Origin of the sequence: Mesorhizobium sp. M7A.F.Ca.MR.245.00.0.0 (genome assembly GCF_003997415.1) — a bacterium.
Lineage (GTDB): Bacteria > Pseudomonadota > Alphaproteobacteria > Rhizobiales > Rhizobiaceae > Mesorhizobium.
Genome location: NZ_RZTE01000012.1, coordinates 5,047 through 116,427, shown reverse-complemented (window position 1 = coordinate 116,427; position 111,381 = coordinate 5,047). Strand labels below are relative to the sequence as shown.

The 111,381-nt window shown below is 63.0% G+C and carries 115 protein-coding genes (1 of these 115 only partly in view); 51 read left to right on the top strand and 64 right to left on the bottom strand.

The window, feature by feature from the left end; all coding sequences use genetic code 11:
* The 10 genes from glnT to EOB80_RS15330 all read right to left on the bottom strand — a co-directional run.
* On the bottom strand, positions 1-116 hold the 5' end (the start) of the coding sequence (gene glnT / locus EOB80_RS15375) for a type III glutamate--ammonia ligase (protein WP_127321954.1). It extends 1,192 nt beyond the left edge of the window; 116 of the gene's 1,308 nt are visible here — the first part of the coding sequence; it begins with the start codon at positions 114-116; the stop codon falls past the left edge of the window.
* Between the two features lie 61 nt (positions 117-177).
* The gene (locus EOB80_RS15370; protein WP_127328489.1) at positions 178-1,506 is read right to left on the bottom strand and encodes an FMN-binding glutamate synthase family protein; all 1,329 of its coding nucleotides are present in this window, start codon (positions 1,504-1,506) and stop codon (positions 178-180) included.
* A gap of 6 nt (positions 1,507-1,512) precedes the next feature.
* Positions 1,513-2,238: a GXGXG domain-containing protein gene (locus EOB80_RS15365; RefSeq protein ID WP_127328488.1), complete on the bottom strand. Its 726-nt coding sequence runs from the start codon at positions 2,236-2,238 to the stop codon at positions 1,513-1,515.
* A 4-nt stretch (positions 2,239-2,242) separates the two neighbouring features.
* Positions 2,243-3,139, bottom strand: coding sequence for a glutamine amidotransferase family protein (locus tag EOB80_RS15360; RefSeq protein WP_127328487.1), 897 nt, complete (start codon positions 3,137-3,139; stop codon positions 2,243-2,245).
* Between the two features lie 103 nt (positions 3,140-3,242).
* Complete coding sequence (locus tag EOB80_RS15355) at positions 3,243-3,566, bottom strand: hypothetical protein (protein WP_127328486.1); 324 nt, start codon at positions 3,564-3,566, stop codon at positions 3,243-3,245.
* Entirely contained in the window at positions 3,563-4,252 is a 690-nt protein-coding gene (locus tag EOB80_RS15350) for a hypothetical protein (RefSeq protein ID WP_164762621.1), read from the bottom strand. The genes EOB80_RS15355 and EOB80_RS15350 overlap by 4 nt, the downstream gene beginning before the upstream one ends.
* Before the next feature lie 45 nt (positions 4,253-4,297).
* Positions 4,298-5,701 (bottom strand): amino acid permease, encoded by a 1,404-nt coding sequence (locus EOB80_RS15345; protein ID WP_023808735.1) that lies wholly within the window; start codon positions 5,699-5,701, stop codon positions 4,298-4,300.
* A 14-nt stretch (positions 5,702-5,715) separates the two neighbouring features.
* Positions 5,716-5,877 carry a hypothetical protein gene (locus EOB80_RS15340; protein WP_013532900.1) on the bottom strand — a complete coding sequence of 54 codons (162 nt, stop codon included), beginning with the start codon at positions 5,875-5,877 and terminating at the stop codon, positions 5,716-5,718.
* A 36-nt stretch (positions 5,878-5,913) separates the two neighbouring features.
* Complete coding sequence (locus EOB80_RS15335; RefSeq protein WP_013532899.1) at positions 5,914-6,291, bottom strand: hypothetical protein; 378 nt, start codon at positions 6,289-6,291, stop codon at positions 5,914-5,916.
* A gap of 12 nt (positions 6,292-6,303) precedes the next feature.
* On the bottom strand, positions 6,304-6,591 hold the full coding sequence (locus tag EOB80_RS15330) for a hypothetical protein (RefSeq protein WP_027036059.1): 288 nt from the start codon (positions 6,589-6,591) through the stop codon (positions 6,304-6,306).
* A 279-nt stretch (positions 6,592-6,870) separates the two neighbouring features.
* On the opposite strand from EOB80_RS15330, the gene EOB80_RS15325 reads away from it, so the two are divergent.
* The 4 genes from EOB80_RS15325 (at position 6,871) to EOB80_RS15310 (ending at position 10,755) form a co-directional block, all read left to right on the top strand.
* Entirely contained in the window at positions 6,871-8,004 is a 1,134-nt protein-coding gene (locus EOB80_RS15325; RefSeq protein WP_127328485.1) for an aminomethyltransferase family protein, read from the top strand.
* A gap of 142 nt (positions 8,005-8,146) precedes the next feature.
* A complete protein-coding gene (locus EOB80_RS15320) occupies positions 8,147-8,743 on the top strand; it encodes a dimethylamine monooxygenase subunit DmmA family protein (RefSeq protein WP_127328484.1) in 597 nt (198 codons plus the stop codon).
* Positions 8,740-9,705: a PDR/VanB family oxidoreductase gene (locus EOB80_RS15315; RefSeq protein ID WP_127328483.1), complete on the top strand. Its 966-nt coding sequence runs from the start codon at positions 8,740-8,742 to the stop codon at positions 9,703-9,705. Before EOB80_RS15320 ends, EOB80_RS15315 begins: the two co-directional genes overlap by 4 nt.
* Before the next feature lie 9 nt (positions 9,706-9,714).
* Positions 9,715-10,755, top strand: coding sequence for a DUF3445 domain-containing protein (locus EOB80_RS15310; RefSeq protein WP_127328482.1), 1,041 nt, complete (start codon positions 9,715-9,717; stop codon positions 10,753-10,755).
* Positions 10,756-10,864: 109 nt separating this feature from the next.
* On the opposite strand, the gene EOB80_RS15305 is transcribed toward EOB80_RS15310, so the two are convergent.
* Together EOB80_RS15305 and EOB80_RS15295 are read right to left on the bottom strand one after the other, a co-directional pair.
* Entirely contained in the window at positions 10,865-11,236 is a 372-nt protein-coding gene (locus tag EOB80_RS15305) for an endonuclease domain-containing protein (protein ID WP_127320072.1), read from the bottom strand.
* A 150-nt stretch (positions 11,237-11,386) separates the two neighbouring features.
* Entirely contained in the window at positions 11,387-12,103 is a 717-nt protein-coding gene (locus tag EOB80_RS15295; protein ID WP_127270283.1) for an XRE family transcriptional regulator, read from the bottom strand.
* A gap of 259 nt (positions 12,104-12,362) precedes the next feature.
* On the opposite strand from EOB80_RS15295, the gene EOB80_RS15290 reads away from it, so the two are divergent.
* Positions 12,363-13,721 carry an NAD(P)/FAD-dependent oxidoreductase gene (locus EOB80_RS15290; RefSeq protein ID WP_127328481.1) on the top strand — a complete coding sequence of 453 codons (1,359 nt, stop codon included), beginning with the start codon at positions 12,363-12,365 and terminating at the stop codon, positions 13,719-13,721.
* Between the two features lie 11 nt (positions 13,722-13,732).
* On the opposite strand, the gene EOB80_RS15285 is transcribed toward EOB80_RS15290, so the two are convergent.
* From EOB80_RS15285 to EOB80_RS15260, 6 genes are all read right to left on the bottom strand, one after another.
* Entirely contained in the window at positions 13,733-15,715 is a 1,983-nt protein-coding gene (locus tag EOB80_RS15285) for an ABC transporter permease subunit (protein WP_127328480.1), read from the bottom strand.
* Positions 15,712-16,797 carry a glycine betaine/L-proline ABC transporter ATP-binding protein gene (locus tag EOB80_RS15280; protein ID WP_127328479.1) on the bottom strand — a complete coding sequence of 362 codons (1,086 nt, stop codon included), beginning with the start codon at positions 16,795-16,797 and terminating at the stop codon, positions 15,712-15,714. The genes EOB80_RS15285 and EOB80_RS15280 overlap by 4 nt, the downstream gene beginning before the upstream one ends.
* Positions 16,798-16,872: 75 nt before the next feature.
* Positions 16,873-17,847: an ABC transporter substrate-binding protein gene (locus tag EOB80_RS15275; protein ID WP_127328478.1), complete on the bottom strand. Its 975-nt coding sequence runs from the start codon at positions 17,845-17,847 to the stop codon at positions 16,873-16,875.
* Positions 17,848-18,266: 419 nt separating this feature from the next.
* Positions 18,267-19,031 (bottom strand): SDR family oxidoreductase, encoded by a 765-nt coding sequence (locus EOB80_RS15270; RefSeq protein ID WP_127270269.1) that lies wholly within the window; start codon positions 19,029-19,031, stop codon positions 18,267-18,269.
* Positions 19,032-19,120: 89 nt separating this feature from the next.
* On the bottom strand, positions 19,121-20,011 hold the full coding sequence (locus tag EOB80_RS15265; RefSeq protein WP_164761844.1) for a DUF427 domain-containing protein: 891 nt from the start codon (positions 20,009-20,011) through the stop codon (positions 19,121-19,123).
* Positions 20,008-21,663 carry an ABC transporter substrate-binding protein gene (locus EOB80_RS15260; RefSeq protein ID WP_127328477.1) on the bottom strand — a complete coding sequence of 552 codons (1,656 nt, stop codon included), beginning with the start codon at positions 21,661-21,663 and terminating at the stop codon, positions 20,008-20,010. Before EOB80_RS15260 ends, EOB80_RS15265 begins: the two co-directional genes overlap by 4 nt.
* 112 nt (positions 21,664-21,775) lie before the next feature.
* On the opposite strand from EOB80_RS15260, the gene EOB80_RS15255 reads away from it, so the two are divergent.
* On the top strand, positions 21,776-22,678 hold the full coding sequence (locus EOB80_RS15255; RefSeq protein ID WP_127328476.1) for a LysR family transcriptional regulator: 903 nt from the start codon (positions 21,776-21,778) through the stop codon (positions 22,676-22,678).
* 26 nt (positions 22,679-22,704) lie between these two features.
* Here EOB80_RS15255 and EOB80_RS15250 read toward each other — a convergent pair whose 3' ends face one another.
* The 8 genes from EOB80_RS15250 to EOB80_RS15215 all read right to left on the bottom strand — a co-directional run bounded on the left by EOB80_RS15250 (position 22,705) and on the right by EOB80_RS15215 (position 32,452).
* Positions 22,705-24,735, bottom strand: a complete 2,031-nt coding sequence (locus EOB80_RS15250) for an ABC transporter ATP-binding protein (RefSeq protein ID WP_127328475.1) — start codon at positions 24,733-24,735, stop codon at positions 22,705-22,707.
* Positions 24,728-25,606: an ABC transporter permease gene (locus EOB80_RS15245; RefSeq protein ID WP_127322511.1), complete on the bottom strand. Its 879-nt coding sequence runs from the start codon at positions 25,604-25,606 to the stop codon at positions 24,728-24,730. The genes EOB80_RS15250 and EOB80_RS15245 overlap by 8 nt, the downstream gene beginning before the upstream one ends.
* Positions 25,603-26,556 (bottom strand): ABC transporter permease, encoded by a 954-nt coding sequence (locus EOB80_RS15240; protein WP_127328474.1) that lies wholly within the window; start codon positions 26,554-26,556, stop codon positions 25,603-25,605. The genes EOB80_RS15245 and EOB80_RS15240 overlap by 4 nt, the downstream gene beginning before the upstream one ends.
* A gap of 70 nt (positions 26,557-26,626) precedes the next feature.
* Entirely contained in the window at positions 26,627-28,291 is a 1,665-nt protein-coding gene (locus tag EOB80_RS15235) for an ABC transporter substrate-binding protein (RefSeq protein WP_127328473.1), read from the bottom strand.
* 244 nt (positions 28,292-28,535) lie between these two features.
* Positions 28,536-29,720: a mandelate racemase/muconate lactonizing enzyme family protein gene (locus EOB80_RS15230; protein ID WP_127328472.1), complete on the bottom strand. Its 1,185-nt coding sequence runs from the start codon at positions 29,718-29,720 to the stop codon at positions 28,536-28,538.
* Between the two features lies 1 nt (position 29,721).
* Positions 29,722-30,828 (bottom strand): mandelate racemase/muconate lactonizing enzyme family protein, encoded by a 1,107-nt coding sequence (locus EOB80_RS15225; protein WP_127328471.1) that lies wholly within the window; start codon positions 30,826-30,828, stop codon positions 29,722-29,724.
* A 35-nt stretch (positions 30,829-30,863) separates the two neighbouring features.
* A complete protein-coding gene (locus EOB80_RS15220; RefSeq protein WP_023808713.1) occupies positions 30,864-31,556 on the bottom strand; it encodes a GntR family transcriptional regulator in 693 nt (230 codons plus the stop codon).
* 107 nt (positions 31,557-31,663) lie between these two features.
* Positions 31,664-32,452, bottom strand: coding sequence for a 2OG-Fe(II) oxygenase (locus EOB80_RS15215; RefSeq protein WP_127328470.1), 789 nt, complete (start codon positions 32,450-32,452; stop codon positions 31,664-31,666).
* 102 nt (positions 32,453-32,554) lie between these two features.
* Between EOB80_RS15215 and EOB80_RS15210 the strand changes: the two genes are divergently transcribed.
* The gene (locus EOB80_RS15210) at positions 32,555-33,487 is read left to right on the top strand and encodes a LysR substrate-binding domain-containing protein (protein ID WP_127328469.1); all 933 of its coding nucleotides are present in this window, start codon (positions 32,555-32,557) and stop codon (positions 33,485-33,487) included.
* A 22-nt stretch (positions 33,488-33,509) separates the two neighbouring features.
* Here EOB80_RS15210 and EOB80_RS15205 read toward each other — a convergent pair whose 3' ends face one another.
* From EOB80_RS15205 to EOB80_RS15195, 3 genes are read right to left on the bottom strand one after another with little or no spacing between them, the layout of a single operon-like run.
* Positions 33,510-34,661, bottom strand: coding sequence for an efflux RND transporter periplasmic adaptor subunit (locus EOB80_RS15205; RefSeq protein ID WP_127268585.1), 1,152 nt, complete (start codon positions 34,659-34,661; stop codon positions 33,510-33,512).
* Positions 34,662-34,676: 15 nt separating this feature from the next.
* The gene (locus tag EOB80_RS15200; protein WP_127270244.1) at positions 34,677-37,853 is read right to left on the bottom strand and encodes a multidrug efflux RND transporter permease subunit; all 3,177 of its coding nucleotides are present in this window, start codon (positions 37,851-37,853) and stop codon (positions 34,677-34,679) included.
* Entirely contained in the window at positions 37,847-38,101 is a 255-nt protein-coding gene (locus tag EOB80_RS15195; RefSeq protein WP_127270242.1) for a hypothetical protein, read from the bottom strand. The genes EOB80_RS15200 and EOB80_RS15195 overlap by 7 nt, the downstream gene beginning before the upstream one ends.
* Before the next feature lie 242 nt (positions 38,102-38,343).
* Between EOB80_RS15195 and EOB80_RS15190 the strand changes: the two genes are divergently transcribed.
* Positions 38,344-38,934, top strand: coding sequence for a TetR/AcrR family transcriptional regulator (locus tag EOB80_RS15190; RefSeq protein ID WP_127320309.1), 591 nt, complete (start codon positions 38,344-38,346; stop codon positions 38,932-38,934).
* A 360-nt stretch (positions 38,935-39,294) separates the two neighbouring features.
* On the opposite strand, the gene EOB80_RS15180 is transcribed toward EOB80_RS15190, so the two are convergent.
* Both EOB80_RS15180 and EOB80_RS15175 read right to left on the bottom strand, forming a co-directional pair.
* Positions 39,295-40,107: a hypothetical protein gene (locus EOB80_RS15180; RefSeq protein WP_206516812.1), complete on the bottom strand. Its 813-nt coding sequence runs from the start codon at positions 40,105-40,107 to the stop codon at positions 39,295-39,297.
* A 77-nt stretch (positions 40,108-40,184) separates the two neighbouring features.
* On the bottom strand, positions 40,185-41,357 hold the full coding sequence (locus tag EOB80_RS15175; protein WP_127328466.1) for a nucleotidyltransferase family protein: 1,173 nt from the start codon (positions 41,355-41,357) through the stop codon (positions 40,185-40,187).
* An 85-nt stretch (positions 41,358-41,442) separates the two neighbouring features.
* On the opposite strand from EOB80_RS15175, the gene EOB80_RS15170 reads away from it, so the two are divergent.
* On the top strand, positions 41,443-41,889 hold the full coding sequence (locus EOB80_RS15170; RefSeq protein ID WP_127328465.1) for a PqqD family protein: 447 nt from the start codon (positions 41,443-41,445) through the stop codon (positions 41,887-41,889).
* Between the two features lie 68 nt (positions 41,890-41,957).
* Here the strand turns inward: EOB80_RS15170 and EOB80_RS15165 are convergent, their stop codons facing one another.
* The 5 genes from EOB80_RS15165 to EOB80_RS15145 form a co-directional block, all read right to left on the bottom strand.
* Entirely contained in the window at positions 41,958-42,980 is a 1,023-nt protein-coding gene (locus EOB80_RS15165; RefSeq protein ID WP_127328464.1) for a LacI family DNA-binding transcriptional regulator, read from the bottom strand.
* A 137-nt stretch (positions 42,981-43,117) separates the two neighbouring features.
* Positions 43,118-43,909 (bottom strand): ATP-binding cassette domain-containing protein, encoded by a 792-nt coding sequence (locus EOB80_RS15160; protein ID WP_127328463.1) that lies wholly within the window; start codon positions 43,907-43,909, stop codon positions 43,118-43,120.
* 3 nt (positions 43,910-43,912) lie between these two features.
* A complete protein-coding gene (locus tag EOB80_RS15155; RefSeq protein ID WP_127269325.1) occupies positions 43,913-44,899 on the bottom strand; it encodes an ABC transporter permease in 987 nt (328 codons plus the stop codon).
* A 114-nt stretch (positions 44,900-45,013) separates the two neighbouring features.
* Complete coding sequence (locus EOB80_RS15150) at positions 45,014-45,949, bottom strand: substrate-binding domain-containing protein (protein ID WP_013532868.1); 936 nt, start codon at positions 45,947-45,949, stop codon at positions 45,014-45,016.
* A gap of 344 nt (positions 45,950-46,293) precedes the next feature.
* Positions 46,294-47,451 carry a fumarylacetoacetate hydrolase family protein gene (locus EOB80_RS15145; protein WP_127328462.1) on the bottom strand — a complete coding sequence of 386 codons (1,158 nt, stop codon included), beginning with the start codon at positions 47,449-47,451 and terminating at the stop codon, positions 46,294-46,296.
* 238 nt (positions 47,452-47,689) lie between these two features.
* On the opposite strand from EOB80_RS15145, the gene EOB80_RS15140 reads away from it, so the two are divergent.
* From EOB80_RS15140 to EOB80_RS15110, 6 genes are all read left to right on the top strand, one after another.
* Entirely contained in the window at positions 47,690-48,970 is a 1,281-nt protein-coding gene (locus tag EOB80_RS15140) for an FAD-dependent oxidoreductase (protein WP_127328461.1), read from the top strand.
* 103 nt (positions 48,971-49,073) lie between these two features.
* Entirely contained in the window at positions 49,074-49,958 is an 885-nt protein-coding gene (locus EOB80_RS15135) for an ABC transporter permease (RefSeq protein ID WP_127328460.1), read from the top strand.
* Positions 49,955-50,824, top strand: coding sequence for an ABC transporter permease (locus EOB80_RS15130; protein WP_127328459.1), 870 nt, complete (start codon positions 49,955-49,957; stop codon positions 50,822-50,824). Before EOB80_RS15135 ends, EOB80_RS15130 begins: the two co-directional genes overlap by 4 nt.
* Positions 50,809-51,879 carry an ABC transporter substrate-binding protein gene (locus EOB80_RS15125; RefSeq protein ID WP_127328458.1) on the top strand — a complete coding sequence of 357 codons (1,071 nt, stop codon included), beginning with the start codon at positions 50,809-50,811 and terminating at the stop codon, positions 51,877-51,879. Before EOB80_RS15130 ends, EOB80_RS15125 begins: the two co-directional genes overlap by 16 nt.
* A gap of 171 nt (positions 51,880-52,050) precedes the next feature.
* The gene (locus tag EOB80_RS15115) at positions 52,051-52,659 is read left to right on the top strand and encodes a cupin domain-containing protein (protein WP_127328457.1); all 609 of its coding nucleotides are present in this window, start codon (positions 52,051-52,053) and stop codon (positions 52,657-52,659) included.
* The gene (locus EOB80_RS15110; protein ID WP_127328456.1) at positions 52,649-53,734 is read left to right on the top strand and encodes an ABC transporter ATP-binding protein; all 1,086 of its coding nucleotides are present in this window, start codon (positions 52,649-52,651) and stop codon (positions 53,732-53,734) included. Before EOB80_RS15115 ends, EOB80_RS15110 begins: the two co-directional genes overlap by 11 nt.
* Before the next feature lie 544 nt (positions 53,735-54,278).
* Here the strand turns inward: EOB80_RS15110 and EOB80_RS15100 are convergent.
* Positions 54,279-54,983 carry an SOS response-associated peptidase gene (locus tag EOB80_RS15100; protein WP_127328454.1) on the bottom strand — a complete coding sequence of 235 codons (705 nt, stop codon included), beginning with the start codon at positions 54,981-54,983 and terminating at the stop codon, positions 54,279-54,281.
* Positions 54,984-55,151: 168 nt separating this feature from the next.
* Between EOB80_RS15100 and EOB80_RS15095 the strand changes: the two genes are divergently transcribed.
* Positions 55,152-55,505 carry a nuclear transport factor 2 family protein gene (locus EOB80_RS15095; RefSeq protein ID WP_127270215.1) on the top strand — a complete coding sequence of 118 codons (354 nt, stop codon included), beginning with the start codon at positions 55,152-55,154 and terminating at the stop codon, positions 55,503-55,505.
* Between the two features lie 103 nt (positions 55,506-55,608).
* Here the strand turns inward: EOB80_RS15095 and EOB80_RS15090 are convergent, their stop codons facing one another.
* Both EOB80_RS15090 and EOB80_RS15085 read right to left on the bottom strand, forming a co-directional pair.
* Positions 55,609-56,088: an SRPBCC family protein gene (locus tag EOB80_RS15090; RefSeq protein ID WP_127328453.1), complete on the bottom strand. Its 480-nt coding sequence runs from the start codon at positions 56,086-56,088 to the stop codon at positions 55,609-55,611.
* Complete coding sequence (locus tag EOB80_RS15085; protein ID WP_127270295.1) at positions 56,085-56,441, bottom strand: metalloregulator ArsR/SmtB family transcription factor; 357 nt, start codon at positions 56,439-56,441, stop codon at positions 56,085-56,087. Before EOB80_RS15085 ends, EOB80_RS15090 begins: the two co-directional genes overlap by 4 nt.
* Positions 56,442-56,589: 148 nt before the next feature.
* On the opposite strand from EOB80_RS15085, the gene EOB80_RS15080 reads away from it, so the two are divergent.
* The gene (locus tag EOB80_RS15080) at positions 56,590-56,937 is read left to right on the top strand and encodes an ArsC family reductase (protein WP_127328452.1); all 348 of its coding nucleotides are present in this window, start codon (positions 56,590-56,592) and stop codon (positions 56,935-56,937) included.
* A gap of 196 nt (positions 56,938-57,133) precedes the next feature.
* On the opposite strand, the gene EOB80_RS15075 is transcribed toward EOB80_RS15080, so the two are convergent.
* Genes EOB80_RS15075 through EOB80_RS15065 form a run of 3 tightly spaced genes read right to left on the bottom strand, consistent with a single transcriptional unit; the run spans position 57,134 to position 59,763 of the window.
* A complete protein-coding gene (locus EOB80_RS15075) occupies positions 57,134-57,496 on the bottom strand; it encodes a DUF488 domain-containing protein (protein WP_127328451.1) in 363 nt (120 codons plus the stop codon).
* Positions 57,497-57,517: 21 nt separating this feature from the next.
* Positions 57,518-58,774 carry an aminopeptidase gene (locus tag EOB80_RS15070; protein ID WP_127328450.1) on the bottom strand — a complete coding sequence of 419 codons (1,257 nt, stop codon included), beginning with the start codon at positions 58,772-58,774 and terminating at the stop codon, positions 57,518-57,520.
* Positions 58,771-59,763: a LysR substrate-binding domain-containing protein gene (locus EOB80_RS15065; protein WP_127328449.1), complete on the bottom strand. Its 993-nt coding sequence runs from the start codon at positions 59,761-59,763 to the stop codon at positions 58,771-58,773. Before EOB80_RS15065 ends, EOB80_RS15070 begins: the two co-directional genes overlap by 4 nt.
* 94 nt (positions 59,764-59,857) lie before the next feature.
* Here EOB80_RS15065 and EOB80_RS15060 point away from each other — a divergent pair, with 94 nt between their 5' ends.
* The 3 genes from EOB80_RS15060 to sbmA all read left to right on the top strand — a co-directional run bounded on the left by EOB80_RS15060 (position 59,858) and on the right by sbmA (position 62,728).
* Positions 59,858-60,079 (top strand): hypothetical protein, encoded by a 222-nt coding sequence (locus EOB80_RS15060; protein ID WP_127328448.1) that lies wholly within the window; start codon positions 59,858-59,860, stop codon positions 60,077-60,079.
* 115 nt (positions 60,080-60,194) lie between these two features.
* The gene (locus EOB80_RS15055; RefSeq protein WP_127328447.1) at positions 60,195-61,355 is read left to right on the top strand and encodes a YbfB/YjiJ family MFS transporter; all 1,161 of its coding nucleotides are present in this window, start codon (positions 60,195-60,197) and stop codon (positions 61,353-61,355) included.
* A 113-nt stretch (positions 61,356-61,468) separates the two neighbouring features.
* Positions 61,469-62,728, top strand: a complete 1,260-nt coding sequence (gene sbmA / locus EOB80_RS15050; RefSeq protein WP_127328446.1) for a peptide antibiotic transporter SbmA — start codon at positions 61,469-61,471, stop codon at positions 62,726-62,728.
* A gap of 29 nt (positions 62,729-62,757) precedes the next feature.
* Here sbmA and EOB80_RS15045 read toward each other — a convergent pair whose 3' ends face one another.
* Positions 62,758-63,756 carry a polysaccharide deacetylase gene (locus EOB80_RS15045; protein WP_127273545.1) on the bottom strand — a complete coding sequence of 333 codons (999 nt, stop codon included), beginning with the start codon at positions 63,754-63,756 and terminating at the stop codon, positions 62,758-62,760.
* 214 nt (positions 63,757-63,970) lie between these two features.
* Between EOB80_RS15045 and EOB80_RS15040 the strand changes: the two genes are divergently transcribed.
* Together EOB80_RS15040 and der are read left to right on the top strand one after the other, a co-directional pair.
* Positions 63,971-64,636 carry a tetratricopeptide repeat protein gene (locus EOB80_RS15040; RefSeq protein WP_127272332.1) on the top strand — a complete coding sequence of 222 codons (666 nt, stop codon included), beginning with the start codon at positions 63,971-63,973 and terminating at the stop codon, positions 64,634-64,636.
* Complete coding sequence (gene der / locus EOB80_RS15035; protein WP_127328445.1) at positions 64,633-66,066, top strand: ribosome biogenesis GTPase Der; 1,434 nt, start codon at positions 64,633-64,635, stop codon at positions 66,064-66,066. Before EOB80_RS15040 ends, der begins: the two co-directional genes overlap by 4 nt.
* Positions 66,067-66,315: 249 nt before the next feature.
* Here the strand turns inward: der and EOB80_RS15030 are convergent, their stop codons facing one another.
* Positions 66,316-67,224: a LysR substrate-binding domain-containing protein gene (locus tag EOB80_RS15030; RefSeq protein WP_127328444.1), complete on the bottom strand. Its 909-nt coding sequence runs from the start codon at positions 67,222-67,224 to the stop codon at positions 66,316-66,318.
* Positions 67,225-67,343: 119 nt separating this feature from the next.
* Between EOB80_RS15030 and EOB80_RS15025 the strand changes: the two genes are divergently transcribed.
* The 7 genes from EOB80_RS15025 to EOB80_RS14995 all read left to right on the top strand — a co-directional run bounded on the left by EOB80_RS15025 (position 67,344) and on the right by EOB80_RS14995 (position 72,913).
* Positions 67,344-68,633 (top strand): MFS transporter, encoded by a 1,290-nt coding sequence (locus EOB80_RS15025; protein WP_127328442.1) that lies wholly within the window; start codon positions 67,344-67,346, stop codon positions 68,631-68,633.
* 143 nt (positions 68,634-68,776) lie between these two features.
* The gene (locus EOB80_RS15020) at positions 68,777-69,958 is read left to right on the top strand and encodes a cell wall hydrolase (protein ID WP_127328440.1); all 1,182 of its coding nucleotides are present in this window, start codon (positions 68,777-68,779) and stop codon (positions 69,956-69,958) included.
* A gap of 254 nt (positions 69,959-70,212) precedes the next feature.
* Positions 70,213-70,620: an AtpZ/AtpI family protein gene (locus EOB80_RS15015; RefSeq protein ID WP_127272330.1), complete on the top strand. Its 408-nt coding sequence runs from the start codon at positions 70,213-70,215 to the stop codon at positions 70,618-70,620.
* Between the two features lie 59 nt (positions 70,621-70,679).
* Positions 70,680-71,438, top strand: a complete 759-nt coding sequence (locus EOB80_RS15010) for a F0F1 ATP synthase subunit A (protein ID WP_023808677.1) — start codon at positions 70,680-70,682, stop codon at positions 71,436-71,438.
* A gap of 85 nt (positions 71,439-71,523) precedes the next feature.
* Positions 71,524-71,748 (top strand): F0F1 ATP synthase subunit C, encoded by a 225-nt coding sequence (locus EOB80_RS15005; protein WP_006206606.1) that lies wholly within the window; start codon positions 71,524-71,526, stop codon positions 71,746-71,748.
* 63 nt (positions 71,749-71,811) lie between these two features.
* The gene (locus EOB80_RS15000; protein ID WP_127272329.1) at positions 71,812-72,411 is read left to right on the top strand and encodes a F0F1 ATP synthase subunit B; all 600 of its coding nucleotides are present in this window, start codon (positions 71,812-71,814) and stop codon (positions 72,409-72,411) included.
* Between the two features lie 10 nt (positions 72,412-72,421).
* Positions 72,422-72,913, top strand: coding sequence for a F0F1 ATP synthase subunit B (locus EOB80_RS14995; protein WP_127270951.1), 492 nt, complete (start codon positions 72,422-72,424; stop codon positions 72,911-72,913).
* 221 nt (positions 72,914-73,134) lie between these two features.
* Here EOB80_RS14995 and EOB80_RS14990 read toward each other — a convergent pair whose 3' ends face one another.
* Together EOB80_RS14990 and EOB80_RS14985 are read right to left on the bottom strand one after the other, a co-directional pair.
* Positions 73,135-73,833, bottom strand: coding sequence for a ribonuclease HII (locus EOB80_RS14990; RefSeq protein ID WP_127270953.1), 699 nt, complete (start codon positions 73,831-73,833; stop codon positions 73,135-73,137).
* Between the two features lie 153 nt (positions 73,834-73,986).
* Positions 73,987-75,141: a PA0069 family radical SAM protein gene (locus EOB80_RS14985; RefSeq protein ID WP_127328505.1), complete on the bottom strand. Its 1,155-nt coding sequence runs from the start codon at positions 75,139-75,141 to the stop codon at positions 73,987-73,989.
* Positions 75,142-75,291: 150 nt separating this feature from the next.
* On the opposite strand from EOB80_RS14985, the gene EOB80_RS14980 reads away from it, so the two are divergent.
* Both EOB80_RS14980 and EOB80_RS14975 read left to right on the top strand, forming a co-directional pair.
* Complete coding sequence (locus tag EOB80_RS14980; protein ID WP_127328438.1) at positions 75,292-75,816, top strand: glycosyltransferase; 525 nt, start codon at positions 75,292-75,294, stop codon at positions 75,814-75,816.
* Between the two features lie 143 nt (positions 75,817-75,959).
* Positions 75,960-76,934 carry a hypothetical protein gene (locus EOB80_RS14975; protein ID WP_127328436.1) on the top strand — a complete coding sequence of 325 codons (975 nt, stop codon included), beginning with the start codon at positions 75,960-75,962 and terminating at the stop codon, positions 76,932-76,934.
* 7 nt (positions 76,935-76,941) lie between these two features.
* Here the strand turns inward: EOB80_RS14975 and EOB80_RS14970 are convergent, their stop codons facing one another.
* The 7 genes from EOB80_RS14970 to EOB80_RS14940 form a co-directional block, all read right to left on the bottom strand.
* A complete protein-coding gene (locus EOB80_RS14970; protein ID WP_127328434.1) occupies positions 76,942-77,361 on the bottom strand; it encodes an aldehyde-activating protein in 420 nt (139 codons plus the stop codon).
* A 141-nt stretch (positions 77,362-77,502) separates the two neighbouring features.
* The gene (moaB, locus tag EOB80_RS14965) at positions 77,503-78,057 is read right to left on the bottom strand and encodes a molybdenum cofactor biosynthesis protein B (protein ID WP_127328432.1); all 555 of its coding nucleotides are present in this window, start codon (positions 78,055-78,057) and stop codon (positions 77,503-77,505) included.
* Positions 78,044-78,943 carry a 4-(cytidine 5'-diphospho)-2-C-methyl-D-erythritol kinase gene (locus tag EOB80_RS14960; RefSeq protein ID WP_127328430.1) on the bottom strand — a complete coding sequence of 300 codons (900 nt, stop codon included), beginning with the start codon at positions 78,941-78,943 and terminating at the stop codon, positions 78,044-78,046. The genes moaB and EOB80_RS14960 overlap by 14 nt, the downstream gene beginning before the upstream one ends.
* 20 nt (positions 78,944-78,963) lie before the next feature.
* Positions 78,964-79,149 (bottom strand): membrane protein, encoded by a 186-nt coding sequence (locus EOB80_RS14955; RefSeq protein ID WP_023808667.1) that lies wholly within the window; start codon positions 79,147-79,149, stop codon positions 78,964-78,966.
* Between the two features lie 128 nt (positions 79,150-79,277).
* Positions 79,278-80,141 carry a S49 family peptidase gene (locus tag EOB80_RS14950; RefSeq protein ID WP_023808666.1) on the bottom strand — a complete coding sequence of 288 codons (864 nt, stop codon included), beginning with the start codon at positions 80,139-80,141 and terminating at the stop codon, positions 79,278-79,280.
* A gap of 79 nt (positions 80,142-80,220) precedes the next feature.
* Complete coding sequence (locus EOB80_RS14945; protein ID WP_127328428.1) at positions 80,221-81,021, bottom strand: methyltransferase; 801 nt, start codon at positions 81,019-81,021, stop codon at positions 80,221-80,223.
* Positions 81,021-81,245 carry a DUF2007 domain-containing protein gene (locus EOB80_RS14940; protein WP_063167652.1) on the bottom strand — a complete coding sequence of 75 codons (225 nt, stop codon included), beginning with the start codon at positions 81,243-81,245 and terminating at the stop codon, positions 81,021-81,023. The genes EOB80_RS14945 and EOB80_RS14940 overlap by 1 nt, the downstream gene beginning before the upstream one ends.
* Positions 81,246-81,448: 203 nt before the next feature.
* Between EOB80_RS14940 and EOB80_RS14935 the strand changes: the two genes are divergently transcribed.
* Positions 81,449-82,465 (top strand): polyprenyl synthetase family protein, encoded by a 1,017-nt coding sequence (locus EOB80_RS14935; RefSeq protein ID WP_127272280.1) that lies wholly within the window; start codon positions 81,449-81,451, stop codon positions 82,463-82,465.
* A gap of 21 nt (positions 82,466-82,486) precedes the next feature.
* On the opposite strand, the gene EOB80_RS14930 is transcribed toward EOB80_RS14935, so the two are convergent.
* On the bottom strand, positions 82,487-83,923 hold the full coding sequence (locus EOB80_RS14930) for an MFS transporter (protein ID WP_127328426.1): 1,437 nt from the start codon (positions 83,921-83,923) through the stop codon (positions 82,487-82,489).
* 101 nt (positions 83,924-84,024) lie between these two features.
* Between EOB80_RS14930 and EOB80_RS14925 the strand changes: the two genes are divergently transcribed.
* From EOB80_RS14925 to EOB80_RS14905, 5 genes are all read left to right on the top strand, one after another.
* Entirely contained in the window at positions 84,025-84,660 is a 636-nt protein-coding gene (locus EOB80_RS14925) for a TetR/AcrR family transcriptional regulator (protein WP_127320257.1), read from the top strand.
* Positions 84,661-84,713: 53 nt separating this feature from the next.
* Complete coding sequence (locus EOB80_RS14920; protein ID WP_027164176.1) at positions 84,714-85,382, top strand: GntR family transcriptional regulator; 669 nt, start codon at positions 84,714-84,716, stop codon at positions 85,380-85,382.
* Positions 85,383-85,488: 106 nt separating this feature from the next.
* A complete protein-coding gene (locus EOB80_RS14915) occupies positions 85,489-86,082 on the top strand; it encodes a biotin transporter BioY (protein ID WP_127328424.1) in 594 nt (197 codons plus the stop codon).
* Positions 86,079-86,522 (top strand): DUF1284 domain-containing protein, encoded by a 444-nt coding sequence (locus EOB80_RS14910; RefSeq protein WP_127328422.1) that lies wholly within the window; start codon positions 86,079-86,081, stop codon positions 86,520-86,522. The genes EOB80_RS14915 and EOB80_RS14910 overlap by 4 nt, the downstream gene beginning before the upstream one ends.
* A 257-nt stretch (positions 86,523-86,779) precedes the next feature.
* Positions 86,780-88,555, top strand: a complete 1,776-nt coding sequence (locus EOB80_RS14905) for a tetratricopeptide repeat protein (RefSeq protein ID WP_127328420.1) — start codon at positions 86,780-86,782, stop codon at positions 88,553-88,555.
* A gap of 79 nt (positions 88,556-88,634) precedes the next feature.
* Here the strand turns inward: EOB80_RS14905 and EOB80_RS14900 are convergent, their stop codons facing one another.
* Positions 88,635-89,096 carry a GNAT family N-acetyltransferase gene (locus tag EOB80_RS14900; RefSeq protein ID WP_127328418.1) on the bottom strand — a complete coding sequence of 154 codons (462 nt, stop codon included), beginning with the start codon at positions 89,094-89,096 and terminating at the stop codon, positions 88,635-88,637.
* Positions 89,097-89,295: 199 nt separating this feature from the next.
* On the opposite strand from EOB80_RS14900, the gene EOB80_RS14895 reads away from it, so the two are divergent.
* Positions 89,296-90,216 carry a glycine--tRNA ligase subunit alpha gene (locus tag EOB80_RS14895; RefSeq protein ID WP_174800366.1) on the top strand — a complete coding sequence of 307 codons (921 nt, stop codon included), beginning with the start codon at positions 89,296-89,298 and terminating at the stop codon, positions 90,214-90,216.
* A 3-nt stretch (positions 90,217-90,219) separates the two neighbouring features.
* Here the strand turns inward: EOB80_RS14895 and EOB80_RS14890 are convergent, their stop codons facing one another.
* On the bottom strand, positions 90,220-90,570 hold the full coding sequence (locus EOB80_RS14890) for a hypothetical protein (protein WP_127328416.1): 351 nt from the start codon (positions 90,568-90,570) through the stop codon (positions 90,220-90,222).
* 168 nt (positions 90,571-90,738) lie between these two features.
* Here EOB80_RS14890 and glyS point away from each other — a divergent pair, with 168 nt between their 5' ends.
* Both glyS and EOB80_RS14880 read left to right on the top strand, forming a co-directional pair.
* A complete protein-coding gene (gene glyS, locus EOB80_RS14885) occupies positions 90,739-93,189 on the top strand; it encodes a glycine--tRNA ligase subunit beta (protein ID WP_127328414.1) in 2,451 nt (816 codons plus the stop codon).
* A 109-nt stretch (positions 93,190-93,298) separates the two neighbouring features.
* Positions 93,299-93,607 carry an ATPase gene (locus EOB80_RS14880; protein ID WP_127328412.1) on the top strand — a complete coding sequence of 103 codons (309 nt, stop codon included), beginning with the start codon at positions 93,299-93,301 and terminating at the stop codon, positions 93,605-93,607.
* Positions 93,608-93,707: 100 nt separating this feature from the next.
* Here EOB80_RS14880 and EOB80_RS14875 read toward each other — a convergent pair whose 3' ends face one another.
* Together EOB80_RS14875 and EOB80_RS14870 are read right to left on the bottom strand one after the other, a co-directional pair.
* Positions 93,708-94,097: a hypothetical protein gene (locus tag EOB80_RS14875; protein ID WP_127328410.1), complete on the bottom strand. Its 390-nt coding sequence runs from the start codon at positions 94,095-94,097 to the stop codon at positions 93,708-93,710.
* Positions 94,098-94,234: 137 nt separating this feature from the next.
* Entirely contained in the window at positions 94,235-94,720 is a 486-nt protein-coding gene (locus EOB80_RS14870; protein WP_127328408.1) for a hypothetical protein, read from the bottom strand.
* A 191-nt stretch (positions 94,721-94,911) separates the two neighbouring features.
* Here EOB80_RS14870 and EOB80_RS14865 point away from each other — a divergent pair, with 191 nt between their 5' ends.
* From EOB80_RS14865 to EOB80_RS14855, 3 genes are all read left to right on the top strand, one after another.
* Complete coding sequence (locus EOB80_RS14865) at positions 94,912-95,886, top strand: L-threonylcarbamoyladenylate synthase (protein WP_127328406.1); 975 nt, start codon at positions 94,912-94,914, stop codon at positions 95,884-95,886.
* A gap of 8 nt (positions 95,887-95,894) precedes the next feature.
* Complete coding sequence (locus tag EOB80_RS14860) at positions 95,895-97,325, top strand: FAD-binding oxidoreductase (RefSeq protein WP_127328404.1); 1,431 nt, start codon at positions 95,895-95,897, stop codon at positions 97,323-97,325.
* A 186-nt stretch (positions 97,326-97,511) separates the two neighbouring features.
* Entirely contained in the window at positions 97,512-98,078 is a 567-nt protein-coding gene (locus EOB80_RS14855; protein ID WP_127328402.1) for a DUF6101 family protein, read from the top strand.
* A 205-nt stretch (positions 98,079-98,283) separates the two neighbouring features.
* Here EOB80_RS14855 and ubiA read toward each other — a convergent pair whose 3' ends face one another.
* Positions 98,284-99,267, bottom strand: coding sequence for a 4-hydroxybenzoate octaprenyltransferase (ubiA, locus tag EOB80_RS14850; RefSeq protein WP_164749081.1), 984 nt, complete (start codon positions 99,265-99,267; stop codon positions 98,284-98,286).
* 68 nt (positions 99,268-99,335) lie between these two features.
* Entirely contained in the window at positions 99,336-100,247 is a 912-nt protein-coding gene (locus tag EOB80_RS14845; protein WP_127328400.1) for a LysR family transcriptional regulator, read from the bottom strand.
* An 89-nt stretch (positions 100,248-100,336) separates the two neighbouring features.
* Here EOB80_RS14845 and EOB80_RS14840 point away from each other — a divergent pair, with 89 nt between their 5' ends.
* Together EOB80_RS14840 and purD are read left to right on the top strand one after the other, a co-directional pair.
* Positions 100,337-101,158: a phytanoyl-CoA dioxygenase family protein gene (locus EOB80_RS14840; protein ID WP_127328398.1), complete on the top strand. Its 822-nt coding sequence runs from the start codon at positions 100,337-100,339 to the stop codon at positions 101,156-101,158.
* A gap of 157 nt (positions 101,159-101,315) precedes the next feature.
* Positions 101,316-102,593: a phosphoribosylamine--glycine ligase gene (gene purD / locus EOB80_RS14835; RefSeq protein ID WP_127328396.1), complete on the top strand. Its 1,278-nt coding sequence runs from the start codon at positions 101,316-101,318 to the stop codon at positions 102,591-102,593.
* 14 nt (positions 102,594-102,607) lie between these two features.
* Here purD and EOB80_RS14830 read toward each other — a convergent pair whose 3' ends face one another.
* Positions 102,608-103,717 (bottom strand): glycoside hydrolase family 25 protein, encoded by a 1,110-nt coding sequence (locus EOB80_RS14830; RefSeq protein WP_164762618.1) that lies wholly within the window; start codon positions 103,715-103,717, stop codon positions 102,608-102,610.
* A gap of 248 nt (positions 103,718-103,965) precedes the next feature.
* Entirely contained in the window at positions 103,966-104,184 is a 219-nt protein-coding gene (locus EOB80_RS14825) for a hypothetical protein (protein ID WP_127328392.1), read from the bottom strand.
* 216 nt (positions 104,185-104,400) lie between these two features.
* Between EOB80_RS14825 and EOB80_RS14820 the strand changes: the two genes are divergently transcribed.
* Both EOB80_RS14820 and EOB80_RS14815 read left to right on the top strand, forming a co-directional pair.
* Positions 104,401-106,170 carry an acyl-CoA dehydrogenase gene (locus tag EOB80_RS14820; protein ID WP_127328504.1) on the top strand — a complete coding sequence of 590 codons (1,770 nt, stop codon included), beginning with the start codon at positions 104,401-104,403 and terminating at the stop codon, positions 106,168-106,170.
* Between the two features lie 20 nt (positions 106,171-106,190).
* Positions 106,191-106,943 (top strand): crotonase/enoyl-CoA hydratase family protein, encoded by a 753-nt coding sequence (locus EOB80_RS14815; protein WP_127328390.1) that lies wholly within the window; start codon positions 106,191-106,193, stop codon positions 106,941-106,943.
* Positions 106,944-106,946: 3 nt separating this feature from the next.
* Here the strand turns inward: EOB80_RS14815 and pdxH are convergent, their stop codons facing one another.
* Entirely contained in the window at positions 106,947-107,564 is a 618-nt protein-coding gene (gene pdxH / locus EOB80_RS14810; protein WP_127328388.1) for a pyridoxamine 5'-phosphate oxidase, read from the bottom strand.
* A gap of 77 nt (positions 107,565-107,641) precedes the next feature.
* Here pdxH and EOB80_RS14805 point away from each other — a divergent pair, with 77 nt between their 5' ends.
* From EOB80_RS14805 to EOB80_RS14790, 4 genes are all read left to right on the top strand, one after another.
* The gene (locus EOB80_RS14805) at positions 107,642-108,103 is read left to right on the top strand and encodes an RT0821/Lpp0805 family surface protein (RefSeq protein WP_127328386.1); all 462 of its coding nucleotides are present in this window, start codon (positions 107,642-107,644) and stop codon (positions 108,101-108,103) included.
* A 101-nt stretch (positions 108,104-108,204) separates the two neighbouring features.
* Positions 108,205-109,134 (top strand): J domain-containing protein, encoded by a 930-nt coding sequence (locus EOB80_RS14800; RefSeq protein WP_127328384.1) that lies wholly within the window; start codon positions 108,205-108,207, stop codon positions 109,132-109,134.
* A 106-nt stretch (positions 109,135-109,240) separates the two neighbouring features.
* Positions 109,241-110,059 (top strand): enoyl-ACP reductase FabI, encoded by an 819-nt coding sequence (gene fabI / locus EOB80_RS14795; RefSeq protein ID WP_127268175.1) that lies wholly within the window; start codon positions 109,241-109,243, stop codon positions 110,057-110,059.
* A 46-nt stretch (positions 110,060-110,105) separates the two neighbouring features.
* Positions 110,106-110,693 carry a histidine phosphatase family protein gene (locus EOB80_RS14790; RefSeq protein WP_127328382.1) on the top strand — a complete coding sequence of 196 codons (588 nt, stop codon included), beginning with the start codon at positions 110,106-110,108 and terminating at the stop codon, positions 110,691-110,693.
* A 167-nt stretch (positions 110,694-110,860) separates the two neighbouring features.
* Here the strand turns inward: EOB80_RS14790 and EOB80_RS14785 are convergent, their stop codons facing one another.
* On the bottom strand, positions 110,861-111,121 hold the full coding sequence (locus EOB80_RS14785) for a DUF1344 domain-containing protein (protein WP_027035965.1): 261 nt from the start codon (positions 111,119-111,121) through the stop codon (positions 110,861-110,863).
* Positions 111,122-111,381: the final 260 nt, after the last annotated feature.

The window sequence follows — 111,381 nt, the reverse complement described above, 5'->3', positions numbered from 1 at the left end:
GCGATTGCCTGCGCCGGCACCAGCTTGGCACGCTGGCCACTGAACAGGTCAGTGTAGGAAATCATGAAATATTTGACGTTTTTCGCCCTTGCGAATTCTGCAAGATCAGTTGCCACGCTAGTTCCCCATTTTTATCGATTGTTGTTCCCGAGTATGCGGGAGTCGGCCCTTCGTTGATCAGAAGCCGTTCTTCCCCGGTATCCAGTTGGTGCCGGCCAGCGGCACGCCGGCCATGGCGGCTGCCTCGATCGTCAGCGCGACGAGGTCCTCGGGTTCGAGATTGTGCAGGCTGTTCTTGCCGCACGCGCGGGCGATGGTCTGCGCTTCCAGCGTCATCACCTTGAGGTAGTTCGCCAGCCGGCGTCCCGCGGCGATCGGGTCGACCCGCTTCATCAATTCGGGATCCTGCGTGGTGATGCCGGCGGGGTCGCGCCCCTCGTGCCAGTCGTCATAGGCGCCGGCCGTGGTGCCGAGCTCGTTGTACTCCGCCTCCCAGCGGGGATCGTTGTCGCCGAGCGCGACAAGGGCAGCCGTACCGATCGAGACCGCGTCGACGCCGAGCGCCAGCGCCTTGGCGACATCGGCGCCGTTGCGGATACCACCGGAGACGATCAGCTGCACTTTGCGGTGCATGCCCAGATCCTGCAGCGCCTGCACCGCCGGCCTGATGCAGGCAAGCGTCGGCATACCGACATTTTCGATGAACACTTCCTGGGTGGCGGCGGTGCCGCCCTGCATGCCGTCGACGACAACGACATCGGCGCCGGCCTTCACGGCAAGCGCGGTGTCGTAGTAGGGCCGGGCGCCGCCGACCTTGACGTAGATCGGCTTTTCCCAGTCGGTGATTTCGCGCAGTTCGAGGATCTTGATCTCGAGATCGTCGGGTCCGGTCCAGTCGGGATGGCGCGAGGCCGAGCGCTGGTCGATGCCCTTGGGCAGCGTGCGCATCTCGGCGACGCGGTCGGAAATCTTCTGGCCAAGCAGCATGCCGCCGCCGCCCGGCTTGGCGCCCTGGCCGACGACGACTTCGATCGCATCGGCGCGGCGCAAATCGCGCGGGTTCATGCCGTAGCGCGACGGCAGATATTGATAGACCAGCTGCTTTGAATGGCCGCGCTCTTCCTCGGTCATGCCGCCGTCGCCCGTCGTGGTCGAGGTGCCCGACAGGGTCGCGCCGCGCCCGAGTGCCTCCTTGGCGGGGCCTGACAGTGAGCCGAAGCTCATCCCGGCGATGGTGATCGGGATCTTTAGCTCGATCGGCTTCTTGGCATGGCGAGAGCCGAGCACGACTGATGTGTCGCAGCGCTCGCGATAGCCTTCGAGCGGATAGCGCGAGATCGATGCGCCGAGGAACAGAAGGTCGTCGAAATGCGGCAGCTTGCGCTTGGCGCCGGCGCCGCGGATGTCATAGATGCCGGTCGCCGCGGCACGGCGGATTTCGGAAAGCGTATAGTCGTCGAAGGTCGCGGATTTGCGCGGCGTCGTCGGAGGGTTGCGATAGGTCATGCTGCCTCAATACGCGTCGGCGTTGTCGATATTGAAATTGTAGAGCGTGCGCGCCGAGCCGTAGCGCTTGAACTCCGACGGCTTGACGCCGGTGACACCGGCGCGGTCGAGCAGGCCTTGCAGCAATTCCAGATGCTCAGCCCGCATCTCCTTGGCGATGCAGTCGGCACCCAGGCTGTCGACCTTGCCGCGCACGAAGAGCCGCGCCTCGTAGATGGAGTCGCCCAGCGCGTCGCCGGCATCGCCCAGCACCACCAGATTGCCCGACTGCGCCATGAAGGCCGACATGTGGCCGATATTGCCGTGCACGACGATGTCGATGCCCTTCATCGAGATGCCGCAGCGCGACGAGGCATTGCCTTCGATGACCAGCAGGCCGCCCTTGCCGGTGGCGCCGGCATACTGGCTGGCGTCGCCTTTGATGGTGATCGAGCCCGACATCATGTTCTCGCCGACGCCGGGACCCGCCGAGCCATGCACGGTGATGGTGCTGCCGGAATTCATGCCGCCGCAATAATAGCCGACGCTGCCACGCACATCGATGGCAACAGGCTGGTCGACGCCAACGGCGACCGAATGGCTGCCTTTCGGGTTCAGCACTTCCCAGGCCGTTTCATTCGAGCCGTGCGACAGATTGTGCAGCGCCTGGTTGAGTTCGCGCAGCGACGATTGGTCAAGATCGAAGACCCGAGGGTCATGTGCTGCGGTCTTTGAAAGCGTGGTTGCCGGCATGAATTCAATGCTCCCAGAAATAGACGGTTGCGGGCTCGGGTTCCCAGACCCTCGCATTGTCTATGCCGGGTAGTTTGGTCAGCGCGCGATATTCCGAGCCGAAGGCGACATACTGGTCGGTTTCGGCCATCACGGCAGGCTTGCAGGCGATCGGATCGCGCACCACGCCAAAACCGTTCTTGGTGCCGACGACGAAGGTGAAGAAGCCGTCGAGGTCGGAGAGCGTGCCTTCCAGCGCCTCGCCGAGATTCTTGCCATGCGCCATCTGCGACGAAAGATAGGCGGCGGCCACTTCAGTGTCGTTCTCGGTCTCGAAGGTCATGCCTTCGCGGATCAACTCGCGGCGGACGTTGTTGTGGTTCGACAGCGAGCCATTGTGCACCAGGCACTGGTCGGCGCCGGTCGAGAACGGGTGCGCGCCCATTGTCGTCACCGCCGATTCCGTTGCCATGCGGGTATGGCCGATGCCATGCGTGCCGGTCATCTTGCGGACATCGAAGCGATCGACGACTGCCTCCGGCAGGCCGACTTCCTTGTAGATCTCGACAACGTCGCCGGCACCCATGATGCGGATGTCGGGGCGCAGCGCCTGGATGGTTTCGCGCGCTTCATCGATCTTGGCCGGCGTGGTCCTGACGACGGCATGGGTGGATTTCACCGCGATCGTCACCGGCGTGCCGATGGCCTTGGCGAGCTCCGCCTCGAGGCCGCGGAAATCGCGGTCGGGCCTGGCTGACTGGATGGTGATCTTGGCCTCATTCTTGGAAGGCGCGCCATAGATGGCGATGCCGGCGCTGTCGGGACCGCGATCGCTGAGGGAGATCAGCATCTGCGACAGCATCGCACCAAGCTGGGGTTCCAGCGACTTGTCCTTCAAAAACAGTCCGACAATTCCACACATGTCAGCCTCCCGATGTTTGTAGCTAAGAGATCGTTTGTAGCTAAGAGAGGATGTATCGAATGAGCTGCACAAATTCAATCGTATGAAAAAAATATTCCTCTAGTTACCTATGCGGCTCAATGCCGCTCTGCGCACTGTCGCCGTCTCGCCGGGCATTGTGAACCCATTTGGCGGTGCGGATGCGGGCGAGCTTGTAGGCGTCGAGAATCGACAAGGCATAGATCAGAAAGCCGCCGGCGTGACGGCCGACAAAGCTGGCATCGGGCGGCGCGATCTTGGCCGTCACCCATGCCAGGATCACCATGAAGAAAAGGAACTGAAGGCCGCGCACCGGCACGCCGAGAATGACATGCCCGCTTCCCGGCAGCACGATTGCGGCGCCGAGAACCAGATAGGGATTGGTGGGTGCCGTGGTGGGACTGGTCATGCGGCTTGCCGTTCGCTTTTGTTGATGGCGTCGCGAAGCGCCGACACCGACACCAGCAGTCTTTCGATCAGCGCGGGCTCGAGTGTGGCGTCGCCAAACTCGGCCTGCCGGAACACACCGTAGCGCGCCCGTTCGGCTTCGGCCAGCAGCGACACGATGCGTACCCCTTTCGGGGTGATCAGCAGTTCCTTGGCGCGCCCTTCGGAAAAAATCCCGAGGTGGCCGACGATGGTCTCCAGTGGGAAGTGGACGCCCCTGCGATCCGTCCGCAACACGGCCTCGGCCGGAAATGCCGAACTCTTCGGCAGCGTGTGGTCGAGATGATCGAAATTGGAGAAGGTCGTCGGCGACCCCGGCCGCATCATCATATCGAAGGTGCCGGGCACGGCCACCGGCTCGGTGATCGAAACACTGAGCCAGCGCGCCGGCAGTTTCCGCGTCGCCAGTGTGTCGACGATGGTGCGCACCTGGACACGTTTGCTGTTCCAGGACCCTTCCCAGGTGATGACACCGGCGGTGCCGTCCGAGACATTGGCTGCGTCGGCGATGGCTGTGCGGATGCGGTCCTGCTCGACGGCAAGCGCCATCGATGCCCTGTTGCGGCTGGCACGCGCCTGCCGGGCAAGGTGGAGAACGATAGCCAGGACAATGGCTCCGGCCAGCAATGCTGATGTCAGCTCGGACATTTTCTCATGCCACGCCCATCCAGGATACGGACCGGCCTACTCCCATCAATAACCCTGCGGCTTCGGCCACGGCATGGTGAACTGATCGCCGCGCCGCACGAATTTGTAGCGATAGAAATGGAACCACAGTGAGATCAGGAAATAGAAGGCGACCATGGCGATCAGTTGCGAGCCGAAGCCGAGGAAGATGGCGAAGAAGGTCACCACGCACAGGCAAAACAGCACGATGGCCGGGATCGGGTGGAAGGGGTGCGTGTAGCCGCGGCGGATCGAGCCCAGCGGCCACTTCTTGCGGAACATGATGATGTTGATGCTCATGAACGTGTATTGCAGCACGCCCGACAGGATCGAGAAGGTGATCGCCTGGTTGAGGTCGGCGATGAAGGCGAAGGCCAGCGCGATCGGCAGCAGGAACAGGATCGAACGATAGGGCGTGCGATATCTCGGATGCACGGCCGAGAACCATGTCGGCAGATAGCGGTCGCGGCCGAGCGAGAACCAGGCGCGCGCCGCATCGTTGATGCAGCCATTGGCGGAGGCCATTGCAGCAAGCAGCGTGGCGACGAACAACAGGTTCTCGAGCAGCGGGCTGCCAGTCAGCTTGCCGGCGTCCCACAGCGGATAATAGGTGATGCCGAGATATTCCCATGGCATCATCGAGGCGCAGACATACCAGGTCATGGCGGCGGCGATCAAAAGCGTGATCATGCCGGCCATGGTGCCGTAAGGCAGCGAGCGGGCCGGCGAGCGCACTTCCTCGGCGGCCTGTGTGGTGCCTTCGATGCCGAGATAGTACCAGATGCCGAACTGGAAGGCGGCGATGACGCCGATCCAGCCATAGGGGAGCGCATTGCCTGGCGTGACCAGCTCGTTCAGCTTCAGCACGGCGCCTTGCGTCCACGGGCTGACCGAAAAGAACAGGATGACGATCGAGATATAGGCGACCGCTGTGATGACGAAGTTGACATTGAGCGTCATCAGCACGCCGCGATAGTTCAGCCACGCCAGCACGACGATGGTCGCGGCGATGAAGGAATTGTGGGTGAGCCCTTCGACGCCGGCCTTGGCGACGATGGTGTCGCCGAGCAGGATGGCGTCGGACACTTCGAGCATGGTGTAGGCAAAGACCAGGAACAGCGCGACGTTGAACGCCATCAGCGGTCCGACGATGTGCTTTGCCTGCGCATACTGACCGCCGGCGGCGGCCACGGTCGATGTCACCTCGGAATCGATCATGGCGACCGAGGTGTAGAGCAATCCCACGACCCAGCAGACGATCAGCGCGGCCAGTGCGCCACCCTTGTCCGCCGAGAAATTCCAGCCGGTGAATTCGCCGACCAGGACGATGCCGACGCCGAGCGCCCAGACATGGGCCGGTCCGAGCACGCGCAGGAGTGAAACTCTGTCCCCTTGGGCAGCCGGGGCAGCCGGTTCAAGTGCGATCGTCATTGTTCAATCCTCACTCAGATCCGGTGTTTTTCGGAAGTGGCTTCCAGTTCGCCCTCGCGCGAGGAGGTCAGCACCTCTTCGGAGAAAGTCGTGTCAACCTTGAACCAGTCGTAGAGCATCCACAAAGCGAGCACGATCGAGATGCCCCAGCATGCGTAAGAGAGTGCCACCCACATGATCGTGTCCCCCGAATTAAATCGTCCTCAGAACTCTTACTTGTCGTCGAATTTTTCGTTGATGACGTCGCGATATTCGCGGTCTGATGCACGAAACAGGAAGACGAAATAACCGATCAGCACCGCCGCCATGATGATCAGCGTCGGCCAGTCGATGACATAGTGAAAGCGGTTCTGGATGATGTCGTGCGCGGTCTCGGGCGTATAGCCGAGCTTTTCCCAGATAGACGCCATGGTCGGGTTCTGGCCTAGCGCTTCCCAGGTCTTGGCGTCGAGCGCGTCGATGGATTTCGCCGCGCCGGCGAGGCCCAGCTTGAGCGGTAGCCACAGTGCCACAAAAATGGCGACCACGACGACGGCAATGTCGAAAACCTGCCCGGCCTTGCTTTGCTCCGGCGGCGTGTAGCGGGACATCTCTTCTACCCCTCAGGACTTGCGGTTGCGGAATGCGTCGGCGTTCTTGATGTCGAGCCCATAAATGAATTCTTTGTCTTCCTTGTAGTGCTTGACCATCGCCAGGATGGCCGCCGTGTTGAAGATCAGCACGGCGGCGGCGGCGATCGCGACTACGGCCTTGATGCCGCTGTGCGGGATGTAGGGCCATGTCATGAGGAGGACGAAGAGGATCGTCGCCCACAGGCAGACGATCAGGAGCGCGGCTCCGCGCACGTCGGAACGGTACAGCGCTTCGATGCGCTGCTGCATGTCTGACATCGGTTTCTCCCCTTTTCCGCCGTCCGGTTCCCCGTCCGCCGTCCTCTTTCAACAGAGTGAAATTTTTTTCATAAGTTCTGTCTGAATCCCGCAATTGTCAAGCGCGATTTACGTGGGGTTAACCGTTTGGTTTGCGTGGCGGATTTTGCCTGACAATGAAATTAATTGCTTATGGGTATTGCGGCGCCCGGAGGTTTGCGATCAATATTCGGCCAAAGCTCCCGCCGCTGCGCAGGGGGCAGGGAACAGCAGAGCATTATCGAAACGGAGGACGAGCGGATGACGGCATCCTGGAGATTTTCGACCCTGGCGGATCGGCACCGAGCGCTCGGTTCGAAGCTCGAAGACTGGAGCGGCATGGGAACCGCCTGGACCTACGACAAGGATGCCGACGAGGAGTACATCGCCATCCGCACCAAGGCTGGTCTGATGGATGTCTCCGGCCTCAAGAAAGTCCACATCACCGGGCCGCATGCCTCACACCTGATCGACCTGGCGACGACGCGCGATGTCGAAAAGATCTATCCCGGCAAGTCGGCCTATGCCTGCATGCTGAACGAGGCGGGAAAATTCACCGACGATTGCATCCTCTACCGCACCGGCCCCAATGCATGGATGGTCGTGCATGGTTCGGGCACCGGCCATGAGGAGTTGCAGCGTGCTTCGGTAGGGCGCGACGTCTCGCTGTGCTTCGACGACAATCTGCACGATCTGTCGCTGCAGGGTCCGACAGCAGCCGACTATCTGGCCAAGCATGTGCCGGGCATTCGCGACCTCAACTATTTCCATCATATGCAGACGCAACTGTTCGGCTTGCCCGTCATGATTTCGCGCACCGGCTATACCGGCGAGCGCGGCTACGAGATCTTCTGCCGCGGCCAGGATGCCGGCACGATCTGGGACAGGATCCTCGACGAGGGCAAGAGCGCCGGCATCATTCCGTGCCGCTTCACCACGCTCGACATGCTGCGCGTCGAAAGTTATCTGCTCTTCTACCCCTACGACAATTCGCAGAAATATCCGTTTGAAAACGAAGGCCCCGGCGACACGCTGTGGGAACTCGGCCTCGACTTCACCGTCAGTCCCGGCAAGACCGGCTTTCGCGGCGCCGAGGAGCACTATCGTCTGAAGGGCAAGGAGCGCTTCAAGATCTATGGCGTGCTGCTCGACGGCAAGGAGCCGGCTGACGAAGGTGCGCCGGTCTATCGCGACGGCAAAAAGGTCGGCGTGGTAACCTGTGCCATGTATTCGCCGCTGGTCGAGAAATCGATGGGCATCGCCCGGCTCGACGTGGACTGCGCGGTCAAGGACACCAAGCTCGAAATCCGCAACAAGAGCGGTGCCATCAAGGCGACGGCGCAGCCGCTTCCCTTCGATGATCCCAAGAAGATCAAGCGCACGGCGAAAGGTTGAGGCATAGTCAACACCGAGGGGTTCGAGCAATTCCAGGAAAAGTGTGAAACGGTTTTCCGTCCGGAATTGCGTCGAAGCAAAGAGATAGAGCGGTCCGCCGTTTCTATGAAACGGTGAAGCGCTCGAAGGCACGAAGACATAAATGGCAGCCAAAAGTATCATCAGCCGGCCCGTTTACGGAACCTTGTCTCCGCAACCCGGCAAGCATCATCTTTTCATCGCGGACGCGGAAGGGGCGCTGGCGATAGCGGAGATGGCCGGGAGGGCGCCGCCCAGGTTTTTCGGCGACGCCGAAATCGTCTTCATTCCCGGGCTTGACGGGAAACATGCCGTCGCGCTCGAAGCGTTGAAGCCGGCACAGTTCCACGAGGCGCCGTCCTTCGCCAGCCTGCTGCCCCGGCTCAGGCAGACACTGGCCAACGCGCATATGGGCTTGCGCCTCTACCTCGCTGGCACCGAGGGTCTGATCGGCCAGGCCATGCAGGTGGCGCTTGAAGCCGGCATCGACCACATTTCGATCCAGACCGAGCACCGCGGCTCGCTGGCGCGGCGCATGCAATGTGTCCATTGCAAGGGCATCACCGAGAATGTGACGACGCAGCCGGCGACCTGCGCGCATTGCGGCCTGCTTCTTCTGGTGCGCGACCATTATTCCAGGCGCATCGCAGCCTTCCAGGGCGTCTGCATCAATGCGGAAGATCGCTCGGAGATTCCTCCGATGGAGGAGATTTTTCGATGAGCACCGGAACAACAAAACTCGATGTCGTTGTCAGCGACGTCGTCCCGGTCAACGACCTCGTCACCCGCTTCCATTTTCGCCGGCGCGACGGGCAGCTTTTGCCGACTTTTTCCGGCGGCGCCCATGTCGTGGTCGAGATGCGCGACGGCGAACGCACCAGGCTCAATCCCTATTCGCTGATGGGCTCGCCGCTCGATACGCGCGAATACACGATCTCGGTGCGGCGCGACGATGTCGGCCGTGGCGGCTCGCTGTTCATGCACCGGAGCGTCAAGCCGGGCATGGAGATGGTGGTCAGCTACCCCGTCAACCTGTTCTCGCTCGACCTGCGCGCCAAAAAGCATCTGATGCTGGCCGGCGGCATCGGCATCACGCCGTTCATGGCACAGACCGCTCAGCTTGCGGCGGAAGGCGGCAATTTCGAACTGCACTACACCTGCCGCACCGCATCGCTCGGCACCTATGCCGATGTGCTGCGCGAGCGCTACGACCGCCGGGTCAGGCTCTATCATGACGACCTTGACGAGCGCATCGAACTCGACCGGTTGCTGTCGACGCAGCCGCTCGGCACGCATCTCTATGTGTGCGGCCCGGCTGGCATGATCAACTGGGTGCGCGATCGCGCGGCAAGCCTCGGCTGGCCGGCGGAAACCGTGCATTTCGAGCATTTCGCGGCACCTCAACCCGGACTGCCGTTCGACGTGAGGCTTGCCGTCAGCGGCAAGGCGATCCGCGTCGATGAACAGCAGAGCCTGCTCGAGGCGATCGAGGCGGCCGGCGTCGATCCGCCCTATCTCTGCCGCGGCGGCGTCTGCGGCCAGTGCGAAACCAATGTCATTTCTTGCGACGGCAAGTTCATCCACAACGACCACTGGCTGAGTGAGGAAGAGCACCGTTCGGGCAAGAAGATCATGCCGTGCGTGTCGCGCTTCGAAGGCCGGTCGCTGGTCCTGGAACGGTAGGAGAAAATCATGGGCATTACCTTTCGCAAGGAAACGTTCCGCGACGACTTCACCTTCAAGAACAGCCCTGAGCACATCAGGCGCTTCCCGTTCCCGTTCCACGAAGACGCCTACATGTATGCGGTCAACATCGAGCCGCATGTCGTCGGGCCCAGGGGCAGCGTGCTGGAAAACCTGATCGACGTCGACGAGCACTATGTGGCCGAGATGCAGGACCGCGCGCTGGTGCTGGCCGAGGATCCGCTGCGCTGCCAGTCGCTGCCGCACATGACGCTGGCCGGCTGGGACCTGCTCGAGCTTTTGATGGAGCAGCAGGCGCTGGGCTATCCCGAGCATTTCACGCTGACCCGCGACGGCGATCGCTGGCGCTGGATCAACCGGCCGCTCGGTATCGACGACACCTTCACTTTCGGCGACACCTCGACGCTACCTTACGGCCCGATGGAATACATCACCCGGCAAAGCCAGGGCGATTTCTGCATCCTCGACCAGCGCGACGGCAATCTGTGGATGGATGCCGGCATGGTCACCACCCAGGCCGACTGGTCGCTCGATTTCGACATCGGCATGAACTTCTTCGAATGGCATGCGCCGGTGCCGCTGGCGCATGAGAAGGGGATTTTCGTCAGGGCGCTGAAATTCCTCACCAACATCCAGCAGGGCAAGCCGGCGCGGCGCCTGAACTGGACGATGACCATCAATCCGCGCCTCGACACCAGCCCCGAGAACTACCACAAATGGGGGCCGGACCGGGCGACGGTGACGCCGGACAATGTCGGCGACAAGGTGCATCTGCGGGTCGAACTGCAGAGCTTCTGGCGGCTGCCGCGCTCCAACGGCATCGTCTTCCCGATCCGCTGCTATCTGATCAAGATGGACGAGCTGGCGACGCAGCCAAAATGGGCACGGCGCCTGCACCGCGTCATCCGCGACCTGCCTGACGAACTCGCCAACTACAAGGGCCTGACACGCTATCGCCCGGCGTTGGTCGAGTGGCTGTCGAAGCTGGACGATGGGAGCGCGACGAGCCCAGGGTTTGGGCCGGATTGAATAGCTGATGTTGGCGCTGCCCCCAAAGCAGCCAATCTCCCCCCAAGAGGGGGAGATGCCCGGCAGGGCAGAGGGGGGCGCCTGCCTTGCCCAATCTCCACCTCCGCGCTTACGACGCGTCGCCCAGCCCAGCCACAATCACGACATGCTGGCAGACATTGTCGATATCGCGAATGACATCGTCGTTCCAGAAGCGCAGGACCGTCCAGCCCAGCGCTTCGAATTTGGCGGTTCTTGCAGCGTCCGATTCCGACGTTTCGGCCCGGCCATGCTGGGAACCATCAAGCTCGACGATCAGCTTTTTGTCCGGGCATGCAAAATCGACGATATGGCCGGCGATAGGCATCTGGCGCCGAAACCCCAGTCCCATCAGCCTGTGTGCCCTGATCTCATTCCAAAGCTTGAGTTCGGCATCGGTCATCACCTTGCGCATCGTGCGCGCATTGCGGCGGCTGTTGGCGGATACCAGATTGTGCGTCATCGCGGTTCGCCCCCCTCTGTCCTGCCGGACATCTCCCCCTCCAGGGGGGAGATCGAATGTCACTTCAGCTTTCGCCAATCACCAGTGCAAAAGAGGAGCCGTCGCGAAGCCGATCTCCTCACGAGAGACCAAGGGGAGATCGAGTCCCGCTTAACCCGCGCTCTGCGGATAGCAGATAATCGACAGATAGCGCATCGGCAGTTTCGTCAGTTGCTCCGGCCCGTGCGGCGCGTCGGCGTCGAAGAACAGGCTGTCGCCGGGCTTCATCGGGTAGAGGTTGCTGCCGTGCCGGTAAACGACCTCGCCTTCGAGCATGTAGAGGAACTCCATGCCCTCATGCTGGAAGGTCGGGAACACATCGGAATCCTCGGTCAGCGTGATCAGATAGGGCTCGACGACGACGCCGCTGGTGTTGGATCCGATATGGCCGAGCAGGTTGTACTGATGACCGGCACGGGTGCCGCGGCGTTCGACATCGAGACCTTGGCCGGCCTTGACGAAGACGGCACTGCGCTCCTCCTCGAAGCGGCGGAAGAAGGCGGTGACCGGAACGCCGAGCGCCCGCGACAGTGCCTGCAAGGTGGTCAGCGACGGCGAGGTGATACCATTCTCGATCTTCGACAGCATGCCGAGCGAAATGTCGGTGGCGACCGCGAGATCGGCAACGGTGATGCCGAGCTTCTTGCGGAACGCCCGCACCTCGCGGCCGATCGCCACCTCCAGCACTTTTTCGCGCGTGTCGCGAATGGCATGCGGGTTCTGCGTCAGCGGCGCGCGGATGGTCTTGCCGTCGGCCGAGACCTTTGGCAGCGGCTTGGCCGTCGCACCGGCGAGACCAGCCTTGGGATCGGAAACCTTCTTCGCCATGTCGCCCCCGGCACTCCTGGGATTTATTTCACTCTAGGTGAACATGTCAGGTGCCGATACAGGAGCGCAACTGCGACGGCAAGTCGCGTGAACGCGCATGCGCATGATAATGATGTTTGGCCGCGTCCGGCTTTTCGCGGGAAATCCACATCGGCGAAACCTTGTTTCAGCATCGGGCTGTTGACAGCACGAAAGGGCCAATTACTGTCCTGTGAGTGAAATTTGTTTCGTAAGAGAAATTCAGATCGGGAGGCCTGCCATGAAAAGTCGCGTTGCCGTCATCGGAGCCGGCCCGTCCGGCCTGGCACAGCTCAGGGCCTTCAAGTCGGCGGCCGACAGGGGCGCCGACATTCCCGAGATCGTCTGCTTCGAAAAGCAGTCGGACTGGGGCGGCCTGTGGAACTACACCTGGCGCACGGGCCTCGACGAGCATGGCGATCCGGTGCACGGCTCGATGTACCGCTATCTCTGGTCGAACGGACCGAAGGAGTGCCTGGAATTCGCCGACTATACTTTCGAGGAGCACTTCGGCCGGCCGATCGGCTCCTATCCGCCGCGCGCCGTGCTGTGGGACTACATCAAGGGACGCGTCGAAAAATCAGGCCTTCGCAAATGGGTGCGCTTCAACAGCCCGGTGCGCATGGTGACGTTTTCGGACGAGACGAAGAAATTCACCGTCACCGCGCATGACCGCACCAACGACGTCACCTATTCCGAAGAGTTCGACAATGTCGTCGTCGCTTCCGGGCATTTCTCGGTGCCCAACGTGCCCTATTTCGAGGGCTTTTCGACCTTCAACGGCCGCATCCTGCACAGCCACGATTTCCGCGACGCGATGGAATTCGAGGGCAAGGATATATTGATCATCGGCCGCTCCTATTCGGCCGAGGACATCGGCTCGCAATGCTACAAATACGGCGCCAAATCCATCACCTCCAGCTACCGCTCGAAGCCGATGGGTTTCAAATGGCCGGAGAATTGGAAAGAGGTGCCGCTCTTACAGAAGGTCGTCGGCAAAACCGCGCATTTCAAGGACGGCACCACTAGGGATGTCGACGCCATCATCCTGTGCACCGGCTACCTGCATTCCTTCCCCTTCCTCACCGACGATCTGAAGCTCAAGACCGCCAACCGCATGTGGCCGCTCGACCTCTATGAAGGCGTCGTCTGGGAGAAGAACCCGCAGCTTTCCTATATCGGCATGCAGGATCAGTTCTACACCTTCAACATGTTCGACGCGCAGGCCTGGTTCGCCCGCGACGTCATCATGGGCCGCATCAAGCTGCCGTCGGCCGAGGCAATGGCCGAGCACGGCGCGAAATGGAGGGCGCGTGAGGAAACGCTCGAAGACGCAGAGCAGATGATCTGGTTCCAGGGCGACTACACCAAGGAATTGATGGACCAGACCGACTATCCGGGCTTCGACGTCGAGGCGGTCAACCAGACCTTCATGGAATGGGAACACCACAAGGCGGAGAACATCATGGGCTTCCGCGACCACGCCTACCGCTCGCTGATGACCGGCACCATGGCGCCGCTGCATCATACGCCGTGGCTGCAGGCGCTGGACGATTCGATGGAGAGCTATCTCGAGGTGAAGGGCGTCGCGGCGGAGTAGGGCGGCGCCTGCTACCCCAGCCTTGCCCTGGCCTTCGCCGTCCAGGCGCTGAACAGCCGGTCGGCGACGATGCCGATGAAGGCGATGGCGAGGCCGGCAACGATGCCACGACCGGAATCGGCCTTGGACAGCGCGATGAACACTTCCTGGCCGAGATCGCGGGTGCCGACCATGGCGCAGATGATGATCATCGCGAGCGCCATCAGGATCGTCTGGTTGACGCCCAGCATGATTTCGGGAAGCGCCAGCGGCAGTTGCACGCGAAAGAAGGTCTGGCGCGGCGTGCAGCCCGAAACCTTCGCCGCCTCGATCAGCGCCGGCGGCACCTGCCTGATGCCGTGATTGGTGTAGCGGATGGCAGGCACCACGGCGAAGGCTATCGTTGCGATCATCGCCGTGACGTCGCCGACCCGAAACAGCATCACCACCGGGATGATGAAGCAGAAGGACGGCAGCACCTGCAGCGTGTCGATGACCGGTGTGACGATCTTCTCGAAGCGGTCGCTGCGCGAAGCCATCAGCCCTATCGGAATGCCGACCAGGCAGGCGATGAAGGCCGAGATACCGCAGAGATAGACCGTCGCCATGGTCTTTTCCCACAGGCCGGTGATGGCGCAGAAGGCGGTCAATGCGGCGACCAATACAGCGAGGCGGAAGCCGCTGAGCTGATAGCCGGCAAGGCCGAGCAGGAAGACCGCGCCCAGCCACGGAAAGCCTTCGCAGAAGGCACGCAGCGGGTTCAGCAGGTTCAGGATGAGCGCCACGCGAAACGCCTCGATCGTGTCGAAGAAGTTGATCGTCACCCAGTTCACCGCTGCTTTCCACAGCGGCGCGGTGGTGAAGGTGATCGCCTTCGGCACCGCCGCGAAGACCGGCACGAACAGGCCGAGAAGTGTCGTCACCACAAGGATGGCGATGGCCAGCGTCAGATTGGGGTAACGCTGCCAGAGGCTCGGGCTCATCTCCTGATGGGCATGGCCTTTGGCCTGCTTGTGCGCGATGGCCTGGCTCAGCCGGTCGAGCGCAATGGCCAGTGCCACGATGGCAAGGCCGGCTTCCATCGCCTCGCCAACCTTCAGCGCGCGCAGCGCCAGGAGCACGTCGTAGCCGAGGCCGCCGGCGCCGATCATCGAGGCTATGATCACCATGTTCAGCGCCAGCATGATCACCTGGTTGACGCCGACCATCAGTGTCGGCCGTGCCGAGGGCAGCAGCACTCGCCACAGTTTCTGCCGCGCCGTGCAGCCTGCCATCTCGCTGAAATCGTCGATTTCCGATGGTACCCGCGACAGGCCCAGCATCGTCGCCCGCACCATCGGCGGGGTGGCGAAAATGGCGGTCGCGATCATCGCCGACACCGGGCTGTTGCCGAACAGCAGCAGCATCGGGATGAGATAGGCGAAGGTCGGAATCGTCTGCATCAGGTCGAGGGCAGGGGAGACGATAAGCCTTTCGGCCCATGGCTTGCGCCACGCCCAGATGCCGGCGAACAGCCCGGTGACGATACAGAACGGCACGGCGATGGAGATCAGCGCCAGCGTCAGCATGGCGCTGGTCCATTGGCCGAACAGGGCGATGTAGAGGAAGCAGCCGCCGACCAGCAGGCTGAGTTTTCTGCCGCCAGCGGCATGACCGGCGAGGAAGGCGGCAGCGCAGACGCCGACCCAGGACAGACGCGGCAGGACAGAGGCGTCAGCGCCGTGGCCGATCTTGAAATTCTTGGCCAGCAGATTGAGCGCGAAATCGAGGGGAACGCCGAGCACCGCGGTGATCGAGCGGGTCAGCCAGGACAGGTTCGACTTGATCCAGCGCATCAGCGCGCTGACCCAGTCGGCGACCGGCACGACGGCGCTTGCCGGATAGTTGACGGCCCAGGGCAGGCGGTCCTGCAGCAAGAACACGACAAGCACGGCGGCAAGCGCGAACACCCAGACCAGCAGCCAGACCTGAATCGGTCGCGACCGCGTCTCGCTGGCGCTTGCTGTCACCGTCATGCGCCGACCCTTGAGCGATCGATGCCGGCCAGCAAATCGATCACCGCTTGCGGCGTCACCTCGCCGATCGGCTTGCCGGTGCCGTTGACCACCGCGAACGGCTTGTTGGCGGCAACGATACCGGCAGAGAAGCTGGCGATCTTGGCATCTGGGGCAACGGTGCCGCCATGCTCCGAGCCGTCGCAGGCGCGCATTAGGCTGCGTGCCGAAATCACCTTGGCGCGGTCGACGTCGCGGGTGAACTCGGCGACATAGTCGGTCGCCGGATTGACCACCAACTCCTCCGGCGTGCCGATCTGGATGACCTCGCCATCCTTCATGATGGCGATGCGGTCGGCCAGCCGGATCGCCTCGTCGAAATCATGGGTGATGAAGACGATGGTCTTGTGCAGCATGGTTTGCAGCCGCATCAGCTCATCCTGCATTTCGCGGCGGATCAGCGGGTCGAGCGCCGAGAACGGCTCGTCGAGGAACCAGATTTCCGGTTTTGTCGCGAGGCTTCGGGCGATGCCGACCCGCTGCTGCTGGCCGCCGGACAATTCGCGCGGATAGAAATGCTCGCGGCCGCGCAGGCCGACAAGTTCGATGACCTCGCGCGCCCGTGCCTCGCGTGTCGGCCGGTCCTGCCCCTGGATGCTGAGCGGGAAGGCGATGTTCTCCAGCACGTTGAGGTGCGGCAGCAGGGCAAAATTCTGGAACACCATGCCCATGCGGTGTCGTCGCAACTCGATCAGCGCTGCATCCGAAATTTTCAGCAGATCCTTGCCTTCGAATTCGACCTTGCCGTGGGTCGGCTCGATCAGCCTCGACATGCAGCGCACCAGCGTCGACTTGCCGGAGCCCGACAGGCCCATGATGATGAAAATCTCGCCCTGGAGGATTTCGAGGTCGACGGCGCGCACCGCGCCGACCAGCCCTGCGGCGGTGACGTCGGCCATGCTGGCCTTGCCGTCGCGTTCGCGGATGAAATTGGCCGCGTTCGATCCGAACAGCTTCCAGACATTGCGGCAGGCAAGCTTTATCGGGCGGGCATCTTTTGGCGTGCCCGCCCCCTTGGCGCCCTGTTCAGTCTTGTCCGTCATTCAAACGTCCTTCTGGAGCACAAGAACCGAGGCCCGCCTGATCAACTGCCGGGTCTCATCTTCCAGTCGGAACGATCACTGCGCCCAGGCTTTCCAGTCGGCCTCGTGGGCGGCGATCCAGGCGGCGGCGACGTCTTCCGGCGTCTTGCCGCCGAGATCGATCTCGCCGCTCATCTTGTTGAGCTCGTCGGTGTCGACCGTGTAGGCCTTCGCCACCTTGTAGGCGACCGGCCATTTGTCCTTCATGCCGGCCCAGGAGTACTTCCAGATCTCGCCATGCGGCTTGCCGCAATCATATTTGGCGTCGGGGTTGGTGCCCCATTTCGGGTCGTTGTAGCACTCGGGCGTGTATTCGGGGAATTCAACCCATTCGCCCTTGTATTTGGCCGGCGCCCAATGCGGCGAATAGATCCACAGCATGATCGGCGCTTTGCGCTGATAGGCCGAGTCCAACTCGGCGAACATCGCCGCGTCGGTGCCGGCATGGATGACGGTGAAGGGCAGTTTCAGCGCTTCGACGCGCTCGTCGTCAAAGCCTTCCCATGTTACCGGGCCGCCGAGATAGCGCCCCTTCGGTGCGGTCTCCGCCGTCGAGAAGGCTTCGGCGCATTTCGGATCCTTCAGCGCTTCCCAATTGGGCAGGCCGGGGCACTTCTCCTTCATGTATTCGGGAAACCACCATTCTTCCTTGGCCTTGGGGCCGAGCTTGCCCAGCCGTTCGGTCTGGCCTGTCGCATCGGAGGCCTTCATGGCCTCGCCGGCGGTCGTGTCCCAGAATTCCATGCCGACATCGAGATCGCCATTGGTGAGACCGGTGGTCAGGCTGGAGAGGTAGTCGGCGGTCGGATATTCGACGGTATAGCCGAGCTTTTCCAGGATGCCGCCGAGGATCTTGGCGTTGAGGTTGACGCTGGTCCAGTCGAACAGCGCGATCTTGATCGGATCGTTGGATTCCGGTGCGGCGGCTTGGGCGGAAGGTGTCAGCAGGCTTAATGTCGCGAGCGCGACGGCGCTCATCGAGAGTTTCGAGATCTGGCTGCGAAATGACATGCTTGTTCTCCTTCAAGCTGTGAAAATTATCGTCCGTTCCCTTCTTGCGGCTTTTCTTGATTGTGTTGGAAAGACTGGTCTTTGCGCAAGGCCGTCGGCGCCAAATTATTGCCCCGGCTTTGGCCAGTGCAGGCAAGATGGTGCTCAATTCTGGTGATGATGGCACAGGATCGGAGTGTCGGCGTCATGACTGCCGACGGATCGCTGAGGGAGCGGTCATCTGCGGATCGAATGCCAGTCCTGCGGCGCCCTGCAAGGTGCGAGCCATCAAGGTCGTATGATCTCGGCTACCCGCCTGGTAAGCCCCATCTCGCCAAGGCCGTTTCATAGGATGAAATTATATATACCAAGGTTCATGTCGCGCAACGACTAACGCTTCGCGAGACGTACAAATTCAGACTGCAGGCGAAGCTGAGCTCTTACCAGCAGACGTAGCCGCCATCTACAATCAGGTCGAGGCCGGTGACGAAGCTCGCTGCGCGGCTGGCGAGGAACACCGTCGGCCCGACCATTTCCTCCGGCGCCGCCATGCGCCCCATCGGCGTGTCGCGCTTGAAGATCTTCACCTCTTCCGCCACCTCTGGCCGCTTGTTCATCGGCGTCAGCGTGTAACCGGGACTAACCACATTGACGCGCAGGCCGCGATCGGCCCACTCCATGGCGAGGCTCCTGGACATGTGGATGACGGCAGCCTTCGAAGAGTTGTAGTGCGCCTGCGTCAGGCCGCGGTTGACGATGGTGCCCGACATCGAGGCGATGTTGATGATCGAGCCCTTGCCTCGCGCCAGCATCTTGCGCGCTTCGGCCTGACAGGACAGGAACACGCCGGCGACATTGACGTCGTGAACCTTCTGCCACGTCTCCAGCGGCATCGTCTCGGCGGGCTCGGAGCCGGCAATGCCGGCATTGTTGACGGCGACGGTGAGCGCACCGAGTTCGCTCTCGACGCGATCGATCGCCGTCGCGAGATCGCTCTGCGATGTCACTGTACCGGTCAGCACCAGCGCTTTGCGGCCGAGCGCCGTGATCCGGTGCGCGGTTTCGTCCAGCCCACCCTTCGATGCATGGCCGAAACAGGCGACGTCGGCGCCTGCCTCGGCCAGTCCGATCGCGATTGCCTGGCCGATGCCGCTGCCGGCGCCGGTGACCAGCGCGACATCGCCGTTCAGTTTGAAAAGATCCATCGAGTGCCCTCCCTGGCCCAGGGAGGGTATGCGCTGAGCCGTGCTTCGATCAAGCGCCCGCGCGCAAATGGCTCAAGCGGCGTCGATACTCAGAAATAACCGCTCGACGCGGCCGTGGCTTCCTTCGGGATTTCGACGCCATCGACCAGGATCTTGTCGACCAGTTCGTGGTGGAAGCAGACCAGCCCCTTGATGCGCTCCGCCTCGTGCACCGGCTCGGGATAATACCAGACCAGGTTCTCGTGACGCTTGGCCTTGGTCGTCACGTGATAATAGTTGGAGATGCCCTTGTAAGGACAGCGCGAAATGTAGCGGCTGGGCGCGAACATATCGAGCCGCGTATCGGCGATCGGCAGATAGTGGCGCACCGGATGGCCGGTTTCGAACAGGAACACGCCGCGGCGTGAATCGGCGACCTGTTCGCCGTCGAGAATGACCTGCACGCGCCGCGACGACGGGAGGCAGTCGACCCGGCGGAACGGATCGCGGGCGTGGACGAAGATTTCTTCGTCCTCCTCGAACCAGTGGCCCATCTTGCTCCAGGTGAACGACATGTAGTCCGATATCGGCGGACAGCCCTTGATCGGATCGAGATAGCGCCAGGCCGCGTCCTCGACCAGCGTGATGCCGGTGTTGAGCGAGTAGTGGGTGGCTGTGCCCTTGAACGGGTCCTCTGTCGTCGTCTTGCTCGGCAGCAGGAATTCCTCGCGAACGTCGCCGATCGGGAAGTAGTAGACCGGCAGGTGATCGGATTCGTAGAACACCAAGGCATTGGTCGTATCGGCCACGGTCATCGATCCCACCTGCACACGCAGGCGCTTCTGCGTCGGCATGGTGAAGGCTATGTAGCCCGGCTCGAATTCATACTGCACAATGGTGTCGAGCAGCGGAAAATGCGGCCCACGGCCGCGCAGATGGGGCTTGCGAATGGTAGTCTCCCGTTTTGTTTCTTTTGTCATCGGGCGCTGGCGCACGATCAGCTCAACGACACGCGGTCGAGCAGCAGGCCGGCCGCGATCGGCGGAAGGCCGCTGACATTCTTGCGCACCGGCACCAGCAGATCGGGGAAATAGCTGAAGATGACAGGCGTCTCGTCGAGCAGCAATTTCTGGATGTCGGAGGCGGCAGCGCGCTGCGCGCCGGCATCGAGCGCCTTGAGATAGCTGGTGACCATGCCATCATAGGCCGGGCTCTTGAAATGCGCCGCGTTCCAAGGGCCGTCGCTGACCAACGGGCTCTTGAGGAAGACGTTTGGCACGCTGCGATGCGCGTAGTCGGTGATGCCGAGCGGGCTGTCCAGCCAGTCCGACTGGCCGAACACCGCTTTGCCGTAATATTTGTCCTGGTCCTCGATGTTGAGCGAGATGCGCGCACCGATCTCCTTGGCGAAATTCTGGAACAATTGCGCATAGCCCGGAATGTCGGAATAGCGCAGCGTGGTCAGCGTGATGTCGAAGCCTTCGGCGAGACCCGCCGCCTCGAGCAACTGCTTGGCCTTGGCGATGTCCTGGACGCGTTGCGGCATCGACTTGTCGGTCGCGGGGAAGGCCGGCGCGAACGGGCTGTCATTGCCAGTCGCCGCCATGCCGCGGCACAAGCCGTCGACCAGCTTGGAGCGGTCGATGCACAGCGCCAGCGCCTGGCGCACGCGCTTGTCGGTGAAGGGGCCGGTATCGCAGCGCATGTGCAACTGGCGGTGCGCGGTCGAAGCGACACGCAACACGGTGATATCAGGACTGTTCAGCACCACCTGGCTGACATCGAGCGGAACAGCATCGAGAATGTCGACTTCGCCGGCCTGCAGGGCCAGGATGCGCGGCTGCACGTCGCCGTAGAACTTGAATTCGAGCCGGTCGGGCAGCGCCTTCTCGCCCCAATAGTCGGGATTGCGGATGAAGGTCGCGCCAACCTTTGGTGTGTAAGTCTCCAGCCGAAACGGCCCGGTGCCTTCGAACGTCTTTTCGTAATCGCCCTTGTAGCTCGCCGGCAGGATGACGGCGTTGTAATTGTCGATCGACACTGAATAGGGAAAGCTGCCATTCGGCGCATCGAGATGGAAGGCGACGGTGTGGTCGTCGACCTTCCGGGTGCCGCCCTTCGAAAGAAGGCCTTTGAACACCGAAAGCGCGTTGGAAGCGCCGTTGGGATCGGCCAGCCGGTCGAAGGTCGCGACGACGTCGTCGGCCTTGAAATCCTCGCCATTGTGGAATTTCACGCCCTTGCGCAGCTTGAAGGTCCACACGCTGCCATCCTCGTTCGGCGCCCAGCTCTCTGCCAGCACAGGCTTTAAAGTGAGGTCCGGCTGCGTGATGCAGAGAAACTCGGCGGTTTGGAAAACCAGTTGGTAGCTGCCGCTGTCATAGTAGGTGACGGGATCGATGGCGCCGCCCGGCGTCGCCACGCCGGCGCGCACCGTGCCGCCCGGCTTGCCCTCGGCGCGGGCCTGCTGTGTGCGGAGGCCGGCGGCCGCGACGAGACTGCCCAGGAACGGCAAGGAAAGCCCAAGCACGCTGCCATGGCGCAGGAAGTCGCGGCGGTCCATCCTGCCGGCCAGCAATTCGTCGACAGCGGAATTTTCGATTGCAGTGAGTGTTCTGCGAGCGTTGTCGATCATCCGGAAATGCTTGGGCATGGCTGGATTCCTCGCTTGTCTGGGGTTCAGTCATCTAGTTCATTGTTGACTGCCGCCGGAAAGCGATATTTTTTGATAGGGGTCATCGAAATTTTCGATGCAAGAGGTGGGCATGGACACTGAGAATCTGCGCAGCTTTCTCGAAGTCGCCACGCATGGCAGCTTCACCGTCGCGGCTGGCCGGCTCAACCTCGCCCAGTCCACCGTCAGCGCGCGGATCAGGGGGTTGGAGGAGCAGCTGGGGCGCCGGCTTTTCGTGCGCGACCGCGATGGCGTCACGCTGACGCCTGCCGGCCGGCAGTTCCTGCCGCACGCATCGTCCATCACCCGCACATGGGAGCAATCACGGCAGGATATCGCCGTTCCCGATGGCTACGAAACCTTGCTGCGGCTGACCGCGCCTGCCTATCTCTGGGACCGCATCACCTCGCCATGGGTCGAGTGGATGCGCGCCAGGCGGCCGAACGTGGCGCTGCGGCTTGAAGGCAGTTTCCCGGATCTGGCGATCGACCAGCTGGCGGAAGGCCTGCTCGACATCTGCATCCTCTATCTGCCGCGACCGCATCCCGGCATTGTCTACGAGACGCTGGCCGTCGATCAGGTGGTGCTCGTCCAGCACGCCGCACAGACCAAGCCATGGACCGAAAACTATATCCTGATGGACTGGGGACTGGAGTTCCGCATCGAGCACGACCGCGCCTTTGCCGGCATGGTCAAGCCGGCGATTTCGGCCGGGCTGGTCTTCATCGGGCTGCAGCACGTGCAGTCGCAGCAGGCCGCCGCCTATCTGCCGCTCAGTGCCGTCAGCGGTCATATCGAGCGCGGCGAGATGCGGCGCATCGACAACACACCGGTATTCCAGCGGCCGATCTACCTCGCCTATCCCTCGAACCCCGTGTCCTCGGATGTTCTGGATGTCGCGCTCACAGGTCTGCGCACGCTGGCCAGGGACTGGGCCGAAGGGCAGGGCTTTTCAGAAGGTGACCGTGCTCTCAGCATGGCCGGCCAGATCTGACCGGCCAAGCCACGCGAGCGAGAGCGCTATGCCGGCTCGGTCACGACCGCTCTCTGCAGCCTGGCCAGTTCGGAGTAAGGAATGTGGCAGCGGATGGAATGGCCGGGCTGGGCCTCGCCGAGTGGCGGCTCCTGCTGCTCGCAGATCGGGCCGATCTTGCGCGGGCAGCGCGTGTGGAACACGCAGCCTGACGGCGGGCTGGTGGCGCTGGGGATCTCGCCGTCGAGACGAATGCGTGCCGTATCGGTCTGGTCGAGTTTGGGCACGGCCGACAAAAGCGCCTCGGTATAGGGGTGATGCGGGCCGGAAAAGACATCTTCCGACGGTCCGAGTTCCATGATGCGGCCGAGATAGAGCACGGCGATCTTGTCGGAGAGGTAACGCACCACGGCAAGGTCGTGCGAGATGAAGATGTAGCTGACGTCTTCCTTCGACTGAAGGTCGGCGAGCAGATTGAGGATCGCAGCCTGCACCGAGACGTCGAGCGCCGAGGTCGGCTCGTCGCACACCACGATGCGCGGATTGCCGGCGAAGGCGCGCGCAATGGCGACGCGCTGCTTCAGGCCGCCGGAGAGCTGGCGCGGCTTGACGGCCAGATGGCGGTCGGTGAGCCGCACAGAGCGGACGAGGTCGTTGAGGCGCGCCTCCAGCGCCTTGCCGGAGAGGCCGGCCAGCCGCTTCAGCGCCCGGCCGATCAGATGGCGAATCGAATGCGAGCGGTTGAGTGCGGAGTCCGGGTTCTGGAAGACGATCTGCATCGCCTTGATCTGGTCGTCGCTGCGGTTCTCCAGCCTGGGCGCCAGCGCCTTGCCCTCAAGTTCGATGGTGCCGCCGTCGTCGGGCGGCACCAGGCCGAGCAGCAGCCTGGCGAAGGTCGTCTTGCCGCTGCCGGATTCGCCGACCAGCCCGAGCGTCTCGCCGGGCCGCAAATCGACCGAAACATCCTTGACGGCGCGCAGTGCATGACCGTGGCTGGAATAGGTCTTGTTCAACCCGGCGACGCGCAGCACCGGTGCTGCCGCCGGCTTTGGGGCGGGCGCCACATCGCTCGGTGTGGCACGCGGCAGCGCTTGCGCCTTGTCGTGATGGAAGCAGCGCGACAGCCGGCCGCCCAGATCATAGAGCGGCGGCAATTCGCTGCGGCAGCGATCGTCGGCGAGCGCGCAGCGATCGGCGAAGGCGCAGCCCTTGATGTCGGCCCCGATGCCGGGCAGGAAACCCGGAATGGTGTCGAGCCGGCCCTGATCCTTGCGTTGGCCGCCGCGCGGCAGGCAACGCAGCAGGGCGACCGTGTAGGGATGGCGCGGATCGTTAAACACGACCTCCGTCGGCCCTTCCTCGACCAGCATGCCGGCATAGAGCACGCCGACCCGGTCGCACATGTTGGAAACGACGGCGAGGTTGTGGCTGATGAACAGGATAGAGGCCGACAGTTCCTGCCTGAGCTGTGCGATCAGGTCGAGCACTTCGGCCTCCACCGTCGCATCGAGGCCGGTGGTCGGCTCGTCGAGGATCAGCATCGACGGATCGTTGGCCAGCGCCATGGCAATCGCCACGCGTTGCTGCATGCCGCCGGAAAGCTGGTGCGGGTAGCGCTGCATGACGCTGACGGGGTCGGAGATGCGCACGCGGTTCAGCATCGCAATCGCCCGGTCAGTGGCCGCTCGTCCCGAAACGCCGCCGAGTTCAAAAATCTCGGTCAGCTGACGGCCGACGCGGATCGATGGGTTCAGCGCCTTGCCCGGGTCCTGATAGACCATGGAGACGCTTTCCGCGCGCGCCCGCCTGAGCGCTTCGGCGTCAAGTTTCATCACATTCTGGCCGTCGAGCGAGATCGCGCCGCCGGTGATCGAGCCATTTCTCGGCAGATAGCGCACGACGGTGAGCGCCACTGTCGACTTGCCGCAACCGGACTCGCCGACCAGCCCATAGGCTTCGCCCTGGCCGATGGTGAGGCTGAGGTTGCGCAGCACGGCGCGATTGCGGCCGGCGACGCGGTAGGCCACCGAAAGATCGGTGAGTTCGAGTGCGTTTTCGGCCTTGGCGGAGTTAGTCATTGAGCGCTCCGTGAACGCCGTCGGCCGCCAGATTGACGCCGATCACCAGCGAAGCGATGGCGAGCGCATCGAACAGCACCGTCCACCAGAAGCCGCCGCCGATCATGCCGTAATTGTTGGAGATCGACAGCCCCCAGTCGGGCGAGGGCGGCTGGATGCCAAAGCCCATGAAGGAGAGCGTGGCGACGGCGAAAATGGCATAGCCGAGCCGCACGGTGGTTTCGACCAGGATCGGCGGGATGACGTTGGGCAGGATCTCGACGAACATCGTATGCAGGGCACTTTCATGCCTGAGTTGTGCGGCGGCGACATAGTCGAGCTCGCGCTCGGCCAGCACCGCCGAGCGCACGGTGCGCGCGATGATCGGCGCGAAGCTCAGGCCGATGACGACGATGACCGTCGTCTTGGAGGTGCCGAGCGCAACGATGGCCAACAGCGCAACGATGACCACCGGGATCGCCATGAAGGCTTCGAGGATGCGGCTGACGACATCGTCGACGAGACCGCGAAAATAGCCGGTAAGGAGGCCAAGCGCCGTGCCGGCTACCGTCGCCAGCAAGGTTGCCAGCGGTGCGACGGTCAGGATGTCGCGCGAACCGACGATGACGCGCGAGAAGACGTCGCGGCCGATTTGGTCGGTGCCGAACCAGTGTTCGGAAGAGGGCGGCGCCAGCGCGTTGATGATGTCGTCGGCGAGCGGATCGTAAGGTGCGAAATGCTCGCCCAACAGCGCACAGGCAACCCAGAAGAGCACGATGGCGAAACCGACAAGGAATGTGCGCGAGCGCAGCAGCGAGTAAAAGACCTCCGCCAGCGGGCCGCGCCGGCGCGTGTCGTCTGGTGTCGGAGAGCTGGTTTGGACGGCGCTCATTGATCTGACCCCAGACGGATACGCGGATTGAGCACGGAATAGAGGAAGTCGGCGACAAGGGTGGCCACGGCATAGACAATGCCGATGGTGAGGATGCCCGACTCCAGCATCGGGAAATCCTTGCCGCGCGCGGCAGTGAAGATCAGCGACCCGATGCCTTGGTAGCGAAACAGCGTTTCGATGACGACAAGGCCGCCGATGAGGTAGCCGGTCTGCGTCGCGATGACGGTGATGGTCGGCAGCAGCGCGTTGCGCAGCACATGCCGCCAGATCACCGTGCGCCAGGGCAGGCCCTTGAGCACGGCCGTTCGCGTGTAGTCGGAATCGAGCGCCTCGATCATGCCGGAGCGTGCCATGCGGGCGATGTAGCCGAACAGCACCAGGAACAGCGGCAGCGAGGGCAGGATCAGGTAATAGAGCTGGGTGAAAAAGCCGGCATCGCGCGGCCATGCGGCTGAGATCGGCAGCCAGCGCAGCCACACGCCGAAGATCAGGATCAGGATGATGCCGGTGACGAACTCGGGCAGCACGGTCACCGACAGGCCGCCTAGGCTGATGATGCGGTCGAGCGGCCGGTTGAGGTTGAGTGCGGCAGCGACGCCGCCGAGGATGCCGATCGGCACCACCAGCACGAAGGCGACCGCCGCCAGCTTCATCGAATTGCCGAGCGCATCGATGACGAAAGGCGCGACCGGCGAGCGGAAGATGTAGGACGTACCCATGTCGCCCTGGACGAAGTTGGAGATCCAGCTCCAGTATTGCGTTAGCAGCGGGCGATCGACGCCGAGCGTGTGATTGAGCGCGTCGACCGCGCGCTGGTCTGCGAACGGACCCAATATGGCGCGCCCGACGTTGCCGGGCAGCACCTGGCCGCCCAGGAACACCATGATGCTGAGCAGGAACAGCGTGACGAGCGACAGCGAGACACGCCGGACAAGGAAGGAGAGAATGGCTAGGACTCCTTGTGGAGCCAGCCCCCATGCGGGAGCTGGCTGTTAGAGGATTGGCTTTCCCTTCCGTTCAGGCCTTCGATGCCTTGTCGAGGAACAGCTGCGACATGGCGGTCGGCTGTACGCCGGCCACGCCCTTCGCCGTCGCCGTCAGATAGTCGTAGAAATAGCCGAAGATGACAGGCGTTTCCTCGAGCAGCAGCTTCTGGATCTTGCCGGCGTCGGCCTTCTGCGCCTCGAGATCGAGGGCCGCGATGTAGCTGGTCGCCAGCGCGTCATAGTCCTTGTTCTTGAAGTGTGCCGCGTTCCAGGTGCCTTCACTCTTCAGCGGTGCCGCGAGATAGACATTCGGCACGCCGCGGTGACCATAGTCGGTGATGCCCATCACCGAATCCAGCCAGTTCGACTTGCCGAACACCGCGTCTCCGTAATAGCCGCTTTGGTCGAGGATGTTGAGGTCGAGTTGGACGCCGATCTCCTTGACCCAGTTTTGGATGAGCTGGGCGTATTCAGGGATTTCCAGGTAGCGTTCGGTGGTCAGGGTTATCTTGAAGCCCTGGCCAAGGCCGGCTGCTTCCATGAGCTGCTTGGCCTGGGTGATATCCTGCTTGCGTTGCGGCACGCTCGTATCGGTCGAAGGGTAGACGGCGGCGAACGGGCTGTCATTGCCCAGAGCGGAGCGTCCCTTCATCAGGCCGGCGGCCAGCTTGTCGCGATCGAGGCAGAGCGCAATGGCACGGCGCACGCGCGCATCCTTCAACGGGCCCTCGTCGCAGCGCATGTGCAGTTGCTGATGGGCCGACGACTTCAGGCTGATGATGTCGATGTTCGGATCGTTGAGCAGAGCGACACCGGCCAACACCGGCATCTGGTTGATGATGTCGACCTGTCCGCCCTGCAGCGCCAGGATCTGCGGCTGCATGTCGGTGAAGAAGGTGAATTCGGTGCGCTCGGGCAATGCCTTCGGCCCCCAATAGTCCTCATTGCGGACGAAGGATGCGCCGACCTTTGCCGTGTATTTCTCGATCCTGAAAGGCCCGGTGCCGTCGAAGCTCTTTTCGTAGTCGCCCTTGTAGCTCGCCGGGATGATGACGGCGTTGTAGTTGTCGGACGACAGCATGTAGGGGAAATTGCCGTTCGGCGCATCGAGGTGGAATTCCACCGTGTAGTCGTCGACCTTCTTGGAGGCCCCCTTCTGCAGGATGCCGGTGAACACCGACAGCGCATTGGACGAGTTGGCCGGGTCGGCAAGGCGGTCGATGCTGGCCACGACGTCGTCGGCCTTCATCTCGCCGCCGCTGTGGAATTTTACGCCCTTGCGCAGCTTGAAGGTCCAAACAGTGCCATTGTCGTTCGGCTTCCAGCTTTCGGCCAGCGCCGGCTGCAGCACGAGGTCGGGGCCGTCGACGCACAGGAATTCCGCAACCTGCTGCATGACCAGCAGGCCGCCGGCGTCCGCAATGGTGACTGGGTCGATCGTTGCTGCCGGCACGCTGCTGGCGACACGGATGGTGGCGCCGGGTGCGCCCTGGGCGCGTGCCAGCGTCGGCATGCCGCCAAGGCCGGCTACCATGCCGATGCGGCCCAGCAGCGGCAGCGACAGACCGAGCAGGCTGCCGTGCCGGACGAAGTCGCGGCGGCTGACACGACCGTCGACGAGGCCGTCGATCAGGTGATTTTCAAGCGGCGTGCGATTGCGCCGGATCAGGTCGAGAATGGTGTAGTTCTTGCTCATGGGTTTTTACCCTTTCCCCTATTTCTTATGGTTGACGAAATCTCGTGGATTGCTCCATTTTTCGGCCGCCAGAGAGGTCTGTCGACCGAAACCTTAGCATGCGGTTTTGTCCGGTCCATCCAGTCGTGGCGTGGACGCGCCGGCTTCCTGGCTGCACTGCTCCATCGTCTTGTCCAACCTTCCTGACCGAAGTCGCGCGGTTGGCTTCTCGTCTCTTGGCCGCTGTCTGGCCGGCTGCCGCCGTCTAGTTCAGCGGCAAACGGCGATAGGTTCCGGGCTTTGCCGGGTCATGATACTTGTTGCACGGTCCTTTCTCGGTAAAGTCTCTGTGACAGGCAGCGAGGTTCTCGCGCGACAAGGTGACGCCGAGACCGGGACCTTCCGGAACGCGCACGAAATTGTTCCTTGGCGAAAACGGCCCTTCCTCGGTGACATCCATCGGCAGCATGCGAAACAGCGACTGGTTCGGCTCCCTGATCCAACCAAGTGCCGCGCACAGGTGCAGATAGGCGGCACTGCCGATGCCGCTGTCGCCGCTGTAGCACCAGAAATCGATGCCGGCGTGCTCGCAGGCGCCGACGAAGCGCAGCAGCCGGCTTATGCCGCCATGCGTTGTCGGGTTGCCGACGAAGGCGTCCGGCACCTTGGTTTCCATGGCGCGCGCAATGTCGATGTTGTGGGTCGAAAACGGGATCGAGCAATGGCGCCGCAATTCGCGCATCTCCTCGATCGTCGCCACCGGATCCTCCCAGTTGCGCACGCCGAGGTCTTCCAGCGGCCGCGCTAGGCGACGCGCGGTGCTGAGCGAATAGGCCTGGTTGGAATCGATGCGGATCATGGCATCGTCGCCGAGTTTACGGCGGATCAGCTCGACCATTTTTAACGAGATTTTCGGATCATCGGTCGAGAACTTGCCTTCGAAGAAGGTCGTTCCGTGCGTCTCGTGCAATTCGACGCAATAATCGGCGACTTCTTCCGGCGTCGTCTCGCCCTTCACCTTTGGCCCATCACCGCGCAGCGAAAAATAGTCGGTGAACGGGATGTCCTTGCGCACGGCGCCGCCAAGCAACTGGTAGAGCGGCTGGTTCCACGCCTTGCCGCGCAGGTCCCACAACGCCATCTCGATGGCGCCGAAGGCCATGATGCGGGTGCGGTCGTTGATCGACTGCACGCCGGTCCAAAAGGGCAGGCAGACATGCTCGGCGCCGGCGATGTCGAAGGCATCGCGGCCGACCAGCCGTGGCGCCAGGACATCGTTGATAATCGCGGCCGCCGCTGGCGTCGGCGCTTCGCCGAGGCCAATCAAGCCATCCTCCGTCTCGATCTCGACAATGGTCGGCGAAAAGCCGTCGAGTTCGCCGAACACCCAGGCATAGGGCGCCTCGAGGCGCAAATTGATCGGCGTGGCTTTGATGCTGCGGATCTTCATCTCAGCGGCCGACCTCGAAGAAAGGCTTGCCCAGCAGGTCGGGAACGACGTCGATGCCGAGGCCCGGTCCGTCCGGAATGCCCATGCGGCTGCCGGTGACCGGCGGCATGTTCGACGCCGTGCGCACCGTCACCCATTCATGGAAGGCGATGGCATGCAGCCGGCGCTCTTCCGGCGTCGACAACGACAGATGCGCCATGGCCGCGGTGTCGATCTCGGCGCCGCCCGTGTCCTCGACCGTGATCATGAAGCCGAGGTCGACAGCAACGTCGCGGATCTGGCGCGTCTTCGTCACCCCGCCAAGGCGCGAGATCTTCAGGGTCAGCCCGTCGGCCGCACCCAGGCGATGAATTTCCAGCATCGCCTCGAGCGAGGTGACGGATTCGTCGAGCACCATCGGCTTGTCGAGCATGCGGCGCACCGACATGTTTTCATCGATCGTGGTGCAGGGCTGCTCGAACGTGTAGTCGATGCTGCGCGTCGCGTCGGCGAACTGGCGAGCCTGATAGGGCGTCCAGCCGGCATTGGCGTCGCAGAAGATGACAGTGCCTTTCGGCACTGAGGCGGCGACCGCGGTGACACGTTCGATGTCGTCATGCACATTGCCGCCGACCTTGACCTGTAGCCGGTGGAAGCCGTCCTTGACGATGCGCTTGGCCAGCGCGGCCATGGCGTCGACGCTGCCGTGCGTGACGACCTTGTAGAGTTCTGCGGTGTCGCTTTCCTTGCCGCCGCGCAGCGTGACCAGCGGCACGTCGGCGGCGCGCCCCGCCAGATCCCAGCAGGCCATGTCGAGCGCCGACTTGATGTAGGGATGACCCTTGAACACCGTGTCCAGCAGCCGGCCGATGCTGGCTAGTCCGCGCGGATCATGGCCGATCAGATGCGGCGCGATCTCGACCACGCCGGCGCGAACGCCGGCCGGGAAGGCGGCCGAGTAAAAATTGCCGAGCGGCGCCATCTCGCCCCAGCCGGTGATGCCGCTGTCTGATGCAATGGACACGATCACCGCGTCGAAAGCGTCGGCCTCGCGCCCCTTCGACATGCGGTATGGCCCGTCCACGAAGGGCTGCACGACATGGTAGGCCTTGATGGTCTCGATCTGCACGTGTCTTGTCCGCTGTCTGTGGTGTTGGGAACGGGTCAGGCGCCCCTCGACGGGCGTTGTTCGAGGCCGCGCGCGTAGGCAAGCAACTCCTCGAAATCGAGATCGATGTGCTCCCTGGCATGGCGCTGGGCTGCACGCATGTCCTTGCCCTTCAGCAACCGCACATAGGTTTCGTGAACGTCTTCGGCCGGCACCGGCTCATTGCGGGCATGCTGGTGGAGCGCAAAATACATCTGCAGCCGGCTGGTCAGCCGCTGCCAGGTTTCCAGCAGCACCGAATTGTCGGCCCATTCGTAGATCAGGCCATGCAGTTGCAGCGCGGTTTCGATTTGGCGTGTCGTGTCCAACGCACGGGTCGCCTGCTTCACGGCTTCGTGACGCCGGTCGAGCTCGTCGAAGAAGCGCTGGTCGCGCAGCGGCCACGCCCGCTCGATGGCCAGCTCGTCCATCACCTTGTTGAACGAATAGGCATCGTCGATGTCCTTGGCTGTGACCTCGATGACGAAGGTGCCGGCATAGGGGATGCTGGTCAGGATGCCTTCCTGGACAAGTTCGCGCATTGCCTCGCGCAACGGCGCGCGGCTGACCCGCATCTGTTCGGAAATCCGCAGCTCGTTGAGCTTCTGGCCGGGTGCGAGCTGCCCGGTCAGGATCGCGCGCCGCAACAGCGCGACGATCTCGGCGCGTCGCGTCGTGTCCGCAATCGGACTGAAATCCGCTTTCGCCATTCGGCCACTCCCAGGGAAATCGAAAGCAAGACAAGCAGATTGTCGACAATCTAACAAGAGGTCATCTTCGGATTCTTGGGGACCGTTGGCATGTCGGCCTTTCGGTCTCAGGCGGCACGGCCGTAGAAGCCGACGCGCTCCTCGGCGCTGAACATCACGCCGGGCTTCTCATAGTAGGAAAACACCGCGATCATGCGCTCGCGCTCGCCTTCGACCGTGGTGACGCGATGCGCGGTGTTCTTGCCGCGGAAGACATTCAGCGTGCCGGGCTTCATGCGCAGGATCTTTGCATCGGGATCGCGCCCCTCCAGCAGCCTTGCGACTCCGTCATAGTTGGGATTGTAGTCAGATCGCAGATCGGTGCGGTATTCGAGGTCGCCGCCACGCTCCGCTGCCTGCAACAACAGCGTCGTCGTGAATTCGGAACGATCGAAATGCCAGTTCAAAGCCTCGCCGGCGCGATAGGCCATGACATTGGTTCGCGCCAACGGATCCTGCATGACATGCAGCCTGGTCTTGCCCATCGTCGCTGCCAGGAAGCGCAGTAGCGGTTCGTATTCGTAGATGGCGAGCACGACACTGCCAGGAATCTGGTCGGCACAGACGGTGTGGCTGATGGTCTCCACCTTGCGCAGCGCCGGATGGTCGGGTGCAAGCTCGGGAATGTCGGGCTTGAAGTAGATGTTGTGCATCCGCTTGTGCACATGCGAGCGCGCGGCCATCACCGGCTGGATTTCGCGCACGGCTTGTTCCGCCACGCCGGGGCGCAAAAACCCTTCCAGATTGAACATGCCGTCGGCTTCGAGCGCGGCGACGGATTGTTCGACAAGGCGCTGCCATTCGGCGCTGCCTTCGCGGTCGAGCGGATAGCGATCGAGATCGAGGATGTCTTTCATCGTCATGGCTCCGAAGGTTTCGAGCCTATGAGACGGCAAAAAAATCTTTCTCTCAACGCCGAAAATAGTTAGGATTGGCTAAGAAAAACTTACGGAATCGATGTGGAACGGCTACCTCCGTTGAATGCGATCAAGGCTTTCGAGGTTGCGGCGCGTGCCGGCAGCTTCACTCTGGCCGCCTCTGAACTCGGTGTGTCCTCTGCAGCGGTCAGCCAGCAGATACGCAATCTTGAGAACTGGTTCGGCAAGCAATTGTTCGTGCGCAGCGGCAATCGCATCGCGCTCACCGACGCCGGCCACGCCATCTATCCACAGACGGCGAAGGCGCTAGGAGACATCGCCGCCATAGGCCAGCGCATGCTGGAGGGCGGGATGCGGACGCGCCTGGTCGTCAGCGTGCCGTTCTCGCTGGCCGAACTGTGGCTGGCGCCGAGGCTGGCGGTACTTCTCGATGCCTTTCCGCAGATGGCGATCGACGTTCGGGTCGAGGACGATCCGGTCGACCTGATGCGCCAGAACATCGACCTGCGCATCAGCTATGGCGATTATCACTATCCCGGATTGAAACTCGTCCGTCTCGTTCATGACGACGTCCTGCCGGTCTGTGCGCCGGAATTCTGGCACCGGCACGGCAATGGCGATCCCAGTCTGGCGGATTTGCACGAGAGCCAGTTCATCCACACCAATTGGGGGCCGAACTATGCCTCGCACCCGACCTGGGCTGACTGGTTTGCGGCCTCCGGCGGCAGCCGCTCACCCGACCCGTCGCACGGGCGGCGCGTCGGTCTGTCCAGCCTTGCGATCGCCTCGGCAAGGCTGGGCCTGGGCATCGCGCTTGGCCAGCGGGTCATGGCGCGCGCCGATCTGGAGGCCGGTCGGCTGATTGCGCTCTCCTCCGTCTCGGTGCGCCTCGGGCATCCCTACTGTGCATTCATGCCGGCGTCCAAGGCCGACCGCGCCGATGTTGCCGGTCTGGTGGAACTGCTCAGTCGAGCGGCGCCCGCGACCTGTGGGAAGGTCGGGGCGCCGCGCTGAAGCCGGGTCCTGACGGGGGTGTTCAGGTGGCCGGCTTTTCCGGTATCGGCGATACAGGCGCTCCGGGTCCGATCTTCTGCAGATTGCCCGTGATCACCTGGTCGCCCTCGGCGACGCCGCTGAGGATGGCGACCTGACCGCCGCTCGTCGGTCCGAGCGAAACCAGCCGCTGGTCGACCGTGTTGTCCTTGCCGACGACATAGAGATATTTGCCGAGCTGGCTCGAGCCCAGCGCCGTCTGCGGCACCATCAGCGCGTCGGCCTGCTCTCTCACATGCAGCCGGACACGAACATATTGGCCGGGCAGCAGCGTGAACTTGCCGTTACCGATCGTTGCGCGCGCCGTGATCGTGCCGGTCGAGCGGTCGACCGAATTGTCGATGAAGGTAAGCTCGCCCTTCTGGCTGGCCTCGGTCTGGCCGGGGAGCAGCACCTCCACTTCGATCGGGCCGTTCGCACGGGCTTGCTCGATCTCGGCCAGATCCGTCTCGCTCGGGTTGAAGGTGACGTAGATCGGATCGAGTTGCACCAGCGTGTTGAGCACGGTGCCGGCAACGCTGACCAGCGTTCCGACCGAAGCCTGGTTGCGGCCGAGACGCCCGCCAAACGGCGCCCGGATTTCGGCGTAGCTCAGATTGAGCTCCGCCGTGCGGACCGCCGCTTGGTTGACCGCCAGCGACGCCTGTGCCTCGCGCAAGGTGCTGGTGCGCTGGTCGAAGCCGTCCTTGGCGAGGTAGCCGCTCTTGGCGAGCTCGGTGCCGCGACCGAGGTTGGAGCGGGCATAGTCGAGCGTCGCCGTATCGCGCTGCACTTGCGCCTTGGCCTGGTCGAGAGCCGCCTGGAAGTCGTCAGGCGAGATCTTGTAGAGAAGATCGCCTTGCCGGACGTCGACGCCGTCGGCTGCGGTCTGCTCCTGCAGATAGCCCGGAATCCTGGCCTGCAAGGTGATGCTGCGGATCGGTTCCGTCCGCGCGGCATAGTCCAGGTAGATCGGGATCGTCTTCTTGACGACACTGACCACCGGCACCGGCATGACGAATGCCGCCGGAGCAGGCGTCGCCGCGGCCGTGCCGGCATTGAGGCTGAGGTTGCCCATGTCGAGCAGGTGGACGCTGGCCACCGAGATCGCTCCCAGTGCGACGGCCGTTCCCAACGCGATTTTCCATTTACGCATGATCAGTCTCCAATCTTATTCGGCCGCTTCCGCCAGGGGGCGCAAGGCGGGCTCAGTCGTTGGTTCATTGTCTTGAGAGGCGGGCTCGTCATTGCCGCGGCGTTCGCGCAGCTGCTCGATGACCGCGTAGAACACCGGCACGAACACCAGCGACAGGATGGTCGCCGCGACCATGCCGCCGAACACGGTGGTGCCGATCGACTGCCGGCTTGCCGCACCGGCGCCGGTCGCAAACATCAGCGGCAGCACGCCGAGGATGAAGGCGAAGGCCGTCATCAGGATCGGCCGCAGCCTGAGCCGGGCCGCCTCCATCGCCGCGTCGACGATGCTGAGGCCTTCTTCGCGCCGTCGCCTTGCGAACTCGACGATCAGGATCGCGTTCTTGGCCGCCAGGCCGATCAGCATGACGAAGCCTATCTGCGAGTAAACGTCGATCTGCATGCCACGCAGCAACAGGGCCACGAAGGCGCCGAACAGGGCCAGTGGCACCGCCAACAGCACCATGAACGGCATCGCCCAGCTCTCATACTGCATCGCCAGGATCAGGAAGACGAAGACGATGGCGAGGCCGAAGACGACGGACGCGATCGATCCTGCCTTGAGCTCCTGGAAGGTGATGCCGGTCCATTCGAAACCGAAATCCCTTGGCAGCGCAATGGCGGCGGCCCGTTCCATCGCGGCAACCGCCTGGCCCGAGGAAAAGCCGGGTGCGGCACCGCCATTGATCGAGGCCGAGGCATTGTTGTTGTAATGCGGCACGGTCTCCGGGCCGACGAAGGGCACGAGTTTGCCCAGCGTCGAGAGCGGCACCATGCCGCCGGAGGCATTGCGCACATAGAGCCGCGAAATGTCGGCGGCACCCGCACGTGCATCCTTGTCGGCCTGAATGGTCACCCGGAAGGTGCGGCCGAACAGGTTGAAGTCGTTGACGTAGAGCGAGCCGAGATAGATTTGCAGCGTGTTGAAGACATCGGGCAGATTGAGGCCGAGCAGTTTGGCCTTGCTGCGGTCGAGGTCGTAGTTGAACTGCGGCGTCGAGGTCGAGAATGGCGAGAACAGCTGCTGCGGGTTGATTTCGGGCTGCTTGCGCGCCTCGGCGATCACGGCTTGCGTCGCATCGTTGAGGGCTGAACTGCCGCGGCCGGTCAGATCCTCGACGACGAATTCGAAGCCGCCTGTGGTGCCGATACCCGGGATAGAAGGCGGATCGAAGCTCAGCGCGAAAGCTTCCGGAATCTGCATCAGCTTGCCGCGCACATCGGCGACGAGCTTCGATGCACTCTGGTCGGGACCGCGCTCCTCCCACGGCTTCAGGATGGCGAATTCGACCGCCGAATTCGACTGCGCCGCACTGGTCAGGAAATTCAGGCCGCTGATCGAGCCGACAATCTCGACGCCGGGCGTCGCCTGCAGGATGTCGCGCGCCTTCTGCGCCACCGCGTCGGTGCGTTCCAGCGACGCGCCGTCGGGCAACTGGATGACGACGAAGAAATAGCCCTGGTCCTCGACCGGAAGGAAGGTCGAGGGCAGGCGCTGCCAGACGAAGTAGGTGGCGACCAGGCCGGCCGCGAACAGGCCGAGCATGATCCAGCGCAAGCGGATGAGAATGCGTACGCCATTGGCATAGGCGTGCGATAGCCTGTCGAAGCCGGTGTTGAACCAGCGGAACGGGGCGAACTGCGTCTCGCCGCGATGCCGCAGGAAGGCCGCGCTGAGCGCGGGACTGAGCGTCAGCGAGTTAAAGGCCGAGATGCCGACGGAAATCGCCACCGTCAGCGCGAACTGGTTGTAGAGCTTGCCGGAGACGCCGGGAATGAAGGCGACCGGCACGAACACCGCCATCAGCACCGCGGTGGTGGCGATGATCGGTCCGGTGACCTCGCGCATGGCGGCCTTGGTCGCCGCAAGCGGCTTGAGTCCGGCCTCCAGCTGTCGTTCGACATTCTCAACCACGACGATGGCGTCGTCGACGACGAGGCCGATCGCCAGCACCATGCCGAGCAGGGAGAGCATGTTGAGCGAGAAGCCGAGCATCTCCATGACGACCAGCGTCGCCACCAGCGACACCGGAATGGCGATGGTCGGGATGATCGTCGTGCGCCAGCTTTGCAGGAAGAGGAACACCACGGCGACGACCAGCACCAGCGCTTCGCCGAGCGTGATCAGCACGTCATGCATCGACGCCGAGACGAAGCGCGTCGTGTCGTAGTGCATTGCATAGGACACGCCCTTCGGGAAGCGGCCCGACAGCTCCTGCATCTTGTCCTTGACGCGCTGCTGCAGATCGAGCGCGTTGGAGCCGGGCATCTGGTAGACGGCGAGCACCACGGTCGGGTCCTTGCCGAAGAAGGCCGACGACGAATATTGCAGTGCACCGAGCTCGATGCGGGCGACGTCGCGCAGCCTGACCAGCGAGCCGGTGTCGGTGTTGGCGCGCACGACGATGTCGCCGAATTCCTTTGGATCGCTCAACCGGCCGACGGCGTTGACCTGCATCTCGAAGGCGGTGCCGGCGGGTGCCGGCGATTGGCCGATCTTGCCGGCCGCCACCTGGACATTCTGCTCGGCGATGGCGTTCTGCACATCGACCGCGGTGATGCCGAGATTGGCGAGCTTGTCAGGATCGAGCCAGACGCGCATCGAATAGCGCCGCTCGCCGAAGATCTGCACATCGCCGACGCCGGGCAGGCGCTTCAGCGGATCGACCACCTGCAGATAGGCAAGGTTGCTCAGCGCCACCGGATCGACCGAACTGTCGGGCGAAGTCAGGTTGACGATGAGGACGAAGTTCGGGTTCTGCTTCTTGATCGTCACGCCGCCCTGGTTGACGATCGCCGGCAGCGACGAGGCGGCCTGCGAGACGCGGTTCTGCACGTCGACGGCGGCGGTGCTCAGCGAATAGCCGACATCGAAGGTGATGGTGATGGTCGAGGAGCCGTCATTGGAGCTCGTCGACGACATGTAGGTCATCCCCTGCACGCCGTTGATCTGCTGCTCCAGCGGCGTTGTCACCGTATCGGCCACCACTTGCGCGCTGGCGCCTGGATAGTGGGCGCTGACCACGACCTGCGGCGGTGTGATGTCGGGAAACTGCGAGACGGGCAGCAGGAAATAACAAATCGACCCGGCGAGCACCATGATGATGGCGATCGCCGAGGCGAAGATCGGACGGTGGATGAAAAAGTTTACCACGAGACGCAAGCCTCCCCGGCTGCTCTTGCCCGCCCGAAGGCGCTGGCGACGCTGGACAGTCTTTGACCGCGCTTGTCACCGAGGTCGTCCCGCGAATGCAGCAACGGCACCTCGTTGCGCTGCGCGTCGGCAAGCGAGCGCAGCATCGTCTCGAAGGCGCGCGGGTCGACGCCATCGGCTCTCATGACCAGCCGGATCATCGGATCCCGGACGGCTTCATCTATGGTAAGATCGCGGCGCTGTGGCATTGGCCGGCTCCTTGTCTGTCGATTCGCAGCACGTGCTCGCGAACCGTTTTCATCTTTTCACCGGCCGAGGCCGCATGATTGGCAGTTTCTTGTCCCTCTCGTCGGCAGGGCCAGTTCACGGCCTTGTTATTGACGGTGGACGATATAGGTGTTACCAGTAAGTAACATTCTGGAAGTTACAGACCGGTAACACCCTAGTCAAGAGGTGGCCGAGGGTTTTTTGGAAACGAAAGGAGATCATGATGACAGACGGCATCGTGGAGCGCTCTCGTCCCCGGGATCGGATCCTGGAGACGGCACGCGACATGTTCCACAAGCATGGCATCAAGGGTGTCGGCGTCGACGCCATCACCGAAGCTGCCGGCACGAACAAGATGACGCTCTATCGTCACTTCGAATCCAAGGACGAACTGATCGTCGAATGCCTGCGCGCCAATGCGGCCAAGGCGGGCGCTATGTGGGATGCGTTCGAGGCCGAATTTCCTGGTGACAAGCTTGCCCAGCTGCATGCCTGGGTTCGCAAGGCGGCTGCCATGCTCAATGCGGACGGGCGCGGCTGCGACATGGCCAACGCCGCCGCTGAGCTGACCGAGCCGGACCATCCGGCCAGGCTGGTGATCAAGGAGCTCAAGGAAGCCCAGCGCGAGCGCCTTGTGACGCTATGTCGGGATGCGGGCATCGGCCAGGCTGAACTGCTCGCCGATACGCTGTCGCTTCTGCTCGAGGGCGCGCGGGTTAGCGTGCAGACCGTGGGGTCGGAAGGTCCGAGCACGCAGTTCGTGCGCATGGCTGAAGGATTGATCGTTTCTTTCCGGGGCGCCGCCGCGGGTTGAGGTGACCTGTCGCCTGTCCATGTGCGCCATTCATCGCGTGATGACTGGGCGCGCTTCGGTGTCGCTGTGCCGCCGTCCCTGTCGGCCAAACGAAAAAAGCCCGCTGCCGGGAGGAGGTGGCAGCGGGCTCGATTTTCGAATGTGGCGCGGGAGGAGGTGCACCCCATTCAGCGTCGGCATCGCATCTGGGAGGAGTAGATGGCCGACAACCAGAACCTACGAGTTGCCCAACGATTCGGCAACAAAGAAACTTGCATAGCTGCTGTGCAGATTTGCGGCAGCTACCCCGACTTGTCGTAAATAGCGGAGATCTGTGCAAAACATCGAGATGGAAAACTTCTGCCGATGCCGCCCTGCTGCTCAAGCTCCGGCTTCCATGACCTGCAAAATTCTCGCGGCCGCCATTTTCGCCTCACCCCGCTCGGACTTGATCACAGGCGCGTTTGATACAACCCCCTCCAGCGTTGCCAGTGCACGCTCCGCGGCCCGCCGGGCCGACACGGTGTTCGCCAGCAATTCGAGGAGACCAAGGCCCGGCGACAATGTCTGCGGCTGCCACCGCGCGCCGGCCTTATATTGGCTTATGACGACAAGGCCGACAGGCAGTGGTTCCACGCCAACGTGTCCTCCCAGGTCCTCCACTGCTACATTATGTTGGCGTGCCGTCGGACTGGCGCGCATCGAGAGTGGCTTGGCGAACGGATGGACACGGCCGGTTTCGTCAAGGACCGCGAACTCGTCCGAATAATAACTGGCCCCGGCCTTGACGAGTGCTGCGACCAGGCTGGATTTGCCGCTTTGCGTCTTGCCGGGAATGAGGATTGCACGGCCTTTCCAACCAACGACGCCGGCATGGACGAAGATGCGCGTCGGCGCGAATTCGGCGACCGACAGCTGGCTCCATGATTCAAACGCATCGAGCACGTCGTCCACCCTGTGCGAGCGGGCAGCCTGCGAATGGTCGAGATAGAGCATATTGAAAGCACGAATCCGCGATCCGGGCCTGGTGCCCCCGAGGATCATTGAAAAGTACCGTTCGACGACATCGGCATCGGACGGCTCGGCGTCGCGCGGCAGCCGGGATCGTAACATTGGCAGCAAGGCCGGATCGCTGACGCGCACGCCGAGAGTGACGCCGTAGCTGGTGAAGGCAAAGCCGTCGATCCACGTCAATTTGTTGAGATTGTCCCAGCACGGCGTCAGCGCCTGGCTTGCGAGCCGCGGCAAGGTCGAGACATCAGACATGAACGCTAAACCTTGCCATCTTCCACCAATGTAGCTGCCGGACCGGCAAAGGTTCGCGCAACGCGTCCCCAGGCCGACGCAGTGAAACTCGCCAGTTGATAGGGCAGACGTGTCGACGCGTCGAACGGGCCGTCGCGATCGGCGGTCGCCCGGATCGCGTTCGGCCAGCGCTGAACAAGCTCACCTGGAAAAAGCCTCGGATCGGCGATCGCGTCGCCGAGCGGCCGCACCGCCTGTCGCGCGGCGAATGGCGCCCGCCATTCGTTGAGCACGGTCTTCGCGATCCAGCGCGGCATATCGGCGATGCGGGATGAGGTCGGGACGTGCTCAATACGGGCGCCGAGCAGATCGCCTGCAAGCTGCAAGATGCAGGCGATCCACCGCCTTACATGCGGCTCCTCGCCAAGGCACAGATCCCAGTTGAAATCGCCGGTCGCGCTCTCCAGCATCGCCGCTATGTCGGTGAGCCACAACGGCCGCCAGCCGCCGTGGCGCAGAAAATGCAGGATGGCCAGTCGCAGATGGTCCTCCAGCGCCGGCACACGCACCGTGCCACCCGAAAGCCTGACGGGGATCGAGCGCCCGTAAACGGCCGCAAGCGAAGGACAGCGATACTTCTTGAGATCCGCATGCAGGTCGACCGTTGCAGCGAGACCTGAAGACATCTCGACCTGAAAATTGTTGGGCAGGTGCACGAGGCCTTGATTGTCGTGGCGCAAGGTGCCGGAAATGTGCTGGCCGAGCAGCGCGGCGGCTTCTGCATGACGGCCGGGCGGCGCGCAAAGATCAAAATCGCCGAACGGCCGCAAATGGGGTGCGGTGTAATATCGGGCGATGGCCCAGCCCTTGAAGACCAGGGGTTCGAGCCCCGCGGCAGAAAATTCTGTGGCCAGCGCGTCGAGCGATTCGCCCTTGACCAATGCCTGGATGGCGAAATGGTGATGGGCATTGCGCAATTCGGACGCGCCTTCGGCTGCTTTCAACGCCGCATCGCGCGACATGCTGCGCCACACGAAACCCGCTGTGCCCGACCCGATCAGCAACGGCGCCAATCGCGACAACTGTTCGGCTGCAATGGCCGGCGGGGGCGGTTCCTCGCGCCATGTGCCAGCAAGAACCGTTGCCAGCAAAGCGCCGTCATGGAGGCGAGGGCTGGAGTTCTTCTGCGAAACGATCATCGAAGCCGGTTCTTGGAGGGGCGCCCGCTTGCCTTTCCATGCAATGCAGGTTCTATTAGTATTACTTTATACAGGGGGAACATCCATGCAACTGCCAAAGAGCCGTACGCAGGATATCGTCGTTCGCAAGCTGACGGACGAAACGCTTGTTTATGATCGCAAAACTCTTCAGGCGAGCTGTCTGAATTCTTTGGCCGCCGAGGTCTGGGAACGTTGCGACGGAGAGACTTCGGTTGTGGCCATCGCGGCGTCGATTTCATCCGGTCGCGACGAACCTGTCGAGGAGAGTGCGGTCTGGGCCGTACTGGAGCGACTGAGCGGCTCCAACCTCCTGGAGCATCCCATTGCCGCCCCGACCTTTGTTGATGGCAGAACAAGCCGAAGGGGAGCCTTGAGGGCGATCGGTCTCGGCACGGCCGCTGCGATTCCTGCGGTGACGACTATTATGCTGCCGTCAATGGCAGAAGCAGCCTCCTGCGTTCCAAGCGGCGGACCCTGCGATCTGAACAACCTGGCGCCTGCTGTTCACTGACCTGCGTCAATCATCAGGACGGCCCCACCTGCCAATAGCGGAAGAGGCGCAGCGGGCATTTGCCCTTGTCACTGCACCGGCACGTTCTCCTTGAAAATCAGCCGCGGTTCGATGAACTTCTTGGTCAGATAGGGCGCTGCCGACGCGATCGAGCCGAGCAGGCGGATGACCGACTGCTCCGCGATCAGCCGCGCATTCTGGTCGATAACGACATCGAGCAGGTCGTCGACGAGATGACCGCGCGTGTCCTTGGTCAGATCGTGGCAGATGAACACCGGCTTGCGGTTCGGCCTGGCCTCGCGGATCGCCTTTGCAACGCCCGAATGTCCAGCTCCGACGCAATAGATGCCAAGCAGTTCCGGCTCGTCGTGCAGCGCCTTCATGGTCTCGGTGTAGCTGGCATCGGGCTCGTCGTTGACCTCGACGGCGCTGCTGACGGTCAGATTGGGAAACTCCTCACTGAGCACCGAGCGGAAACCCATCTCGCGTTCCTCGTGGCCACGATAGGAACGTGAGCCGACGACCATCGCCAGATGGCCGGTGCGGCCGCCAAGGAAGCGTCCCATCAGCAGCGCCGCCGTTCGTCCGGCCACCCGGTTGTCGATGCCGACATAGGCCGCGCGCGGTGCCGCCGGAACATCGGACACCAGCGTCACCAGGCGCATGCCGGCATCGACGATGTCGCGCAGGATGTTGCGCGTACGCGGATGATCGACGGCGATCACGCCGACGCCATTGGCCCTGAGCGACAGGTTTTCGACAGCGCTGTGCAGCGCGTTCGGCGAGATACCGGCGAGGTTGTGGATCCGGCACGAGGCGACAAGCGGCAGGCGCGCGGCGTAGTCTTCGATATGCCCGGCGAGATCGCGCATGAAGGCATTGCTGCCGATCGGCAGCAGGAATTCAAGGTGGGCGGGCCGCGAGGGTAGCGTTACCTGATCGGCGACCGGCAGATAGCCGAGCTGCTTGGCCGCCTCCATGACGCGCTGGCGGTTGGCCGCACTCGCACCCGGCCGGTTGTTGAGCACCCGGTCGACCGTTGCGGTCGATAGCCCGCAGCTACGAGCGATATCGGAGACAGTGGCTTTCATGCCGTAACCCACAGCCCGCAGTTGCGTGCGGTATCCGAAACTGTGGCTTTCATGCTGCAATCCTGTTCGCCATGCGATGGCGCGTCAGACAAGCGATGCGATCTGAGGTGACGGGTGATTGACGCCCATCACCATTCTCAGTGCGATGGCTTGCCATCGGCGATGGCATCGCGGATCTCCTTGTCCGACATGCCGGTGATGATCCGTTCGACCTCCGCCACGCTGGTCTTCTTGGGGTCTATGTCGTCAGCAACCACCTTGCCGCGGCGCATGACAACGATGCGGTCGACCACCTGGAAGACATGGTGGATGTTGTGGGCGATGAAAATGCAGGAATGGCCGGAATCGCGGGCGCTGCGCACGAAGCTCAGCACACCCTGTGTTTCGGCGACGCCGAGATTGTTGGTCGGCTCGTCGAGGATGATCAGGTCGCTGTCGAAATGCATGGCGCGCGCGATCGCCACCGCCTGGCGCTCGCCGCCGGAGAGCGAGCCGATCGGCGTCGTCGGCGGGATGTTCTTCGAGATGCCGACCTGCTTGAGCAAGTCGCGAGCAACCGTGTTCATCGCGTCCTGGTCCATCCGGTTGAGGAAGCGCGGCGGCTTGATCGGCTCGCGCCCGAGGAACAGATTGCGGGCGATCGACAGTTGCGTGACCAGTGCGGAGTCCTGGTAGATCGTCTCAATGCCGTGGGCGATGGCGTCGCTGGTGCTGCGCAGGCTCACCTTCTTGCCGCGGATGAAGATATCGCCGCTGGTCAGCGGAACGGCACCCGAGAGCACCTTGATCAGCGTCGACTTGCCGGCGCCATTGTCGCCGAGCAAGCCGACGATCTCCCGTTCATTGACATGGAAATTGGCATCCTCCAGCGCCTGCACACGGCCGTAGGACTTGCGGATGTTCGTCATGCGGATCAGTGGCTCGGCCATGATTCAAGTCCCCGCCTGGTGCCGGCGTTCCAGCCATGAATGCAGGGCCATCATGCCGAGGATGATGGCACCGATGAAGATGTTGTAGGCAAGACCGGGCACGCCGATCAGCACAATGCCGTTGCGCATCACGCGCAGGATCAGGATGCCGAGCACGGTGCCGATGATCGTGCCGCGCCCGCCGGTCAGCGCGGTTCCGCCGATCACCACCATGGCGATGACTTCCAACTCATAGCCAGTGCCGCTGTTGGGGTTGGCGGCGGAAGTGCGCAGCGAAGAGATGACGCCGGCAAGCGAGGCCATGACCGACGACAGCACGAACAGGCCGATCTTGACGCCGCTGACATTGACGCCGCGCGCCCTTGCAGCACTCGGGTTGCCGCCGGCCGCCTGGATCCAGTTGCCGGTGCGGCTTTGCGTCAGCACATAGCCGAGCCCGATCGCCGCGGCGATGAACCAGAACAGCGACATGTAGATGCGGAACGGGCCGATGAAGAAATCGCCGACCAGCACTTCCGCCAGCCAGCTGCCTTCCGCGGTCCAGGTGCGCTGCGGAAAACCATCGGTGACGAAAAGAGCGGTGCCGCGCACCACCAGCAGCATGCCGAGCGTCACCAGGAAGGACGGGATCTTGAGCTGCGTCACGAACCAGCCATTGACCAGCCCGATGAAGGCGGCGACCAGCAGCGCGGCGACAAAGCCGACCTCGAGCGAGGTCAGGCCGCTGTTGAACAGGGTCCACATCAAGACCGGCGAGAAGCCGAATAGGGAACCGACCGAGAGGTCGAACTCGCCCGACGTCATCAACAGCGTCATCGCCAGCGCGATCAGGCCGAGCTCGACCGTGAAGGCCAGCGTGTTGGAGATGTTCTGCGGCGACAGGAAGTCGTGGTTGAAACTCCAGAAAACGGCGATCTCGACGACGAGCAGCACGAAAGGGCCGAATTCCGGCCGTGCGATCAGGCGTTGGACGAGCGAATGATTTTCCACAGGCAATCCGCGACATGAGTGGAAGGCTGAGCGTTGCACATCGCGTGCGAAGGGCTCGGCGAAATGGAGAGCCAGTCGCGGCCGTTGGGCGGCCGCGACTGCTAGGATTGGATGTTACTTGCCGGACAGGATGTCGTCGTAGATTTGCGCGGTGTCTTTTTCGTAGAGCGCGCCGGTGATGACGTTGAAGCCCGGAGGAATGCCGCCGGCGGCCATATTGGCCAGCGAAAGCGCGACATAGCTGGTCGCCTGCGGGTCCTGCCACTGGCCGGCATTGACGTAGCCGTTCAGCACTTCCTGGGTGGTGTCGAGCGAGTTGCCCCAGCCGACAACCGGGATTTCGCCCGGCTTGATGCCGACTTGGTCGAACACCCGCTTGATCGAGCCGGTGACGAGATCGCCGAGGCCGATGATCGCCTTGACCTTGGCCTTGTTGGCGGTGAGGTAATCGACCATGCGATTGATCACTTCAGCCTGATCAAGCGTGGCTTCCGTGATTTCATAGGTGATGCCGAGCGGCTCGAAGACGCTCTTGATGCCTTCTTCTTCCTGCACGCCATAGGTGGCGCCGGGGATTTCGACCGGCATCCAGACGAAGTCGCCTTTCTTCACCAGGCCTTTGTCGACCAGATACTGCGCCCAATGCTTGCCGAAGGTGACATTGTCGCCGCCGACATAGGCGTTGAAGTCGGCCTTCGGATCAGGCGTGTTGAAATTGATGATCGGCACTTTCGCCGCACGCGCTTCCTTGACGATCTCGATCAGGCTGCCCGGATCGGGGCTCGTCGTGACGATACCGTCGGCCTTGGCGGAGAGGGCGGCGCGAACCGCTTCCTGCTGCGAGGCGACATCGCCATTGTGGAACGAGGTGTTGACGGTGTTGCCGGTGTCCTTGGCCCATTGCTTGGCGCCGGCCAGGAAATAGGTCCAGACCGGATCGGCCGGACCGCCGTGCGAAATCCAGTAGAACGTCTTGGCCTGTGCCGCTGCTGGTACCACCATCAGCGCCACCAACAGGCCGTATAGAACGAGTCTTAGCCGTGTCAGCATTTGATTTCCTCCCGTTTGTAGATCGTCAGTTCAAAATCCGTCCCTTGTTCCGCGTCTTTTTGCCAGCGCCGGTTGAAGGCGTCAGAGCATCCCCTTTTTCGACGGATGGCAAGCCTCCATCTGCCAAGCCTCCATCTGCAGGTGTAGTGGGCGCCTGACGGGGCGTCATCAGCGGTCCCATCAGATTGCATCAGCTGAGGTGATTTTCCGACTGTCGGATAATTGGCGTGATTGTTTAGGGTCGCGCGAACGCGGCCTGCGCCGACAAGGGTCACGCCGGCGACCATCCTACGCCCACGGGACCAGGTCCGCAGCGCTTGGCAGGGCGTCGACGACACCAGTTGCTAGATCAGATCGGCTCTGGCCAGCTCCCGCATCAGACGGCTGGCGCCATAGGTCCAGTGCGGACAGTCGGGCGAGAGCCGCACCCGGTTGACCAGCGCACCGAATTTCTCCGACGAGATGGTGACGATGTCGCCGACCTTGTGGGTAAATCCCTTGCCCTTCTCGCCGCGATCCTTGGACGGAACGAACATGGTACCGAGATAGAGCGCCAGCCCGTCCGGATACTGGTGGTGCGGCCCCATGGCCGCGGCGACCAGTTCCTCCGGCGAGCGGCTGATCTCGGCCATCGAGCTTGCGCCCTCCAGCGAGAACCCGTCCTCGCCCTCGACTTTCAGGTGCACGACGGCGCGCTTGACGTCATCGATGGAGAATTTGTCGTCGAACAGGCGGATGAAGGGGCCGAGTGAGGCCGAGGCATTGTTGTCCTTGGCCTTGCCGAGCAGCAGCGCCGAACGCCCTTCGACGTCGCGCAGATTGACGTCGTTGCCGATAGTGGCGCCGACGATCCGGCCGCTGGAGGCGGCGATCATGGCGATCTCGGGTTCCGGATTGTTCCAGGTCGACACCGGGTGCAGCCCGACATCGGCGCCGAAGCCCACCGAGGCCATCGGCTGGCACTTGGTGAAGATCTCGGCATCGGGGCCGATGCCCACTTCCAGATATTGCGACCAGGCGCCGCGCGAAATCAGCTTGGCCTTGATCTCCATCGCTTCGGGCGAACCGGGCTTCAGCTTCGACAGATCGTGGCCGATCAGTCCTGCGATGTCGGCGCGGATGGCATCGGCTTTTTCAGCCGAACCGCGCGCCTGTTCCTCGATCACCCGTTCCAGCAGGCTGACGACGAAGGTGACGCCCGATGCCTTGACCGCCTGCAGGTCGACCGGTGAGAGCAGGTAGGGTTTTGCTGGATCGCGCGCGGTTTCAAAACTGTTGGCGGCGATGTCATCGAGCGATCCGATCGGTCTGCCCTCGGCCGATCGGACATGCCCAGCCGGGTCAGCCATCTCGCAAAGGTCGCGCATGGTTGGTGCCGCACGCGAGGTGATGTCGAAGACCGTGCCATCGCGCACCGCGACGACCAGCGGGTATGCGGCATCGCTGCTTCTGGCGCGTCCGACAAAAAGGCCCTCTGTGGGCAGGTGGGTCGGGTTCGTCATAGCGCTCTGTCCTCTGAGTGATCGACAATGTGGCGAAGTGATCGTCAATGTGGGTTGGCCGGATCGGCGCGGCACTTTCACCGGATTCCCGTCAAAGGTCTATCCCGTCGCGGGCGATCGGAACTCTGGGTCTCCGATCGTCTTCGGCGGCAGTCCACAGACGAAAGCCAGGGCGCTCTTTCAAAATTGTGAAATTCTGACTAGGATTTTCACCAATCGCAGCGCAGTCAGGTGACCTTTGGCGACAGCATTCTCCGATCCGATCTGGCGCAAGCCACAGACAGCTTCCACGTTTCAATCGCTTCCCAATGGCGAACGTGTCGATCTCGCCATCGTTGGCGGTGGCATCATGGGCTTGTCGACCGCCTTGCATGCCGCCCGGCTTGGCCTGTCGGTGCAGGTGCTGGACGCCGGCGAGATCGGCCAGGGCGCATCGGGCTTGAATGGCGGTCAGGTCATTCCCGGCCTGAAATACGATCCGGAATGGCTGCTGGAGCATTTTGGCCCGGAGCGCGGCGAGGCGCTCGTCAATTTCGCGGCGTCGACCGCCGATGCGGTGTTCGAGCTGATCCGCGACGAGAAGCTGGCGGTGCCGTTCGTCCGCAATGGCTGGATCCAGGCGGCGCACACCGAGGCCGCGCTGAAGGCGGCGGCGAACCGCGACCGGCAATGGCACGCGCGTGGTGCCGACGTCCGGTTGCTCGATGCAGCGGAGATCGCGGCCAAGACCGGTGCACAGGGCTATCTCGGCGGCTGGCTCGACCGCCGCGCCGGTGTCATCGATCCGCTTGCCTACACGTTGGAATTTGCCCGGGTCGCGACCGCGGCTGGAGTGAGGATAGCCGGACACCAGAAGGTGGTTCGGCTAGACAAAAGCGCCGGCGTTTGGCGTGTTTCAACTGAAAACGGGGTGCAATTGCAGGCAAAGGCGGTCGTGCTGGCGACAAACGCCTATACGGACGGTCTGATCCCCGGTCTCGCTCAGACGATCGTGCCGCTGCATTCCTTTCAGATCGCCACAGCGCCGCTGTCGCCCGATCTGGCGGCCACGATCCTGCCGGAAGGGCAGGCGGTGTCGGACTCCAGGCGCATCCTCGTCTACTACCGCAAGAGCGCCGACGGCCGGCTGGTGCTTGGCGGCCGGGGTCGCATGGCGTTGCCGACGAGCGCCAGCGACTGGGCGCATCTCGAGCGGGCGCTGCGGCGGCTCTATCCCGTGCTGTCCGGTGTCGCCATCGAGAAGCGCTGGTTCGGCCGCGTGGCGATGACGCCGGACCATCTGCCGCACATCCATGAGCCGGAGCAGGGCCTGCTGGCCGTGGCCGGCTGCCAGGGTCGTGGTGTCGGCCTGATGACCGCGCTTGGCGAGCGCATCGCCGGCTATCTCCAAAATGGCGACGCCAGGCAATTGCCTTTCCCGGTCTCGCCGATCCGGCCGATCCCGTTTCACGCCTTCCGCCAGGTCGGCGTCGCCGCGACCATCGCCTGGTACCGGCTGCTCGATGCGTTGGAGCGCTGACCCGGGCGCTTCATCTCCTTGGGGTTCTGTTAGGGGATTCTACTTGACAGTTTCATGAATATGAAAAACTCTAAGCCAATTTCAAATTCCGATAGGCAGGTCGATGTCGACCCTAGTTGCAACATCAGCGCCAGAGGCCCGGTCTTCTCAGGGCTTCCGGTTCGCCATGTTGCTGCCGGGCGCTCTTGTCACCTTCCTGCTGATCCTGTTTTCCCTCGGCCTCGTGCTTTTCCTCGCCTTCCGCGGCAATGACGGCTCGCTGCTCGGCGCCGGCTTCACCGTGGCGAATTTTGTCACTGTGGTGTCCGATCCGCTGTACTGGACGGTGACGCTGCGCTCGCTGATCATTGCCGCTCTGGTCACGCTGGCGACCGTCGTCACCGCTTATCCCGTCGCCTACTACCTTGCCTTCCACGCCGGCCGGCGGCGCGGCCTGCTGCTGTTCCTGGTGACGCTGCCATTCTGGACCAGCTATCTCCTGCGCGTCTTCGCCTGGAAGATCGTGCTCGCCTACAATGGCGTTTTGAACTCGGCGCTGATCGAAAGCGGTATCTGGTCCGAGCCGACATTGGCCTTTCTCAACACGCCGGCCGCCGTCGTCGTCACGCTGGCGCACGCCTATGCGCCTTTCGCCATCCTGCCGATCTACGTGGCGCTGGACACCATCCCGAAATCGCTGATCGAGGCCGCTTCGGACCTCGGCGCGCGGCCATTCACCTCGTTCCGCCGTGTCGTGCTGCCCAATTCGATGCCGGGCGTGCTGGCAGCCGCGCTTGTCGTCTTCGTGCCGACGGTCGGTGACTATGTCACGCCGGCGCTCGTCGGCGGCCCGGCCAGCACCATGATCGGCACGCTGATCCAGGCGCAATTCGGCAAGGCCAATGACTGGCCGTTTGGCGCCGCACTCTCCGTCGCCGTCATGCTGGTCATCCTGTGCGTGGTGCTGGTCGCGCGTTTCGCCGACCGCAGATTTGGCAGCCGCACATGAGCACTGCACGCGCGCAGGGAGGCGGCCGCTGGCTCGGCGTCTACGTCGTCGCCTATCTGGTCTTTCTCTATCTGCCAGTGCTGCTGATCCCGCTGTTTTCCTTCAACAACTCGATCCAGGCAGCGTTTCCGCTGCAAGGCTTCACCTTGCAATGGTACGCGACACTGTTCGGCAATTCGGCGCTGACCGGTGCACTCTTGAACAGCCTCGTCATCGGCGCCATTGCCGCCACGGGCGCGACGCTGTGCGGCATCACCGTATCCTACATGGACCTCTATGGCCGCTCGCCGCTGGCCGCCACCATCAGCGCCATCGCAAGGCTGCCGATCCTGATCCCCGGCGTCATTGTCGGCATATCGCTGCTGATCCTCATCAACCTCATTGGTCTGGGGCCATCGCGCATCGCCATCGTCCTCGGCCACATATTAGTCGCGCTGCCGACGACCGTGGTGATCATGCGCAGCCGCTTCGCCGCCATCCCGAAAACCATTCGCGAGGCGGCGCTCGATCTCGGCGCCTCCGACTGGACGACGTTCCGGCGGGTCATGCTGCCGCTCAGCCTGCCGGCCATCATTTCGGCCTTCATGCTGGCCTTCCTGATCTCCTTCGACGAATTCATCGTGGTCTTCTTCCTCGCCGGCACCGAGCCGACGCTGCCGCTCTACATCTGGAGCCAGCTGCGTTTTCCAAAGTCGCTGCCGACGGTGATGGCGCTGGGCACGTCGATCCTGGCTGTGTCCTTCGTCATCGCTGCAGCAGCTGAAATCCTGCGCCATCGCGGCCTGTCCGCCACGGCGCCAAAGCCCGCGGATCCATCACAACCAAAACAAACCAAGAGAGGAGAACTGCAATGGCATTCGACCTGAAATCGATCTCTGCAAAGACTGTTTGCGCTGGATTGACGGCGTTCGCGCTGGCGCTGTCGTCGACCGTCGCTTTCGCCGGCGACAAGCTGCAATATTTCACCTGGTCGGGCTATGAACTGCCCGATTTCAACAAGAGCTTCCTCGCCGCGCATCCCGATGGCGTCGAGGCCTCCATCTTCGGTGACGACGATGACGCCTTCACCAAGGTCAAGGCCGGCTTCCGCCCCGACATCGCGCATCCCTGTTATGACAAGGTGGCGCGCTGGAACAAGGAAGGCCTGCTGCAACCGATCGACACCGAGCGCATCAAGAACTGGGATTCGATCTTCCCGGTGTTCAAGAACCTGCCCGACCTGCAGGCCGGCGACGGCAAGGTCTGGATGGTGCCATGGGACTGGGGCAACACCTCGATCCTCTACCGCACCGATCTGGTGAAGAACCCGGAAGCGAGCTGGAACCTTCTGTGGGACAAGCAGTATGCCGGCCGCATGGCGACGATCGACGCCGTGCACGACACGCCGGTCGTTGCCGCACTGCTGGCCGGCGTCGATCCGTTCGACATGACACCGGAGCAAATGGACAAGGTGGCCGAGAAGCTGCGCGAGCAGCGCCCGCTGCTCTCCAACTACACCACCGACATGACCTCGGTGGAACAGGCGCTGGCCAGCGGCCAATTGGTCGCCGCCATGACCTGGAATGCGTCCGCCACGTCGCTGAAGAAGCAGGGCGTGCCGGTCGAGTTCATGAAGCCGAAGGAGGGCATGCTGACCTGGGCCTGCGGCTTCGTCATGCTCAAGGACGCCAAGAATGTCGATCTCGCCTATGACTTCATCAACAGCCGGCTGGATGCCGACTCCGGCAAATACCTGATCCAGGCCTATGGCTACGGCAGCTCGCTGAGCTCCGCTTTTGCCACCGTGCCGAAGGCGGAATTGGAGAAATTGCAGCTGCCATCCGATCCCGAGGTGTTGCTGAAGACCACCATCTTCACCGGGCCGATGAAACAGAATGACGACCTCGCCAAGATGTTCGAAAAGGTCAAGGCAGGGGGATAGAGCTCCCCCTTCTCCCCTTGCGGGAGAAGGTGTCGCCGAAGGCGACGGATGAGGGGTGTTTCAGGGAACGCTAACGTTTCACTTCGCTGGAACACCCCTCATCCGTCTCGGCGCTGCGCGCCGATCCACCTTCTCCCACAAGGGGAGAAGGTAAAACACGAGGACGAATTGATGGACATGCTGGACGAACCGGCTGAGAAGCCGAAGGACGACGCCGATGTGCGGGTCGGCCGGCGCGTGCGGGCGCTGCGGCTGGAGCGCAATCTGTCACTGGCCGATCTTGCGGCAAAAGCCGGTGTGTCGATCGGGGCACTGAGCCAGATCGAGCGCGGTATGTCCTCACTGCGCGTCAAGGTGATCTGGCCGCTCGCCGCCGCCCTCGACATCGAGCCGTCGGCGCTGATCGCCGACGGCAACGATGCCGTCAGCGATCTCTATTGTGTGCGTGCCGACAAGCGGCGGCAGATCCCGGTGAAATCGGAAGGCATTGCCAAGGCGCTGCTGTCGCCCCCGGGCGCGACGCTGACCGGCATGCTGGTGACGGTGGAAGCCAGCGGCGGCACGGCCGAGGCCTATGCCCATGCCGGCCATGAATTCGGCTTCGTGCTGGCCGGCGAGGTCGAACTGGTGGTGGATTCGACAAATTACGTGCTGAAGGCCGGCGACAGTTTTGCGTTCAAGAGCACGCTTTTGCATGCCTTCCGCAATCCGGGCGCCGAGCGTTGCCAGATCCTCTGGGTCAACACCACGAAGCCGTCCGAGGTTCGCGATGGCGCCTGATCCACTTGTGCGGCTGCAGGCGGTCTCGAAGATTTTTCCTGGGGGCATCGTCGGGCTCGACGCCGTCGATCTCGACATTATCAGCGGCGAGTTTGTCACGCTGCTCGGGCCGTCGGGTTGCGGCAAGACCACCAGCCTGCGCGTCATCGCCGGTTTCGAAAGCCCGTCGAGCGGCAAGGTGTTGCTCGATGGTCGCGATATCACGGCCCTTCGGCCGTTCGACCGGCCGGTCAACACCGTGTTCCAGGACTATGCGCTGTTCCCGCACATGAATGTCGCCGAAAATGTCGGCTTCGGTCTGTCGCTGCGCAAACTGTCTGGATCTGAGCAGGCAAAGCGCACCGGCGAAGCCCTCGACATGGTCGGTCTCGCCGACAAGCTTGGCGCCCGCGTCTCCGAACTGTCGGGCGGCCAGCGCCAGCGCGTCGCGCTGGCGCGTGCCATCGTCTGCGAACCACGCGTGCTGCTGCTCGACGAGCCGCTGTCGGCGCTCGATGCGCATCTGCGCGAACAGATGCAGGTTGAACTGAAGCGGCTGCAGTCGCGGCTCGGCACCACCTTCGTCATGGTCACCCACGACCAGACCGAAGCGCTGTCGATTTCCGACCGCATCGTCGTCATGAACAAGGGCCGCATCGAGCAGATCGCGCCGCCGGCCACCCTTTACGACCGGCCCGCCACGAAGTTTGTGGCGAGCTTCATCGGCACCATGAATCTCCTGCAATCGCGCTTCGTCGGCCGAGACGGCGATCGCCTGCGCTTCGCCGCCGGCGCCCTGCCGCTGGAGGCTATTTCTGAAACTAGCGAGGCACCTGCCGAGGGCGCCACCCGCACCATCGGCGTGCGTCCGGAGGATTTGCTGGCGATGACCGAGGCTGCGCCCGGCACCGCACCGGCGCGCGTCAACAGCGTCGTCTTTCACGGCCGCACGCTGCGCCTGCATGCCGAGCTCGGGCAGGGCGCGCCTGTTGTCATCGATGCACCGCGCCAGGCCGAGGGTTCCCAATTCAGCGTCGGAGACGTGGCGCATATCAGCCTGCGCCGTGGTGCCAACTGCCCGGTGCTACCAGGTTAGTTTCAGCTACGTTAAAAACCGAAGCATCCGTTCGCGCCGCTCCGTGGCTACAAGCACTACGCCGATTGGGCGACCAACTTCGAGGTCAAGGGCATCATCGGCTACGGGCCGTCGTCGCCCTGACTATGTGGACCTGTCAGCCGGCTGTGAACAAAAGACCGTGGAACTAAGTAGGAATTGACTCGCCGGGGAATATATTCCTAGTTTGGCCGATGCCGGAATTGAGCAGCCGACCGCGCCGAAATGTGCAGACCCTGTGCCTTGCGCACGAAGTCGGGCAACTCATTCGTGTTCGATGCCGGCACTGCAACATCACTCGGCACTATCTGCCCGGTGACCTTGCAAAGCTAGTCGGTGACATTCCCTTTTGGGACGTCGAACGGCATATGCGGTGCGAGCGCTGCAAGCTTCGCGAGCTTGATGCCAATATAGTTTTGCCGAGCGCCGCCGAGCGTTTGAAAATTCGTGTCAGACGTCTTGTCGAAATCCGTATGGTGCGCCGGGTAATCTGGCGAGACGACGACTGAGGAGAGCCGATTCCGGGCTAGAACAGAGACCCTTGGGCCGGCGCCTGTGGTGGAAACTTGATCTGTGTGGCTGGCTTCTCAACTATAACCAACGCATCGTCCGGCGCTGTCCTCTGCAAATGCCGTGCTTCTGACCATGGTGATGTCAGCCAAGCTTCGGTCTCTTCCGGAGTGGTCAGGATTACTGGCATAGCCTTCTCATGGATCGGCGCTATGAGGGCGTTAGGCTTGGTTGTCATGAAGGCGTACAACTCGAAGTCGCCAGGACCATCCTTGACCTTTCGCACGCCCTGCCAACGAGTCCAGAACCCAGCGAAGAAGAACAGCGGTAGGCTCTCGTCACGCGCAAACCAGTAGTTGCGTTGGATGCCAGTTTCGGGGTCTTTGTCGTTCGGGGTAGGGCTAGGTTCGGCAAAGCTGGTTACCGGCACGACGCATCTATGCTCGACGCCGACATACTGCTGCCAATGCGAATATTGCGGATTGCGCACGTTAGTGGTGCCGTAGTCCGCCTTGCCTTTCATGCGATCTGGCGGCGTCGGCAAACCCCAAAGCAGTTTCGCCAACTCACGCTCCCCGTCCGCCGTGTTGCGAACGACTAGGCCGGGCTGGTTGGGATAGACGTCAAGCGAAGGCTCAAGGTTGCCGCTGATATCGCGCATTGTGCGTGTCCATTGGCGGACCGCCTCTTGCGTCGTGGTAATATTGTAGAGGTTGCACATTCACCTAGAATTGCGGAATTGGCTTGTGTCCGCAACCTGATGTGCGGGAGCGCGGTCCGCGCGATATCATCATCCTGACACGTATTGTCAGCTACCGCACGGTCCGACGATAGCAGGCCAGCATGCCGTTCCCTACGCTTGCAGTGCATCTGAACAGGAGGAACACAAATGACCATCGCGGAAATTGCCAAGGATTTCACCGAGCTGCTCAAGCAGGGCGATAACGAAGCTGCTGCCGAGAAGTACAATGCCGATGATATCGTCAGTCTCGAAGCCATGGCGGGGCCAATGGCCATCTCCCATGGCAAGGAGGCTCTCAAGCAGAAGGGCCAGTGGTGGCAGGAGAACAACGAAGTGCATGGCGGCTCGGTCGAGGGCCCCTATGTCAACGGAGACCAGTTCGCGGTGCGCTTCAAGTTCGACATAACGCCCAAGGCTACCGGCGAGCGAGTCACCATGGATGAAGTTGGCCTCTACACGGTCAAAAACGGCAAGATCACCGAAGAGCGCTTCTATTATTGAGGCCGTGAAATACCATCGGCTTGCGGGAGCTCGATCTCGTCGCTGGAGGTTGAAAAATAAGCATGGCGGCCGGGACGATGTCCCAGGCCGCCATGTGAGAGGCTCAAATGGTCTTCACGTACTGCGCAAGCTGGTCGGCCACCGTGCCCCAGCCGTCGAAGAAGCCCATCTCTTCATGGTTGTTGCGGATCGCCTCGTCGCGATGGATGGCGGTGGCGGTGTAGCGCGTGCCCTTGCCGTCCGGCTGCAAGGAAATGACAGCGGTGATGAAGGGTTCCCCTGACGGCCGGTAACCCGGCAACAATGCATCCGTCCACACCAGCCGCTCGTTCGGCACGATTTCGAGATAGCAGCAATGGCGGTCGTTGACCTCGGTTCCGTCGGGCGACTGCATGCGCGTGCGGAACAGCCCGCCCGGCCTGAGGTCGATCTCGCAGTCGGTGATCATCCAAGGCCTAGGCGTGAACCATTGCTTGACATGCTCAGGCGTCGTCAAGGCGCGCCACAGCAATTCGCGCGGCGCATCGATGACGCGCTCGAGCACGAGGTCCAGTCTGGGATCCGGCTTGAGGGGATAGCTCATTTTTCTGTCTCCTTGAGGGTCATCACATAAGCGTCGAACTGGTCGAGGCGACGCTCCCAAAGCGTGCGCTGTTCGGCCAGCCAGTTTTCGGCTAGCTTCAGCGGCTCGGGTGCCAGTTGATAGGTCCTGACCCGGCCGGTCTTTTGCGAGCGCACCAGCCCGCAACCTTCGAGGATTTTGAGATGTTCGATGAAGGAGGGCAGGGCCATGTCGAACGGTTGGGCAAGCTCGCTGACCGAGGCAGGGCTGCGGTTCAGCCGCTCCACCACGCGTCGCCGCGTTGGATCGGACAGTGCGCGAAAGATGCCGTCGATCGGCGGAGGGCTCGGAGTTGTGGTCTGAAGGCTTGTCATTGGTTGGTCCTGAGGCGCTGTCAAAATACTTAGGGAAATTCCTTAGTGTTGGCAAGGGCAAAACCGAAGGCCTGCCGGGGCAGCGCTGGCAAAGCGCGCAGAGCGTCCTTAATCTGCGATCAGATTCGAAATCGGAAGGGCCACTGTTTTGACGATCACTATCTACGGCATCACCACCTGCGACATGGTCAAGAAGGCGCGCGTCTGGCTGGAGGGCCATGACGTAGCCTACCGGTTTCACGATTTCAGGGCAGAGGGGCTGGACGCCAAGCGGCTGGATGGCTGGGCCGGCAAGGTCGGCTGGGAAAAGCTGCTCAACAAGGCGAGCACGACGTTCCGCGAACTGGCGGACAAGGACAAGCAGGGCCTTGATGACAAGAAGGCCAAGGCGCTGATGCTGGCCAAGCCGACCGTGATCAAGCGACCGGTGCTGGAGGTTGGGGATCGGGTGCTGGTTGGATTCAAGGCTGATGTTTATGAAGCGGTGGTGAAGTAGGGCAGCGCATACACCTCACTTCGTCATCCTATGGCGAAGCAAGGAGCGGAGCGACGCAGCGCAGACCATAGGATCCATGCCGTGATCTATCCGTGTTGCAACGGTGCAGATTCTGCTCCGCTGCGCCTTTCGACTGAGGCCGCGGCATGGATCCTCGGGTCAAGCCCGAGGATGACGAAGGTCTGGCTAACGATGGCTAATTGTGAGCGCTTGCGCTGAGATACCCCGCCAGCGCCACCGCATTGTTATGCGCTTCATCATGCGCGCCATAGAGCAGCGTCACCTTGCTGTGGCTGATCAAGCCTCGCAATTCACTCACCGCCTCGCCGTTCCCGTCCAGCTCAGCGCGATACCGCTCCTGAAACTCCGCCCAGCGCGCCGGCTCGTGGCCGAACCATTTTCGCAGCTCTTCGCTTGGTGCAATCTCCTTCAGCCACAGCGCCAGCGCGGCGTCTTGCTTGCTGACGCCGCGCGGCCAGATGCGGTCGACCAGAACCCGCTGCCCGTCATCGGGAGCGGGTGGCTCGTAGATACGCTTGACCACCAGATCGAAGGCCATCGGACCGCTCCGCAAAGCGGGTCAGGTCCACTCGCCTTTGCGCATGACGGGCACGCGGGCGCCGTCCTTGTGGACACCGTCGATGTCGATCTTGTCCGAGCCGATCATCCAGTCGATGTGGATGAAGCTCTTGTTGCCGCCGCGCGCCGCGATCTCGTCCTGGCTGAGCGAGGCGCCGTCGACGAAGCACTTCGAATAGCACTGGCCGAGCGCGATATGGCAGGCGGCGTTCTCGTCGAACAGCGTGTTGAAGAACAACAGCCCGCTTGCCGAGATCGGCGAGGAATGCGGCACCAGCGCCACTTCGCCGAGGCGGCGCGCGCCCTCATCTGTATCGAGCACCTTCTTCAGCACATCCTCGCCCTTCGATGCCTTGGCCTCGACGATCCTGCCTTCTTCGAAACGCACCGAAATGTCGTCGATCAGCGTGCCCTGGTAGGACAGCGGCTTGGTCGAGGAGACATGACCCTCGACCCGCCTTGCATGCGGCGTGGTGAAGACTTCCTCGGTCGGGATGTTGGGGTTGCAGGTGATGCCGTTCTTGGCGGTCGAGGCGCCGCCCATCCATTCATGGCCGTCCGCCAGTCCAACCGTCAGGTCGGTGCCGGGTCCGGTAAAGTGCAGCGCATGGAAATTATGGCCGTTGAGCCATTCGGTGCGGCTGCGAAGCGCCGCGTTGTGCGCCTTCCAATTGCCGATCGGGTCCTCAACATCGACCCGCGAAGCGGCGAAGATGGCATCGGCGAGCTTCACGACCGCAACATCGTCGGCATCGCCGGGGAAGACCTGTTTGGCCCAGGCGAGGTCCGGATAGGCGACGATGTTCCAGTTGATGTCGAAGCCGGTGATCTTTTCCAGCGCCGGCTGGTAGGCCATCGAATTCGCCTTGTTGGCGCGCGCCACTTTCGCCGGATCCTGTGCGGAGAGCAGCGACGGATCCTCGCCGCGTACGGCAAGCCTGGCCGCATTGTTGGCAAAGGCATTCGCCATGCCTTCATAAAGCCAGCCGGCGGCGCGGTCGAAGCTCGCATCGGCGCCGAAGCGGTAGCGGGCCAGCGTCATCTCGTCATCGTTGAAGATCGGCGTCACCAGCCCGGCGCCGGCCTTGTAGGCATGTTCGACGATCCGCCTGGTCAGCGGCAGTGCCGCGATGGACGACGTCAGCACCAGATCCTGCCCCGGCTGCAATTCCAGTCCGACCTTGATGGCGACTTCCGCCAGCCTGTCGAGCTTCACCGGGTCGATCGATGCGGAAACGCCGCGCGAATGTGTGGTCATGATCCTGCCTGTCGTAGTTTGATGTCCGACCCTACATAGCTCGGTGCCTCCGTCCTTTCCACCGCGATCGCGCCAGCGGGCTTTGCGTCCGCGGACCCAAACCGCGCCATCGTTGCCTCGATCTCTTCCCTGATCCAGGCCTTGAAGTCCCGGACCTTGCGGCTTTCGGCCTTGGTGCTGGAGGTCACCAGCCAATAGCCGAGCCCGCTCTGGGCGCGGATTCCGAAAGGCGCCACCAGCCGCCCGTCGGCCAGCGCGTCGGCGGCGAGCAGTTGCCAGCCCAGCATCACGCCATGACCGGCAATCGCCGATTCCAGGCACAGCATCGGGTCGGTGAAACGCGCACCTTTCAGGAAGGTGACAGGTGGAACACCGGCCGTCTCGAACCAGCTTTCCCAGTTGATCATCGCCCGCTCGTCGGTGATCGCGCAGGTCTGGGCCAGGTCCTCGATCGACTTCAGTTTTTGGGCGATCGCCGGCGCGCAGACCGGGAAGACTTCCTGCGCCAAGAGCAGTTCCGCCCGCCCGCCAGGCCATTTGCCGTCGCCAAGCCGGATGGCGATGTCGATGTCCGAGTGATCGAGATTGGCCAGCCGCACCGAAGCGTCGATGCGCAGCAGCACGTTGGGATGCCGGTCGAAGTGGCGAGATAGTCTGGGCAACAGCCACTTCGAGGCAAAGGCCGGCGCCACCGAAACCACCAATGTGCATTGCGTCGCCTCGTCGGCCAGGGCCACGGCCTGGGAAAGCTCACGAAATCCAGCACCGAGGCGGGCCGCGAAGACGGCGCCGAATTCGGTCAGCACCAGACCGCTCGCCGTTCGCTCGAACAGCGCCTGGCCGAGCTGTTTTTCGGTACGGCTGATCTGCTGGCTGACGGCGCTGACGGAAACGTTGAGCTCACCGGCCGCCGCCGCCAGCGATCCGAGACGGGCAACGGTTTCGACGGCGCGGAGGCCGTTGAGATGGACGCGGTTGAGCATGGCCATTGAGTTTTTCTAAACTGATCCGACTGAAATCTCAATTGAAAGGCATATCGAAACGGCAGATTTTGTCGGGAGAGACAGACCTGTGGAGCCGGAAATGTTAGGGATTTTGTCGTCGTCGCTGAAGGTCTTTTTCACTGCGAGCAGGCCGTATGAGCCGCGCCCGGACGGCGAGGCGCAGAGATGGCTGATCGATCCGCTTTCGCATCCGGTGCTGAACACCATGTCGGAGCGCGAACTGGGCGATGTGCCGTTCAGGCTGACGGCACGGCGGACAGTGCACGAGACGGCTCCGCTACGCGCCGGTTGCCGCTGCTGAGCAGGCGCCAAGCGTTCGGCTTGGGGAAAGTCGAGGCGAGCACCGCGTCCCGCGCACGCACTGGCCCAACAGATGGCGATTGTTTCAGCGACCCCTGCACTTATTGTGCAGTGCAATGACATCGGCCACCTCGACAGCGCTGCGTTTCGCCCTCGCCGGCATGATGGCCATGGCTGTCGCCATGGGCATCGGCCGTTTCGTCTACACGCCGATCCTGCCCGGCATGATGCAGGAACTGCATCTGTCGCCGGCCGATGCCGGCTGGATCGCCTCGGCCAACTATCTCGGCTACCTCGTCGGCGCGTTGGCAGCGGCGGGCGGCTGGGCGCATGGGCGCGAGCGCCTGCTGATGCTGGCGGGGCTTGGCGCCAGTGCGGTCCTTGCCGCGCTGATGGGGCTGACCGAAGCGATGGCGGCCTTTCTCGCCATCCGCTTTCTGGCCGGTCTGGCCAGCGCCTTCGTCATGGTGTTCATGGCCAGCGTCGTTTTCAGCCATATCGCGGCTGCCGGTCGCAACGACCTGCAGGCCTGGCATTTCGGCGGCGTCGGGCTCGGCATAGCGGCATCGGCGGCGATGATGGCGGTGCTGGTCGCCGAGCATTCGGGCTGGGCGGCAGGTTGGCTGTGGTCGGCGGCGATTTCGGCCTGCGGTTTCGTCCTCGTCGCTCTGTTGGTCAATGAGGGTCCGCTCGGCAACGGCGAAGTCCCCCGCGAGCCGGCACTGCGGATGGACCGGTCGTTGGTCAAGGTCATCATCGCCTACGGCCTGTTCGGCTTTGGCTATGTGGTGACGGCGACATTCCTGGTCGCCATCGTCCGGCAAGGCGGCGGCAGCCGCATCTTCGAGGCCATGGTGTGGATGGTCGCCGGTCTTGCGGGCTTTCCCTCGGTCTGGTTCTGGCAGAAGATCGCGGCGCGGACCGGCCTCTATGCCGCCTATGCGCTGGCGTGCTTCATCGAAGTTGCCGGCGTCACCGCCAGCGTCGCCATCGGCGGCGCCACCGGGCCGCTGCTTGCCGGCGTGCTGCTCGGCGGCACCTTCATTGCCATCACCGCCTTTGGCCTGCAGGCCGCCCGGCAGCAGGCGCCAAGCGCGCCGCGCCGGATATTCGCCCTGATGACGGCTGCGTTCGGCCTTGGCCAGATCATCGGGCCGGTCGCCGCCGGGTTTCTGGCGCAAATGTCCGGCGATTTCTTCCTCGCCTCGATCACAGCCGCAATCGTGCTGGTCGTCTCCGGCGCCATCACATGGTCGGCTGCGCCAAAATCGCCATGATTGTGAGCTTGCTGTGCCGGGCATCGGGCACAGGCATTTTCTTTCCCACTAATGTGTGACTTTATGCCCGCTGCCGTCAGCTGATTTGCGCCTAGATCGAGGAATTCGCCACAGTGTTCGTATCCTTTTTCCCGCAGCCGAAGCTCTTCTTCTCTTCGGCCGCCGTCTGGAGCCTTGCGGCGATCCTGTTCTGGTTTTTCGGTGGTGAACAATTGGGCGCGGTTTTGGGATTGCCGCCGGCTGCGGCCGGCGCGCCGCCCATCATCGGCATCGCGATCCTCATGTCGCCGCCGTTTCTATGGTTTTATCTCTATTTCGTGTTCTGCGTGGCCGTCTTCTACGCATTCTGGAGCTGGTATTCGCCGCATCCGTGGCAGCGCTGGTCGATCCTGATGACCGCGGTCATCCTGTTCTTCATCTATTTCAATGTGCAGGTCAGTGTCGCCGTCAACGCCTGGTACGGACCATTCTTCGACTATGTGCAGGGACTGATGTCGGGGACTGGAAAGTCGACCAACAGCGAATTTTATATCGGATTGGCGGATTTTTCGTGGCTCGCGCTGGTCGGCATGAATGTGCAGGTGGTCAATGCCTTCATCGTCAGCCACTGGATTTTCCGCTGGCGCACGGCGATGAACAATTATTTCGTCGAGAATTGGAGCAGGCTACGCCATATCGAGGGTGCCTCGCAGCGTATCCAGGAAGACACGATGCGGTTCTCGCAGATCATGGAAGACCTCGGCTCCAGCTTCGTCCAGTCGATCATGACATTGATCGCATTCCTGCCGGTCATGATCCAGTTGCAGGCCCATATCACTGAGTTGCCGATTATCGGCGCGATCCCGCAGCCATTGGTTGTCGCGGCCCTTGCCTGGTGTCTGTTCGGGACGATCTCGGTCATGGTTGCCGGTCTGAAACTTCCAGGGCTGCAGTTCCGCAACCAGCGTGTCGAAGCCGCCTACCGCAAGGAACTCGTCTACGGCGAGGATCATGCGGACCGCGCCCAGCCGGCCACCACCGCCGAGCTGTTCGAGAATGTTCGTCACAATTATTTCAGGCTGTATTTCCACTACATCTATTTCAACGTCGTCCGTTACACCTACCTGCAGGCCGACAACATTTTCTCGCTGCTGATCCTTGGTCCCTCACTGGTGGCGCACAAGATAACGTTCGGCGCGCTGAACCAGATTTCGAACGCATTCGGCAAGGTGACGGGGTCGCTGCAGTTTCTGCTCACGTCCTGGTCGACCATCGTCGAGCTGCAATCGGTCCACAAGCGCCTGCGTGCCTTCGAAGCGACGCTGCAAGGCGAGCCGTTGCCTGAAATCGACCAGCGCTATCTGGCAAGACAGAGCGCCGAGGACCCAGCCTAAGGTTTTGGAAGTCGAACCGGGTCGGCGGCTCAGCCGCCGACCGAGACCTGCCTTTGGCCAGCGTCCTGTCGCGAAACATAATCGCGAAAACTGATGCATTCGACATCGGCTTTGACGCAGACGTCGCCGGCAAAGCGCTCCAGCGCGTTCCAGTAGGCGCCGTCATTCATCAGCGCGAAGTGGAAGCCGAGCTCAAGCGGAATGCGCTTGCCGGCATACTGCTTGTCGAAGGCGGCGCGAAAGGCAGCATAGGTCCGGTTGGCGAACTCGTCCGCCTGGCTTGGCCGCTCGAAGCCGCCGGAATGCCTGACATAGAGATTGTAGTCCATGGCGATCACCGGCCGCGACTTCGGTCCTTCCGGAATCTGCGGCAGCGAAAAGTGCACGATGCCGTTGCTGGCCGTCGGTCGGGCAGGGCCTTGCGAGACGCCGCTGGCATCGAATTGATATCCGGCCGCCGGCAGCGCTTCATAGAGCGCCTTGCCGGTCGACAGATACGGCGCGCGAAAGCCGACCACCGCATGCCGCGCGAAATCGCGCCAGCCCTGTGGTTCGGGTGCAATGCCGTTGATCGCATAGGCGTTCTCGAGAATGTGCTCGAACGAACTGAACTCTTTCAGCCAGTCGGCCTTGCTCCAGTCCTTGCCGTCGAAATGGCCACAGCCATGGCTGGCGATATCGTGGCCTTCATGCGCGGCAAGGCCGATCTGTTCGAGCCGCTCGGTGACTTCCTGCTTCGAGGCGGCAAAGCCGATGTTGGATTTGCCGGCGCCTTTGCCCGGTGCGGTGTATTCCTTGCGTGTCTCCGTTGACAGCAGGAAGACGCAGGAGAGAAAATAGGTAAAGTGCGCGCCGGTGCGCTCAGCCAGTGCCCGGCTGCGTTTCCACTGCGAAATGTCGCGGGCACTGTCGAACGAGATGATGACGACCTGTTTCGGCTTTGCCGGCGCCGGTGGATCGGCCAAAGCCCCACCGGCAGCGGCGAGTGCCGCAAGCGAAAACGCAACAACGCGGAACGGACGAAGCATAGGCAATCTGATCTTCACTCGGGGAATGTCTGCAAGCCGGCTATCGCCTAAATGTGGCGTGGGTGCGATTGGCCTTTTCGGCTGCCTGTCCGGGGCAAACATCCGTTTGCCCCGGACAATAGGCGATTTTCCGGTTGAACCCCTTCCATGCCGGCAAAATTTCGCTAAAACGCGGGCTGACAAAGGCCCGACGGGGCAGGAATGGTTTGATTTGATGTCCGACGACAGTTTTATCCGTGAAGTCAACGACGAGATCCGTCGCGAGCAGGCACAGGCGCTGTGGGACCGTTTTGGCCCGGCCTTGATTGTCGTTGCGGTCCTCGTGGTGCTCGGCACTGCCGCCTTCGTCGGCTATCGCTATTGGGACGAGACGCGCGCCAACCGCTCGGGCGATGCGTTCTCGCAGGCGCTGAAGCTCGCCAATGACGGCAAGAACGATGAGGCGCTGACTGCGCTCGATCAGTTGGAGAAGGATGGCTACGGCGCCTATCCGCTGCTCGCCCGCATGCGCGGCGCGACCGTCAAAGCGAACAAGGGCGATGTCCCCGCCGCCGTCAAGGATTTCGACGAAGTCGCCGCGGATACGGCCATTCCCCAGGGAATTCGCGACATGGCGCGGCTGCGGGCAGCACTGCTGCTCGTCGACCATGGTTCCTTTGCCGATGTCTCCAGCCGTGTCGAGGCGCTGACATCCGACACCAACACGCTACGCCACACGGCGCGCGAGGCACTCGGCCTTTCCGCCTGGAAGGAAGGCAAGACGCAGGATGCGCTGAAACTGTTCGACCAGATCGCCGCCGATGACGGCGCGCCGCGCAACACCCGCGAGCGCGCAACATTGATGTCCGAGCTGATCCGCGGGTCGGGCAGTGCGTCGTGACCTTCAAAGTCGCCATCATCGGCAGACCTAACGTCGGGAAATCGACTCTTTTCAATCGGCTGGTGGGAAGGAAGCTGGCGCTCGTCGACGACACGCCGGGCGTCACCCGCGACCGTCGCGTCCATGCCGCCAAGCTTTACGACCTGCATTTCGACGTCATCGACACCGCCGGCTTCGAGGACGCGGGCGCCTCGACCTTGCCCGGCCGCATGCGTGCGCAGACCGAGATCGCCATCCGCGAGGCCGACCTGATCTTCTTCACCATCGACGCCAAGTCCGGCCTGTTGCCCGACGACAGGACCTTCGCCGAGATCGTGCGCAAGTCCGGCAAGCCGGTCGTGCTGGTCGCCAACAAGGCCGAGGCCAAGGGCGCCCAGGGCGGCATGCTGGAAGCCTGGGAACTCGGACTTGGCGAGCCGATCCCGGTTTCGGCCGAGCATGGCCAGGGCTTGCCTGACCTGCGCGACGCCGTGATCGGAGCGCTCGGCGAAGCGCGAGCTTTCGACGAAAATGAAGATGGCGAAGACTTGGAAGTCGCTGCCGGCGAAGTTCTGATCGGCGAGGATATCGCCGATCCGGATGCCGAGCATACCTATGACGACACCAAGCCGATGCGCATTGCCGTCGTCGGCCGTCCCAATGCCGGCAAGTCGACGCTGATCAACGCGCTGATCGGCGAAGAGCGGCTGCTCACCGGACCGGAAGCCGGCATTACCCGTGATTCGATCTCGGTCGACTGGGATTGGCATGGTCGCCGCCTGAAATTGTTCGACACAGCCGGCATGCGCCGCAAGGCCAGGATTCATGAAAAGCTGGAAGTGATGTCGGTGCAGGACGGCCTGCGCGCCATCCGGTTTGCCGAGATCGTCATCATCGTGCTCGACGCCACCATCCCCTTCGAGAAGCAGGATCTGCAGATCGCCGACCTGATCATCAGGGAAGGCCGGGCGCCGGTGATCGCCTTCAACAAATGGGATCTGATCGACCATCCCCAGGAACTTCTGGCCGAACTGCGAGAGAAGACGGAACGGCTTCTTCCCCAGGCGCGCGGCCTCCAGGCCGTACCTGTCTCCGGCGAGACCGGGCGCGGCCTCGACAAGCTGATGGATGCCGTCATCAAGACGCACAAGGTGTGGAACAGCCGCGTCTCGACCGGCAAGCTCAACCGCTGGCTGGAAGGCATCCTGGCACACCACCCGCCGCCTGCCGTGGCCGGACGCCGGCTGAAGGTCAAATACGTCACCCAGGCCAAGACCCGGCCGCCGGGTTTCGTTGTCCAGTGCTCGCGGCCCGATGCGATGCCGCAATCCTATGTCCGCTATCTCTCCAACAGCCTGCGCGAAGCCTTCGACATGCCCGGCGTGCCGATCCGCATCGCGCTGCGCACGTCGGACAATCCGTTCGCCGGCAGGTCGAACAAGCGCAAATAAGCGGTCGGGCTGGAATGAGCCCCTTTGCTCGCGCGAATTCTCCGCAAAATTGGCGGGACAGCACCCCCCTCTGGCCTGCCGGCCATCTCCCCCGCAAGGAGGGAGATCAGCAGTTCGTTCTGACGGCGCCTTTCTTGCAACGTTGAAGATTCGCGAGAGCACTCGCGACATCCAATCTCCCCCCTTTGCGGGGGAGATGTCCGCAGGACAGAGGGGACGGAACGCGACACTGGATACCTTTCCGGCTGTCTAAGCGACCTCCTTCAACCGCTCGTCCCGTGGCAGCGCCTGCAACGCCGCCTGCAACAATATGTCGGCTAGCCGCGCTGCCACCGGATCCAGTTCAGCATCCTTCTGGTGCAGCACCAACGCCATTTTGGGCAATGCCGGCAGCCCGGCGATCTCCGGCGTCATTGCGCTGACGCTGGCCGGCAGGCCGATGTCGGTGCGGATCGTCAGCCCCAGCCCCGCCGCCACGGCTGCCCAGATGCCGCCAAGGCTCGGGCTGGAAAAGGCCATCCGCCACGACAGCCCGGCGCGGTCGAGCGTTTCGGTTGCCACCGTGCGCAGAAGGCATGGCGCTTCGAGCGCCACCAGCGGCAGCGGCTCACCGTCGCGCAGGCTGGTCTCGATGCGCTTTGCCGGCCCGATCCAGCGCATCGGCACATCGGCGACATGCTGGCTGTAGGGCAGCGTTTCGCCGCAGTGCCAGGCGAGCGCGATGTCGAGGCTGCCTGACATGACCCTTTCGGCAAGGTCGTGGCTGCGTGCGATCCTGGCTTCGATCTTCACCTTGGGGTGCGCCCGGGCAAATCGGCCGAGCACGCCCGGCAGCACCGCCTCGCCGAAATCTTCCTGCAAGCCGAGCCGTACCCAGCCTTCCAGCTCGACATCATGGATGGCGGATGCCGCCTCGTCATTCAATTCGATCAGCCGGCGCGCATAGCCGAGCATGGTCTCGCCGGCCTCGGTCAAAGCGAGGCCGCGTCCTGATTTGCGGAAGATCGGCGTCGCCGCCTGTTCTTCCAGTTTCTTCAATTGCGCGCTGACCGCCGACGTCGACCGGCCAAGCCGGTCAGCGGCCTTGGCAAAGCTGCCCAGCTCCATACCGGTGACGAAACTGCGCAGGACGTCGAGGTCGAAAGTTACGCGTCGCATGTCTGAAGTCCCGATTTTCAGGATTGTAAGTTCAAAACTTCCTGATTTTCAGGATGAAATTATGGCGGTAGGGACAGATCGTCAAGGCCGGACCACTGGCCAGCACGGGAAATGAAATCATGTCCGCCATCGTCAATTGCACCGATCGGCAGTCGCCGAAGCTCCTGGAAGATACCGGTTCCGCCGGGAGGGTTTTCAAGCCGGGCCATCGCTGGAAGGTTCTGGGCATCGGCGTTGCCGCCAATGCCGCCTTCTCGGCTACGTTCTCCGGCATCCCGGCGACGGCGGTCGTTCTTCGCCAGGGCTATCATTTGGGCAATGCCGAGCTCGGCCTGGCGCTCGGCCTTCTCGGGCTGGGGGTCGCGCTCAGCGAACTGCCCTGGGGCCTGCTCACCGATCGCTGGGGCGATCGCCGCGTGCTCCTGATCGGGCTCGGCGCGACGGCGGCGTGGCTCCTGGCCATGGCGATGCTGGTTGTGCCGACAAAGGCCGGTATTCCCGGCGTCACGATGCTCTCCGCGAGCCTGCTCATCACCGGACTGCTCGGCGGCAGCGTCAACGGTTCGAGCGGCCGCGCCATCATGAGCTGGTTTCGGGAAAACGAGCGCGGCTTTGCCATGAGCATCAGGCAGACGGCGGTGCCGCTTGGCGGTGGCCTTGGCGCGCTCGTGCTGCCCTCGCTTGCGCTGGCTTTCGGCTTTGGCGCGGTGTTCGGGGTGCTGGCGGGCGCATCCGCTCTGTCTGCCCTGTTCGCCTGGCGCTGGCTGCACGAGCCGCCGACGGCGGGCGAGGGCCATCTCGCTTCGGCTGCGGTCGGACCGGCGCCGCTGCGCAATCGCGATGTCTGGCGTATCGCGACCGCCATCGGCCTGCTCTGCTTTCCGCAGGTGGCCGTGCTCACCTTCGCCTCCGTGTTCCTGCACGACTTCGTTGGGTTGGGAACGGCGGCAATCAGCGCGAGCCTCGCCGCCGTTCAGATCGGCGCCATGGTCATGCGCATCTGGAGCGGCCGCTTCACCGACCGTCACGGCAACCGCCGCCAATTTCTTCGCTTGTGCAGCGCGTTCAGCGCCCTTGCCTTCGCCATGCTTTGGCTGCTGGTCCTGTTCGGCCCAACCGTTCCGGGCGGCCAGCTCATCTGGTTGGCTGTCCTTCCAGTCGTGCTTATTGTCGCAGGCATCTCGGTCTCCGCCTGGCACGGTGTCGCCTACACCGAGCTTGCCACCCTTGCCGGGGCCAGCCATGTCGGGACCGCGCTCAGCCTTGCCAACACCTTTGTTTTCGTAGGCTTCTTCCTGGTGCCGGTGGCCATTCCGGGGCTCTTGCACCTTTGGTCTTGGTCCGGCGTCTGGCTGGCGGCCGCCATCTGCGCGCTGATCGCCCGGCCGATCTTCCTGCGTCCGGCCTGAGTTCGGCCGCAAAACCGCCCGACTTCGGAACCACGACCTGAAGCCGGCTGAGAACAGTCCGATCGAAGCCGTTAACGTCCCATCAAGGTTAATGCATCATTTTGCTCTCCAGTGGGGTCTGTCGCGTTCCTGGAGAGTGTTCCGTGCATCGACGTGTGTTGAAGCGGCTGGTTGCCGCCGCCGGTGAGAGAAGACGTGGCTTTCTGCCCCCGTTCGTCATCGGTCTCGGCATCTGGATCGGCTTTCCGACCATCGTCGCCTATCAGGACATGACGAGCCTTGTCTCCGGCCTCGAAGCGAACACCCGCTGGAATTCCTATGTCGAGAAATCCGTCGCCGGCTCGACCCATGCTGCCGAGATGCCCTTTGTCGATTCTGATGTCACCGGCTCCATCTCCGGATCGGGTGTCCACCTGGCCGGTGTCGGCAACGTGTCGTTTCGCGGAAAGGGCGGCAAGGTCAGCGGCACGCCCGATGAGGACCGCGTCGTGCGCGCCGAGAAGAAAGGGCGCATCGTCCAAATGTCTCCCGTCGCACCGCCGAAGAACTTCAACGCCGGCTCGATCTTCGAGCGCACCTCCTCCTTGCTGCGGCCCAGCATGGACAGCGGCCTGAAAATGGCTTTCGCCAAGCCGCAGATCAAAGGCAAGGAAATCCAGATCGCCGCGGCATTCCATGCGCGCGAGGACAAGAAGCCGGATCCCGGCGTGCCGGCCATGCTGGCAGCGCTGGTCAACAACGACCATCCGGACGTGCTGGCCACCGCCTACGCGCAGTCCGAGCCTGACTATGCCAAGGCATCGCCCTTCGAAGCCCTGCTTCAGGACGAGCAGCCCAATGAGGGCCGCTTCATTCCGCCGATGGCCAAGGGCGATCATTCGTGGATCCAGAACCCGCTGCCCGCCAGTGTCTTCTCCCAGAAGGAGCAGGCATGCCTTGCCAACGGCATCTATTTCGAGGCGAGGAGCGAATCCGTGCGCGGCCAGGCCGCCGTCGCCCAGGTCATCCTCAACCGCGTGCGCAATCCGACCTATCCGAATTCGATCTGCGGCGTCGTCTACCAGAACGACAGCTGGTTCAACCGTTGCCAGTTCTCCTTCGCCTGCGACGGCAGGAAGAAGCGCATCGATAGCCCAGCCGCCTACAAGACCGCCCAGGAGATCGCCATGGCCGTCACTGCCGGCAAGATCTTTATCCCGGAGGTCGGATCGTCGACCCACTACTATGCGCAATATGTCCATCCCGGCTGGGCGCGCACGATGCAGAAGATGACCAAGATCGGCCTGCATATCTTCTATCGGACCTATGGCGGCGGCTGGAGCTGAGTGCGGAGCAGCCGCTGATCTTTGATGTGGCGCGCAGCCGATCAAAGGGCCATTGCGCGGGGGATTCGCGCCATGCATCCTCGTCATCATGGCGGGCACGATGTCGCACCTTTCTAATTCATTGATTTTATTGCCTAAAATACATGGCAATGAACTTCCGCCCGTGGCTTGACGGGCGCAAACCCTCTAACTATGTTGCCGGCGACTTTAGAAGCGGACGGACGGTGACGGTCTGACCGGGCAGGGGGGTTGCGATGGCCGACAAGAATGGGCCAGACGGAACCGGAAAAACCGGCCGCGGCAATCAGCATGAGCCCGACATCCGCGACGACGATCTTGAGCGCCGCCGCCGTGACCTTGAAGCTTCGCTTGCGACAAGGCGGCCGGGCCGGCTCGAGGGGAAAGACGACGCGAAAGCGGGCAGTGTGGCCGGTTACGGTCAGGCGCTCAAACTCTCCAGCGAATTTATCGCCGGGGTGGTGGTGGGTGCCGGCATCGGCTGGATCATCGACCGTCTGGCGGGGACATCGCCATGGGGTCTGATCGTGTTTCTGCTGCTTGGTTTTGGCGCCGGAGTGCTCAATGTGATGCGTTCCGCCGGCGTTGTGGCAGAATTTGGACAGGGCGATAAATCGCGCCGTGGCCAAGACGACAAGAAATGACCGCGCACCATGTGCGGTAATGGTAACGAGGCCGTACGCGGCATTGACGGGGTTTGAACGTGGCAGCTGACAAGGTCGATCCGATCCACCAGTTCCATATCAACAAGCTGATTCCGATCGACATCGGCGGCTATGACCTGTCCTTCACCAATTCGGCACTGTTCATGGTCGCAACCGTTATCGTCGCGGCTGGATTCCTGTTTCTCACGACGTCGAGCCGCAGCCTGGTTCCCGGGCGGCTCCAGTCGGTCTCCGAGATGGCCTACGAGTTCGTCGGCAACATGTTGCGCGATGCCGCCGGCACGCAAGGCATGAAGTTCTTCCCTCTCGTGTTCTCGCTGTTCATGTTCGTGCTCGTCGCCAATCTGCTTGGCCTGTTCCCGTATTTCTTCACCGTCACCAGCCACATCATCGTCACCTTCGGCCTTGCCGTGCTGGTGATCGCAACCGTGGTCGTCTACGGCTTCATGAAGCATGGTTTTGGCTTCCTGAAACTGTTCGTGCCGCATGGCGTGCCGGTCTTCCTGCTGCCACTGGTGGTGCTGATCGAAGTGATCTCCTTCGTGTCGCGCCCGGTCAGCCTCTCGGTTCGTCTGTTCGCCAACATGCTCGCCGGCCACATCACGCTGAAAGTGTTTTCCGGCTTCGTGGTCAGCCTGAGCGCGCTCGGCGCGGTCGGCGTCGCCGGCTCGATCCTGCCTCTGGCGATGGCGGTGGCGCTGACGGCACTGGAACTGCTGGTCGCCTTCCTGCAGGCCTACGTCTTTGCCGTGTTGACCTGCATGTATCTCAACGACGCCCTGCACCCCGGGCACTAGGTCCAAAAGTTTCCGGCCCAAGAATTTCCAACATTGGCGCCGGATGGAATCGCAACGGAATTTTAGATCCAAAGGAGTTGAACAAATGGACGCAGAAGCAGCAAAGTACATCGGCGCCGGCATCGCTTGCCTGGGCATGGGTGGTGCGGGCATTGGCCTCGGCAACATCTTCGGCAGCTACCTCGCGGGCGCACTGCGCAACCCGTCGGCTGCCGATGGCCAGTTCGGCCGCCTAATCTTCGGTTTCGCCGTGACCGAAGCTCTGGGCATCTTCTCGCTTCTCATCGCGCTTCTGGCCCTGTTCGGCTGAGCACTCGGGAAGATTGGACAGGCCGGCCGCGCGAGCGGCGGGCCTGAATTTCGGGGATAGTCCATGTTCGTGACATCTGCCTTTGCGCAAGAGTCCGCGCCATCAGCCGATACCAGCCACGCTGCTACGGAAGGCGACACGCATTCCAGCACCGGTGTGCCTGCTGAAGCGCATGGCACGTTTCCGCCATTCGATCCGGCGACGTTCCCGTCGCAGCTTCTGTGGCTGGCGATCACCTTCGGGCTGTTCTATCTCTTCCTGAAGCGGGTTGTGATGCCGCGCGTCGGCGGCATCATCGATGTCCGCAACGATCGCATCACGCAGGATCTCGATCAGGCGGCCAAGTTGAAGGGCGAGGCCGACGCTGCCGTTGCTGCCTACGAGCAGGAACTGGCGGAAGCCAAGACCAAGGCCAACGCGATCGGCCAGCAGGCCAACGACGCGGCCAAGGCCGAGGCCGACACCGCTCGCAAGAAGGTCGAGGCCGCGCTCGACGCCAAGCTTGGCGAAGCCGAGGCCCGCATTTCTTCCATCAAGGCCAATGCCATGAAGGAAGTCGGCAGCATCGCCGAGGACACCGCTTCGGCGATTGTCGAAGCCCTGGTTGGCGGCAAGGCCAGCAAGGCAGAGATCGCGGCCGCGGTCAAATCCGTGGCCCGGTGAGGAGCGCATCATGGACGCCACATCTCTCGCGACGCTCTGGGCCACGGTTGCCCTGGTCATCTTCCTGGGCATTGCCGTCTACATCAAGGTGCCTCGCCTGATCGCCAAGGCGCTCGACGCCCGCGCCGAAAGGATCAGCAACGAACTCGACGAAGCGCGCCGGCTGCGCGAGGAAGCCCAGCAACTGCTTGGCCAGTATCAGCGCAAGCGCAAGGAAGCCGAGCAGGAGGCCGCCGACATCGTCGCCGCCGCCAAGCGCGAAGCCGACTTGCTTGCCGCCGAAGCGCACAAGAAGACCGAGGACTATGTTGTCAGGCGCACCGCGCTTGCCGAGCAGAAGATCGGCCAGGCCGAGCGTGACGCCATCAGCGAAGTCCGCGCCAGCGCCGTCGACATCGCCGTAGAGGCAGCGCGCGCGCTGCTTGCCGGCAAGATCGACGCCAAGGCCGGTGCCGATCTGTTCAAGGCATCGCTTGCGGACGTGAAGTCGAAGCTGAATTAGAGGGTCCCGCTAGCCAATCATCGAAAGCCGCCCGGGCAACCTGGCGGCTTTTTTGTTGTGGGCGGGGATAATCTCCCCCTCGAGGGGGAGATGTCGCCAAAGGCGACAGAGGGGGTCGGCTCGACCGGGCGCGACGTCATTTTGCAGCAAAGATAAGGTCGGCGCTTCACGCGCGGCGACCCCCTCTGGCCTGCCGGCCATCTCCCCCTCGAGGGGGGAGATCAGCTATCCATTCCGACGAAGCTCTCTTCCTCAACCACTTCAGCGCCACCCAGCCTGAACGGCGAAAACGATACGCGATGCAGCCGCGCCACCGGGCCATGCGCCTCGATTGCCGTGCGATGGCGAAGCGTGGCGTAGCCCATATGGACTTCGAAGCCGTAGCGGTCGTGATGGTTGCCGCAGCCGCACATCATGCGATCGCGCATCACCTTGGCGACGATCGAGGCGGCGGCGATCGACTGCGAACGCTGGTCGCCCTTGATCAGCGCGCGCCCTTCACAAGGCAGGCCAGGCGGCACGTCGCGTCCATCGGCAAGGGCGAGCTTCGGTCTGACCGACAGCCCTACCAGGGCGCGGCGCATGGCTTCCAGGCTTGCCTTGAGGATGTTGCTGCCGTCGATACCCTCGGCACTGATGGAGGCCATTGAGACCGCCTGCGCAGAGCCGAGAATTCGCAGGAACAAGGCTTCACGCTGCAGATGGCTGAGGCGTTTGGAATCGTCGAGGCCGTCGGGAATGTTGGCGGGATCGAGCACCACGGCCGCGGCGACTACCGGCCCGGCCAGGGGGCCACGGCCGGCCTCGTCCATCCCGGCAACCGGCCACAGGCCCTCCGCCATCGCCTTCGTCTCGAAGGAGAAGTCGGGCTTCTCGATGATCTCAAAGAGAGGCGGAGAATCAGAACGCGCGCGAGCCATGTTGCGGCGAGGTTCGCATCGGCTCTGATTCTCCGCAAGTCCCTCCGGGTCGGGTGGGGCGCCGGACCGGGAGGGCACCGTCTGCAGGCCGGGGCAGGCCGGACGGGATTCTGGTGCCGCGACGGATCAAACCACCGCGACGAATTGTCTCTCTCAAAGCAGCATCAGCTGCACCTGGTCTTTCCCGGCGGCAACGAACTGGTCGGTCCGCAGCGTGCGCCGTTCTGCATTGAGGCCGAGCCGCTTGGCTGTGATCTCGAAGCGCCGGCCGATCTGCCAGGCATAGGGACCGGCGCCCTTCATGCGTTTGCCCCATTCCGAATCGTAGTCCTTGCCGTCACGCATCGACCGGACCAGCGACATCACATGGCGGTAGCGGTCGGGATAATGACGCAGCAGCCAATCCTTGAAGATCGGGCTGACCTCCAATGGCAGGCGCAGGATCACGTAGCCGGCTTCGCGCGCGCCGGCCGCACGTGCCGAATCGAGGATGCGTTCCATTTCCGGGTCGGTCAGGCCCGGAATGATCGGCGCCACCATGACCGAGGCCGGGATGCCGGCATCCGAAAGCTGCCGGATCGCTTCCAGCCGCTTGGTCGGTGTCGACGCGCGCGGCTCCATGGTGCGCGCCAGCATACGGTCGAGCGTCGTCACCGACAGCGCCACCTTGGCCAGCCCGCGTTCGGCCATTCGCGACAGGATATCGATATCGCGCGTCACCAGAGCGGACTTTGTCACGATGCCGACTGGATGGCCGCGCGCTTCCAGCACTTCGAGGATTTCGCGCATGATCCGGTATTGCTTCTCGATCGGCTGGTAGGGGTCGGTGTTGGTGCCGATGGCGATGGTGCGCGGCTGATAGCTGTCTTTCGAAAGCTCCTTGTCAAGCAAGCGCGCCGCATCCGGTTTGGCGAACAACTTCGATTCGAAATCCAGACCCGGCGACAGGCCCATGAAAGCGTGCGTCGGTCGGGCAAAGCAATAGACGCAGCCGTGCTCGCAGCCGCGATAGGGATTGATCGAACGATCGAAGGAAATGTCGGGCGATTCGTTGCGGGTGATGATTGTGCGCGGCTTCTCGACCTGCACTTCGGTTTTGAAGGGCGGCAGTTCCTCCAGCGAATTCCAGCCATCGTCGAACACGTGCCGGCTGACCGGCTCGAACCGGCCGGACGGATTGATGCCCGCTGACCTGCCGCGGTTGCGGTCCGGGCGGACACGCATGCCACTCTGCTCGACCATCGCATTGGCCATCTCGGCTCTTCCTGCTCCGAAAGCTGCAATGTCGGCGCGCACGATCTGTTCCATCTTCGCCCGCTCCCAAGGACTGTCCGTGTGGTGTCGAATCGCTCTGTTCATGAAATTATTCCTATTTGGTTGATGAGAACAAAGCAAGAACTTTCTATGGTGCGATGCAAAAACTGGCGCTGTCCGGCGCTTTCCGCTATTCGGCTGAGGATGCTCAGTGTTCTCATCGAAACCCGCAATGACGAGGAGGGCCTCGCCCGCACGCTCGCCTCGCTGGTTGGCGGAGCGGTCGAGGGCGTGGTGCGTGAAGTCATCGTCTGCGACATAGGCTCCACCGACCAGACGCATCGTGTGGCCGAGCATGCCGGCTGTCAGTACGTGACGGGCGGCGTCGCTGCCGGCATCCGCCAGGCCAAGGGGGATTGGCTGCTGCTCTTGGAACCGGGCGCGCGGCTGGTGGAGGGCTGGATCGATGAGGTTGTCGCCCATACGGCAAGGCAGACCATGGCGGCACGGTTTTCGCGCACGCGAGCCAGCCGCACGCCGTTCCTGGCCCGGGTCTTTTCGGGAAACCGCGCCTTGGCCGACGGCTTGCTGATCAGCAAGCGTCAGGCGGCGGCTGCGGCCAAGAGTGCCGGCAGCGCCGAGGCCATCGCCCGTGGCCTCGCGACGAAGCGGCTCGACGCCGAGATCTGGATGGCGCCGGCCAAGCAGGAACGCCGCTCCTCGACATGATTTTTTGCAGCTGCTCAGGTCATTGTGCATTGCACAAAAGCTGACGCGGGGTTAGCTTCCGTTCAAGCGGGAATTGGGTTTGGGACATGCCGAGTGGCGAGCACCGATGCGGCATCGGTGGTGCTCTCATAGCCGAGGACTCAATGAAGCTTTCAACCCCCGACACATCCGGCGCGCCCAGTCTCGAGGCCATTGCGCGCAACGGCAGCCTGCTGCGGCGCATCGCCGTGCGTATTCCAACCTATCTGACGGACCTGCGTGAGAACCCTGCCTGGCTGCCGATGTTCGTGCTGGCGCGCACCATGCCCGGACGCCGCATGCATTGGCTCGGCGCAAAGCGCGCCCGATCGGTCGCCAATGCCGGGGATACGATGTTTGCCGGTGTCGAACGGGGAGCGGTCGTCGATGCGCTGCGCTCCGACGGGCTGTTCTCAGGCTTGGTCCTGCCGCCTGATATCCATGAAGAGATCGCCGACTTTGCCGGGCGCACGCCTTGCTTCGGCAATTTCGACCGCCGTCTCGAATTCATGCCGGGGGAACATGCCGAGGCCGAGAAACGCCTTGGCCGCTCGCTGCTCAGCGGGCATTTTTTCGAGCGCATCCTCGACTGCCCGGCGGCGCTTGCCATCCAGCGCGATCCGCTGCTTCTGGATATTGCCGCGCACTATCTCGGCGGCCAGGCAAAACTGATCACGACGCGCGTCTGGTGGAGTTTTCCAACCGGTGCGGCTTCGGACGCCGACAAGAACCTCGCCTCGCTCGGCAAGTATCATTTCGACCTCGATGATTGGCGCATGCTGAAATTCTTCTTCTACCTCAAGCCGGTCGACGCCGACACCGGTCCGCATGTCTATGTCAGGGGCAGCCACAAGCGCCGCAGCCTCAAGCATCAGCTCACGCTTCTGGTCGGTCATCCCGCGCAACAGGTGCTAGATGTCTATGGCGAGCAGAGCCCGGTGACGCTGACCGGCGAGGCCGGTCTCGGTTTCGTCGAGGACCCCTTTGGCTTCCATATGGGCACCGTGCCGGCACGCACGCCGCGACTGATGATGGAAGTCGGCTTCGGCGTGTCGCCGCCGTCGCGCCGACGGTTTCATGGCGAGCCGGTCATCCGCTGAGAGCTGTCTATCCGAGGCTCATCTCGACAGGCATCCAGTGTGTGCGGCGCCTGTCTTGGCGCTGCGCCCTGCTTTCGGCATCGAAGTCGACACGGACCGGCTCCCGATTGAACCGCTCCCTGTCGTCCAGGGCGTTGATGATGACGATCGCCCTGGCGTCATCTCTGGCGATTGCGGCGACGTAGACACCGCACTGCCGGCAGATCAGATAGTCCGCCGTCCTCAGCCCGAACTGATATCTCTGCAATTGCGTCTGGTCCTTGACCGAGATGACCAGTCTGCCATTCGGATCGGCAACGGCGCGCGAACCATGTCTGATACAGAACGAGCATTGGCAAGCGCGAACTTCGGTTTGCGGTGGCTCGAGCTCGGTTGAAAATTCAAGGCGTATGTTGCCGCAATGGCATCCACCGGTGTGCACGGTCATCGTAGCTGCCTTGTCGTGAACGGCGATGATCGCCTTCAGACAAGGTACTTTTCCGAGGTCCGGTTTGGAATGGGGTTTCAAAGGCGCCGGTGCTGTTTTGCCTGGCGAACGCGGCGTGGAACCGGCGCTTTGCCTCGGCTTTTACGGAGCCGATTTGCCGCGCCGCAAATGCTCGTCCAGGCGCGGCATGATCTCGACGAAGTTGCATGGCATGTGCCGGTAGTCGAGCTGCGCTTTCAGGATGCCGTCCCACGCGTCCTTGCAGGCGCCTGGCGAACCCGGCAGCACGAAGACGAAGGTGGCGTTGACGAGGCCGCCGGTCGCCCGGCTCTGGATCGTCGAGGTGCCGATCTTGTCGTAGGAAATCCGGTGGAACACTTCCGAAAAGCCATCCATGCGCTTTTCGAAGATCGGCTCCAGCGCGTCCGGCGTCACGTCACGGCCTGTGAAGCCGGTGCCGCCGGTGGTGATGACGACATCGATATTCTTGTCCTGTGACCACGCCAGAACCGTGTCGCGGATTTTCTCGCGGTCGTCGGTGACGATATCGCGGGCCGCCAGCAGATGGCCGGCCTCGGCGATGCGGTCGGCCAGCGTCTGGCCGGATTTGTCGTCGGCGAGGCTGCGCGTGTCCGAAACGGTCAGCACCGCGATGCGCACGGGAATGAAGGAGCGGCTCTCGTCAATTCTGGCCATCTGCGCCCTCCGATGCGATGGTGCGCGTCGCCGCGACGAACCAGTCGGGCTGGCGGCCGCGGATCTCGGCAGCGGCACGCTTGGCGACATTGCCGGTCTCGAACAGGCCGAAGCAGGTGGCGCCGGACCCGGACATCCGTGAAAAACCCGATCCGGCCTTGTTCAGCCAGGAAAGCGCCCTGCCGATGGCGGGCTGCATCGCCAGCGCCGCGGGCTCGAGATCGTTGCGAGTAATCTCCAGCCAGTTGCGCAGGCTGTGAAAATCGATGCCGCGCGGCAGCGGCGGCAAGGCCTCATTGTCGCGCCGGGAAAGCGCTGCAAAGACATCCGCCGTCGACACCGGGGTGCCTGGATTGACCAGCACCAGGCCAAGCGCCGAAAAATCCGGCACCATCGACAGTTCATCCCCGATGCCGCGCGCTACCAGCGGCTTTGCCGCCAGGCACATCGGCACATCGGCGCCAAGCGAAAGGCCGATCCGCGCCAGCTCTGCGCCGTCGATGTCCAGCGCCCATGTCTCCACCAGCCCGCGCAGCACGGTCGCCGCGTCGCTCGAACCGCCGCCGACGCCGGAGGCAACCGGCAGGTTCTTTTCCAGCCGGATAGCGACCGGCGGTGTTCTCTCGTGCCCGGCTGTCTGCCGCAGGGCATCGCGCGCCTTGAGCACCAGATTGCTGGCGTCGAGAGGAACGGCCGGAGCGTAACGGCCGGACACGGTAAATTCATCGCTGTCGGCGGGCGCGATTTCGACCCTGTCGCCAAAACGCGTGAACACCGCCAGGCTTTCGATCAGATGATAGCCGTCAGGGCGCCTGCCGGTGACATGCAGCGCAAGATTGATTTTGGCGTGTGCGTGCCAGCTACGCGACCCGATGTCGGAGTCCACAATCGTCTGCGGGATGATGCTCAGTCCTTGGCCAGCCGGTATTCGCCGGTCTTCGGATCCTTGACCAAAGTGCCGATCGCGCCGTTGGCCGTCTGCTTTTCTGTGCGCCGCACCTTGGCGGTCACGCGCTCGGCTTCCCTAATGAAGGTGCGGTAGCCGAAATAAGCGGCAACGCCAACGACGGCGAAGAAAATGATCTGCGGCATGCCAAAACTCCTCCCACGCTGGGCCGGCGAAGGCGGCCGGTCGGGTCGGTTGATGCATGCCGACCCGCTTTTGGGAACACGACATGCATGAAACTCAAGCTCTCATGCTAGACGGTTTTGCCGGGTTTTCAAAGCCCGAAGCGAGACCACAATGCGCGCTCTTCCGCCGCATCGATCACGCCGCTGGCGGCAGCCGCGGCAATATCGGGCGCTGAAAAGCCCTTGCTTGAGCCGAACAGGCCGAAGCGGCTAAGGAAACCGCGCGGCGTCGTGATCAGCCTGAGCTGCGTTTTCGCCCCGAAACGGGTCTTGAGCACCGTTCGCATGTCGCCGAGCGCATCGACCAGACCGAGTTCGAGGCCCTTGATGCCTGTCCAGAACAGGCCGGTGAACAGGTCCGGGTCGTCCTTCAGTTTCGTGCCGCGCCGCTCCTTGACGAGGTCGATGAAGGTTGCGTGCACCTCGAGCTGCAGCGCCTTCAGCCGCTCGACATCTTCCTTCTTCTCGGGCTTGAACGGATCGAGCACCGCCTTGTTCTGGCCGGCAGTGTGGACACGTCGTTCGATTCCGATCTTCTTCATCAGTTCCGGGAAGCCAAACGAAGCTGAGACGACGCCGATCGACCCGACGATGGAGGACGGATCGGCGAAGATCTCGTCACCGGCGACCGCGATCATGTAGCCGCCCGACGCCGCGACATCCTCGACGAAGACCAGTACCTTTTTGTTCTTTTCCGTGGCCAGGTCACGGATGCGCTTGAAGATCAGCCGAGACTGCACCGGCGAGCCGCCCGGCGAATTGATCGAGATGGCGACCGCCGGCGCGTCGTAGGAGAACGCCTTCTCGATGAGGCCGGCGGTGGAAGCCAGCGACAGGCTCGGCCGAAACTGGCCACCGCCTGCCATGATGGTGCCGTGCAGCCGGATGACCGGAATGGTGACGACGGTGGAGCGCCAGGATTTCGGCAGCAGGCGGTTGATAAGGCGTTTCACGAGGGCGCGGTCTCCGGTCGGTGGGTTGCAGGCATGTAGGGATTTCCCGGCCAACGGCAATGTCGCCGGGCAGAATAGCTCAATCTCCGAACAGCGAGGCGAGGCCGTTGGCGATCATTTCGCTGCGCTCGTCGGGGCCGTTGCCTGACTGCGTGTGGAGCATTAGGGGCGGGCGTATGGCAAGCTTTCCCCGCGCCCCGAGCGCTGCCCGCACGACGATTCGGATCGCCGCCGCATCGGGACGAGGGTGGACGGCGAGCATCTCGGCATCGCCGAAGCGGCCGGCGATCGCATCGAGAATGGCGCCGAGCTGTTCGGGCCGGGCGATTACGGCGAGCCCGCCGCGCGGCCTCACCACCGCCGCCGCACTTCGGATCCAGCTCTCGAACAGCCCGTCCTCCATGACATGGGCTTCCTTTCGCAGGCGATCCGATGTGGCGCGGTCCCGGGGGGCATTGAAAGGCGGGTTCATGATGACGAAGTCGAAGTCGTTGTCGGCGAGGCCGGCGGCCGCCCGCGCCCGGCCCGATACGGTGACATTGGCGACCAGCACGGATGCGCGATCGCTAAGATGGGCATTGCCGGGATGGGCAAGCGTCGCCGCCGCGAAGGCCGCCATTTCCGGCGCGCGTTCGACAAGCACCGCCTCTGCCGCCGGGCAGCGTGACAGCACCGCCAGTCCGGCAGCTCCGGCTCCGGCGCCAAAATCGGCCAGGCGCCCGCTAAAGGTCGATGGCACGGATGCCGCCAGCATCATCGCATCCATGCCGGCGCGATGGCCGCCCTGCTTGGGCTGGACGAGCCAGAACCGGCCGCGATGGAAGGCGTCGACCGTATGGGCCGGCGTGTCCGGAACAAGGGCGGCGGGCGCGGCGGGCATTATTTTCCGCGGATCTCGTTGGCGATGCCGGCATCCCTGAGGATGCGCCGTGCCGCGTCGGCCTGGTCGGCGTCGACCATGACGCGTTTCTGCAAAAGACCGATCGATCCTTCGAGAATGCTCATATTCTGATCGGCGACAAAGCAGGCGATGCCAGCGTCGCGCATCAGCGATTCCACAAAGGAGATGATCACGGCATCGTTGGTGCGGACAAGTTCTATCATCGTATGAAACTCGCAGTTTGCGCTATTGATGTAAACGGGCAGGGGATTCCGAGGCAGAGCCCCGTTCCCTCTGTGGTCGTTGACATTCCGTCATCGACGCCGCGCCAATTCGCCACTTGCCGTGGCCATGTCCGCCGCCCTAGAGTCCACGCAGGGACTAAGGGTGCCGTCGCACGCTCTATACCAAGACGGGAGTGATTGTCGTGGGTGTCGTTCTCAACATCGAAAACGGGAAGCGGGAGCCCGCCTCCATCAAGGATCTGATCGATCTGACAGCGGCCGATATGGGGCGCGTCAATGAATTGATCCTGTCCAAGGCCGGCTCCGACGTCGAGATGATCCCGGAGGTTGCCAATCATCTGATCTCGTCCGGCGGCAAACGGCTGCGGCCGATGCTGACGCTGGCCGCCGCGCAGATGTTCGGCTATGCCGGCGAAGGCCACGTCAAGCTCGCCACCTCCGTCGAATTCATGCACACGGCGACGCTTCTCCACGACGATGTCGTCGACGAAAGCGGCATGCGGCGCGGCAAGAAGACCGCCCGCATGATCTGGGGCAACCAGGCAAGCGTGCTGGTCGGCGACTTCCTGCTCGGCCAGGCTTTCCGCATGATGGTCGATGTCGGCTCGCTCGAAGCGCTCGATATCCTGTCGAGTGCTGCCTCGATCATCGCCGAGGGCGAGGTCATGCAACTCGCCGCCGCCAAGAACCTCGAAACCACCGAGGACGAGCATTTCGCCGTCATCAAGGCCAAGACCGCCGCACTTTTTTCGGCTGCTGCCGAGGTCGGGCCCGTCATTGCCCAGGCGACGCGCAACGATCGTGCGGCGCTGCGCTCCTACGGCATGAATCTCGGCCTTGCCTTCCAGCTGATCGACGACGCGCTGGACTATGGCGGCACCAGCAAGGATCTCGGCAAGAATGTCGGCGACGATTTCCGCGAAGGCAAGGTGACCTTGCCGGTCATTCTCGCCTATCGGCGGGGCACGAAGGCCGAGCGCACTTTCTGGAAGCGTGCCATCGAGGACAATGTCACCGATGACGCCGGCCTGGAAAAGGCGATCGGCTTGATGACTCGCCATGGCGCCATCGCTGACACGATCGGACGAGCCCGCCATTTCGGCGAGATCGCCCGCGACGCGCTGGCGCCGCTGGAAGCGACGCCGCAGAAATCGGCGCTGATCGACGTCATCGATTTCTGCATCAGCCGGGTGAACTGAGCGGCGTCACCCGGTAGCCGGCTACTTCCCCTTTCCCGGCAAAGCGAACGCGGCCAGCAGGCTGACAAAGATGCCCGCCGCCGCCAGCCAGAAGGCGACCTGTATGCCGTCGGCAATCGCGGTCTTCAGCGCTTCGCCTGTCAGCCCGCCGACATGGCTGTTTGCGATCGCGATCAACGTCGCCATGCCGATCGCGTTGCCGATGTTGAGCGTCGTGCAGGCCATCCCCGAGGCAACACCTTGCTCGTCATGCGCGACACCCGAAGCCGCGGCGATCCACATGGCGGTCCAGACGATGCCCTGTCCGACGCCGGAGACGATCAGGCCGGGAACGATGGCGGCATAGAAGCTGTCGGCTGATGCTCCAAGGACCATCAGCGCCGTGCCGGCTGCGCCGACTATCATGCCGCCGACCAGGGTCGAGCGTGTAGAAAAGCGCGTCGCCAGGCGTTCACCGAACTGCGTGCCGGCGGCGATGGCGATCGACGGCACCAGGAACGCCAGGCCCGTTTGCAGGGCGGTGAAGCCATGTACGGTCTGCAACAGCACGGTCAGGAAATAGGGCAGGGCGCCGAAAGTCGCCATGTAAAGGAAGGTGATGGTCATGCCGGCGACGAGGCTGCGGTTTTGGAACAGTCGCAACGGCATCAGCGGGTCGGTGCTTCTTGCCTCGATCACCGTGAAGACGATCAGGAAGAGCGCCGCCAGCATGGCGCTGATAAGAATCGTTGGCGAACCCCAGCCATAGTCCGGGCCCTGGACCAGCGTGAAGACCAGCAACGTGGCGCCGGCGGTGACAGCCAATGCGCCGGGCAGGTCGAAATTGCGATGCTCGTGTCGCTTGGGATCGCGCGGGATGATGGCAAACGCGGCGGCGATGGCGATACCGGCCAGTGCCACGTTGACGTAGAACACGGCTGGCCAGCCGAAGGCGCTGGTGAGGAACCCTCCCGCCAGCGAGCCGAGCGTCAGGCCGCTTGCCCCGGCACCGCCCCAGACCGCGAGCGCCCGGTTACGCTCCGGCCCCTCGGCGAACAGGCGGTTGATCAGCGACAATGTCGCCGGAAATAGGAACGCGGCACCGATGCCTTGCACGGCACGCGCTGCGACGATGATTTCGGGCGACCAGGCGAGGCCGCCAAGCAGGGATGAAAGCGCATAGAGCCAAAGTGCGAAGATGAAGATGCGGCGCTGACCGATAAGGTCGGCGGCTCGGCCGCCGAACAGCAGGAAGCCGCCGGTGAACACGGTGTAGGCGCTCACAACCCATTGTAGTGTCTGGCCGGAAAAGCCGAGGCTGGAGCCGATCTCCGGCAGGGCCACGAAAACGATGTTGAGGTCGAGCGCGATGATGAGCTGGGCAAAGGCGAGCAATGCCAGCGTGGCGCCGCGCTTCGCGCCAACCCCTTTCTGTGTTGCCGTGGCGCCGAGCGGCAGACCTTGATCGAGTGAACTCATGCCCGTCTCCTTTTTATTCTTTATCGATCAACAAAGAATTAGAATTTGCATTCCGGAGTCAAGCGGATTATTTGTCGATCGACAAAAAAATGGAGATGGCGATGGCGGGAAGACCGAGGGAGTTCGATCGCGACAAGGCACTGGAGAAGGCGCGAGACGCCTTCTGGACACGCGGTTACGAAGGCACATCGATGGCCGATCTGGTTTCGGCCCTGGGCATCGCCTCGGCGCGCATCTACGCGGCCTTTGGCTCGAAGGAGGATCTGTTTCGGGAAGCGGTCGGGCTCTACGAGGCCAATGAGGGCGGTTTCGCCACTCGTGCCTTCGCTGGCGAGACGACCGCGCGGCGGGCCATCGAGCGGATGCTGCGCGAAGCCGTCGAAACCTATACGCAGCCAGGGCGGCCGCAGGGCTGCATGGTGGTGTCGGCCGCCACCAATTGCGCGATCGAGAATGATCGCGTGCAGGAGTGGCTGGCGGAGCATCGCCGGACACGCACCCTATCGATTGTGGAGCGGCTGAACGAGGCTGTTCGGGACGGGGAACTGAGGCCGGATACGAATGCCGCGGCGCTCGGCGACTACTATGCCACGCTCATGCATGGTCTTTCCGTACAGGCGCGTGACGGCGTGCCGAAGAAGCGCCTGCATGATCTCATCACCGTCGCAATGCAGGCGCTGGACGCAAGGCTGGCGGGCGTCCCCGAATTTCAGCATCATTTCGCCAAGCAGCCGTGAATCCCGATCCCGTCGTCTCGACAAGCTGCCCTGCCGCAAATTATCTATTAAACATGGCAAAGGGCACGGACGACACCATCGCGGTGCGCATCAGCAAGGTTCTGGCGGACCGCATCATCTCGGGCGCGATCGAGCCGGGGGCCAGGCTTCGGCAGGATCATATCGCCGAGGAATTCCAAACCAGCCATGTTCCCGTGCGCGAGGCCTTCCGGCGTCTGGAGGCGCAAGGGCTGGCCATCGGCGAGCCGCGGCGCGGCGTGCGTGTGGCGTCTTTCGATCTGGGCGAGGTCAAGGAAGTCGCCGAAATGCGGGCAGCACTCGAAGTGCTGGCGCTGCGCCACGCCGCGCCGCATCTGACATCGGCCATTCTCGATCTCGCCGAGGAGGCGACCAAGGCCGGCGACAAGTCCCGCGATGTCAGGTCGTGGGAGGAAGCCAACCGCGCCTTCCACCGCTTGATCCTGGCGCCATGCGGCATGCCGCGCCTGCTCGCCACCATCGACGACCTGCACGCGGCAAGCGCCCGTTTCCTGTTCGCGGCATGGCGGTCGGAGTGGGAGACGCGCACCGATCAGGACCATCGCGCGATCCTCGCCGCCTTGCGGCAGGGAAACACCGAATCGGCGGCCGTCACACTGGGGCGGCACGTCCAATGGATTGGCCGCAAGCCGGTCAGGACGGCTTCCGGAACAACGCGCGAAGCCTTCGCCATCGTAGGTTAGACGGCCTCCGCCAAAGCGAGGGCTTGCAATCCCCAGGGAAGTGTGGATTCGATAATAGATCGGAAAGAGAAATTATCTATAATTTTCATCGATCGAAGGAATCCCAATGACAGACGTCGCGTTCTCCCCCGGCAAGCCGTCGTTCAGTCCGCTCCGGCTCCAGGATCGTTCTCTTGCCTGGCAGGTTGGAGCCGTCGTGCTTGGCACCCTGTTCCTGGCGCTGGCGTCCTATATCGAGGTGCCGATGGTGCCGGTCCCGGTAAACATGCAGACCTTTGCCGTGACCCTGATCGGCGCGCTCTATGGCTGGCGGCTTGGCGCGCTCACCATCGTCGCCTGGCTGGTCGAGGGTGCGGTCGGCTTTCCGGTTCTGTCCGGAGGGGCAGCGGGTGCCGCGCATTTCGTCGGGCCGACGGGTGGCTATCTCTTCGCCTTCCCGCTTGTCGGCGCCTTGGTCGGCTGGCTAGCAGAACGCGGCTGGAACGGCAAAAGGGTGATGCTTGCCTTTGTCGCCATGCTGCTTGGCAACCTTGCCTGCCTTGTGCTGGGCACAGCATGGCTTGCCGTCATGATTGGAGCCGAACAGGCCGTTACCTTCGGCTTCCTGCCGTTCATCGTCGGCGGCTTGCTCAAGTCAGCGCTGGGTGCCGCGACCCTCATGGCCCTTCCCGGCGGCAAGGCCAAGCCGGCCAATCCGTGACGATCAAGCTGCGCGCCCATCATCTCCTTTGCCTGCTCACCTATGTGGGCAAGGGATACAGCCCCGCCTTCACCGCCAATTATGATCGCGTCGCGGAGCGCCTGGGCCGGGGCGAGGACATCCTCCTCGTTTCCGGCCCCGACGATGTCTGCGCTCCATTGCTCGACGAGCCGGAACCTCACTGCCTCAACGAGAGCGTCGTCGAGCGGGACCGGCTCGCCGGGCTGGATGTAGAGGAATTACTGGCGCGGCCAATCCGGATCGGCACCCACCTCGATCTCGACACGGGGACCTTGGCCCGGATGCGGCAGGCGTTTTCGGCTGGCCTTGTACGCAAGGCCTGCGGCGGCTGCGAATGGAACGAACTGTGCAGCACGATAGCGGCCGGTGGATATAGCGACACGCTGGTGCAGCGGTCCGCCGCGCCAGCCGAGGGTTGATATTGGCCCCGAGCCTTAGCGGTCGAAGCCGAGCTCAAGGGTCGAATCTGCGATATCTTCGGCGCCGCGCAGGGCCAACACCGAAATTCAAGACCGGAAAACTGGTGCCTGTCGCCATGATTTGTTAATCGGGTGCCCGGATTGTGAATTCGAGGCGGATTGAAGCGCGACCCCAAAAAGGCCATGCTTTGCCTGGAAAGATCGAGTCTACGCCGATCCCGCTGATGCGGAGATGGCGCCTGGCTGAAAGGGATATGATGCGGCAAGGACGTGCGCGCTGGCTGACAAGGCTGGCAATTGTGACGGGCATGGCGATCTCGGCTTTGCCGGCCTATGCCAAGCAAACCACCGAACCGGTCAAGATCACGTCGTTTTCGGGCGCTTATCTGGCGGCCCGGATCGCCGAGGGCGACAACGACCTCGACAGCGCCATCGCCTACTACAAGCAAGCATTGGCCTTCGACCCGAGCGACACCGGCCTGCAGCAGAGCCTGATGCTGTCGCTGATCGCGCAAGGGCGCTTCGACGAATCCCTGGTCTATGCCGACAAGCTCAAGGAAGTGCCTGACGTCGAGCGTTTCTCGCGCTTGGCGCTCGCCGTCGATTCCTTCCACAAGAAGGATTTCACCAAGGCGCAGTACTGGCTCAAGCTGTCGCTGGAATCCGATCTCGACCGGTTGATCTCCGGGGTTATGTCCGGCTGGGCGCAGCAAGGCGCCGGCGAGCCTGCCGATGCGATGGCGTCCATCGACAAGCTGCAGGGGCCGGATTGGTTCGGCCTGTTCAAGTCGTTCCACCGCGCCCTGATCGCTGATGCATCCGGCATGCCCGAAAAGGCCGAGGCGATCTATGCCGCGACCATGCAGGATACCGCCGCCGGCGGTGCCGCTCCCGAAACCTGGATGCGCAATGCCCAGGCCTACGCCTCGTTCCTGGTCCGCAAGGGCGACAAGACCAAGGCGCTGTCGGTGCTCGACCAGGCCGAGGCGTTTTCGCCGGGCAAGCTGGAAATCGTCGCCTTGCGCGACCGAATTGCAAAAGGCGACAAGATTGCGCCGCTGGTTGCCGGCCCATCCGATGGCGCCTCCGAAATCCTGCTCGACCTCGCCACCGCGCTCAACCGTGGCGGCGGCGAGCCCTTCGTCCGCCTCTATCTGCAATATGCGCTTGCTTTGAAGCCTGACAGCGACGCTGCCCTTGTGCAACTCGCCGCCGTGTCCGAGCAATTGAAGGACGGCGAAGGTGCCATCGCGCTCTATCGCCGGATTCCCGCCGCTTCGCCGCTGAAGGAGCTTTCGGACCTGCAACTCGGCCTCAATCTTGCCGATCTGGACCGTCACGAAGAGGCGATCACCCATCTGAAAGCCTTGGTCGACGCCCATCCCAATGACATGCGCGCCTATCTGGCGCTCGGTGGCGTCTATTCCTCGAAGGACGATTTCCGTTCGGCCGCCACTCTCTACGATAAGGCCGTCGAGGTGCTGAAGGCGCCGACCGCGGCCAACTGGAACATCTTCTACCAGCGCGGCATCGCTTATGAGCGTCTGAAGGAATGGCCCAAGGCCGAGCCGAACTTCCGCAAGGCGCTGGAACTGTTCCCCGACCAGCCGCAGGTGCTGAACTATCTCGGCTATTCCTGGGTCGACATGAACATGAACCTCAAGGAAGGCCTGGCGATGATTCAAAAGGCCGTCGACCTCAGGCCGAGCGACGGTTACATCGTCGATTCGCTGGGTTGGGCCTATTTCCGCCTCGGCAGGTTCGACGACGCGGTGCGCGAAATGGAACGCGCCGTGTCGCTGAAGCCGGAAGATCCGGTTCTCAACGATCACCTCGGCGATGCCTACTGGCGCGTCGGCCGCAAGCTGGAAGCCACCTTCCAGTGGAACCAGGCTCGCGACCTGAAGCCGGATCCCGATGTGCTGGCCAAATTGCAGCAGAAGCTGATGAAGGGCCTGCCGCCGATCGAGTCCAACACGGCGCAGGAAACTCCGAAGGTCAAGCCAGAGCCGGTGCCCGCCCCGAAGGGGTGACGTCAGCCATTTGAATTCAAGGCGAACGGGGCTCTTTTCGGAGTCCCGTTTTCGTTTGAACCGGATTCGGCTGGCTGCCTCAGAAGAGCTTGCGATAGACGACGAAGCCGGAGTGTTCGGCGACCTTGTCGTAAAGCTTCATCGCCGTGTGATTGGTCTCATGCGTCAGCCAGTATACCCGGCCTGAGCCGGCCGCCTGCGCGCGCTCGTAGACGCCCTCGATCAGCGCCCGTCCGATGCCTTTGCCACGCGAGGCCTGCGTGGTGAAAAGGTCCTGCAGATAGCAATTCGGCGCGATCGCCGTGGTGCTGCGATGGAAGAGATAGTGCACAAGGCCGAGAAGCTGTCCCTCGCCTTCGGCCACCAGCGCGTGGACCGGCTCATAGGCATCGAAGAAACGAGACCATGTCATCTGGTTGATCTCACCCGGCAGGGCCGTTTCGCCCGAGCGGCCATAAAATGCATTGTAGCCGTCCCACAGCGGCAGCCATTGCTCGAAATCCTGTCGCGCGACAGGGCGGATGACGATCGGGCTGGGCATGGCTGAAACCTGTTGTCGTTGCTGCACAGGCGAACAGAGCGCAGGCCCGAGAGATGGGCAATGGGCCAGCCCCTGCAAAGCTGTCGGCGCGACCGCATCGGCGTGCTTTGCTTGACGCTTTGCTGCCGGGTCTCTAGGACGTGCCGGCAGCTAGCCTGTGCTGTCGAGGCCATCCGTGACAATTGAAATCCCCGCCCATATGCATCCCAGCCGCTCGTTCCAGGGGCTGATCCTGACCTTGCACAACTATTGGGCGGCCTATGGCTGCGTCATCCTGCAACCCTACGACATGGAAGTCGGCGCCGGCACCTTTCATCCGGCAACGACGCTGCGCGCGCTCGGCCCAAAACGCTGGAACGCTGCCTATGTCCAGCCCTCGCGCCGCCCCAAGGACGGGCGTTATGGCGAGAACCCGAACCGGCTGCAGCATTATTACCAGTACCAGGTGATCCTGAAGCCGAACCCGCCCAATTTGCAGGAACTCTATCTCGGCTCGCTGGCGGCGATCGGCGTCGATCCGCTGCTGCACGACATCCGCTTCGTCGAGGATGATTGGGAAAGCCCGACGCTGGGCGCCTGGGGTCTCGGCTGGGAATGCTGGTGCGACGGCATGGAAGTCTCGCAGTTCACCTACTTCCAGCAGGTCTGCGGCATCGAATGCGCGCCGGTGGCCGGCGAACTCACCTACGGGCTGGAGCGACTGGCCATGTATGTGCAGGGCGTCGACAATGTCTACGACCTCAATTTCAACGGCCGCGAAGGCGCCGACAAGGTCACCTATGGCGATGTCTTCCTGCAGGCCGAGCAGGAATATTCGCGCCACAACTTCGAACACGCCAACACGGCGATGCTTCTGCGCCACTTCGAGGACGCCGAGGCCGAGTGCAAGGCGCTGCTCGATGCCGGCGCGCCGGCATCGAACGACAATCTGCCGATGCATCGCATGGTTTTCCCGGCCTACGACCAGTGCATCAAGGCCAGCCATGTCTTCAACCTGCTCGACGCACGCGGCGTGATTTCGGTCACCGAGCGGCAGAGCTATATCCTGCGGGTGCGCAATCTGGCCAAGGCTTGCGGCGAAGCGTTTCTGAAGACGCAGGCGGGTGGCTTGGCGGCCTGAGCTTCAGGCCCGCTTCATCATCTCGAGGGAAACGTTGATCGGCGGTACGGCCTGACCGCTGGCACCGTCGATCGTGCGCAATGCCTGCCGCACACCCGGCATCGAGAAGGCGCCGTGACCCTGCGCCGTGAAGCAGGCGCCGAGCGCGAGGATCTGCAGAAGTCTGGATGCCGTTTTCATGGTCGTTGAGCCAATAGTTTCCTGCCTGAGCGTGGGTCGCTTCAGCGCTGCGTTCGGTTCATGGAAATCTTTGATCCAAGGACGGGTGGCATCGCCTCGTCCCGACAGGGCGGCCAAAATTTCTGGAAATGGGCGCAAATCGGCGATCGCCGCGCCATTCGCTTCCGGAGCCATGAAATCAAAAACGAACTGGATTCCGCGCTCGATACGATCTATGCGGCGGTGGAAGAAATCACACCTTGGCCCGCTAGACGCTGAAGGTGCTTGAGACCGAGACGCCGCCACCCCACCCCGGCGCTAACGCGCCGACCCTCCCCATCGAGGGGAGGGTGAGGAGCTACCATGCCTGACCTGCTTCTAGAACTTCGCTCCGAGGAGATTCCCGCCCGCATGCAGCGCAAGGCGGCGGGTGATCTCAGGAAGATGCTGACCGACGGTCTGGTCGAGGCGGGGCTGACCTATGAAGCGGCGCGCGAGTACTGGACGCCACGCCGGCTGACGCTCGATATCAGGGGTCTCACCGCGCGCTCGAAAGATATAAGCGAAGAGATCAAGGGGCCTTCGACATTAGCGCCTGAACAGGCGGTCCAAGGTTTCCTGCGCAAGGCCGGACTTTCCTCGATCGCCGAGGCCCATGTCCATTCCGATCCGAAGAAGGGCGATTTTTATGTCGCCCACATTTCGAGGCCGGGCAAGGCGGCGGAAGAGATCATCGCCGAACTGGTGCCGGGGATCATCCGCAATTTCCCGTGGCCGAAATCGATGCGCTGGGGGCCGGCCTCGGCCAAGCCCGGCTCGCTGCGCTGGGTACGGCCCCTGCAATCGATCCTGTGCACGTTCGGCCCGGAGACCGAGGAGCCTGTCGTGGTCGATTTCGAGATCGACGGTATCCGCTCCGGCAACACCACCTATGGCCACCGTTTTCATGCGCCTGACGCCATCACGGTACGCCGCTTCGACGACTATGTTTCCAAGCTGGAAGCGGCCAAGGTCGTGCTCGATGCTGATCGGCGCAAGGAGATCATCCTTGCCGATGCCCGCAATCTCGCCTTCGCCAACGGGCTTGACCTGGTCGAGGACGACGGGCTGCTGGAGGAGGTGTCCGGGCTGGTCGAATGGCCTGTCGTGCTGATGGGCGAGTTCGAGGAGGCATTCCTGGCCATTCCAGCCGAAGTGATCCGACTGACCATTCGCGCCAATCAGAAGTGCTTTGTGACGCGGCCGCAGGGTGTCGACGACGCGCTTTCCAACCGCTTCATCCTCACCGCCAATATCGAAGCCAGGGATGGCGGCAAGGAGATCGCCCACGGCAACGGCAAGGTGGTGCGCGCCCGCCTGTCCGACGCGCTTTATTTCTGGACGACCGACCAGGGCGATTTGCCTGACCTGGCTGAGCTCGAGGCATCGGCGGAAAAATTCGGGCTTGATCTCAAGAAGCCGCTCGACCAGCGCATGGCCCGCCTCGACCATCTCGGCGTGACTTTCCACGCCAAGCTCGGCACGCAGGGCGAACGGGTGGAGCGGATCAAGCGATTGGCGGAAGAACTGGCGCCGATCGTGGCGCAGTCAATCTCCCCCCTTGAGGGGGAGATGGCCGGCAGGCCAGAGGGGGTCGCCGCGCGTGAAGCGCCGGCGTCCTCTGACCGCGATGGGGCGTCGCATCCGGTCGTGCCGACCCCCTCTGTCGCCTTCGGCGACATCTCCCCCTCGAGGGGGGAGATTATCGCGCTCGCAGGTCGTGCCGCCGTCTTGGCCAAGGCCGATCTCACCACCGAAGTCGTCGGCGAGTTCCCGGAACTGCAAGGCGCGATGGGCCGCAAATATGCGCTTCTTCAGGGTGAGCATGTTTTGGTCGCCGCTGCAGCGGAGGAACACTACAAGCCGCAAGGCCCGTCCGATCGCGTACCGAGCGATCCGGTTTCAATCACAGTGGCGCTTGCCGATAAGCTCGACACGCTGGTCGGTTTCTGGGCAATCGACGAAAAGCCGACTGGGTCGAAGGATCCCTATGCGCTGCGTAGAGCGGCGCTGGGTGTGGTGAGGATTTTGATCGAGAATGCCGTATCATCTTCCCTTCGGCACCAATTGGCGAACGCCCTTTTTGGCTTTATGTTCAACCAGGGCGCTCGCTTCTCGGCAGTTTGGAGAGCTGAAGACGGAGGTGAATTCACGACGGGAGTTGGTTCATCTCGTGACCTCCTCGATAAGCGCTTCGTCGGTCTCAGCTCAGAAGTGGCTGGGTCGAGCCAGGACCGCCCAGCTGCGCAGTTGATCCCCGACCTCATCGCCTTCTTCCACGACCGCCTCAAGGTCTACCTCCGCGACCAAGGCGCTCGACACGATCTCATCGATGCCGTCATCACGCCGCAGTCCGACGACCTGCTGCAGATCGTGCGCAGGGTCGAGGCGCTGGGCTCCTTCCTCGACACGGAGGACGGCAAGAATCTGCTCGCCGGCACCAAGCGTGCGGCCAACATTCTGGCCGCCGAGGAGAAGAAGAAAACGGCGGTGGCCGAAACCGTTGAGTCGGCACTTTTGCGCGAGGATGCCGAGAAATCGCTGTTTGCGGCGGTGAATCAGGCTGAGAAGCAGGCCGGCGAAGCGATTCAAAACGATGACTTTTCCGGCGCCCTGCTGGCGCTTAGCGTATTGCGCGAGCCGGTTGATTCATTCTTTGAGCATGTTCTTGTAAACGATGAGGATCAGGCGGTGCGTGCCAACCGCCTGGCGCTGCTCGCTCGCATCCGCGCGGCCACCGGCCAGGTCGCGGATTTCTCCAGGATCGCAGGTTAAGGCGAAGAAAATATTCTCTGCCGCCGGCCGTTCGAGCCGGCTTACAGTCATATGGCGATGATCTCTCCGTGGCAAAAGGGACATGTTCCCCAACCCCACGGAGGCTTCCATGAATTCCGATCACGAAATCGAAGTGACAGAAGAAACCCCGGCTCCCGCCGAGGCGCTTGAATCCGCTTCCGAAACCATTCTCGATCATGCCGCCGCCGCAGCGGTCGAAGCCGCTGAGCTGTCTGACGACGACGAAGATGAAGACGAAGAAGGAGGCGACGAGTCCGCCGAAGCTGCCACGCTCTCGGATGACCACGAAGATGAAGACGAAGAAGACGAGGACGAGGACGAAGACGACGCCGAGGACAGCGTGAAGGCTGAAGGCGACGAGTCCGAAGAAGATGATGATAAGGAAGAAGCGGCCTGATTTTTTCAGCCGCCGAGTCTATCGATGGCAAGGCGGCGCTGAGGCGCCGCCTTCCTATCAGCCGTCCCCGAAGCCGACGGTCAGCCGTCCCTGGCGACGGTCAGTTCTCGAGAATGCTGACGCGCACGCTGTTTTCGTAGACATCGACCTGGATCAGCGGTTCGCCATTGACGATGGCGCGCTTGGTCGAGGAACTCATCGCGCCGCCGCGTTCCAGCATGCGCTGCAGGTCGGCGCGCTGGCCGTTGGTCCTGAACCAGCCATCAGCCTCGTCGTCGCTGTCACGGCGGTGGAATTTGTGCCAGTTGGCGCGGTCCTGCCGCACCATCTGCGCGGCATTGTCCAGCGCATAGCCGTCACTCGCCTGATGGTCGCGATCGGAAATGCGCGCGACATAGGATCCCAGCATATCGTCGGCATGAGCCGCGCCGACGCCAAGCAGTGACGCCAGCAGAAGGCCTGCCCCGGTTACGATTCCAGATTTTCTCATGATCACCCCCCTTTACCCCTAGCGATGAAATCCCGTCTGCCAGAAATACCTAGAACGGGGCTTGCCTGGCAATGGTGCGCCGGGCGCCAGACCACCGTCAAGTCACGCCATCGATGTCGGCTGTCTTTGAGCCGGGGCTATTTGGTGTAGCCGTTGGGAGGCATGCGCTGCCCTGCTGCCGGCGCCGAAGCGCTCGGCGGGGTGGGTTGGTTCTCGGCGTTCCCTGAGGGGGCTGCGGAAGCGGTGGCCGTTGCCGGCGCCGTGCCAGCGGCCGGCGCGGCACCGGCCGCCGGTGCAGCGGTTGGCGCCGGTGCAGGGAAATCGGGACCGGTAACGCCGCCACGAATGACCATCGGGCCTGGCTGGAAGCCGTGCCCGGTCGCGGGCTTGTCCGGGATCGCCGCCACCTTTTCATCGGTGACGTCGGGCTGCGCTTCCCCTTTTGCCACCACCGACAGCGCATCGCTGGCGTTGACCGCATCGGCGGTTCCAGGCTGGTTGGGGGCGCCGATCCTGACGATCGATGGGGTGGAGGATGGCGTGCCTGGAAAAACCAGGGATGACGCCTGGGCTTCGCCGGCCGCAACAGCAAGAATGATACCCAGCAGGATACGCGCAGACACTGATGTCGCTCCCCTTTGCCCAGAAGCTGTTCGATAGCAGGCCGGAATTGATGCCGGCTTTCGCGGAAACATAGCATTTTAGGGATTGATAAATCGCCAATGCTCCTGCTCGCCAACAATAGGGTACCCAACAGCGGCTTGCCCAACGGCCGCCATCGTACTACGCACCCCGCATCTGTGAGGTGACGAGAGTGGCTGAAATACTTGGCTCGGGCGAGGCGCTGGAGCGGGCGCTGGCGCTGCTCAGGGAAGGCGATGTCGTCGCCATCCCGACGGAAACCGTCTACGGGCTGGCCGGCGACGCCACCAACGGCATCGGCGTGGCGCGTATTTTCGAGGCCAAGGGGCGCCCGCGCTTCAATCCGCTGATCGCCCATGTCGCAGACATGGCAATGGCAGAGCGCCTCGCGTTGTTCGATCCGCTGTCCAGGAAACTGGCGCTGGCATTCTGGCCAGGTCCGCTGACGCTGGTGCTGCCGCAACGGCCCGGCAACGGCATCCATCCGCTGGTCACCGCCGGGCTCGATACGATTGCCTTGCGCATGCCGAGGGGCTTTGGCGGCGAGCTGATCGCCAGGCTCGGCCGCCCGCTTGCAGCGCCCAGCGCCAATTCATCCGGCAGGATCAGCGCAACGACCGCGCAAGCGGTGGCCGCCGATCTCGGTGCGCGGATAAAGCTGGTGGTCGATGGCGGCGCGACGCCGATCGGGCTGGAATCGACCATTGTCAAGGCCGAAGGGGACAGAATGCGGCTGCTGAGGCCCGGCGGCATCGCCGCCGAGGAGATCGAGGCGGCCATCGGCATGGAATTGTTGCGCGGCGGCACCGCCGGTATCGAGGCGCCGGGCATGCTCGCCTCGCACTATGCGCCGGGTGCCGCGATGCGGCTCAATGCCGGCGCGGTCGGCGAGGGCGAGGCTTTGCTCGGCTTCGGCGGCCAGAGGGCGCAAGGCTGGCGCCGCGCCGAAGCCTTCCTCAATTTGTCCGAAACCGGTGACCTGCGCGAAGCGGCGAGCAATCTGTTCGCCTATATGCAGGAACTCGACCGCAGCGGCGCGCAAACCATCGCCGTCGAACCTATTCCCTTCGACGGGCTCGGCGAAGCGATCAACGATCGGCTGTCGCGCGCGGCCGCCCCTCGTGACAACACGCAAGCCACATCATAGCTTTCCCCATGACCGAAATTCCAGAGACCCTCGACCCTGTTCTCATCGATCGCTTTGCCGCGATCGTCGGCGACAAGTATGCGCTGCGCGACGAACAGGACATCGCGCCCTACCTCATTGAGCGGCGCGGGCTCTGGCACGGCGCGACATCGCTGGTGCTGCGGCCGGGCAGCATCGACGAAGTCAGCCGGATCATGCGGCTGGCGACGGAGACGGGAACGCCGATCGTGCCGCAAAGCGGCAACACCGGGTTGGTCGGCGCCCAGGTGCCGGACAGGTCCGGGCGCGAAATCGTCCTGTCGCTGTCGCGGCTCAACCGCATCCGCGAGATCGACGTCCTGTCCAACACCGTGACGGTCGAGGCCGGCGTCATCCTGCAGACGCTGCAGGAGGCAGCCGACGCCGCCGACCGGCTGTTCCCACTGTCGCTGGCCGCGCAGGGCTCCTGCCAGATCGGCGGCAATCTTTCCTCCAATGCCGGCGGCACCGGCGTGCTTGCCTATGGCAATGCGCGCGAACTCTGTCTCGGTGTCGAGGTGGTGCTGCCGACCGGCGAGGTGTTTGACGACCTGCGCAAGCTGAAGAAGGACAACACCGGCTACGATCTGAAAAACCTGTTCGTCGGCGCCGAAGGTACGCTCGGCGTCATCACCGCCGCCGTGCTCAAGCTGTTCCCAAAGCCGAAGGGGCGCGAAGTCGCCTTCGCCGGCCTGTCGTCGCCCGAGGCCGCACTTTCGCTGTTCAGCCTGGCCATGGACCGTGCCGGGGCAGCACTCACCGCTTTCGAACTGATCGGCAGACGGCCATATGATTTCACGCTGGCGCATGCCCAGGGCGTGGTGCGGCCGCTGATCGAGGACTGGCCGTGGTATGTGCTGATGCAGATTTCATCAGGCCGTTCGTCGGAGGATTCGCGGGCGTTGATCGAGGACGTGCTCTCGGCCGGCCTTGAACAGGAATTCGTCGGCGACGCCGTCATTGCGGCGAGCCTCGGGCAGGGGGATGCCTTCTGGAATTTCCGCGAGCTGCTGCCCGAGGCGCAGAAGCCGGAAGGCGCCTCGATCAAGCACGACATTTCGGTGCCTATTGCATCGATCCCCCGCTTCATCGAAGAAGCCGCCGGCGCCGTGGCGTCGGTAAGTGCAGGCGCCCGCGTGGTCTGCTTCGGTCATATGGGCGACGGCAATCTCCACTACAACATTTCGCGGCCCGTCGACGGCGATGATGAGGCGTTCCTCGCTCTCTATCACCCCATGAACAAGGCGGTGCACGGTGTGGTGCGCAGCCTGCACGGTTCGATCTCGGCCGAGCACGGCATCGGCCAGTTGAAACGCGACGAACTGATCGCCACCGCGCCGCCGATGGCGATCGATCTGATGCGAAGGGTGAAGGCCGCTTTCGACCCGGCCGGCATCATGAATCCGGGTAAGGTTATCTGAACCTTTCGACAAGTTGCGGCTGGTGGGATTCCGATAACCATCCCTGAGATCAGCAAAATTTAACCGACTTTCTTAAGCGGGGCGGTAAGGAGCCCGCGCTACTGTCTCCCTACAAACGAGGCTGGAAAAACCGGCCCGGAGAGAACCGGACACCGGCTCTCAGGAGACAGACAGGAAGGCCACTCTATGAACACCGGACTGAAGCCAGTCTGGGCGGGACGCAACATGCGTCTCGACCCATTTCGCCTGCCGCAAGTGGTGAGCTACGCGACTCGCGACGACTACGGCGATGTAACCTTCACCATCGACCAGCGCGGCGCCGTGATCCGCCGCTTGCTCGAGATGAGCGGCCTGCCCGCGATCATCGTTTTGCCCTCCAATGCGTTCCGCGGCGTTGCCGCCCGCGCCATGGAAGACCCGGACGGCAATGTCACGGTGACCCTGGAACTCCTGCACAACGACCCGATGCTGTCGGTGCCGCTGCTGGTGGCCGACGATCTCGACGATGTCGCAGCCGACTGGCGCGCCTGGGCCGACGCTTACCGTCTGCCGATGCTGCTGATCGAATCGGACGGCGTTGCCCGCACCCTGGAAGAATCGCTCGGCGCCGCCATCAAGACGCTGCCGCCGCAGGACCGGCGCAAGGGGCGGATTTCGAACACGCGCCGCCCGCGTTTCCTCGCTCGCCGCAGGGCCGGCGCCCTCGGTCTCAGGCTGGTCATCGACGGCCAGGAGATTATTTCGAGGGATTAGCCTTCTTCTCCCCGTCACTATACGGGGAGAAGTGCCCCGCAGGGCGATGGGGGGCAGCGCCGACCTAAGTGTTCGGCCACCACTTTAAGACTTAGTGGTATGCGTTGTGTCGCCGATGAATCTCTTGCCTCCCCTCCAAGGTCGGCGCTGCCCCTCATCCGGCTGCCGCCACCTTCTCCCCGTATAGGGGACGGGGAGAAGGAGACTAAACCAGCGGCTTCAGCGCCACCCACACAGCGCCGCCGATCAGACCAAGGAAGATCAGCCAGCCGACCTGGTTGTTCGACCTGAACAGCCGCAGGCATTGGTCCGGATTGTCGATGTCCAACACGGCGATCTGTCGGGCCATATGGGCGCCGGCGGCGATCAGTCCGGCCAGCGCCACCACCGGCGCTTGCGCCGACGCGAAGGCGATGGCGAAGCAGATCAGCGCGCCGCCATAAAGCCCGGCCAGCCACGATTTGGTGTTATCGCCAAACAGGCGTGCCGTCGAGCGCACGCCGACAATGGCGTCATCTTCCTTGTCCTGATGTGCGTAGATCGTGTCGTAGCCGATCACCCACAGGATCGAGCCGATATAAAGCATGATGGCAGGCCCATCGAGATCGCCGAACTCGACCGCCCATCCCATCAGCGCGCCCCAGGAAAAGGCAAGGCCAAGCACCAGTTGCGGCCAGTTGGTTATCCGCTTCATGAATGGATAGATGGCGATGACCGCCAGTGAGCAGATGCCGAGCAGGACGGCGAAGCTGTTGAACTGGATGAGCACGACGAGGCCGACCAGGGCCTGCAGGACGAGAAACAGCCATGCCCGCCGGCGCGTCGCCTTGCCCGACGGCAACGGTCGCGAGCGCGTGCGCTCCACCTGGCTGTCGATGTCCTCGTCGACGAGGTCGTTGTAGGTGCAGCCGGCGCCGCGCATGGCGATGGCCCCGACCAGGAACAGCACGAGATACAAAGGCGCCGGCAGCAGTGAGAGCAGCGGGTCGCCCGGACGCGGATAGGCGCTTGCCGCCAAGGCTGCCGACCACCAGCACGGCCACAGCAGCAACTGCCAGCCGATCGGCCTGTCCCATCGAGCAAGCTGCGCATAGGGCCATATCGAGCGCGGCAGCACGCGGTAGACCCAATGGCCGTTCGGCGCATCGGCGACACGGCCCTGGGCCGCTTTCGACTGGATATTTTCCATGTCCATGGAGTGGCAGCAGCGGCAGAAACCGTCAAGCGGCAAGCGGGAGAGTGGTGCCCGTCAGCCTTTCACGAGGCAAAGATGTCGCGGGTGGCGAACCAGTCCCTGGCCACCTCGACGAAGGCCAGCGCCGCATTCGACACACGCTGATGCGTGTCATAGGTCAGCAGGATCCGCTGCATGGGCAGCGGATCGGACAGCGGCTTGCAGATAAGCGGCAGGCCGTCATAGCTGCGGTCGCCGTGCGGACGGGTATAGCTGACCGCGACGCCGAAGCCGTTGGCGACCATGCTACGCTGCAGTTCGAACGAGCTTGTCGTCGTATCGGCCACCGGCGAGAGGCCGCGGCTGCGGAACAGGTCGAGCATGTGCTGCCAACTGTGCGGCTGATCCGTCGTGATCAGCGGATAGGCGGCCAGATCGGCAAGGCTGACCGTTGGGCGGTCCGCCAGGGCATGGCCTGCCGGCAACAGCGCGTGTGGACGAAGTTCGCGCAGCAGGATGCGGGCGAAATGCGTCGGCAGGCTGAGATCATAAGTCAGGCCGAGATCGATGGCCGCATCCCCCAGCCGTCGTCCCAGCGTCTCGAACGTCTCGTCGCGAACGACGATTTTGACGGCCGGATAGCGTTCGGAGAAGGCGCGGATCAAAGCCGGCGCGAAGAACGGCGCCAGATCCTCGAAGCATCCCAGCACCAACTCACCGCTGACAGCCGATTTGCTTGAACCCAGGCCGACGAGTTCGTCCGTTTCGGTGAGAACCTGCCTTGCCTTGGCCACGACGGCGCGGCCGAACGATGTCGGCGACACGCCGCTTCCGCGCTGGCGGACGAACAGCTTCTGGCCGAAATTCTTTTCGACCGCGTCGATCGCCACCGAAATCGACGGCTGCGAAACGTTCAGCATCTTCGCCGCCCCGGTGACGCTGCCATGACGCGCCACGGCGACAAGATAACGCAATTGGGTGAGGGTCACATTCATAGGGTTATCCTATGTACCAAATGGAAAGTTATTATTTTACTGAATGAAAGAGGGTTGCGATAGTCCGTTCATTCCAAGAGGAGAACGCCATGGCTTCCCAAGCTGCCAGCCACACTTCCAACGCCTCCATGATCGATGCGGGCACCATCGCCGACTATCAGCGTGACGGCGCTGTCTGCATTCGCGGCGCCTTCAAGGGCTGGGTCGACACGATTGCCGCCGGCATCGAACGCAACATGCAGAACCGCAGCGCCACCGCATCCGACATCGCCAACGGCCGCGGCAGTTTCTTCGATGACTACTGCAACTGGGAGCGCGTCCCCGAATTCGTCAGCCTGGTGCGGGGTTCGCCAGCCGCCGAACTGGCGGCGGCGGTGATGCAGTCGCGGACCGCGCAGTTCTTCCACGATCATGTGCTGGTCAAGGAACCCGGCACGCAGAAGCCGACGCCCTGGCATCAGGACATCCCCTACTATTTCGTCGATGGCCGGCAGACGGTGAGCTTCTGGATCCCCATCGACCCGGTGAAGGAAGCGACGCTGCGGCTGATCGCCGGCTCGCACAAATGGGACAAGATGATCCTGCCGGTGCGCTGGCTCGACGACAGTAATTTCTATGCCGGCGAGGGCGACTATCTGCCGGTGCCCGATCCCGACAAGGATCCGTCGATGAAGGTGCTCGAATGGGAAATGGAGCCGGGCGACGCCATCCTGTTCGACTTCAGGACCGCGCATGGCGCGCGCGGCAACCTGACCGCGGCGCGGCGCCGGGCGCTGTCGCTGCGCTGGGTGGGTGACGATGCGCGCTATGTCGAGCGGCCGGGCCGCACCTCGCCGCCCTATCATGGCCACGGCATGCAGCCGGGCGAGAGGCTGCGCGAGGACTGGTTTCCGGTGGTCTACCAGGGCTGAGCGGCAGCCAGAAAATCGACGCCGATGTGCGCCGCCGATTTTCGGCTGGGGTAACGTTCCCGTGCGCAATTCCCATCAATGCGCCCGGATGCCTTGACCCGTCGCCCAGAGAGCAATAGCGGGTGCTCTAACGGATAGTCGGCATCAAGAGGTGGCCATGAACGTTCTTCTTCTAGGCTCCGGCGGCCGCGAACATGCGCTCGCCTGGAAGATCGCCGCATCACCGCTGCTGACCAAGCTCTATGCGGCTCCCGGCAATCCGGGCACCGGCAGCGAGGCTGAGCTGGTGAAGCTGGATTTAGCCGACCATGCCGCCGTGGCCGCGTTCTGCCGGGAGAAAAAAATCGACCTCGTCGTGGTCGGCCCGGAGGGGCCGCTGGTCGTCGGCATTGCCGACGATCTGCGCGCGCAAGGCATTCGCGTCTTCGGACCCTCCAAGGCTGCCGCACAGCTGGAAGGATCGAAAGGTTTCACCAAGGATCTCTGCGCCCGCTACAACATCCCGACCGCCGCCTATGGCCGTTTCAGTGACCTGGCCTCGGCCAAGGCCTATGTCGAAAAGACCGGAGCACCGATCGTCATCAAGGCCGACGGGCTCGCTGCCGGCAAGGGCGTCACCGTCGCCATGACGCCCAGTGAAGCACAGGCAGCACTCGCTGCCTGCTTCGACGGTTCCTTCGGCGCCGCCGGCGCGGAAGTTGTGGTCGAGGAGTTCATGACCGGCGAGGAGGCGAGTTTCTTCTGCCTCTGCGACGGCACCACCGCACTGCCCTTCGGTACCGCGCAGGACCACAAGCGCGTCGGCGACGGCGACACCGGTCCCAACACCGGTGGCATGGGCGCCTATTCGCCGGCACCGGTGATGACGCCGGAACTGGTCGCGCGCACCATGCGCGAGATCATCGAGCCGACCATGCGCGGCATGGCCGAACTGGGGGCGCCGTTCTCCGGCGTGCTGTTTGCCGGGCTGATGATCACCGACAAGGGACCGAAGCTGATCGAATACAACACCCGTTTCGGCGATCCGGAATGCCAGGTGCTGATGATGCGGCTGAAGGATGATCTGCTGGTCCTGCTCAATGCGGCGACCGACGGCCAGCTTGCGCATACTTCGGTGCGCTGGCGCGACGAGGCCGCGCTCACCGTAGTAATGGCGGCGAGAGGCTATCCCGGCACGCCGGAAAAAGGCTCGGTCATCCGCGGCGTCGAAGACGCGGCGAGCGACGGCGTCCAGATCTTCCACGCCGGTACCGCCATCAATGGCGGCGCGCTGGTTGCCAATGGCGGCCGCGTCCTCAACGTGACGGCATCAGGCGCCACGGTCGGCGAGGCACAGAAACGAGCCTATGCCGCGCTTGACCGCATCGATTGGCCGGACGGGTTCTGCCGCCGCGATATCGGCTGGCAGGCCGTAGCGCGCGAACAGGGAACCTGAAGTTCCGCATTGGCTCACCGCTGGCCGCGATCGAGTTCGGTGGAAGCGGTGCTGAGTGGATCGGACACGGCAAAGGCAGCGTCGAGTTGTGCGGGTGAACGCCGTTCGGTCCGCTTCCAGGCGACATATTGGACAATGCCGAAGCTTGGCCGTCGCGGCACCGTCTTCACGACTGGCATGCGGAAGCCGTCGCGGAAACGGGACCAGCGTGTGCCCAACGCTGTAACCATGTCCTCGAGAGTCGGCGGCGCGGCCACAGACGCATAGGTGATGGTGACATTGCCGGCGAGGCCGGCCTCGCGTGAAACCGGTAGCGGTATCGAGGCGAGATAGTCCGGCGGCACGTCGATAAGCCCACCGAAGGGCCATTGCGCGCGCAGCGTGGCGGCGTCTGTCGGCGCGACATTCACGTCTATGTCGTTAGGCGTGCCGGCAACCCTGTAAGGGCAGCGGAAACGGCCGCAATTGGCTTGCGCCGAAAACTGCCACAGCGCGTAGCCTTGCCAGTTGCCCATCGGAAAATGCACGTCGATGTCGTTGGTGTAGCGCGCATACCAAAGCGGCAGCCGCGACAGGAGCCGGTATCGGTAGCTGTTGTCGGCAATGTAGCGGGCGGTCTTGCCGTTGGTGTACAGCACCGGGAAACGGCCGATGCGCCGATGCACCTGGCGTACGAACTCCTCGGCATCGTCGAGCGACATCCATTGCGAGGGGTCATTGCCCTCGATGTCGAGAGCCATGAGATCGTCCGGCGCAGGCTCGGCGAAATCGAGGAAATTGTTCGCCTGCTCGACCGGATTGCCGGGACGGGCAAGGTGATAGGCGCCCCATTTCAGGCCGAGTGCCTTGGCCACCACCCGGCGCGTCTGGAACAGTTCGCGCGTCACCGCATGACGTTTCCACAGCGCCTTGCAAAGCTTTACCTCAATGTCGTTGCCCAGGCAGAAATAGGCCGGCGGCATGCCGTCGGAGGCCTTGTTGATGAAGCCGACGACCCGCTTGTCGGTGGCGAGCTGGGCCCAGTCGATGGAATTATATTCGTAGGCATCGACGACCAGAGCGCGGTCGGCGTTCTTCCACGGCTCAGAAAAATCGGAGGCCGTTGCCGCCGTCGAAAGCGCCATCGTCGCCGCAAGAGCGAGGATCGCCAGCGCATGCCGGCCAAAAGTATGCAGCGGTTTTGGGGCAACGACAGGCACAGGAAACAGAGGCTTGAAGGGTGTCGGTACGACACTCTTCAAGCGGCGAAGGAGGTGCGCCGTCCTTTTCAAAACAGGGAATCCCCGTTGATCAAAAACAAATCCTGAACGGCTATGGTTAAGGAAGTGCTTTCGGGGGCTGGCTCCCAGAAGAGCTGGCGACGCATCAGCCGCTAAAATTCAAACGGGTCAGGCGCCGGCTCTTGCCGCAGCGTGCCTTCGGCGGCGCGTTTGCGGTGGTGGGCGAGCGAGCATTGCGGCGAGCACAAAATGCCGCGATCCGACCAGTAGGCGGCACCATGGTCCAGTCTGCCCCCATGGTAGCAGAACCCCTCCGCTCGATAGGGCAGGCCGCATTCGATGCAGCGGTAGGCGTCGAGTCTGGCAAGCATGGGCGGTTCCGGTTGGCTGGTTCTGATTGCATCGCCGGTCGACTTGATCCGGCATGGGTTGAACTTAATACGCGCCGCCGCGATTGCAAAATCCGCGTGACAAAATTTGACGTTTACGTAAAAAGAAGATGGGAGACCGCTGATACGGCGGGTGGTTTTGCAGCGGCACCGGTTCTAGGGTTGGGCAGGCCGATGCAATCAGGAGGAGTGGGCGGCATGTATAGGGCACCGGTCGAGGATATCGCCTTCACGCTCAAGCACGTGGCCGGCATGAAGTCGGCGCTCGATGCCGGCACCTTCGGCGATCTCGGCGAGGACCTGGTCGATGCCGTTCTGGGTGAGGCCGGCCGTTTCGCCACCGAAGAGGTCGCACCGCTCTACACGATCGGCGATCGGCAGGGTGCGGTGCTGAAAGGCGGCGCCGTCACCACGCCGCCCGGCTGGAAGGAACTCTATCGCCGCTGGATCGATGGCGGCTGGAATGCGCTCACGGGGCCTGAGGAATATGGCGGCCAGGCGCTGCCGACCATGCTCGGCGTGGCCGCGCTCGAAATGTGGAACTCCGCCGCCATGGCTTTCGGCATCGGCCCGACGCTGACCATGGGCGCGGTCGAGGCGCTCGACAAACACGCCTCCGAAGACCTCAAGGCCAAATATCTCGAAAAGCTCGTCTCCGGCGAGTGGATGGGCACGATGAACCTGACCGAGCCGCAAGCCGGCTCGGATCTCGCCGCCTTGCGCGCCCGCGCCGAGCCGGCGGGTGACGGCAGCTATCGCATCTTCGGCCAAAAAATCTTCATCACCTATGGCGAGCACGATTTCACCGACAACATCATCCATCTCGTGCTGGCAAGGCTGCCCGATGCGCCGGCCGGCACGCGCGGCATATCGTTGTTCCTGGTGCCGAAATTCCTGGTTGGCGACGATGGCGCGCTCGGTGCCCGCAACGACGTCTTCTGTTCCGGACTTGAGCATAAACTCGGAATCCATGCCTCGCCGACCTGCACCATGATCTATGGCGACGGCTTCGAAGGGGCCGAACCCGGCGCCGTCGGCTGGCTGATCGGCGAGGAGAACAAGGGGCTCGCCTGCATGTTCACCATGATGAACAATGCGCGGCTTTGTGTCGGCACGCAGGGGGTGGCGGTCGCGGAAGCCGCAACGCAGAAGGCGATCGCCTATGCCAATGAGCGCCGGCAGGGCAAGGCCGCGAGCTACACTGGCACGGGTATGGCGCCTATCGTCCATCACCCCGATGTCCAGCGTAACCTGTTGACCATGAAGGCGCTGACCCAGACCGCACGCGCCATCAGCTATTCCTGTGCCCACGCCATCGACATGGCCCGTGTCTCCGCCGGTGACGAGGCGGCATACTGGCGCGATCGCGCCAATCTGCTGACGCCGCTGGCCAAGGCGTTCTCGACCGATATCGGCGTCGAGGTTGCCTCGCTCGGCCTCCAGGTTCATGGCGGCATGGGCTTCATCGAGGAGACGGGAGCGGCCGCCTTCTATCGCGATGCGCGCATCGCACCGATTTACGAGGGCACCAACGGTATCCAGGCGATCGATCTGGTGATGCGCAAGCTACCGCTCGGCGGTGGCGACCATGTGCATGGCTACATCGCCGAACTGGCTGATATGGCCGCAGCGGTGCGGACCTCGAACATGCAGGATTTCGGCCGCACCGCCGACGCTCTCGACGCGGCACTTGGCGATCTCAGCGAAGCGACCCGCTTCCTGCAAAAATTGGCGGCCGAAGGCCGGCAGGACGAGGCGCTGGCAGGCGCCACGCCCTATCTCAGGCTGATCTCGCTTGCCGCCGGCGGCGCCTATCTGGCGCGCGGTGCTCTTGCCGATCACAACCGCATAGCGCTTTGCCGTTTCTTTGCCGAAAACCTGCTCGGCGAGGTCAGCGCCTTGAGGGCGCGCGTCATCGATGGCGCCGAAAGCCTCGCCGCTGCCGGCAAGACGCTCGTGTCTGCCTGACGTTTCACAAGGAAAACACCGTGACAGACCATATCCTCGTCGAGCGCCAGGGCGCCATCCAGATCATCCGCATGAATCGGCCGGACAAGAAGAACGCGCTGACGCGCGCCATGTATGCGAAAATGTCAAAAACCCTGGCCGAGGGGAACGCCGACCCGGCGATCCGCGTCCATGTCTTTCTCGGCGTGCCCGGCGCCTTCTCCTCCGGCAACGACCTTGCCGACTTCATGGTCGTCGCCACCGGCGGCGACGGCGGCACCGAAGTCTGGGATTTCCTGATGGCGCTGGCCAAGGTCGAAAAACCCATGGTCTCCGGCGTCGACGGAATCGCGGTCGGCATCGGCACGACGCTCAACCTGCATTGCGACCTGACTTTCGCTACGCCACGCACCGTGTTCAGGACGCCTTTCGTCGACCTGGGCCTTGTGCCTGAGGCGGGATCGAGCCTGCTGGCACCGCGCATTCTGGGCCAGCAAGCCGCTTTCGCGCTGCTCGGTCTTGGCGAGGGTTTTTCGGCCGAGCGCGCCAAGGCCGCCGGCCTGATCTACGAGGTGGTCGAGGAAGCAGCGCTGGAGGCTTCGGTATTGGCGGCAGCCGGCCAGATCGCGGCCAAGCCACCACAGGCGCTGAAGATCGCGCGCAACCTGATGCGTGGTTCGCGCGACGATCTCCTCGCCCGCATCGGCGAGGAAAGCGACCATTTTCGCGAGCGGCTGAAGTCCGGTGAGGCGCGCGCCGCGCTCACCGCGTTCATGACGAGAAAGAAGGCCTGAGCCTCAGGGATAAAGCCGTGTCTTGTCCCAGCCGTCCTTCGCACTGCGCGTAAAAACGAGCCGGTCGTGCAGCCGGAACGGCCTGTCGTGCCAGAACTCGATGGTGCTGGGCACGATGCGGAAGCCGGACCAGTGCTTTGGCCGCGGGATTTCGCCGATCGGATAGCGTGCCGTGTATTCCGCCACCGCTTTCTCCAGCGCAAAGCGGCTTTCCAGCGGCCGCGATTGTTTCGAAGCCCAGGCGCCGATGCGGCTGCCGCGCGGCCGTGTCGCATAGTAGGCGTCGGCTTCGGCGTCGCTGACGATCTCCACCGGTCCGCGAATGCGCACCTGGCGGCGCAGCGACTTCCAATGGAAACACATCGCCGCCTTCATGCTGCCAAGAATCTCCTGGCCCTTGGCGCTCTCGAAATTCGTGTAGAAGACAAACCCGCTTTCATCGAACCCCTTGAGCAACACCATACGCACATCCGGCATGCCGTCGGCATCGACGGTCGCCAGAGCCACGCCGTTGGGGTCGTTCGGCTCGCTTTTCCTGGCGTCGTCCAGCCATGCGGCAAAGAGGCGAAACGGCTCGGCAGCCTCGGTAAAGTCACCGCTTGTTAACTCAGTGTCACTCATAGTTTTTCTCAAATTGTCACGAAGCCAAGATTCTTACAAAACCAAGATTCTTTACGAAGCAAGGGGGAGGCTGCCGATTGTCGCGTATCGCGCAAGCTTTTGACAGCAGGCAATGGAGCGTTATCGCTTCGGCCAGCGCGAAAGCCGCGATTGTGGCGGTCGCCTTGCCGCTTGCCGCGTGTGGCGCCGGCGGCTTCAGCCTGGAAAAAGCCGAAGTCGACCGCTCGATCCTGACCAGCAGCACGTCTGCTTCGGGCGCGCCGGCCAATTTGGATCGCGACTCCGACCAGACGACGATCGGCAATGCGGTTTCCTCGGCCGACATCGAGCAGCTCGGCGGGCAGGCCGTGCCGTGGGCCAATGCCGGCACCGGTTCGCGCGGTTCCATCACCGACCTGGCGGAATTGAAGGACAACGGCCAGACCTGCCGCCGCTTCAAGGCCTCGCGCGAAAGCTTTGACGGCGTTGCCATGTTCGAAGGCGAACTGTGCCTAGCCAGCGCCGGCGGCTGGCGCATGCAGGACTTCAAGGCACTCTGATTTTCCGCGTCTGATATGCTGCTCCAGCACTGGAATTTCTTCCTATGCGAGCGCATATAGGTGGCACAAGAGACTCAACTCTACTCCAGGGCAGTAAGCACATGCGCGACCCCTATGAGGTGCTGGGCGTTGCCAGGAACGCATCGGCCAAGGACATAAAGTCGGCGTATCGGAAACTCGCCAAGAAGCATCATCCGGACCAGAATCCGAACGATCCCAAGGCGAAGGACCGTTTTGCCGCGGCCAACCAGGCCTACGAGATCGTCGGCGACGAAAAGAATCGCGCCGCTTTCGATCGCGGCGAGATCGACGCCGACGGCAAGCCGCGATTCCAGGGCTTTGAGGGCGCTGCCGGTGGCGGCGATCCCTTTGGCGGCTTTCGCCGTCAACAGGGTCCGGGCGGTTCGCGGTTCGAATTCCGCTCCGGCCGACCGGGTGGCGATCCGTTCGACGGCAACAGCGACATCTTCAGCCAGATTTTTGGCGACACTTTTTCGGGCGCGCGCGGTCCCGGCACGGGCGATCGCCGCCAGCAGGCGACAGCAGCCGATCTGAACGTGACGCTCGACGTCACCATCGAGGAAGCGGCGACCGCCGAAAAGGTGACGGCGATGTTCCCCGACGGCCGCAAGGTGGCGGTCAAGCTGCCGGCCTATGTCGAGGACGGCCAGACCATCCGCCTCAAGGGCCAAGGCGAGCAGGGGCCGGGCCAGCCAGGCGACGCGCTGGTCAAGATCCATCTGCGCCGACATCCACGCTACCGCATCGAGGGCCGCGACCTGCACGCCGATCTGCCGGTGGTGCTGGCGGATGCGGTGCTCGGCGCCAAGGTGCCGGTCGAGACGCCGACCGGCAGGCTTGCGGTCAACATTCCTGCCTGGTCGAGCTCCGACAAGGTCCTGCGGCTGAAGGGCAGAGGCCTGCCGGAAAAGGCCGGCGGCCACGGCGATCTCTACGCTCATGTGCGTATCATGCTGCCGGAAGGCGGCGACAGCGCGCTCGAAGAGCTGTTGCGCGGCCAAAAAGGCTGATCGGCGGCTTTTGTCCCCCGAACTGTCCGGTTTGGACGCTTGAAGGGGCTCTGTGCCTGTGCGATAGGGCAACCCACAAAGCTGAAATCTTGCGGAGAGCGCTCACATGGCGGGTGGACAGGGCCTAATGGCCGGCAAGCGCGGCCTCATTCTTGGCGTCGCCAACAATAGGTCGATCGCCTATGGCATCGCCAAGTCGTGCGTCGACCATGGCGCCGAGATCGCGCTGACCTATCAGGGCGAGGCGTTCAAGAAGCGCGTCGAGCCGCTGGCGGCGGAACTGGGCGCCTTTGTCGCCGGCCATTGCGACGTCACCGATCCGGCGAGCCTGGACGAGGTTTTCGCCAATGTCGCCAGGCACTGGGGCAAGCTTGATTTCCTCGTCCACGCCATCGCCTTCTCCGACAAGGATGAACTGACCGGCCGCTATGTCGAGACGACGCGCGACAATTTCCTGCGCACCATGGACATTTCGGTCTATTCCTTCACCACCATAGCCAAGCGCGCCGAGGCGCTGATGACCGATGGGGGCTCGTTGCTGACGCTGACCTACTACGGCGCCGAAAAAGTGATGCCGCACTACAACGTCATGGGTGTCGCAAAGGCGGCGCTCGAGGCCAGCGTGCGCTACCTGGCGGTCGACCTCGGCGCCAAGAAGATCCGCGTCAACGCCATCTCGGCCGGCCCGATCAAGACGTTGGCCGCCTCCGGCATCGGCGATTTCCGCTACATCCTGAAGTGGAACGAGTACAATTCGCCGCTGAAGCAGACGGTCACGCAGGAGGAAGTCGGCGATTCCGGCGTCTATTTCCTGTCCGACCTGTCGCGCGGCGTCACCGGTGAAGTGCACCACGTCGATTCGGGCTACCACGTCGTCGGCATGAAGGCGGTCGACGCGCCTGATATTTCGACGGTCAAGGACTAACGCCCGGCCAACCGTCGTCCGTCCCGATCCCGCACCGGAAGACCTGATGTACCCGCTGGTTTATATCGCGCGCCACGGCCAGACCGCGTGGAACGCCGAAATGCGACTTCAGGGGCAGGCCGATACCGATCTCAACGCTCTTGGCCGCGAACAGGCGACCGGCAACGGGCTTCGGCTAGCCGCGTTGGTCCCAAATCCCTGGGAATTCGATTTCCTCGCCAGTCCGATGAAACGGACGCGCGAAACGATGCAGCGTATTCGCGCCGCGATGAAGCTCGATCCGGATGCCTATCGAACCGATCCGCGCCTCGTCGAAGTCAATTTCGGCGATTGGCAGGGATTTACCTTTCCCGAGCTCGAGACAGGATATCCCGGAGCAAGCAGGACGCGCGCTCTGGACAAATGGAACTTTCAGCCGCCCGGCGAAGGTGCGGAGAGCTATCAGATGCTGCTCGAACGGGTGAGGCCATGCTTCGACGCGATCGAACGCCAGACGATATGCGTGACCCATGGCGGCGTCATGCGCACCTTGTTTCGCTTCGTTCTGGGGCTGGCCGAGGACGAGGCCGCGAACCTGGAAATACCGCAGGATCGCCTGCTCAAGCTCGAAGGCAAGAGTCTGGAGTGGCTTTAATGCATGTCGCCCAAAAGTGGCCCCGGTTTTGGGAGAACGACATGCATAAAACAAAGACCTAAAGCGGGTCGCCTGAATCCGTTCAGACGCGACACGCTTTAGGCCATTGGCAGGCGGCTCGGCGAAAGCTGAACCGCAAACACAGCATTCAATTGAGGTTGGAAGCTCTAGTTGGCAGAGCTGTCCGGCAGTTCCATGTCGGTGACGATGTTTTCGCCATTGGTCACATCGTAGGCGATGACGATGTCCATGCCCGGCTTCAGCGCGTCGAGATCGGTCTCGGCGTTCAGCTTGTAGGACTTGCCGTCATCCAGCGTCAGCGTCGCCGTATCCTTGTCGATCTTCTTGATCAGGCCTTCGGTCTGGCCGGCGAAAGCGGCGGTGGAAAGCAGCAGCGTGGCGGCAATGGCGCCAATCAGGGTACGCATGATCGTTCCTCTTTATCATTGCGCCGGCATGGCGGCGGGCGTTCAACGGCGGATGGAGCAGAGCAGAAACCAACCGAATGTGTCAAAACTAAATCCGCCAGATCACAGTTTGACCCCTGTGAAAAACGCCAATAGAAGGCAACCTACAGCGCCGCGCGTCCTCTTGGACGCGCAAAGGACGCTGTAGCATTGTTGATTTTGCGCATGATCCTTTCCGAAAATCGCTCCGATTTTCGGGGTCATGCGCCAAGCCGGCTCCG

Coding starts and splice junctions, on each gene's coding strand:
- EOB80_RS15130 (WP_127328459.1), top strand. CDS start 49,955: ATGAGCACTGCACGCGCGCAGGGAGGCGGCCGCTGGCTCGGCGTCTAC.
- EOB80_RS15195 (WP_127270242.1), bottom strand. CDS start 38,101: ATGCCACAGCGCCGCGATCTTACCATAGATGAAGCCGTCCGGGATCCG.
- EOB80_RS15145 (WP_127328462.1), bottom strand. CDS start 47,451: ATGACGAACCCGACCCACCTGCCCACAGAGGGCCTTTTTGTCGGACGC.
- EOB80_RS15170 (WP_127328465.1), top strand. CDS start 41,443: ATGCAACTGCCAAAGAGCCGTACGCAGGATATCGTCGTTCGCAAGCTG.
- EOB80_RS15110 (WP_127328456.1), top strand. CDS start 52,649: ATGGCGCCTGATCCACTTGTGCGGCTGCAGGCGGTCTCGAAGATTTTT.
- EOB80_RS15230 (WP_127328472.1), bottom strand. CDS start 29,720: ATGAAGATCCGCAGCATCAAAGCCACGCCGATCAATTTGCGCCTCGAG.
- EOB80_RS14920 (WP_027164176.1), top strand. CDS start 84,714: ATGGCAAAGGGCACGGACGACACCATCGCGGTGCGCATCAGCAAGGTT.
- EOB80_RS15365 (WP_127328488.1), bottom strand. CDS start 2,238: ATGCCGGCAACCACGCTTTCAAAGACCGCAGCACATGACCCTCGGGTC.
- EOB80_RS15325 (WP_127328485.1), top strand. CDS start 6,871: ATGACGGCATCCTGGAGATTTTCGACCCTGGCGGATCGGCACCGAGCG.
- EOB80_RS15005 (WP_006206606.1), top strand. CDS start 71,524: ATGGACGCAGAAGCAGCAAAGTACATCGGCGCCGGCATCGCTTGCCTG.
- EOB80_RS15045 (WP_127273545.1), bottom strand. CDS start 63,756: ATGCTTCGTCCGTTCCGCGTTGTTGCGTTTTCGCTTGCGGCACTCGCC.
- EOB80_RS15305 (WP_127320072.1), bottom strand. CDS start 11,236: ATGACGCACAATCTGGTATCCGCCAACAGCCGCCGCAATGCGCGCACG.
- EOB80_RS14900 (WP_127328418.1), bottom strand. CDS start 89,096: ATGCCCAGCCCGATCGTCATCCGCCCTGTCGCGCGACAGGATTTCGAG.
- EOB80_RS14970 (WP_127328434.1), bottom strand. CDS start 77,361: ATGACCGTGCACACCGGTGGATGCCATTGCGGCAACATACGCCTTGAA.
- EOB80_RS15115 (WP_127328457.1), top strand. CDS start 52,051: ATGGACATGCTGGACGAACCGGCTGAGAAGCCGAAGGACGACGCCGAT.
- EOB80_RS15150 (WP_013532868.1), bottom strand. CDS start 45,949: ATGCTGACACGGCTAAGACTCGTTCTATACGGCCTGTTGGTGGCGCTG.
- EOB80_RS15040 (WP_127272332.1), top strand. CDS start 63,971: ATGTCCGACGACAGTTTTATCCGTGAAGTCAACGACGAGATCCGTCGC.
- EOB80_RS14945 (WP_127328428.1), bottom strand. CDS start 81,021: ATGCCCGCCGCGCCCGCCGCCCTTGTTCCGGACACGCCGGCCCATACG.
- ubiA (WP_164749081.1), bottom strand. CDS start 99,267: ATGGAAAATATCCAGTCGAAAGCGGCCCAGGGCCGTGTCGCCGATGCG.
- EOB80_RS15015 (WP_127272330.1), top strand. CDS start 70,213: ATGGCCGACAAGAATGGGCCAGACGGAACCGGAAAAACCGGCCGCGGC.
- EOB80_RS14940 (WP_063167652.1), bottom strand. CDS start 81,245: ATGATAGAACTTGTCCGCACCAACGATGCCGTGATCATCTCCTTTGTG.
- EOB80_RS15025 (WP_127328442.1), top strand. CDS start 67,344: ATGTCCGCCATCGTCAATTGCACCGATCGGCAGTCGCCGAAGCTCCTG.
- glyS (WP_127328414.1), top strand. CDS start 90,739: ATGCCTGACCTGCTTCTAGAACTTCGCTCCGAGGAGATTCCCGCCCGC.
- EOB80_RS15125 (WP_127328458.1), top strand. CDS start 50,809: ATGGCATTCGACCTGAAATCGATCTCTGCAAAGACTGTTTGCGCTGGA.
- EOB80_RS15260 (WP_127328477.1), bottom strand. CDS start 21,663: ATGCCCAAGCATTTCCGGATGATCGACAACGCTCGCAGAACACTCACT.
- EOB80_RS15340 (WP_013532900.1), bottom strand. CDS start 5,877: ATGTGGGTGGCACTCTCTTACGCATGCTGGGGCATCTCGATCGTGCTC.
- EOB80_RS15090 (WP_127328453.1), bottom strand. CDS start 56,088: ATGAGCTATCCCCTCAAGCCGGATCCCAGACTGGACCTCGTGCTCGAG.
- EOB80_RS14915 (WP_127328424.1), top strand. CDS start 85,489: ATGACAGACGTCGCGTTCTCCCCCGGCAAGCCGTCGTTCAGTCCGCTC.
- EOB80_RS15280 (WP_127328479.1), bottom strand. CDS start 16,797: ATGACGGACAAGACTGAACAGGGCGCCAAGGGGGCGGGCACGCCAAAA.
- EOB80_RS15315 (WP_127328483.1), top strand. CDS start 8,740: ATGAGCACCGGAACAACAAAACTCGATGTCGTTGTCAGCGACGTCGTC.
- EOB80_RS14905 (WP_127328420.1), top strand. CDS start 86,780: ATGCGGCAAGGACGTGCGCGCTGGCTGACAAGGCTGGCAATTGTGACG.
- fabI (WP_127268175.1), top strand. CDS start 109,241: ATGGCGGGTGGACAGGGCCTAATGGCCGGCAAGCGCGGCCTCATTCTT.
- EOB80_RS15275 (WP_127328478.1), bottom strand. CDS start 17,847: ATGTCATTTCGCAGCCAGATCTCGAAACTCTCGATGAGCGCCGTCGCG.
- EOB80_RS14875 (WP_127328410.1), bottom strand. CDS start 94,097: ATGAGAAAATCTGGAATCGTAACCGGGGCAGGCCTTCTGCTGGCGTCA.
- EOB80_RS15085 (WP_127270295.1), bottom strand. CDS start 56,441: ATGACAAGCCTTCAGACCACAACTCCGAGCCCTCCGCCGATCGACGGC.
- EOB80_RS15360 (WP_127328487.1), bottom strand. CDS start 3,139: ATGTGTGGAATTGTCGGACTGTTTTTGAAGGACAAGTCGCTGGAACCC.
- EOB80_RS15250 (WP_127328475.1), bottom strand. CDS start 24,735: ATGACTAACTCCGCCAAGGCCGAAAACGCACTCGAACTCACCGATCTT.
- EOB80_RS15310 (WP_127328482.1), top strand. CDS start 9,715: ATGGGCATTACCTTTCGCAAGGAAACGTTCCGCGACGACTTCACCTTC.
- EOB80_RS14820 (WP_127328504.1), top strand. CDS start 104,401: ATGTATAGGGCACCGGTCGAGGATATCGCCTTCACGCTCAAGCACGTG.
- EOB80_RS15205 (WP_127268585.1), bottom strand. CDS start 34,661: ATGCGTAAATGGAAAATCGCGTTGGGAACGGCCGTCGCACTGGGAGCG.
- EOB80_RS15220 (WP_023808713.1), bottom strand. CDS start 31,556: ATGGCGAAAGCGGATTTCAGTCCGATTGCGGACACGACGCGACGCGCC.
- EOB80_RS14930 (WP_127328426.1), bottom strand. CDS start 83,923: ATGAGTTCACTCGATCAAGGTCTGCCGCTCGGCGCCACGGCAACACAG.
- EOB80_RS15175 (WP_127328466.1), bottom strand. CDS start 41,357: ATGATCGTTTCGCAGAAGAACTCCAGCCCTCGCCTCCATGACGGCGCT.
- purD (WP_127328396.1), top strand. CDS start 101,316: ATGAACGTTCTTCTTCTAGGCTCCGGCGGCCGCGAACATGCGCTCGCC.
- EOB80_RS15295 (WP_127270283.1), bottom strand. CDS start 12,103: ATGGCGAAGAAGGTTTCCGATCCCAAGGCTGGTCTCGCCGGTGCGACG.
- EOB80_RS14845 (WP_127328400.1), bottom strand. CDS start 100,247: ATGAATGTGACCCTCACCCAATTGCGTTATCTTGTCGCCGTGGCGCGT.
- EOB80_RS14830 (WP_164762618.1), bottom strand. CDS start 103,717: ATGGCGCTTTCGACGGCGGCAACGGCCTCCGATTTTTCTGAGCCGTGG.
- EOB80_RS14785 (WP_027035965.1), bottom strand. CDS start 111,121: ATGCGTACCCTGATTGGCGCCATTGCCGCCACGCTGCTGCTTTCCACC.
- EOB80_RS15335 (WP_013532899.1), bottom strand. CDS start 6,291: ATGTCCCGCTACACGCCGCCGGAGCAAAGCAAGGCCGGGCAGGTTTTC.
- EOB80_RS14995 (WP_127270951.1), top strand. CDS start 72,422: ATGGACGCCACATCTCTCGCGACGCTCTGGGCCACGGTTGCCCTGGTC.
- EOB80_RS15160 (WP_127328463.1), bottom strand. CDS start 43,909: ATGGCCGAGCCACTGATCCGCATGACGAACATCCGCAAGTCCTACGGC.
- EOB80_RS14880 (WP_127328412.1), top strand. CDS start 93,299: ATGAATTCCGATCACGAAATCGAAGTGACAGAAGAAACCCCGGCTCCC.
- EOB80_RS15370 (WP_127328489.1), bottom strand. CDS start 1,506: ATGACCTATCGCAACCCTCCGACGACGCCGCGCAAATCCGCGACCTTC.
- EOB80_RS15000 (WP_127272329.1), top strand. CDS start 71,812: ATGTTCGTGACATCTGCCTTTGCGCAAGAGTCCGCGCCATCAGCCGAT.
- EOB80_RS14790 (WP_127328382.1), top strand. CDS start 110,106: ATGTACCCGCTGGTTTATATCGCGCGCCACGGCCAGACCGCGTGGAAC.
- EOB80_RS15165 (WP_127328464.1), bottom strand. CDS start 42,980: ATGAAAGCCACTGTCTCCGATATCGCTCGTAGCTGCGGGCTATCGACC.
- EOB80_RS14855 (WP_127328402.1), top strand. CDS start 97,512: ATGAACACCGGACTGAAGCCAGTCTGGGCGGGACGCAACATGCGTCTC.
- EOB80_RS15055 (WP_127328447.1), top strand. CDS start 60,195: ATGACATCGGCCACCTCGACAGCGCTGCGTTTCGCCCTCGCCGGCATG.
- EOB80_RS14860 (WP_127328404.1), top strand. CDS start 95,895: ATGACCGAAATTCCAGAGACCCTCGACCCTGTTCTCATCGATCGCTTT.
- EOB80_RS15330 (WP_027036059.1), bottom strand. CDS start 6,591: ATGTCAGACATGCAGCAGCGCATCGAAGCGCTGTACCGTTCCGACGTG.
- EOB80_RS15270 (WP_127270269.1), bottom strand. CDS start 19,031: ATGGATCTTTTCAAACTGAACGGCGATGTCGCGCTGGTCACCGGCGCC.
- EOB80_RS15070 (WP_127328450.1), bottom strand. CDS start 58,774: ATGACCACACATTCGCGCGGCGTTTCCGCATCGATCGACCCGGTGAAG.
- EOB80_RS15030 (WP_127328444.1), bottom strand. CDS start 67,224: ATGCGACGCGTAACTTTCGACCTCGACGTCCTGCGCAGTTTCGTCACC.
- EOB80_RS14840 (WP_127328398.1), top strand. CDS start 100,337: ATGGCTTCCCAAGCTGCCAGCCACACTTCCAACGCCTCCATGATCGAT.
- EOB80_RS14800 (WP_127328384.1), top strand. CDS start 108,205: ATGCGCGACCCCTATGAGGTGCTGGGCGTTGCCAGGAACGCATCGGCC.
- EOB80_RS15235 (WP_127328473.1), bottom strand. CDS start 28,291: ATGAGCAAGAACTACACCATTCTCGACCTGATCCGGCGCAATCGCACG.
- EOB80_RS15320 (WP_127328484.1), top strand. CDS start 8,147: ATGGCAGCCAAAAGTATCATCAGCCGGCCCGTTTACGGAACCTTGTCT.
- EOB80_RS14895 (WP_174800366.1), top strand. CDS start 89,296: ATGCATCCCAGCCGCTCGTTCCAGGGGCTGATCCTGACCTTGCACAAC.
- EOB80_RS15215 (WP_127328470.1), bottom strand. CDS start 32,452: ATGAAAGACATCCTCGATCTCGATCGCTATCCGCTCGACCGCGAAGGC.
- moaB (WP_127328432.1), bottom strand. CDS start 78,057: ATGGCCAGAATTGACGAGAGCCGCTCCTTCATTCCCGTGCGCATCGCG.
- EOB80_RS15100 (WP_127328454.1), bottom strand. CDS start 54,983: ATGTGCAACCTCTACAATATTACCACGACGCAAGAGGCGGTCCGCCAA.
- EOB80_RS14890 (WP_127328416.1), bottom strand. CDS start 90,570: ATGGCTCCGGAAGCGAATGGCGCGGCGATCGCCGATTTGCGCCCATTT.
- EOB80_RS14955 (WP_023808667.1), bottom strand. CDS start 79,149: ATGCCGCAGATCATTTTCTTCGCCGTCGTTGGCGTTGCCGCTTATTTC.
- EOB80_RS15290 (WP_127328481.1), top strand. CDS start 12,363: ATGAAAAGTCGCGTTGCCGTCATCGGAGCCGGCCCGTCCGGCCTGGCA.
- EOB80_RS15255 (WP_127328476.1), top strand. CDS start 21,776: ATGGACACTGAGAATCTGCGCAGCTTTCTCGAAGTCGCCACGCATGGC.
- EOB80_RS15135 (WP_127328460.1), top strand. CDS start 49,074: ATGTCGACCCTAGTTGCAACATCAGCGCCAGAGGCCCGGTCTTCTCAG.
- EOB80_RS14980 (WP_127328438.1), top strand. CDS start 75,292: ATGCTCAGTGTTCTCATCGAAACCCGCAATGACGAGGAGGGCCTCGCC.
- pdxH (WP_127328388.1), bottom strand. CDS start 107,564: ATGAGTGACACTGAGTTAACAAGCGGTGACTTTACCGAGGCTGCCGAG.
- EOB80_RS15355 (WP_127328486.1), bottom strand. CDS start 3,566: ATGACCAGTCCCACCACGGCACCCACCAATCCCTATCTGGTTCTCGGC.
- EOB80_RS15060 (WP_127328448.1), top strand. CDS start 59,858: ATGTTAGGGATTTTGTCGTCGTCGCTGAAGGTCTTTTTCACTGCGAGC.
- EOB80_RS15285 (WP_127328480.1), bottom strand. CDS start 15,715: ATGACGGTGACAGCAAGCGCCAGCGAGACGCGGTCGCGACCGATTCAG.
- EOB80_RS15345 (WP_023808735.1), bottom strand. CDS start 5,701: ATGACGATCGCACTTGAACCGGCTGCCCCGGCTGCCCAAGGGGACAGA.
- EOB80_RS15065 (WP_127328449.1), bottom strand. CDS start 59,763: ATGGCCATGCTCAACCGCGTCCATCTCAACGGCCTCCGCGCCGTCGAA.
- EOB80_RS14975 (WP_127328436.1), top strand. CDS start 75,960: ATGAAGCTTTCAACCCCCGACACATCCGGCGCGCCCAGTCTCGAGGCC.
- EOB80_RS15095 (WP_127270215.1), top strand. CDS start 55,152: ATGACCATCGCGGAAATTGCCAAGGATTTCACCGAGCTGCTCAAGCAG.
- EOB80_RS14825 (WP_127328392.1), bottom strand. CDS start 104,184: ATGCTTGCCAGACTCGACGCCTACCGCTGCATCGAATGCGGCCTGCCC.
- EOB80_RS15350 (WP_164762621.1), bottom strand. CDS start 4,252: ATGTCCGAGCTGACATCAGCATTGCTGGCCGGAGCCATTGTCCTGGCT.
- EOB80_RS14985 (WP_127328505.1), bottom strand. CDS start 75,141: ATGGAACAGATCGTGCGCGCCGACATTGCAGCTTTCGGAGCAGGAAGA.
- EOB80_RS14990 (WP_127270953.1), bottom strand. CDS start 73,833: ATGGCTCGCGCGCGTTCTGATTCTCCGCCTCTCTTTGAGATCATCGAG.
- EOB80_RS15245 (WP_127322511.1), bottom strand. CDS start 25,606: ATGAGCGCCGTCCAAACCAGCTCTCCGACACCAGACGACACGCGCCGG.
- EOB80_RS14925 (WP_127320257.1), top strand. CDS start 84,025: ATGGCGGGAAGACCGAGGGAGTTCGATCGCGACAAGGCACTGGAGAAG.
- EOB80_RS15075 (WP_127328451.1), bottom strand. CDS start 57,496: ATGGCCTTCGATCTGGTGGTCAAGCGTATCTACGAGCCACCCGCTCCC.
- EOB80_RS15190 (WP_127320309.1), top strand. CDS start 38,344: ATGACAGACGGCATCGTGGAGCGCTCTCGTCCCCGGGATCGGATCCTG.